We start from the raw sequence: 110,847 nt of genomic DNA on the forward strand, positions 1-110,847 counted from the left end.
GCAGGGGGGACCCTGTGGGAGAGTAGGACACCGCCGAACAATTTTTAGCCTCAACCCCTGGTCTTAGGACCGGGGGTTGAGGCATTTTTGCGTTCAGGACGGTTTCACCAGGCGGGTGTCGTACGCCAGGATCACCGCCTGGACACGGTCCCGGGAGCCCGTCTTCGCCAGAATGCGGCCCACATGGGTCTTCACCGTGGATTCGGCGAGATGGAAACGCTCGGCGATCTCCGTGTTCGTCCAGCCCTGGCCGATGACCGTGAGGATTTCGCGTTCCCTGTCGGTGAGCGCGGCCAGGCGCGGGTCCGGAGCCGCCGGCCCTGGCCCGGCCGGGAGGTGCTCGACGTAGGCGTCCAGGAGGCGGCGCAGCTCGGTGAGGGCCTGGCGGCTGGTCGTGGCGATGGCGTCCAGGGCCCTGGGCGGCACGCTCCGGGGACTTGGCGGCCGCGTACCTGCCGCCGTCCGCCAGGCCCGTGATGACCGACAGGTTGTGTCCGATGATGTCGTGCATCTCCCGGGCGATACGCGTGCGTTCGGCGGCCGCGGCGAGCTGGGCCTGCTGGTCGCGTTCGGTCTTCAGGCGGCGCGCCCGCTCCACGAGCGACGCGGTGTACTCCTTGCGGGTACGGACGGCGATGCCCAGCAGCGCGACGAGCGCGAACGCCCACAGGGGCGACACGATCTGCTGTTCCCAGCTGCCGTTCGGGTGGCGGACCGCGCCCACCAGCAGCGGCGGGGTCAGCATTGCGGCCGCCCACCAGAGGCGCTTGGGAGGCAGCCGGAGCGCGATGTTGAAGACCACGACGTGCTGGATCAGCGCTGCCTGCAGCATCGCGCCCGTCCAGCCGCTGAGGAGTGCGAACGGCGCCATGGCGGCCAGCGCGGGCACGGGGTGGCGCCTGCGCCACAGCAGCGGCACGGACAGGCCCAGGCTCATGACGAGGACGAGCCGGGCCGGGACGTCCGTGGCCGCGGCGTTGTTCCGCCAGCCGCCACCCGCGTCGACGAGCGCCGCGGTCAGGAAGAAACCGGTCAGCAGCAGATCCCAGACCAGGGGACGACGCCGGTCGAAGGCCCGTACGCGGTGCAGCGCGCTCTGCACGCGCACGGTGAGCGCACCCGAGGTGCCGCCGTCCCCTGTCCGTTCCGTCACGTGACGATCTTCGTACGGGAGGGGGTCATACGTCCCGCCGTTTCAGCGACAGCCCGGCCGCGCCCAGGGCCGCCCCCACCCACAGGGTCAGGGCGAGCAGGGCCGCGCCGGGGGTCGCGGCGCCCGGCAGCGGGGTGGCCGAGCCGAGGGCGGCGGCGGCCTGGCTGGGGAAGTACGTCAGGGCGGTGTCGGTGGCTTCGTACGGGAGGACGCTGAGGATCTCCGGGACGACCAGTACGCCGCCGACGAAGGCGCCGATGCTGCCGGGGACCGAGCGGACGACGGCTCCGATACCGAGCGCGATCAGGCTGACGAGGGTGATGCCCGCCGAGTTGCCGGTGATGGCGCGGAGCACGCCGGGGTCGACGAGTGACGCGGCCTGGTCGGTGTCGGCAAGGAGGAGCTGGGCGGTGACGAAGGTGACGAGGGCGGTGGCGAGGCTCACCGCGAAGGCCGTCACCGTGAACACCGCGGCCTTCGCCCACAGGACGGGCAGACGGCTCGGTACGGCGGTGAGGGACGCGCGGATCATGCCGGTCGTGTACTCGCCGGCCGTGACGAGGATGCCGAGGACGGCCAGGACGACCTGCGCCAGCATCGTGCCGTACAGGACCAGGACGACCGTGTCGACGTCGGAGTCGCCGCCGTCCGAGGTGTAGGTGGCACCCATGGCGGTGCCCACGCCGAGGACGAGGGCCGCCGAGGTGAGGATCACGGCCCAGGTGGAGCGCAGGGACCACAGCTTGTGCCATTCGGAGCGCAGGACACGGGCGAACGTGACCCGGTAGGCCGTCCGTCGGGCGGCCGCGTCGCCGGTCGGAGGCAGGGTGGCCGGAGGCCGGGCGGTGGAAGGCCGGGTGGTCGGGGTGGTCATGCCGCAGCTCCTGTTAGGGGCGTGGTGGTGGCCTGGTACTCGACCGTGTCGCGGGTCAGGTTCATGAACGCCTGCTCCAGGGACGCGGTGCGCGGGGTCAGTTCGTGGAGGGGGATGGCGTGGGCGGCGGCCGTCCGGCCGATGCGGGCGGCGTCCGTGCCGCGGACCTCCAGCGTGTCGGGGGTCTCCGGGGCGGCGGTGACGTCGGCTTCCGGACACGCGGTGCGGAGGGCGTCGCGGAGGTCGGCGGCGCGCGGTGTGACGACCCTGACGCTCGTCCCGCCCGCTTCCCGTACGAGGGCGGCGACCGTGGTGTCCGCGAGGAGCCGGCCCCGGCCGATGACGATCAAGTGGTCGGCGGTGAGGGCCATTTCGCTCATCAGGTGCGAGGAGACGATGACGGTGCGGCCTTCGGCGGCCAGGGAGGTCAGGAGGGTGCGGATCCAGAGGACGCCCTCCGGGTCGAGGCCGTTGACGGGCTCGTCGAGGATGATCGTCGCCGGGTCGCCGAGCAGGGCGGAGGCGATGCCGAGCCGCTGGCCCATGCCGAGGCTGAAGCCCTTCACCCGGCGGTGGGCGACCTCGGACAGGCCGGTGAGCTCCAGGACCGGCCGCTCCACCATCGGCGGCCGCGCCTACGCCGCCCACCCGGCCCCGCTCACTACGGAGGCGGTGGGTGCTGTTCGTCCGCCCTCGGGCGGGAGCTTTCGCGGGCGCGTGGTACCCGGGTACGACGGGGGAAACGCCGTCGAGTGGCCGGGCCAGGCCGGGGAGGATGGGCGCATGGACATCGTGATACGGCCCGTACGTGCCGACGAGTGGGTGCAGGCCCGTGACATCCGGCTGGCCGCGCTGCGGGACCCGGCCGCGCCGCTGGCGTTCCTGGAGTCGTACGAGGAGGCGCTGCGGCGGCCGGAGGGCTTCTGGCGGGACCGGACCGCGCGGGCGGCGGAGGGCGGGGGCGACGCGGTACGGCAGTTCGTCGCTGAGGCGCCGTCGGGCGGGGCGTGGCTGGGGACGCTGACGGTGCTGGTGGAGCGGCCGGGCGACGAGGCGCGGTTCGGTGCGGCCCCGCTGGTCGACCAGACGCACGCGGTCGGGGTCTTCGTACGGCAGGAGGCGCGTGGCACGGGGGTGGCCGACGAGCTGTTCCGCGCGGGCGTGGAGTGGTCATGGTCGCTGCCCGAGCCGCTGGTCAGGCGGGTGCGGTTGTACGTGCACGAGCGGAACGCGCGGGCGGCGGCGTTCTACCGGAAGGTCGGGTTCGTGCCGACGGGGGAGGCGGTTCCGATGCCGGGTGATCCGGACGCGCTGGAGCTGGAGTACGAGCTGCGGCGCCCGAACGGGCGCGCGGGCGGCGTCCCGGGCCCCGGTGGCCCCGGTGGCCCCGGTGGCGCCGGTGGCGCGGGTGGCGCCGGTGGCGCGGGTGGCGCCGGTGGCGCGGGTGGCGCCGGTGGCGCGGGTGGCGCGGGTGGCGTCACGGGGTGAGGGCGGCTTCCGGCCAGCGGGCGCGCGCCTGCTCCTGCGAGCGGAGGAGGACGAGGGTCGGCAGGCCCTGTTCCTGTCCGGTGGCGAGGAGTTCGGGCAGTCGGGGCAGCGGGGCGACGGCCGCGATGTCGTCCAGGACGAGCGTCAGTGGTGGGTCGAGCCGACCGTCGGATGACCGTGCGGCCATGCGGCGGCCGTGCTCGACCACGTGCGAGGCGAGGGCGGTGAGGAGTGGCATCGCCCCCGGACGGGTCCGAGGATCCTCGATCGGTTCGCCCACCATGTAGAGCGTGCCCCCATCGGCGATGAAAGATGCCAAGGTCAGGGAATCAGTTCGATTCGGTGTGCAGGTCTCGCGGATGTGGATCGAGGAGAGCGAGGACAGCGCCCGCACCGTCAGTTCCTGGGCGATCTCCCGCCGTTCGGGGTAGGCGGTGAGCGCCGACTCCAGGAGCCCGGCGTGGCTGTTGGTGGCCTTGGGGTGCGTACGGAGGATGCGTACGGGTTCGTGGGCGGTGCCGTTGTTCTGCGCCCAGCGGTGCACCTGCTTGAAGGGTCTGCCGTCGACGGCCGCGGCGTGCAGCCAGCAGCGGAGGAGGGTCTCGGCGGTGTCGGCGACGGCCGCGTCCACCCGGGCCCGGGGCCGTACGGGGGCGAGGAGGGCGGCGGCGCGGGCGGCCGCCGTCTCCGTGGACTCGCAGCCGTCGGTGGGCGACCAGTGGAGGCGGGCGGGGGTGTCGCACAGGTGGCCCGGGTCGTAGACGAGGACGGGGCCCAGCTTGGCGCGGGCGTCCTTGGTGTCGGCCCACACGGTCGGGTCGGAGGTGACGACGAGTGCGGGGCCGTCGGCGTCGTGGATGGCCTGGAGGGCGGTCGGCCTGCGGGCGGCGGGGTCGCCGTAGAGGAGGCGTGGGCCGTGGGCGCGGGGCGCAGGGAGGAGGGGTGCGGCGGCGACCACCGGCACCGGAGCGGTGGGGGCGGACGGGGCCGGTGCCGGTGGGGTGGGCGCGGGCGGTGCCGGTGGGGTGGGCGTGGGCGCGGACAGGGCCGGTACCGGTGCTGTGGGTGCCTGTGGGGCTGGCGCTGGGGCCGGTGCTGTGGGTGCCTGTGGGGCTGGGCCTGGCGCTGGGGCCGGTGCTGTGGGTGCCGGGGCGGTGGGTGACGGCTGTGCCACCTCCGCGTGTGCCCGCGCCTCGGGCGCCGGGGCCGGGGCGTCGGCCCCCTTCCCGTACGCCCGTCCCGCTCGGCGGGCCGCGCGTACGGCCCGCCAGCGGGCCACCGTGCCGAGCACGAACACGGTCAGCACCACGAGCACCATCAGCTCGCCGATCAGCAGGCCCCAGAACAGCCCGTACCCCGACAGCTGGGCCGCCGGGGTGCCCGGCCAGGCGGCGGCGAGGTCCTGCGGCGCGGCCACGAGCGACCGCATCGCCGACGGCGTGTGCGGGACCGTCACCCCCTCCGGCCAGGAGCCGTGGGCGAACAGCCCCGCGAGCCCCGTCGCCGTCCACACCAGCAGGGTCAGACCGAGGAGGAACCCCAGGAGCCCTACCAGCAGACCGTCGGGGATGCCCCGTTCCGTGGTCGCGGGCGTGCGTTCCATGTCAGGCCACCGTCGAGCGTGGGGAGCCGTGTGCGGGCTCGTTCAGCTGCTGTTCGATGAGGGCCGCGCGCTGCTCCGCCTCCCACTCCGCGGCCTGGACGTCTTCGGGGAGCTCGGCGGGTGACGATTCGGTCATCGCGCGGTCGGTGTAGACGAGCGGCCGTTCCGCCTCCGTGACCAGGTGTTTGACGACCTGGACGTTGCCGTTGACGTCCCATACCGCGATACCGGGCGTAAGCGTCGGGATGATCTCGACCGCCCACCGCGGCAGGCCGAGCACCCGGCCGGTCGCCCGTGCCTCGTCGGCCTTCTGGGCGTAGATCGTCCGGGTGGAGGCCATCTTCAGGATCGCCGCGGCCTCCCGGGCCGCCGCCCCGTCGACCACGTCGCTGAGGTGGTGGACGACCGCGACGAACGACAGGCCGAGCCGGCGCCCGAACTTCAGCAGCCGCTGGAACAGCTGCGCGACGAACGGGCTGTTGATGATGTGCCAGGCCTCTTCGACCAGGAAGATGCGCTTCTTGCGGTCGGGCCGGATCCAGGTGTGCTCCAGCCACACGCCGACGATGGCCATCAGGATCGGCATCGCGATCGAGTTGCGGTCGATGTGCGACAGGTCGAAGACGATCAGCGGCGCGTCGAGGTCGATGCCGACGGTCGTCGGGCCGTCGAACATGCCGCGCAGGTCGCCGTCGACCAGGCGGTCCAGGACGAGGGCGACGTCCAGCCCCCAGGCCCGTACATCGTCTATGTCGACGTTCATCGCCTCGGCGGACTCGGCCTCCGGGTGCCGCAGCTGCTCCACGATGTCGGTGAGGACGGGCTGCCGGTCGGTGATGGTCTCGACCACGTAGGCGTGGGCGACCTTCAGCGCGAAGCCGGACCGCTCGTCCAGGCCGTGGCCCATCGCGACCTCGATGATCGTACGGAGCAGCGCGAGCTGGCCGGTCGTCGTGATCGCCGGGTCGAGGGGGTTGAGCCGGATGCCGCCGTCGAGCGCCGCCATGGGGTCGAGCCGGATGGGAGTTATCCCCAGCTGCTCGGCGATGAGGTTCCACTCGCCGACACCGTCCTCGCCCTGGGCGTCCAGGACGACGACCTGGCGGTCGCGGAACCGGAGCTGGCGCAGGACGTAGGTCTTCTCCAGCGCCGACTTGCCGTTGCCGGACTCGCCGAGTACCAGCCAGTGCGGGGCGGGCAGCTGCTGGCCGTACAGCTGGAACGGGTCGTACACGTACCCCTTGCCGCTGTAGACCTCGCGCCCGATGATCACGCCCGAGTCGCCGAGGCCCGGCGCGGCGGTGGGGAGGTAGACGGCCTGCGCCTGGCCCGTCGACGTACGCACGGGCAGACGGGTCGTCTCCACCTTGCCGAAGACGAAGGAGGTGAAGGCGTCGGTGAGGACGGACAGCGGATCACGCATCACACAGGCCCCTATCGGCTCTCGGCTATCGGCGGATGCCGGTCGCGAACGGCAGGGTGTTCACGAAGGCCCGGTGGTGCTCGCGGTCGCACCACTCCAGCTTCAGATACGACTTGCCGGCCGAGGCCCGGATCGTCCGCTTGTCCCGGGCCAGGGCCTCGGGCGAACGGGACGACACAGTGATGTACCCGACGAGGTTGACGCCTGCCGCGCCGCTGGCGAGATCTTCACCCCGCTGGTCGAGCCGGCCGTGGGCGGCGATGTCGCGCGGGTCGACGGTCCGGTTCATCTTGGCGGCGCGGCTGGCCTCGGCCTCGTCGTTCGTCTTCTCCGTGAGCATGCGCTCGATGGCGATCTCGGTGGGTTCGAGGTCCATGCAGACCGCGACCGTACGGATCACGTCCGGGGTGTGGACGAGGAGCGGGGCGAGGAAGTTGACGCCGACGGGCGTCATCGGCCACTCCTTGACCCACGCGGTGGCGTGGCACCAGGGGGCGCGGGTGGACGACTCGCGGGTCTTCGCCTGGAGGTACGTCGGTTCGACGGCGTCGAGTTCGGCGGGCCAAGCGTTTCGTTTCGTCATGGCCTGGATGTGGTCGATGGGGTGGTCCGGGTCGTACATGGAGTGCACGAGGGACGCCAGGCGGGACTGGCCGAGGGGCTGGCGGACCCGGATGTCGGCCTCGGCGAGACGGGCGCAGATGTCGGTGAGCTCGCGGGCCATGACGACGGCGAGGCCCGCGTCCTTGTCGAGTTTCCTGGCGCCCGACGCGTGGCGGGCGGCGCGTGCCATGGCGTGGGCCTCCGCGGCCAGTTCGCGGGTGTAGTGCATGCAGGCCACGAGGTAGGCGCGGTGCTGCTCGCTGGAGGTCGACACCATGGACTGGAGCTGGTCGTAGGAGTCCTGGAGCCAGCGGGGGGCGTTCGGTTCGCCGCGCTGGGCGACGTCCTTGGCGTGGGCGTCGGGGTCGGCCGGCAGGGTACGGGCCAGCATCTGGAGGCGGGTGACGAAACCGTCGCCGTTGGCGACGTGCTTCAGCAGGGTGCCGAAACGGTCCACCAGGGCTTCCTGGTCCTCGCTGTCGCGCAGGCCGACACCCGGGCCCTCGATCTCGATGGCCGCGGTGACGGTACGGCGGTCGGCGTGCAGGAGCACGGCGATCTCGTCGGGGCCGAACGGCGCGGAGAGCCAGTTGATGCGGCCGATCCCGGGCGGCGGGCCCACCTCGACCTCGCGGCCGTCGAGCCGGGTGCCGGCCTCGACGGCGGCGGAGCGGTAGGTGGTGCCGCGGCGGAGGGTCCGCTTGTAGCTGCGGTTGATCTCGAACCAGCGGTAGAAGGTGCGGCCCTTGTACGGGACGTACACGGCGGCCAGCGCGAGCATGGGGAAGCCCATGAGCGAGCTGATGCGCAGGGACAGGACGGGGACCAGCAGGCCGCTCATCATGCCGAGGAACGCGCCCGCGATGATCAGGGCGATCTCGCCGGTCTCGCGGTTCTTGCCGATGATCGCGTTCGGCCGGGCGCGGCCGATCAGATACGTGCGGCGGGGCGTGATCGGATGGGACTGGGTCGTCACCGCCCTGCACCTCCTGCTCCTGCTCCTGGTACGGAACCTGGTCCTGATCCTGATGGTCCGCCGGCCCGGCGGCTGCTGTGCGGAGTGCCGCCGGTCGGGCCGCCGCTCGCGCTACGGGGCGGGGGTGCGGCGGAGGGGACAGATCCGCCGCCGGCCCCGCCCCCGGCAGCGGAGGTGCGGGCGCTGTGGGCGGCGACGCCGCCGGATACGGCGCCGGCCGTGCCGCCGCCGGTGCCGCCGCCGCTGCTGTTCTGGTGGTTGCGGCTGCTGTGGGTCTTGATGCCCTGGGAGACCAGCGCGGCGGGCGAGGAGATGACCGCGGCGGCCTGCGCGCCGTCGGTGGCCTGCTTGCGGTTGGTGCGGGCGGAGGCGATCTCGTCGCCGAAGCCGGGCACGAAGCGGTAGATCATCGCGGAGGCGAAGATCGCGAGCAGGATGATGGCGAGACCCGAGACGACGGCCGAGAAGGCGTCGGGGCCGCCGTCGGATGAGAGCGCCCCCGCGAGACCGAGGACGATCACGATGACGGGTTTGACCAGGATGACCGCGATCATGATGCCGGCCCAGCGGCGGACGTGGCCCCACATGTTCTTGTCGACCAGGCCCGCGTAGACGACGGTGCCGAGCAGCGCGCCGACGTACAGCAGGGCGGCGCGGATCACCAGCTCCAGCCAGAGGATGCCGGCGGCGAGGATCGACACGAGGGCGACGACGATCAGCATGATCGGCCCGCCGCCGATGTCGTCGCCCTTCTTGAGCGCGGCGGCGAAGGACCCGAAGAACGCGTCGGTCTGGCCACCGGTGCCGGCGGCGATGACCTCCGTGACGCCGTCGGTCGCGGAGACGACGGTGTACAGGACCAGGGGCGTGAACGCCGACGCGAGAACGGTCAGCCAGAGGAACCCGATCGCCTCCGACATCGCGGTCGCCAGGGGCACCCCGCGGATGGCCCGCTTGGCGACGGCCAGCAGCCACAGCACGAGCGTGAGGATCGTGGAGGCGGCGAAGACGACGGCGTACTGCTGGAGGAACTTGGGGTTGGTGAAGTCGACGGTGGCGGTGCTCTGGACGGCGTCGCTCAGCTTGTCGACGATCCACGCGGCCGCGTCGGCGCAGCCCCGGGCGAGCGAGGACAGCGGGTCGAGAGCGCCACCGGGCTCGGTGAGGGAGGGGGTGCGGCCGTTGTTGGCCGCCTCGCCGTCTTCGCAGTAGTCCTTGGCCAGGCCGACGATGAGGTCGCAGGGGTTGTCGGAAGCTGACGGCGTCGGCGTCGGCGTGGGCGTCGGTGTGGGCACTGCGGCAGCCCGTGCCGCGAACAGGACGAGGGCTGCCTGAACGGCCGCCAGCCCGACGGTGACTGAACGAACGCGGTGCCGAGGACTACCGGGCATAGGTGAAGCCTCCGTATCCGGCGACGGCGCTGGCGATCTCATCCGCCGTGGACGCGCGATTGTCGCCGTTGACCGGTGTCGGGCCTTCGGTCTGGCTCGATGACGCGATCTTCCAGTCGCTGCCGGTCCACTTGAGCTTCTGCGTGATCGTGAACCAGGTCGCGGTCACGGGCTTGGTCGAACCTTCCCCGGCAAGGCCGACGAGGCCGGTGCACCAGACCTCGACGGTCGCCGAGGTGCCGTTGAGTTCGACCACCTTGGTCCCTACGGGGACGGTACGGGAGACGAATGTGAGCCCGGCCGGGCTCGTTCCGTCCTCGTTGAGCCCGACGTTCTTGAGGAAGCCCGGGGAGTACGCCGCGTCGAGGTCGACGAGAAGGCTCTCGACCACGGCGGGGTCGTGCACGGCACGCAGGATCGCGTGCCTGCTGTCCTGTTGGAACATCTCGGCCGAACCCAGCGCCACCGCGTAGTTCGCCGCCGCGCTCTGCGCGCCCTGGTCGTCCTGGGCGTAGCCGGTGGGGATCGTGCCGTTTTTGCCGGTCACCGGTTTCACGCCGGTGGCCGCCGTGGGCGCGGCGTTCGCGCCTTTGTCGCCCTTCGCGGGGGTGTCCTTGGCGCCGCCGCCCCGGTTGGCGAAGGCGATGGCGGCGATGAGCAGCACGACGACGCCCACCACGGTGATCAGGGACCGGGAGCTTCGGGCGGGGCGGCGTGGGGTGTCGTAGGGGTCGCCGACGGGTTCGGGGAGGCGGGTACGGGTCTGGCCGGAGCCGCCGCCCCGGCCGGTGCCGCCGACGTCGTTCTCGTCGCCGAGGCTCATGTCGGGTACGCCCCTTCAACTTCGACCGGTCGCTGCTGGTCAGCGGTGTGGTCGTACGACGGTAGCCGTGCTGGTGTCCGCGCGTGCGCGGTGGGGTGAGTGGACATCAGGAGACGCATCCTCTGCGGGGGCCCGGAGCCGGCGGCGGGTCAGACGGCCATCCCGTACACGATGGTGAACAACGTCCCGAGTGATCCGATGATGAAGACGCCGGTGAGGCCGGCCACGATGAGGCCCTTGCCCTGTTCGGCGCTGAACGTGTCGCGGAGTGCGGTCGCGCCGATGCGCTGCTTGGCCGCGCCCCAGATCGCGATGCCGAGGCACAGCAGGATGGCCACGGCCATGACGACCTCGATCATCACGCGTGCCTCGTTGCCCAGGCTTCCGAATGGCCCCCAGTTAGGGGCGATTCCGCCAATGATGGTGGTGATGTCGCCCTTCTCGGCCGCCAGGTACATGTAACTCACCGCCCCTGTTCGGTAGTTCGACGCCCGTGCCCCGTGGCATGGGTCATCGACTATCTTCGCTGATGAAACCGCCGGTGTACGACGACTTGGCGGGTCTCTTTACCCGATCCCCGCACGTGTGACCGACCTCGGGCCTCTGACCTGTGCGAGTACGCGTATGGTCACTCTGTGTATCACGGGGTGTGACTCCGGGCAATGACCGTCGTTGTTCCCTCTCCGGGGTGCGGAGTCCGAAATGCGGACCGCCGCCCGCCGGAGGTCGTCCGGGAGGCGGCGGTGCGTGTGGGGTGACCGGCTGTCAGGCGCCCGTCTAGCCCATCTGGATGAAGAGGAAGTAGCCGAGGACGGCTACGGCCGTGGCGGTCAGCGCGATCACGGCAATCGCGGCGGCCGTTCCCCCGGAGTCTCCGACGCGGCTCACCTTGTTCCCCATGGTGTTCTCCTGTGTTGCTCGACCCTGCCGTGGTCGTCGGCGGGCGTGTGACGCAGCCGGTATGGCTGTAGGGCACAGATTAGTCGCCAGTGGTCCAGACCAGTGACCAGGTGGGGGCCGCGCGGCCGTGAAGTGGCCGAATTCACCAGCGGGGTCTCCCGGGTCTCCCGGGTCTCCCGGGTCTCCCGGGTCTCCGGGGTCTCCGGGGTCTCCGGGGTCCTTGGTTCACCCTCCGCTGTCGCCGGGGGCCGGGGTCCACCATCCGCTGTCGCCGGGTGTCGATGCGTCATCCGGCCCCTCCGTGCGCGGGCGTGCCGCCGCGACGCGCTGTCCGCGCCCCTTTCGTCCACCTCCTGTGGCGGGGGTCGGCCGCCTAGACTTGGGTGGCCGGCGGACCGGACCGGCGGACGGGGCCGTGTCGAGGGGTGGTTGACGGTGCGTAAGGTCTGGCTGGTCGGCGGTGCGGCCGTCGGGCTGTGCATGACCTTCGTCGCCCTGCTCGTCGTCGGGACGTACTCCGCGGCGGCCGGGCTCATCGGCGGGGCCGGTGGGGTGCGGGGGGCGGTCGGGCTGGCGAAGGGCGCCGTGCCGGCCGCGTACCAGCCGCTCGTGCAGAAGTGGGGAAACCTCTGCGCGGCGGTCAATCCGGCCTTGCTGGCCGCCCAGCTGTACCAGGAGAGCGGCTGGAACCCGCGGGCGCAGAGCCCGGCGCGGGCGCAGGGGATAGCGCAGTTCATCCCCGGTACCTGGGCCACGCACGGGGTCGACGGGGACCGGGACGGCGACCGGGACGTCTGGGACCCCGCGGACGCCATTCCGTCGGCCGCCTCGTACGACTGCGAGCTGGCGAAGTACGTGAGCAAGGTGCCGGGGGACCCGACCGACAACATGCTCGCCGCCTACAACGCGGGCGCCTACGCGGTGATCAAGTACGGCGGGGTGCCGCCGTACAAGGAGACCCAGAACTACGTCCGGATCATCCGGTCCCTGGAGAAGAGCTTCGCCCGGCCGGTCGGGCGGGTCGAGCCGTCGCGGCAGGCGGCCGGGGCGATCTACTACGCGCAGAAGAAGCTGGGCACGCCGTACCTATGGGGCGGCAACGGCACGCCGGAGCAGGGCGGGCGGTTCGACTGCTCGGGGTTGACGCAGGCCGCGTACCGGACGGTGGGGATCGAGCTGCCGCGCGTCGCCAACGACCAGTACAACGCCGGGCCGCATCCGTCACGGGACGAGCTGCTCCCCGGCGATCTGGTGTTCTTCTCTGATGATCTGACGAACTCTCGGGCCATTCGCCACGTAGGTATCTATGTGGGCGGCGGGTACATGATCAACGCCCCGTACACCGGTGCCGTGATTCGTTTCGACAAGATCGATACTCCGGACTACTTTGGCGCCACACGCGTCACCGAGGACGGCGCCAGGGCGCTTCCGCGCGGGCCTTCCGACGCGTGAATCCGCCATGGGCGGACGGTGGAATGCAGGCCGGATACATGACCGGTCGCCCTGATGGTTACTTTGCGTGGTATTCCTGCCCTGAGCTGGGGCGATGTATCACTCTTCGATAACGTCATGGTGATCGTTCCATGGAGAGTGGAACGTACCCCTCCCGCGGGTCGTTCCCTGGACTGACCACTCGACAGACATCCGGGGTCGACACAAGGCAAGGGGCCGCAGCAGATGGCTGGACTCGCATCGGACGGTTCGAACCCCGATGTCAGCCTGCTCTACGACATCAACGGACTCGCCAGGCAGGCCCCGTCGTGGTTCGACCGGGTCATGGAGTTCGTGGGCGAGTACGGCATCATGTTCGCCCTCGTCCTGCTCGTCCTCTGGTGCTGGTGGAGCGTCAGGAGGCGCGGCACGAGGGAGGAGTCGGTGGCGGCCGTCACCGGGCTCGTCTGGACGCCGCTCGCCGCCGGCATCGCGCTGCTCGTCAACATCCCGATCCGCGGCTTCGTCGAACGCCCCCGCCCCTTCCTGGACCACCAGGGGCTGGAGGTGCTCATCGCGGGCAAGACCGACTACTCGTTCGTCAGCGACCACGCCACCATCGCCATGGCCATCGGCGTCGGCGTGTTCATCGCCCACCGGTGGTTCGGGCTCGCCGCGATCGGGCTTGCGCTCGCCGAGGGCTTCTGCCGCGTCTACATGGGCGTGCACTATCCGACCGACGTCGTCGGCGGGTTCGCGCTCGGTACCGCCGTCGCCCTGCTCTTCGCACCGCTCGCGCTGGCGCTGCTCACCCCGGTCGTGTCGGCGGTGTCCCGGTCCCCGCGGGCGGGGCTGCTCGTACGCTCCAAAAGGGCGCCGGTGAGGCGGAACCGCCGCCGCCGGCACCGGACGCTGGACCTTCCCGAGCCCAGGATCGAGCCCCACGCGGCGTCCGGCGCCGGCGAGAGCGACCTCGCGGCCTGAAGCGCCGCGCGGCTCGCGCGGTCTGAAGCCTCGCGGCCTGAAGCCTCGCGCGGCCCGAAGCCTCGCACGGCCCGGACGGGCCTACAGCGCCTGCGGGAAGGTGAAGACGCGGCTCGGGTCGTAGCGCCGCTTGAGGGCCGTGAGACGGTCCGCCGCACCGCCGTAGTAGGCCCTCCGCCAGTCCCGCAGGTCCGGGTCGGTGTAGTTCTGGTACGCGGCCCCCGACGCGTAACGGCCCATCGCGGCCCTGCTCTCCCGCAGCCACGCCCGCTGCACGGTCCCCGGCGTCCCCGGCCGCCACGACGCCACGTACTGCGCCAGCATCCGCGACCCGCGGTGCACGAACGCCGTCGCCGACGGGTCCACCCGGTTCACCGCCCCGCCGAGCGCGGTCAGCGCCACCGATCCGCCGCCCCCGCCCCGCGCCACCGTCGTCCGGGTGAACGCCTCGACCGCCGACGTCAGCGCGGCCACGCCCGCCGCGGGCAGCGACCGGTCGAAGAAGTCCGACGTCGCCGCGTACGTCTCCCGGCCCAGCGCCCCGCCGGGGCTGCGGCCCGGCACCGGTCCCGGCAGCCGGCACTGCTCATCGGTCAGGCCCCCGCACCCCGCGAACACGAGCATCGCGTCCAGGTGGGAGCGGTCCCGCAGCGCGACCGACGAGGCCGGCGCGCCCACCCGGTCCGCCAGCCGGTCCAGGGAGTTCTGGAGGGCGTCGCGGTCGCCCAGCGTGAACGCGGTCACCGAGACGGTCGGCGCGACCCCGCCGGCACCGGCGGCCAGGTGCAGCGCCGACCACACCTCGTCGGGCTGGCCGGGGCCCCACTCCTGCCACGCCGCGACCACGGCACGCGCCCGCGACCACGGCCAGTTCAGATACGCGGTGACGGTCGACACCTCGGCCGGGGACACCGGCCGGGTACGGAACCGGAGCTCGGTGACGACGCCGAAGTTGCCGTTGCCCGCGCCCCGCAGCGCCCAGAACAGGTCCGGGTGCCGCTCCGCGTCGGTGACCAGGGTCCGCCCGTCCGCCGTGACGATCGTCGCGCCGGTGAGGCTGTCGCAGGTCAGGCCGTACGCCCGGGAGGTGACACCGTGACCGCCGCCCAGGGCGAGGCCGGAGATCCCGACGGTCGGGCACGTCCCGGCGGGGAGGGTGCGGCCCCGGCGGGCGAGGCCCCGGTAGACGTCCATGAGCTTGGCACCGGCGCCGACGACGGCGCTGTCGGCGCCGTCGGTCCCGACCCGGGACAGCTTCGACACGTCGATGACCAGGCGGCCCGTCCCGCTCGACCAGCCGGCGTACGAGTGCCCGCCGTTGCGGATGGCGACGGGCGTGCCATGGCGGCGGGCGAAGGCCAGGCACTCCCGTACGTCCTCCGTACCGCCCACGTAGGCCACGGCGGCCGGCCGCAGTCCGTCGAACCGGGTGTTGTACAGCTGCCGGGCGGTCGCGTAGGCGGCGTCCCCGGGGCGGACGAGCAGGCCGTCGAGCCCCCGCGCGAGCGCGTCCCACGCCGGTGGCCCGGCCGGGCTCCGGGACGGTGCCGCCGGGCTCCGGGAGGGTAGGGACGGCGTCGGCGTGCCGTCCGGTACCGGCCCCGGTTCCGGGCCCACGCCGCCGGAGCAGCCGGCGGCGCCCATGGCCAGTCCGGTGGTGAGCCCGGTGGTGAGTCCCAGGGTGAGCAGCAGGCGCCGGTTCATGGCGTCACTGTGCCCCACGGCGTCCCGCCCCGAACCAGTGCCCCACCGCGCCGAGCCAGGGCGGGGGCCTCAGCCCTCGTGGCCCGTCGGCTCGGCCAGATGCGCGGCCGCGTCCGTGCGGGCCAGATGCCTGGAGCGCCGGGCGGGGCCCAGCCAGCCGCAGCTGCAGCGGGCGACCGCGAAGGAGCCCCGTTCGATGGTGGTGGCGTCGTGATGGCCCCCCGTGACGGCGGAGGGCGGTGACTCCTGTGGCTGCACAGGTCCACGGTACCCGCGCGTGGTGCGGGCGTGACGGGGAGCCGAGGCGGTCGTTATCCGGGGCGGATGGGGGTCTCGGACAAGGGCAGACAGCGTCCACGCGTTGGGGGTTGGCAGGCGATGGTGGTGCAGCAGCACAGGCGGCGGCGGGGCGGCGCGTTCGCCGTCGCCGCGGCGGTGACGGGGGTGGCCGTCGCGGTCACCGGGTGCTCCGGGGCGGCCGACGCGAGCCCGCCGGGCCCCGACCCGGCGACGGCGGTGCGCGAGGTCCCCGACGTACTGAGCCGGGCGGGTACGGCCAAGGCGCGTACGTCCATGGAGATGGCCACCGGCGGGACGCTCGTCACGATCAGGGGCGAGGGCGGCTACGACTTCCACAGCAGCTCCGGACGGATCAGGGTCGTCCTGCCCAAGGAGTCGTCGGCGTCCGGGGAACGCCGGCCGATCACCGAACTCCTCACCCCCGGCGCGCTCTACATGAAGAACCGGGGCGCCGGTGTCCCCGCCGACAAGTGGGTCCGCATCGACACGACGGCCCTGGACGACGGCAACCTCGTCACGGGCGGCGCCACCGACCCGGCGGCCGCCGCCGAACTCCTGCGCGCCGCCCGCAAGGTGACCGTCGTCGGCGCGGAGGAGGTCGCGGGCGTCCAGGTCACGCACTACCGGGGCACCACCGACATCGCGGACGCGGCGCGGGTGGCGTCGCCTCGCGTGCGCGGGGCGCTGGCGGCCGCGGCGAAAGGGTTCGCCGAGGACACGGTGGCGTTCGACGCGTACCTGGACGAGCAGGGGCGGCTGCGGAAGGTGCGCCACCGGTTCAGCTTCGCCAACGACGGGCGCGAGGTCGCCGTCGCGTCGACGACGCTGCTGTACGGGTTCGGGGCCCCCGTCGACGTACGGCTGCCGCCCCCGCAGGACATCTTCGCCGGCAAGATCCAGACATGACGGCCGCCTCGGCGCGTGACCGGGCGACGGGCCCGGCGAGGGGCCCTGAGAGGTTCCGGGCGGTGGGCCCGGCGGGGCCGGTGCGGCTGCGGTCGGGGTTCCGGATGAGGGGCCGAGGCGCCGCGAGAATGGTCCGGACGTGCCATGCGCGGTGTGTGTTCCGCTCCCTACGCTAGGAAGCCGACACCCGCAGGAAGAGGTGATTGCACGTGGCTCCGTCCAGTACGACGGCCGTCCAGGACCACGTCGCCCTCGCCGAGATCGAACTGTGCGGTGAGCTGATGATCGCGGCGTCGGCCACCGACGGGGAGCGGCTCAGCCCGGACCTGATCGACGAGGTGCTGAAGGTCGTACCAGAGGCCCGGGCGTCATAGCGTCATGACCGGCAAGGTTCTTTTCGGTCAGGTGCGGATGGGGCGGATCGGGGTGGATCCGGGGGATCAGGTGCGCATCATGCGCGCGATCGCCTTCGTCGCCTCCTCGACCTTCGCGTCGATCTCCGCCCCGCCCTTCACCGCGGCGTCGGCGACACAGTGCCGCAGGTGCTCCTCCAGCAGTTGGAGGGCGAACGACTGGAGCGCCTTCGTGGAAGCGGATACCTGCGTGAGTATGTCGATGCAGTAGACGTCCTCCTCGACCATCCGCTGAAGGCCCCTGATCTGGCCCTCGATCCGGCGCAGCCGCTTGAGGTGCTCGTCCTTCTGCTTGTGGTACCCGTGCACGCCGTGATCGTGATCCGTGACCGGAAGGCCGGCCGCCTCGGTGGTCGTCATCTGGTCCCTCCGTCGTCCAGAAAGGTACATATACCCCTCGTGGGTATATGGTACCGAGTCCCGCCGGATTGCGCGGGGTCGGTTCTGTTCACTCTGTCCCATGGGCGACACTGAAGAACGCCGGTTAGCCGTGGCCGGATGATGCGCCTAGCATCAGCCTGACCGATTTCCATGCACCCGAGGGACCCCACGTGCGCTTTCGTCTGACCCCCAGGGAGACGAGCTTCTACGACATGTTCTCCGCGTCCGCGGACAACATCGTCACCGGCTCGAAGCTCCTCATGGAAATGCTCGGCGCGGAGGCATCCGGGCGGGCCGAGATCGCGGAGCGGATGCGGGCGGCGGAGCACGCGGGGGACGACGCCACCCACGCGATCTTCCATCAGCTGAACTCCTCGTTCATCACGCCGTTCGACCGTGAGGACATCTACGCCCTCGCGTCGTCGCTCGACGACATCATGGACTTCATGGAGGAGGCCGTCGACCTGGTCGTCCTCTACAACGTGGAGGAACTGCCGAAGGGCGTCGAGCAGCAGATCGAGGTCCTGGCGCGGGCGGCCGAGCTGACCGCGGAGGCGATGCCCCACCTGCGGACGCTGGACAACCTCACCGAGTACTGGATCGAGGTCAACCGGCTGGAGAACCAGGCCGACCAGATCCACCGCAAACTGCTCGCCCACCTCTTCAACGGCAAGTACGACGCCATCGAGGTGCTCAAGCTGAAGCAGATCGTGGATGTCCTGGAAGAGGCCGCCGACGCCTTCGAGAAGGTGGCGAACACGGTGGAGACCATCGCCGTCAAGGAGTCCTGACGTCCGTGGACACCTTCGCACTGGTCGTGACCATCGGAGTCGCGCTCTTCTTCACCTACACCAACGGCTTCCACGACTCGGCGAACGCCATCGCCACGTCCGTCTCGACCCGGGCGCTCACGCCGCGCGCGGCCCTCGTGATGGCGGCGGTCATGAACCTCGCCGGCGCGTTCCTGGGCAGCGGCGTCGCCAAGACGGTCAGTGAGGGCCTGATCGCCACGCCCGAGGGCAGCAAGGGGATGGGCATCCTCTTCGCCGCGCTCGTCGGCGCGATCACCTGGAACCTGATCACCTGGTACTTCGGCCTGCCGTCCTCGTCGTCGCACGCGCTGTTCGGCGGCATGGTGGGCGCGGCCCTCGCCGGCGGTACGGAGGTCATCTGGTCCGGTGTCCTGGAGAAGATCGTCATCCCGATGTTCGTGTCGCCGGTCGTCGGCCTGCTGGTCGGCTACCTGGTCATGACCGCGATCATGTGGATTTTCCGGAAGACGAACCCGCACAAGGCCAAGCGCGGTTTCCGGATCGCCCAGACCGTGTCGGCGGCGGGCATGGCCCTCGGCCACGGTCTCCAGGACGCCCAGAAGACCATGGGCATCGTGGTGATGGCCCTGGTCATCGCCGACGTCGAGGACGCCGGCGACCCGATCCCGCTCTGGGTGAAGATCGCCAGCGCGGTCATGCTGTCGCTGGGTACGTACGCGGGCGGCTGGCGCATCATGCGCACGCTGGGCCGCAAGATCATCGAGCTGGACCCGCCGCAGGGGTTCGCGGCGGAGACGACCGGTGCGTCGATCATGTTCGGCTCGGCGTTCCTGTTCCACGCGCCGATCTCCACGACGCATGTGATCACGTCCGCGATCATGGGCGTCGGCGCGACGAAGCGGGTCAACGCGGTGCGCTGGGGTGTCGCCAAGAACATCGTCATGGGCTGGTTCATCACCATGCCGGCCGCCGCGGTCGTCGCCGCGGCGAGCTACTTCGTGGTGCGGGTCCTCTTCGGCTAGCGGCCCGCGCCCCGCGCCCCCGTACATGAGTGGGCCCGCCCCCTGGGAGTGGGGGCGGGCCCTTCGCCTTGCGGTGGCACCGCCATGCAGCACCGCTCGACGTTGTTGCCCGGCCGGGGGGCGTCCTAGCCGGGGGCTCGGTGGTTGCTCTGGGTGGGGTTGATGTTGTGGTGGGCGGCCGGTGGGCGCCCTGTGTGGGGGGGGGGGTGCCCTGCTGGGAGTGCCTGGGCGGGTTTGGTTGCCGCGCCGGGTTGGTTGCCGCGCCGGGGGTCGTCCTAGCCGGGGGCTCGGTGGTTGCCCTGGGTGGGGTCGGTGTTGTGGTGGGCCGCCGGTGGGCGCCCTGTGGGGGGTGCCGGTCGGGGACGCCGGGGGCGCCCTGTGGGGGTGTCGGCCTGGGGCGTGCTGGTGCCAGGGGCCCGCAGGGGGGGGCCGGGGGTGGCCGTCGTGGCGGGTGTGCCCCCGGCCCGGGGCCGGCCTAGCCGAAGCGGCCGGAGATGTAGTCCTCCGTCGCCTGGACCGACGGGTTCGAGAAGATGCGCTCGGTGTCGTCTATCTCGATGAGCTTGCCGGGCTGGCCCACGGCCGCCAGGTTGAAGAACGCCGTACGGTCCGAGACGCGCGCGGCCTGCTGCATGTTGTGCGTCACGATGACGATCGTGAAGCGCTCCTTCAGCTCGCCGATCAGGTCCTCGATCGCCAGGGTGGAGATCGGGTCCAGGGCGGAGCACGGCTCGTCCATCAGGAGCACCTGCGGCTCGACCGCGATCGCGCGGGCGATGCACAGGCGCTGCTGCTGGCCGCCTGAGAGGCCGGAGCCCGGCTTGTTGAGGCGGTCCTTGACCTCGTTCCAGAGGTTGGCGCCCTTCAGCGAGCGTTCGACGATGTCCGCCAGCTCGCTCTTCTTGTACTTGCCGTTCAGGCGCAGGCCCGCCGCGACGTTGTCGAAGATCGACATGGTCGGGAACGGGTTCGGGCGCTGGAAGACCATGCCGACGGTACGGCGTACGGCGACCGGGTCGACGTCCTTGCCGTACAGGTTCTGGTCGTCCAGCATCACCTTGCCCTCGACGCGGCCGCCGGGGATGACCTCGTGCATGCGGTTCAGCGTGCGGAGGAAGGTGGACTTGCCGCAGCCGGACGGGCCGATGAAGGCCGTGACGGAGCGGGGCTCGACGGTCATCGAGATGTCGTCGATCGCCTTGTGGGATCCGTAGTAAGCGGTGAGCCCGCTCACGTCGATGCGCTTGGCCATCTGAATCACTTCCCAGTATGCCGCGTCAGCGGCCGGTCTTCGGGGCCTTCCAGCGGGCGATACCGCGGGCCACCAGATTGAGGATCATGACGAAGGCGATCAGTACGAGGGCGGCGGCCCAGGCGCGGGCCACGGCGGCGTCGGTACCGACGGCGTACTGCTCGTACACGTACAGGGGCAGGGATGCCTGTGCGCCTTCGAAGGGGTTCGGGTTGATCAGCTTCGTACCGAAGACGAGGAGCAGCACGGGGGCCGTCTCACCGGTGATACGAGCGATCGCGAGCATGACGCCCGTGGTGATGCCGCCGATCGCGGTCGGCAGGACCACCTTGAGGATCGTCCGCCACTTGGGGACGCCCAGCGCGAGGGACGCCTCGCGCAGCTCGTTCGGTACGAGCTTGAGCATCTCCTCGGTGGAGCGGACGACCACCGGCATCATCAGGATGGCGAGCGCCATCGATCCGGCGAAGCCGGAGGGCCCGAAGCCCAGCATCAGATTCCAGGTGGCGAGGATGAAGAGGCCCGCGACGATGGACGGGACACCCGTCATGACGTCGACGAAGAAGGTGACGGCGTGGGCCAGCTTGCCGCTGCCGTACTCGACGAGGTAGATCGCGGTGAGCATGCCGATCGGCGCGGCGATCAGCGCCGCGATGGCGACCTGCTCGATGGTGCCGAGGAGCGCGTGGTAGACACCGCCGCCGACCTCGGCGTCGAGGACGCCGTTCATCGAGTGGGTCAGGAAGTACGGGTCGAGGACTTCGAGGCCCTTGCTGATCGTGACCCAGGCCAGGGAGAAGAGGGGGACGATCGCGAGGATGAAGCAGACCCAGACGAGGCTGGTGGCCAGCCGGTCGGTGGCCTGACGGGCGTTCTCGACCTTGGTCGTCACGGCGTACGTGGCGATCACGAAGATCAGCGCCGAGATCAGGCCCCACTGCATGCGGCTGTCCCAGCCGGCGGCGATGCCGATGCCGCAGCCGGCGGCGATCGACACGACCGCGATGGCGGCCGGCGCCCAGCGGGGCATCCGGGCGTGCGACAGCGGGTCGTGGTGTACGACGGGGGCGGCGGCCGGTCGCTTGTCCTGGACGGCGTGGCTCATGCGTTGGCCCCCGAGTACTCCTTGCGGCGCGCGATGATCCACCGTGCGGCGCCGTTGACCAGCAGCGTGATGACGAAGAGGACGAGACCGGAGGCGATCAGCGCGTCGCGGCCGAACTCGTTGGCCTCGTTGAACTTCGCGGCGATGTTCTGGGCGAACGTGCCGCCGCCGGGGTCGAGGAGGTGCCCGGAGATGATGAAGCTGGGGGAGAGGACGACGGCGACGGCCATCGTCTCGCCGAGCGCGCGGCCCAGGCCCAGCATGGACGCGCTGATGATGCCGGAGCGGCCGAAGGGCAGCACCGACATGCGGATGACCTCCCAGCGCGTGGCGCCGAGGGCCAGGGCGGCCTCCTCGTGCATCCGCGGCACCTGGAGGAAGACCTCGCGGGTCACGTTCGTGATGATCGGCAGGATCATGATCGCCAGCAGGATGCCGACGGTGAACAGGTTGCGTGCGACGCCTTCACTGGTCTTGTCGAAGATGTACGTCCAGCCCATGTACTGGTCGAGCCACTTGTTCAGGCCGTCCAGGTACGGGACGAGGAAGATCGCGCCCCAGAGGCCGTAGATGATGCTCGGTACGGCGGCGAGCAGGTCGACGACGTACGCGAGCGGGCCGGCCAGCTTGCGCGGCGCGTAGTGCGAGATGAACAGCGCGATGCCGATGGCCACCGGCACGGCGATGATCATGGCGATGACCGAGCTGACGACCGTGCCGAACGCGAGGACGGCGATACCGAAGACCGGCGGGTCGCCGGCCGGGTTCCACTCGGAGGTGGTGAGGAAGTTGCCCTCGTCCTGGGAGACGGCGAGCACGGTGCGGTAGGTGAGGAAGACCGCGATCGCGGCCATGATCACCAGAAGCGTGATGCCCGAGCCCCGGGAGAGGCCGCTGAAGAAGCGGTCGCCGAGGCTGGAGGGGGCGCTGCCCTTGGGGATGGAATCTATGTCGTCCCGCCGGGGTGGCGGCGTTACTTGGCTGGTGGCTGTTGCCATCGTGGTATCTCCGGTCTGCGGAGCCGGTGAGGCTCCTGGCGGCGGTGCACCGGATACCGGGGCCCCGCCCGGCCCCGGTGGCGCGGGACGCGGTGCGGAGCGGGGCGGAACCCCGGTCAGGACGGTTCGGTCAGGACGGTTCGCTCGGATGCGGGTCGCTCTGATGTGGTTCGCTCTGGTGCGGGTCGCCGGGAGGCGGTCCGCTCGGAGGCGGTCCGGTCAGCGGCGGTCCGCTCGGAGGCGATTCGGTCAGAGCGATTCGCTCGGAGACGGGTCGGTCGGAACGGTTCGTCCGGAGACGGTCCGTTCGGACCGCGTCAGGAGAGGGTCGGGACGATCTCGCGGACCTTGGCCGCGATCTCGGCCGGGAGCGGGGCGTAGCCGGCGCCGGAGAGGACCTTCTGGCCCTCCTCGCTGGCGGTGTAGTTGAGGAACGCCTTCAGGGTCGGCAGGGTCTCCGCCTTGTTGCCCTTGTCGCAGGCGATCTCGTACGTGACCAGGATGATCGGGTAGGCGCCCTCGGCCTTGGTCTTGTAGTCGAGGGAGAGGGCGAGGTCGCTGCCCGTGCCCTTGATCTTCGCGGCGGCGATGGCCTTGGAGGCGTTCTCCGTGGTGGCCTCGACCGGCTGGGCGGCGCCCGTGTTCAGCTTGACCGTGCTGATCTTGCTGGCGGTCGCGTAGGACAGCTCGAAGTAGCCGATCGCGCCGTTGGTGTCCTTGACGGCGGCCGCGACACCGGAGGAGCCGTTGGCGGCCTGACCGCCGGGGGCGGGCCACGACTTCGTCTTCGGGTCGTGCTTCCAGTCGGCGGGGGCGGCCTCACTGAGGTACTTGCCGAGGTTCTGGGTGGTGCCGGACTCGTCGGAGCGGTGGAACGCCTGGACCGCCGTGTCGGGCAGCGTGACGCCCGGGTTCAGCTTGGCGATCGCCGGGTCGTTCCACCTCTTGATCTCCGAGTTGAAGATCTTGGCGACGGTGGAGGCGTCGAGGACGAGGTTGTCGACACCGTCGAGCTTGTAACCGATGGCGACGGGGCCGCCGACCATCGGGAGGTTGATGCCCTTGCCGGTCTTGCAGATCTTCTGCGACTCGGTGACCTCGTCCTCCTTCAGGGCGGAGTCGGAGCCCGCGAAGGCGACCTGGCCCTGGTTGAACTTGGTGATACCGCCGCCGGAGCCGATCGCCTGGTAGTTGACCTCGACACCCTCACAGGCCGCCTGGAAGTTCTTCACCCAGAGATCCATGGCGTTCTTCTGGGCGGTGGAGCCCGCCGCGAGGAGCTGGCCCTTGGCACCGTCGCACTTGATGTTCGACGCGGCGGCGGTCTTCTTGCTGCCGTCGGGGCTGGTGTTCTCGTCCGAACCACACGCCGTGAGTACCAGGGCGCCGGAGACGGCGAGGGCGCCGAGCGCGGTGGCGCGAAGCCCGGTCTTGCGATGAAGCTTCACTTTCGGGTGATCCTTCCAGTAACCGCCGGCCTGATTGCCCGCATGAGGCCGTTGTACGGCGGCGTGTGTCGGAGTGGATGGTGTGGCGTCGTGCCGGTCACCGTGTACGGCCGAAATTAGGCAGATCAGGTGAAGCGGCCCATGGGGGAGAGTGAACGGAAAGTGAACCGTGCCGGAAGGGGCGGTGAGACCCATTGTTCCGGCGCCGTGGCCGTCGGGGCAGGTGGCGACGGGTGGGGCCGGAGGTGCGTCGCCGCCGCCGGGGCGCCGGGGTACGCCCGGCCCGCGCCCGACCCCCCTTCTACCTGCGGAAACCCCCCGGTTCACCCGCAAGGGCGCCCGGCGCCAGGTGTGGACGCGGGCCCTCCCCCGTGCGGGTGATCTCCGGCGCGGGTGCCCCGGGCGGCATCGGCGCTGTACGGGGCGGGTCCGGTGGTGCCGGTGACGCCGGGCCGGGTTCCGCCGGTCCCTCCGGCCCGGGTCGCGCCGGTTTCGGGGCCGGTCCTTCCCGCCCGGGTCTCCTCGTGCCCGGCCCTCGTGCCCGGCCCTCGCGCCGGTTCCGGGGCCGGTCCCGTGCCGGGACCGCTCAGGGCGCCTGGCCGGGGGCGCGGCTCGCCAGGAGCGCGGCGATCAGCCGCCGGTCGTGCGGGTACGTCAGCAGGCGCTCGGCCGCGCGCGGGGTGAGCCACGCCACCCGGTCCACCTCCGGTGACGGCGTGAAGGTGCCGTCCACGGCCTCCGCCGCCCAGTAGGCGACCTCCTTGGGCCGGCCCTTCGCCTCGTACCGGATCGTGGGGAGCGGGACGCCGGGCACGCAGTGGTGACCCGTCTCCTCAAGCACCTCCCGCACCGCGCCCGCGAGGGCGTTCTCGCCCCGCTTGAGCTTGCCCTTGGGGTGCGACCAGTCGTCGTACCGGGGGCGGTGGACCAGGCAGACCTCCAGCCCCGAGCGGCCGGCGCGCCACAGGACGCAGCCGGCCGCCCGGACGGGCGGGGGCGTGGTCACCGGGCCGTCACCGCCGTCCGCTGCCAGGCCCGCTGGAAGGCGCACCGCGCCGCCTCGACCTCGTGCCGCTGGTCCGCGTGCAGCACCCCCAGGGCGTACGCCGTGGCGGGGGCGATGCGCGGGGTGCGCGCGGCGGTCGCGGCCGCGGCGGCCGCCTCCGCGGCGTCCCGGTGCCGGTCCAGGGCGCGCCCGGCCTCGTACAGCGGGGCGACCGTCGCGGCGTCGGCCCTGAGCACTTCGCGCGCGTACCGGTGCAGCCGCAGCAGCAGCCGTACCTGGTGCCAGGGCGCGTCCTGCGGCTCGCCGCCCACGGCGGGGGCCATCGGCAGGGCCGCGACGCCGTCGAGCAGCCGCCGCTCCACCACCTCGGCGGGTGCGGCGAGCACCTCGTCGGCGGGCGCGCTCGCGGCGGGCCCGAGCGGCACGTCGGAGGCGAGGAGCGCGACCGCGTCGGCGACCGCGTGGAACCGTGACGAGCCGAGTGCCTGGAGCGCCGCCGAGTGCGCCCGGGTCCGGGCGAGGGTGAGCTGCCGCTCCAGCAGCGCCCCCGCGCGGGCGGCCCCCACGGTCATGGTCTCGCCGCCGGGCCCGCCGCCGTTCCCGCCCGAGCGGGGCGCCGGTATGCCGCCCGGCGGCCGGGACGCGCCGCCCGAGAGGCGGGCGAGCGCGTCCACGAGCCGGACGAGCCGCGACGTACAGGCGTGTTCCTGGGCGAGCGTGCCGGACAGCCAGGCCAGTTCGGTGCGGAGCCCGTCTGCCCAGGTGGCGTCGAGGAGTGGGCGGAAGGTGTGCAGGGTGCCGCTGATGCGGCGGGCTGCGGCGCGCAGGGCGCGGGCGGCCTCCTCGGAGCCCGTCGTGTGCGCGCCGCTCTCGGCGTGCAGGCGCAGGCCCCGCAGGAAGTCGGCCGCGCGGGCGTGCAGGTACGGCGCCAGCGCCTCCCCGGCGGAACCCTCACGCGTGCCCGGGAGGGGCGGCCGTCGCGTGACCAGGGCCCGCGTGTGCGGGCCCGGTGCCTGCGGGTTCCGCGCGTGATCGTCCGGTGCGTGCGGGCCCGGTGCGTGCGGGTCCGGTCCGTGCGGGCCCGGTGCGTGCGGCTCCGGTGCGTGCGGGTCCCGGACGGGGTCCGGGGCCCCCGGAAGGTGGCGGTCAGGGTTGTGCACGTCGGCGCCTCCGGGCGTCTATGAGCATCTCCTGGACATGGCGCAGCGGCTGGCCGTCGGGGTCCGTGGCGTGCCGGGTCCAGTTCCCGTCAGGCCCGAGGTGCCAGGACGACGTCGTGTCGGCCATGCCGGTTTCGAGGAACCGGGAGAGCGCCGCGCGGTGGGCCGGGTCGGAGACCCGTACAAGTGCCTCTATGCGGCGGTCGAGGTTGCGGTGCATCATGTCGGCGCTGCCGAACCACACCTCCGGCTCGCCGCCGTTCCCGAACGCGAAGATACGCGAGTGTTCGAGGAACCGGCCGAGGACCGAGCGGACCCGGACGTTCTCGGAGAGCCCGGGGACGCCGGGGCGCAGCGCGCAGATGCCCCGGACCCAGATGTCCACCGGGACGCCGGCCTGGGACGCGCGGTAGCAGGCGTCCACGACGGCCTCGTCCACCATCGAGTTGACCTTGAACCTGACATAGGCGGGGCGGCCGGCCCTGTGGTGGACGATCTCCTTGTTGATCCGCGACACGAGCCCGTCGCGCAGGGACTTGGGCGCGACGAGCAGGCGCCGGTAGGTCTCGCGGCGGGAGTAGCCGGAGAGCCGGTTGAACAGGTCCGAGAGGTCGGCGCCGACCTGCGGGTCGGCGGTCAGCAGGCCGAGGTCCTCGTACAGCCGGGCCGTCTTGGGGTGGTAGTTGCCGGTGCCGACGTGCGAGTAGCGGCGCAGGATGTCGCCCTCCTGGCGGACGACGAGCGACAGCTTGCAGTGGGTCTTGAGGCCGACGAGGCCGTAGACGACGTGGCAGCCGGACTCCTCCAGCTTGCGGGCCCACTTGATGTTGGCCTGCTCGTCGAAGCGGGCCTTGATCTCGACCAGGACGAGGACCTGCTTGCCGGACTCGGCGGCGTCGATGAGCGCGTCGACGATGGGGGAGTCGCCGGAGGTCCGGTACAGCGTCTGCTTGATGGCGAGGACGTCCGGGTCAGCGGCGGCCTGCTCCAGGAACGCCTGGACGGACGTGGAGAAGCTGTCGTACGGGTGGTGCAGCAGCACGTCCCGCTCGCGCAGCGCCGCGAAGACGTCGGGCGCGGACGCCGACTCGACCTCGGCGAGGTCGCGGTGGGTGCCGGCGATGAACTTGGGGTACTTCAGCTCGGGCCGGTCCTGGCCCGCGATGCCGAACAGGCCGGTCAGGTCCAGTGGGCCGGGCAGCGGGTACACCTCGGCGTCGGACACCTTCAGCTCGCGGACGAGGAGGTCGAGGACGTACGGGTCGATCGACTCCTCCACCTCCAGCCGGACCGGCGGCCCGAAGCGGCGCCGCATGAGCTCCTTCTCCAGGGCCTGGAGAAGGTTCTCGGCGTCGTCCTCCTCGACCTCCAGGTCCTCGTTGCGGGTCACCCGGAACATGTGGTGGGCGAGCACCTCCATGCCGGGGAACAGCTCCTCCAGGTGCGCGGCGATGACGTCCTCCAGCGGGACGTAGCGCTGCGGGGACGCCTCCAGGAACCGCGAGAGCAGCGGTGGAACCTTCACACGTGCGAAGTGCCGGTGGCCGCTGACCGGGTTGCGTACGACGACGGCGAGGTTGAGGGAGAGTCCGGAGATGTACGGGAAGGGGTGCGCGGGGTCCACGGCCAGCGGCGTGAGCACCGGGAAGATCTGCTGCCGGAACAGGGTGAAGAGCCGCGCCTGCTCCTTGTCGGTCAGTTCCGGCCAGCGGATGAGGTGGATCCCCTCGTCCGCCAGGGCGGGCGCGACGTCCTGCTGGTAGCAGGCGGCGTGCCGGGCCATGAGCTCGCGCGACCGGGTCCAGATCAGTTCGAGGACCTCGCGGGGCTGGAGCCCGGACGCGGAGCGGGTGGCGACGCCGGTGGCGATACGGCGCTTGAGGCCGGCCACCCGGACCATGAAGAACTCGTCCAGGTTCGAGGCGAAGATCGCGAGGAAGTTCGCCCGTTCGAGGAGGGGGGTCGCCGGGTCCTCGGCGAGCTCCAGCACCCTTTCGTTGAAGGCGAGCCAGCTGCGCTCACGGTCCAGGAAGCGGCCCTGGGGCAGTTCTGAGGGGGCGCCGTCCACCTCGTACGCGTCGATGTCGGCGTCGAGGTCAGGGCCCAGCTCGGAGACCGAGGACGAGGCCGGGGCGACGGTGTGCGGCCGGTGCGCGGCTATGGAGCCGACGGACGGCTGGGACGTGGCGTTCTGCGGGTGCTGGACCGGGACCTCGGCGGGCTGCTGGCTCATGGCACCATTCTTCCGCGCGATGGGCTCGTCGGGCGCGTCGGAGCGGGCCGTGGTGGAGGGAAGTCTCCCTTTGGGAAGGCCGCGCGGCCGTCCCGGGAGCGCTGACACGGCTGGCTTCATTCGCCGAGCGTCGCAAGCGCGTCTGAATGATCGGTAACGACGACATGACGTACGGGGTGCGGAAGGGCGGCCGGACCCCCGTCCCGGCCGCCCCGCCCGCACCCCGCTCGACCGGCCGCCCCGTCCCGGCCGCTCGACCGGCCGCCCCCGTCCCGGCGGCCCCGCCCGCGCCCCCGGGGCGCCGCGTGTCAGGCGTGGCTGCGGCGCAGCAGCCGGAAGGCGGCGATCACGGCCAGTGCGGCGAGGCCGAGGACGACCGCGCTCTCGGCGGCCTGCACCTGCCAGTAGTGGGCGGCGGGGTGGTAGTCCGCGAACCAGCCGGTGATGCCGAGGTCGGCGGGGCACTCGTCCCGGCCCGTCGGTCGCCAGCACGCGTCGTACGCGAGCTCCTCGCCGCTCTCGGTGACGTATCCGGTGCGCAAGGTGAAGTCGTTCCTGCCCAGTTCGCGCAGAGCGGTCAGCCGGTCCGTGGTCGCGGCGGTCAGCCGCTCCGACGGCCACACGTCCCAGCGGACCGAGCTGATCAGGAGCAGCACCGCGCCGGTGATGAGGCCGGTCAGCGCCATGGCGGGCAGGGTGCGCCGGACGAGCTGGCCGACCACGGCGCCGACGGCGGTGGCGAGGAGGCAGTACGCGACGAGGACGGGGCCGGTCGCCTCGTACACGCCCCGGTCCCACCAGCTCAGGCCGTAGGTACCGGCGACGGGTGCCCAGCCGTACCGGAACGCCGCGATGTACAGGGCCGACAGCGCCACCGCGACGACCGAGGCGACGGTCAGCTTCGACGCGAGCCAGCGGGTGGGCGAGACCGACTGCGTCCAGGCCAGCTTGTACGTACCGCTCTCCAGTTCGCGGGCGATCATCGGGCCCGCGACGAACGCTCCCAGCAGGAACGGAAGGAACATCAGCCCGGCCGAGGTGAACTCCACCATCAGCCGCAGCAGCCCGGAAGGCGTGCCCTGGCCGTTGAAGAGGCGGGGTTCGCAGTTGATGAAGTCGCCGGCCAGGCACGCCGCCTCGTCGCGGGTGGACACCACCCAGACGCGCAGGGCGATGAGCGCGGCCGTCACCGTCACCAGGAGTCCGGCGGCGGTCCACAGGGCCGGCCGGTGCTGGCGGGCGACGAGCCAGTGGGGGCCCCGAAGGGTGGGCGTGCTCATGCGGCCACCGTCCCGTCGCTCGTGCCGGCCGCTCCGGCCGCACCCGCCGTGTCGTGCCTGTCGTCCGTGTCGTCGGGGATCCGGAGCGCCGGGGCGTCGGGCGCGCGCAGATGGGCCAGCAACAGTTCCTCCAGGGTGGGGTCGGCGGTCTGCCAGGACGGTGGGGTGTCGAGCGGGCCGCGCGGCCGTATGAGCGCGGTGAGCTGACGGCCGGTCGTACGGGACTCGACGACCGTGTGCCGGGCGAGGGCGTCGGTGTCGGCGGCCGGGCCCGTCACCAGGGCGTGCGCGGCCAGGACCGCGTCGATGGCGCCGCTGAGGCGGACGCGGCCGCCGTCCACGAGGAGCAGGTGGTCGCAGGCGCCCTCCAGCTCGGTGAGGATGTGCGAGGAGACGACGACGGTCGTGCCGCGTTCGGCGGCGTCGGCCATCAGGGTGCCCATCAGCTCATGGCGGGCGAGCGGGTCGAGGTCGGCCATCGGCTCGTCCAGGAGCAGCAGTTCGGGCCGCTTGCCGAGGGCGAGGGCGAGCGCCACGCGGGTGCGCTGACCGCCCGACAGGGTGCGTACGCGGGCGTGGTGGTCGAGGGGGCCGGCGATCCGCTCGGCGGTGTCCGCGTCCCAGCGCTCCGGGTTGAGCTCGCGCCCCATCCGGAGCGTCTCGCCGACCGTCAGCTGGGGGTACAGCGGCTTGTCCTGGGCGACGTACGCGATGCGCTCGCGTGCCGTCGCCGGGTCGGTGCCGAGGACGCGGACCGTGCCCGCGTCCGGGCGGAGCAGACCGGCGGCGAGGGCCAGCAGGGTCGACTTGCCCGCGCCGTTGGGGCCGACCAGGGCGCAGACGCGGCCGGCGGGCAGCCGGAAGGCGCAGTCGCGCAGCGCGGTCGTGCGCCGGTACCGCTTGGCGAGGCCGGTGGCCTCCAGTGCGGCTGTCGTCGTCATCGGTGTTCCCCCTCGTGGTGCTCGCCGTCGTGCGGCGTGGCGGCGGGTGCGTCGGCGTAGAGCTCGTCCAGTACGGCGGTGAAGAGCGCCGTCACGTCGTCCCGGTCGAGACCGGCGGCGCGGGCGCGGGTGGCCCAGGCGGTGAGTTCGCCGTGGAGCGGAGAGTCGGCCGGTGCGCTGCCCAGGGTCCTGCGGACGAAGGTGCCGAGGCCGCGCCGGGCCTCCACGAGTCCCTCGCGTTCCAGTTCGCGGTACGCCTTCAGCACGGTGTTCGGGTTGATGGCGGTCGCTTCGACCACCTCCCGTGCGGTGGGGAGCCGGTCGCCGGGCTCCAACAGCCCCAGGCGCAGGGCCTGTTTCGTCTGCTGGACGATCTGCAGGTAGGTGGCCACGCCACTGCGCCGGTCGATGCGGTACTCGACCACGGTGTTTCACCACCCTTTCACTAATCGAATAGTGAAAGGGTGGTGCAAGGGTGGGGGCGCTGTCAACCGACGGCGCCCCCAGAGGACTTCGCGCTACGGCCCGCCTGGCGTCACCGCGCGCCCGGCATCGGCGACGGCATCGGCGTGGGCGTGTGCGTGGCCGTCGGCAGCGGGACCAGCGTCCAGGTCCGCGCCTTCCGGGACGCGTCCACGTACGCGCCACGGAGCGTGTACCGCCCGTACCGGTCCGGGGCCCCTCGACCACGGCGACCTTCATGCGGCAGGTGTCCATGACGCGGTCACCGGCTCGGCCGACGAGTAGCGCGCACGCGACCGGCCGAGCCCCCGCACCGGGAGTGCGGGGGCTCGGGGTCGTGTCTGCCGCCGGGCTACGGGAGCTGCTTCTTCTCGGCGTAGTAGGCGTAGGCGTAACTCCCGCCCCCGGGGCCGGTGACGGTGGCCGAGAACCCGACCGAACCGGGCTTGGGCAGGTCGATGCTCCGCTGGAGGACGGAGCCGTCGCACAGCTGGGTTCCGGCGGCCGACGGCACGTCCTCGCCCTCGACGGCGATCTCCAACGCCACCTTGGCGCCGCCCGTGCAGGTGAACGCGAACGTCACGCTCAGCACGTCGTCGGGCGTGGAGGGATGCGTGTTGCCGAAACGCGGCTCCAGCCCCCCGGACCCGGCCCCCAGGGGCTCCCTGGCGACAAAGGCCCTCTCCAGAACGGACTTCGCGGCCTCCGCGCCGGACGGGCCGGAAGCCGTCGGAGCCGGCCCTGTCACGCTCGGGCTCGCCGAAGGCGACCCGGACCCCTCGCCCGGGGAGCACGCCACCGCACCGAGCAGCGCGGTGACGGAGAGGCCAGCCGAGAGACAGCGGACGGCCCGCCGGTCCATTCCCCTGGTCCAACTCATGAGTTCTGCCGCCCGATCGACATGTCGCCCTTGCGCGGAGCCAGAACGACGATGGTCTTCTTCTTGACGTTACAAGGAGGAGCGATCCACGTCTTCACCCCCGTGAGCTTCCAGCCGACCTGCCCGAGCACGGCCCGGTAGCCCTTCGAGGTGCTGTTCGTGTCGCTGACGGTCTGCGTCCCTGTCCAGGTCCAGGAGTTGCTGATCTTCGTGTCGACGCTCACCTTGGCCTTGGCGAGGATGGCCCCCGCCTCGGCCTCGGCGCTGGCGCCGATGTCCCAGGTGAAGGTGTGACTGCCCGTCACGGTCCACGTCACGGTCTGACGGGGCAGCAGCCACGTCGACTGCGGCTTCTTCTTGTCGGGTATGAAGTACGGCGACCCCTTGACGGTGTACGTCGGCCGGTCGTTCACCTCCGGGCAGGCCATCGCGGCCATGTCCCCCTGAGGCGCCTTGGGCGAGGCGGTGGGCTTGTCCCCCTCGAACGTGAAGGTGACCGTGTCGTCGACGCCGACGACTCGTCCGTCGTCCAGCACGATCCCGGCACCCTCGGCCGGAGTCGGCTCGTCCATCGGCGCGGCGGTACCCGCGCCGGCGCCTGCCAGCAGAACAGCCCCGGCGGTTATGAGAGGCAGTGCGGTGCGCATGGCGATGCGGCTCATGTGTCCCCGTTTCAGTAAGCGTGCTGAGACGGCTCCTGGTCAGGGAGCCGAGACGCGTCACCCTGAGCGATGAGAAGGCCCCGAGTGATCCGCGTGCGCCGTTCCTACCGCGCCGCGATCACGGGCCGCAATGACAAGTGACGCGACTCACGCGCGGGCGCGGCCCTGCCGTACGTCAGCGCGGGGCTGGGGTGACGGCAGACGCCGACGCGGCCTGGAGCGCCAGCGGCCGCGCGAGCGGAACGGCGCCGCTTGTTCGGGATGGCAGGGGAGACGATCATTCGGGCATGAGGACCGAAGTGCGGACGTTCGTCGCCGAGGGGCCGCTTCCCGACTACGGTGCGAGCGAAGAGGACATCGACCGGCGTGACGGCCAGCTGGCAGCGATCTCCCGGCCCGTCACGCGCGAGGAGGCCGCGGCCTTGGCCGCCTGCTTCGGCCCCGATGACTGCTACGGACTCGCCTGGACACTCGTGCATCTCATCGAGACGGCCCCGGGCCCGGGGCCACGGCTGAAGGATCCGGGTGCGGAGGCGGGCGACTGGGCGCGGACCCTGTGGATGCGATGGGGCGGCGAACCCGAGCCTTGGAGCCCGGACCAAGAGCTGTCGCGAGGTACTGAGCGGCGGGCCTGTCGCCCCGGCCCCGTCGTGGAGGGGCCGGGGTCGTCGCCCATGGGCGTCACGTCTCCGTGCGGTACATCAGGTCCACCTCGTGGGTCGTGAAGCCCATGCCCTCGTAGACGCGTAGCGCCGCCGTGTTGTCGGCGTCGACGTACAGCATGGCCGTCGGGACGCCCTGGGACGCCAGGTGCCGCAGGCCGATGGCGGTCAGGGCCTTGCCGAGGCCGCCGCCCTGCGCGTCCGGGGTGATGCCGAGGACGTACACCTCGCCGAGCTGTTCCTCGCCGTGCGTCTTCGTCCAGTGGAAGCCGACGAGTTGTCCGTCCGACGCGCGCTCGGCGAGGAAGAAGCCCTTCGGGTCGAACCAGGGTTCGGCCTTGCGGTCGTCCAGGTCACGCTGTGTCAGGGCGCCCTGTTCCGGGTGGTGGGCGAAGGCCGCGGCGTTCACCGCGAGCCACGCTTCGTCGTCCTGGCCGGGCACGAACGTCCGTACGGTGATCCCGGCGGGCAGTGCCGGCTCCTCGATGTCCAGGGGGAGCAGCGGCCGCCGGAGCTGGCGCAGTTCGCGGAAGAGGGTCAGCCCGAGGACCTGGGCGAGGTGCCGGGCGGCGGACTTGCCGCCGTGCGCCCACACCCGCAGTCGCTTGCCCGATGCGGCGAGCAGGGCGGAGCCGAGGGCCCGGCCGTGGCCCCGGCCGCGCTGGCTCGGGTCGACGACGAGTTCGGCGGCCGGCGCCTCGACGGGGTCGGTGTCCTCCAGCTGGGCGTACCCGACGAGTCTGCCGGAGACGGTGAGCAGCAGATGCCGCACGCCTTCGCGCCGCCCGCCGCGCAGCTGGAGCCGGCCCTGTTCGGAGACGGCCTGCGTCCCGTCCGTCTCGGCGGCGTCGGCGATGAGGGCGAGGACGTCCTGGACCTGCTCGGGGGAGAGCTCTTCGAGGGTCTCGATTCGGCGGCCGGAGTCGAGGGCCGTCGCGGGAACGTCAGTCGTCATGCGTACGAGCCTACGGCGGCGGAGCGCGAGCGCGGTGGCATGACAAGACGGCAACCGTCCCGTCGGAGGCCGGTGCGGTCCCTCCGCCGGGGGACCCCTGTCCCGCGTTCGGCCTGTCAGGTGAAGGCAACCAGGTCGTAACCCGCTACCCCCTGTTGCGCTACGCGCGTTGACTTTAGGCTGCGCTCGGCACAGCAGTCACGTGACGTCACACGGCAGTCACGGAGGGGACCAAAGGGGACAAATGTCAGCCAACCATCAGAAGAAGCGTGCGACCCGGCGGATACTCGCCGCGGCCGCGGGCCTCGCCACCGCGGGCGCGCTTGTCGTCGCCCTCCCGGCGGGTGCCGCCGAGGAGTCGGTCAAGGCCCAGCCGCAGGGGTACGGGAAGAAGGGCCGCACGGTCGACGTGCAGCTGCTCTCCTTCAACGACCTGCACGGCAACCTGGAGCCGCCGGCCGGCTCGTCGGGCGAGGTCACGCACCAGCACGAGGACGGCTCGACCCAGAAGATCAAGGCGGGCGGCGTCGAGTACCTGGCGACCCACCTGCGTGAGGCCCGCAAGGGCAATCCGTTCTCGATCACGGCCGCCGCCGGTGACATGATCGGTGCGTCCCCGCTGATCTCCGGTCTCTTCTACGACGAACCGACCGTCGAGGCGCTGAACAAGCTGCGGCTCGACGTCACCTCGGTCGGCAACCACGAGTTCGACGCGGGCAAGGCCGAACTCGCCCGGATGCAGAACGGCGGCTGCCACCCGACCGACGGCTGCTCGGTCGACGGCAAGACGTTCGACGGCGCGGAGTTCCCCTTCCTCGCCGCCAACGTGACGAACGAGAAGACCGGCAAGCCGATCCTCGACCCGTACTTCATCTGGGAGAAGCAGGGCGTCCGCATCGGCTTCATCGGCGTCACCCTGGAAGGCACGGCGAACATCGTCAACGCCGAGGGCATCAAGGGCCTGAAGTTCGGTGACGAGGTCGAGACGATCAACAAGTACACCAAGGTGCTGGAGCGCAAGGGCGTCAAGTCGATCGTCGCCCTGATCCACGAGGGCGGCGCGCCGGCCTCGGGCGCGTACAACTACGACTGCGACAGCCCCGGTCCCGGCGACGGCATCTCCGGCCCGATCGTGGACATCGCCAAGAACCTCAGCCCCCAGGTGGACGCGCTGGTCACCGGCCACACCCACCAGGCGTACGCGTGCACCGTCCCCGACCCGGCGGGCAAGCCGCGCACGGTCACGTCGGCGGCGTCGTTCGGCAAGCTGTACACCGACACGACCCTCACCTACGACCGCAAGACCAAGGACATCGTCCGTACGGCCGTCAAGTCCGCGAACCACGTGGTCACGCGTGACGTCGCCAAGGCCAAGGACATGACCGACCTCATCTCCTTCTGGGGCGGCCACGCCGCGACGATCGCCAACCGGCCCGTCGGCCACATCGCGGCCGACATCAACGGGCGCGGCGCGAGCACGTACGAGAAGCCGCTCGGCGACCTGATCGCCGACGCGCAGCTGGAGGGCATGGCCCCGGCGGACAAGGGCGGCGCCCAGATCGCGCTGATGAACCCGGGCGGCATCCGGTCCGACCTCGTGTACGCGGGCTCGGCCGCCGGTGAGGGCGACGGTGTCGTGACGTACGGCGAGGCGTACACCGTCCAGCCGTTCACCAACATGATGACGGTCGTCGACCTGACCGGCGCTCAGCTGATCACGGCGCTCCAGCAGCAGGTCAGCGGCGCCAACGAGGCGTCGCCGAAGATCCTCCAGGTGTCGAAGGGCTTCACCTACACGCTGGACATGACCAAGTCGGGCGCGGCGCGCGTCGACGTGGCGTCGGTCAGGCTGAACGGTGCGGCGATCGACCCGGCGAAGACGTACCGCGTCGCGATGAACGAGTTCCTCTCGGGCGGCGGCGACGGCTTCCCGGTGTTCAAGGAGGGCGGCAACAAGCTGGTCGGCGGGTCCGACCTGGACGTCTTCACCGCGTACCTCGGTGCGCACTCGTCGGCGGCCTCGCCGCTGACGCCGCCGGCGGCGGACCGCATCACGGTCGTCCAGTAGCGGACGGAGTGATCGGCCCGGTCGGCTGACCGGGCGGCAGGAGGGGGGAAAGGTTTCGCCTCCTCGGCGGGGCGGTGGACCGGGCAACGGTCCACCGCCCCGTCCCCGTTCCCGCCGCCCTCTGGTCCGCTTGTCGTGGACGCGTCATACTCCGCGCATGGTCTTGAACCGACGCGGCTTCCTCGCCGGTGGCGCGGCCGTCGCCCTCACCGGCCTGCTCACGCCCCCCGCGCTCGCCCGGACGCGCACCACCGCCGGCGTACGGGACTGGATGGGCGCCCACCCCGACGCCACCCCGCTCCCGGCCCTCACCATCCCCGGCACGCACAACTCCGGCGCACCCGCCGGCGGGCTCTGGGTGGCCTGCCAGAACACCACCGTCGCCCAGCAGCTGACCAGCGGCATCCGCTACCTGGACGTCCGGTGCCGCGTCACCGGCGACGCCTTCGCCATCCACCACGGCGCCACCTACCAGAACCAGATGTTCGGCGACATCCTCATCGCCTGCCGCGACTTCCTCGCCGCGCACCCGTCCGAGACCGTCCTCATGCGGGTCAAGCAGGAGTACTCGCGGGACAGCGACGCCACGTTCCGCCGGATCTTCGACCTCTACCTCGACGCCAAGGGCTGGCGCCCCCTCTTCCGGATCGGCGCCGGGCTGCCCCTGCTCGGCGAGGCGCGCGGCAAGGTCGTCCTCCTCGCCGACAACGCCGGACTGCCCGGCGTCCGCTACGGCGACAGCGCCCTGTTCGACATCCAGGACGACTACATGGCCGAGCCCGGTGCCAAGTACCCGAAGATCGAGGCGCACTTCAGGAAGGCCGTCCAGCAGCCGGGCAGGCTGTACGTCAACCATGTCTCGACCGCCGCGCTGCTGCCGCCCCGCTGGAACGCCGACCGGCTCAACCCCCGTGTCCACAGCCTGGTGGACAGCGCCGGCGCCGCCGGGTGGCGCGGGCTCGGGATCGTCCCCATGGACTTCCCCGGCACGCGTGCCGGACTGGTCGAGTCACTCCTCCGGCACAACTGACCCCGCCGGGCCGCCCCCGGAGCCGCCCGGCGCACCGCCCGGCGCACGCCCCGGCGCATCGGGCGGCGCCTGGGGCGGTGGCGGCGTCGGCGCGCCGGGCAGCCGGATCACCGCCCGCGTCCCGCCGCCCTCCGCCGCGGTGAGCGCGACCTCGCCGCCCGCCTGCCGCACCGTACGGGCCACGATCGACAGACCGAGCCCCGACCCGGGCAGCGACCGCGCCGACGGCGACCGCCAGAACCGCTCGAAGACGTGCGGGAGCTCCTCGGGCCGGATCCCGGGACCGTGGTCCCGTACCGTCAGCTCCCCGTCCCCGAGCACCACATCGACGGCGCCGCCCGGCGGCGAGAACTTCACCGCGTTGTCCAGGACGTTCACCAGCGCCCGCTCCAGACCGGCCCGCTCCCCCCGTACGTACCAGGGGCGCACATCGGCCGTGATCGTCAGCTCGGGCCCCCGCAGCCGGGCCCGGTCCAGGGCCGTGGCCAGCACGTCGTGCAGGGCGACGACCTCCAGCCGGCCCGGGGTCACCGCGTCGGGCCTGGCCAGCTCCTGGAGGTCGCCGATCAGCGCGGCCAGCTCCGTCATCTGGGCCTTCACCGACGCCATCAGCGCCCGCCGGTCGTCGGGCGGGATCGCGCGGCCGGTCTCGTCGCTGCGGGCCAGCAGCTCGACGTTCGTCCGCAGCGACGTCAGCGGCGTCCGCAGCTCGTGCCCGGCGTCGGCGATCAGCTGCGCCTGCCGGTCCCGGGACGAGGCGAGCGCGGCCGTCATCGCGTTGAACGACCGCGACAGGCGGGCGATCTCGTCCTCGCCCTCCACCGGGATCCGTACGGTCAGGTCCTCGGTACGGGCCACGTGCTCGACGGCGCCCGTGAGCCGGTCGACCGGCTTCAGCCCGGCCCGCGCGACCCACAGCCCGGCGGCGCCCGCGCCCACGACACCGATCCCGGCGAGCGCGGCCAGCAGCAGCGCCAGCCTGCTCAGCGCCGCTTCGACCTCGGTCAGCGGACGGGCCAGCGACACGGCGACGGTCACCGGCGGCGTGCCCGGCAGGCTGACCGTCTCGCGCACGGTGTGCACCCGCACGGACTCGCCCCGGTCGGTGGCCGACGTGTGCAGCGCCTCCTCCCGGTCGCCGACCGCCACGGCCACGTCCGCAGCCCGTACCCGCACGGCCCGCGAGTACGGCGCCACGCAGCGCCCGCCGTCCGCGCCCACCAGCTGCGTGTACGCGAAACCCGGCCGGCCCCCGTCGTCGGCCTCGTCGGCGGAACCCGTCCGGCAGGCCAGCAGCGCGTCCCGCACCTGCTCCTTCGGGGCTGCCGTGTTCCGCAGCGACGTGTCCAGTTCGTCGAGCAGCTGGGCCCGGGTCAGCAGCCAGGCCGCCACCGACACCGCCGCGACGGCCACCGCGACCGCGAGCGCGGTCAGCAGCGCCAGCCGGGACCGCAGCGGCAGCGCCCGGAAGCGCCGCACCGGACGGGTCACTCGTGACCTCCGTGGCGCAGCACGTACCCGACGCCCCGCACGGTGTGCACGAGCCGGGGCTCGCCGCCCGCCTCGGTCTTGCGCCGCAGGTACATCACGTACACGTCAAGGGAGTTGGACGTGGGCTCGAAGTCGAAGCCCCACACCGACTTGAGGATCTGCTCCCGGGTGAGCACCTGCCGCGGATGCGCCAGGAACATCTCCAGGAGGGTGAACTCGGTACGGGTCAGCTCCACCTGCCGCCCGCCGCGGGCCACCTCGCGGGTGGCCAGGTTCATCCGCAGGTCCCCGAAGGCCAGCACGTCGCCGCCGGGCTCCTGGGCGGCGGCGCTCGCGGCCGCGTAGGAGCTGCGCCGCAGCAGCGCCCGGATCCGGGCGAACAGCTCGTCCAGCTCGAACGGCTTCACCAGGTAGTCGTCGGCGCCCACGTCGAGGCCGGTGACCCGGTCGCCGACGGTGTCACGGGCGGTCAGCATCAGGATCGGCACCGTGGAGCCGGACGCCCGGATGCGGCGCGCGGCCGTCAGGCCGTCCATGCGGGGCATCTGGATGTCCAGGACGACGAGGTCCGGCCCGTACGCCGCCATCTTGCCGAGCGCGTCGACGCCGTCGACGGCGACCTCCGTCCCGTACCCCTCGAAGGCGAGGCTGCGCCGGAGCGCTTCGCGGACAGCGGGCTCGTCGTCCACGACGAGGATGCGGTCGGGCTCACCGGTGGTGTTCATGGGCTCAGCGTCGCACGCGGTCAGTCGGCCCCGCCGGAGCGGAGGTCGTCCAGGTCGGCCTTGACGGTGTCGATGGGGATGGCGAAGCCGAGGCCGACGCTGCCCGCCGTGGAACCGGTCGCCGCGCTCGGCGAGTACATGGCGGAGTTGATGCCGATGATCGCGCCGTTCATGTCGATGAGGGCACCCCCGGAGTTGCCCGGGTTCAGCGAGGCGTCGGTCTGGATGGCCTTGTACGTGGTCTTCGACGATCCGGTGTCGCCGTTGAACCGCTGTCCGCCGAACTCGAACGGCCAGGACTGGCGCTGGTCCTGCCGCGGGCTCTCCTCCTTGGACACGGTGACGTCCCGGTCGAGGGCGGAGACGATGCCGCTGGTGACGGTGCCGGTGAGGCCCTCCGGGGAGCCGATGGCGACGACCTGGTCGCCCACCCGGACCGCGCCGGAGTCGCCGAGGGTGGCGGCCTTGAGCCCCTTGGCGTCCCGTAGCTTGATCAGCGCGAGGTCCTTGCCGGGGTCGGTGCCGACGACATCGGCGGTGTACGAGGTGCCGTCGCTCAGCCGCACGGTGACCTCGGAGGCGCCGGAGACGACGTGGTTGTTGGTGACGACCTCGCCGTCTCCGGTGATGATCACGCCGGAGCCGGTGGAGCTGCCCGCCGTGCCGCCCGCCTGGATCTCCACGATGCTCGGCGACACCGCCTCGGCCACCCCCGCGACGGTGCCCTTGCTGGACTGCGACACGGTGGTCCCCGCGACCGGCGCGGCGGGGCCGGACCCCTCGTCGCCGGCCAGCCGCTGGGCGAGCGCCCCGGCGCCTCCGCCGATCGCGGCGGCCGCGATGGCCACGGCGGCGATCAGCGCGACGGGCCGCCTGGCCCGCCGGTGCGGGACGGGCCCGGAGCCGTGCGGCGGGACGGGCCCGGGGCCGTGCGGCGGGACGGAGCCGAAGTCGGCCGGCGGGACTGATCCGGAGTCGGCCGGCGGGACGGGGACGATCGCGGTGGGCGGCTCGTACGCCCCACCGCCCCCGCCGGTCCCCCGCTCGCCGCCGTGCGAACCGGGCCACACGGTCACGCCGGGCCCCGCGCTCACGGGGCGCACCGGCTCGTACGCGGGCGGAGGGGGGTAGCCCCGGTGCCGCTGAGGTTCGTCGTTCCCCTGTCCGGTGCTCCGGTCGCCGCCGCCGCGGAAGTAGTCGGTCATGGAGACGACTCTGCGGCCCCCGGATGAGAGCTTCCTGAGGACGCCCTGAGAGTCCCGGCAGAACCGCGTATGCCCGAGATGAAACCGGAGCCCGCGCGGGCTACGCGCCGTCGCAGCCGCAGCTGCGGCGCACGATCAGCGCCGACGGGAACTGCTTCACGCGCTCCCGGCGCGACCCGGCGACCCGCAGGCCGTCGTCCAGGACGAGGTCCACCGCCGCACGGGCCATCGCCGGACGGTCGGATGCGACCGTCGTCAGCGGCGGGTCCGTGAGCCCGGCCTCCTTCACGTCGTCGAAGCCCGCGACCGCCAGGTCGCCCGGCACGTCGATGCGCAGCTCGCGCGCCGCCCGCAGCACACCGATGGCCTGGTCGTCCGTGGCGCAGAAGATCGCCGGGGGCCGGTCGGGCCCGGACAGCAGCTTCAGGGCGACCTGGTACGCGTCGTAGCGGTTGTACGGGGCCTGGAAGAGCCGGCCGTCGGTCGAGCGCCCGGACTCCTGCATCGCGCGGCGCCAGCCCTCGACGTGGTCCGCCACCGGGTCGCCGACGACCGGTGTCTCCTCTATGCCGCCGAGACAGGCGACGTACGGGTGACCGTGCTCCAGGAGGTGGCGCGTGGCGAGCTGGGCGCCGCCGATGTCGTCGGTGACGACGGCGACGTCGTCGATCGCCTCCGGCCGCTCGTGCAGCAGCACCACGCGCGCGTCCCAGGCCTCGATCTCCTGGGCCGCCCGTTCGCTCGGGCCCTGGCTGACCAGGATCAGCCCGGCGACCCGCATGCCGAGGAATGCCCGCAGATAGTGGACCTCGCGCTCGTCCCGGTAGTCCGAATTGCCGACGAGCACCATTTTTCCCCGGTCGGCGGCGGCCCGTTCGACCGCGTGCGCCATTTCGGCGAAGAACGGCTGCCGCGCGTCCGGGACGATCATGCCTATGAGGTCGGTGCGCCGCGACGCCATCGCCTGGGCCACCCGGTCCGGCCGGTAGCCGAGCTCCTTGATGGCGGCGAGGACACGCTCGCGCGTGGCCGGGGCGACCGGCCGGGGTCCGTTGTTGATGACATAGCTCACGACCGCGGTGGAAGTACCCGCCAGTCGTGCCACGTCGTCCCGCGTCACCTTGGCCACGCGCGGCAGTCTACGCGGGGTGACCTACCTCTGGGCAGGTCGGACGGCGGCTTCCTGCTTCTCTTCGGTGTCCTCCATACGGAGGACGTCCGGCGTCGCCTCCTTGGCGCGTGTCTGTGCGCGTGCCTCCGCGCGTGCCTCCTCGCCGCCTCGGTCGGCCTTCTCGGGCGTCACGAACCGGTAGCCGACGTTGCGTACGGTGCCGATGAGCGACTCGTGCTCGGGGCCGAGCTTGGCGCGCAGCCGCCGGACGTGGACGTCGACCGTCCGCGTACCGCCGAAGTAGTCGTACCCCCACACCTCCTGGAGGAGCTGGGCACGGGTGAAGACCCGCCCCGGGTGCTGGGCCAGGTACTTCAGCAGCTCGAACTCCTTGAAGGTCAGGTCCAGGACCCGGCCCTTGAGCTTGGCGCTGTACGTCGCCTCGTCCACCGACAGGTCGCCGTTGCGGATCTCCATGGGGGAGTCGTCGGCGGTGATCTGCTGGCGGCCCATCGCGAGCCGCAGTCTGGCCTCGACCTCGGCGGGCCCCGCCGTGTCCAGCAGGACGTCGTCGATGCCCCAGTCGGCGGTGACGGCCGCGAGACCGCCCTCCGTGACGACGAGGATCAGCGGGCAGCCGGGGCCCGTGGAGCGCAGGAGCTGGCACAGCGACCGCACCTGCGGCAGGTCGCGGCGGCCGTCGACGAGGATGACGTCGGCGCCCGGGGTGTCGACCAGGGCGGGCCCCTCGGCGGGGGCCACGCGCACGCTGTGCAGGAGCAGGCCGAGGGCGGGAAGCACCTCCGTCGACGGCTGGAGGGCGTTGGTCAGCAGCAGGAGAGAGCTCATCGGGTCGCGCCCCCAAGCTGCCGGCCGAGCGGTCGCCCGAGCTGTCGCCCGAGTGGTCGGCGCTGTCGGCCGAGCACTCGGTCACGCTCTCGGCTCCGCTCGGGCAGGGGGAATCCCCAGGCCCGGTCCGTCGTCTCACGATCGTGCACGGTCAGCTCGCCCATAACGTCGGTTCCTCCTCGGTCCCTGCGGAGGGGGTACCCCCTGCTCCTTAAGAGCTTGGGGGAGTTGCGGCACTGCTTCACTGCTTCTCTGCGTTACTGCTGAAGGCTTTCACGGTCTTGCGGCCGTCACCGCCCGGTGTTCTCCGCAGCTCTCCGCGCCTTGAGAGCCTTTGTTCACCAGCCTGTAACAACGGCCGGAAAACACAAAAGGACCCGGGGGCTGCTTTGCCCGGATCCTCTGCCAGCAGAATAGCCCACATGACTTCCCGGGCAGAGGGCCTGTTTCACAGTGTGGATGTCTCTTCGCTCACTTGCCGTCCACCCGGTGAAACCTTGCGTACGTTTTTGCCTACCGCTGACGGTGTCCGTCTGGACGCCCTGTACGAGCCGGGTACGGGCGGGCGCGCGGACACCGCGATCGTCGTCGCGCACGGTTTCACCGGGTCCGTCGACCGGCCGGCGGTCCGGCGCGCGGCCCGGGTTCTCGCCGGTCGGGCGGCCGTCGTCACCTTCTCCTTCCGGGGGCACGGCCGCTCCGGCGGGCGGTCCACGGTCGGCGACCGGGAGGTGCTCGACCTGGCGGCGGCCGTCGCGTGGGCGCGGGCACTGGGGCACACGCGCGTGGTGACGGTCGGGTTCTCGATGGGCGGCTCGGTGGTGCTCCGGCACGCCGCGTTGCACAGAGGGCGCACCGAGGCGTCGGGGGGAGCGTGGACGGACGCGGTGGCCGCCGTCAGTGCGCCGGCCCGCTGGTACTACCGGGGGACGGCGCCCATGCGGCGGGTGCACTGGCTGGTGACCAGGCCCGCCGGGCGACTGGTCGGCCGTTACGGGCTCGGCACGCGGATCCACACCCGGGACTGGGACCCGGTTCCGCTCGCCCCCGTCGACGCGGTGCCGCTGATCGCGCCGACGCCGCTGCTGATCGTGCACGGCGACCGGGACGCGTACTTCCCGCTGGACCATCCGCGGATGCTGGCGGCCGCAGGCCCTGCGGAACTGTGGCTGGAGCCCGGGATGGGGCACGCCGAGAACGCGGCCGACGAGGCGCTGCTCGCCCGGATCGGGGACTGGCTGACGGTGGCGTAGCCCATCATGGAGAGCGCGCGACATGAACGAAGGGAGTGCCGCCATGGCAGCGGGGACGATCCGCTACTGGGCCGCGGCCAAGGCCGCCGCCGGTACGGCCGAAGAGCCGTACGCCGCACAGACGCTGGCCGAAGCGCTGGACGCGGCGCGCGAGAAGCACCCCGGCGAACTCGTACGGGTGCTCCAGCGGTGCTCCTTCCTGGTCGACGGGAATCCCGTGGGGACACGCGCGCATGAGACGGTACGGCTGGCCGAGGGCGGCACGGTCGAGGTGCTCCCGCCGTTCGCAGGAGGGTGAACCCCAGAGCATGAGCAGCGATCAGCAGTACCCGTACGGGGACCCGAACGAGCCCTACGACCCTCAGGTCCACGGCGGGCAGCAGGCGTACGGCCAGGGGCCCTCGTACGGTGAGCAGCCCTCGTACGGCGAGCAGCCCCCGTTCGGTGAGCAGCCCTCGTACGGCGAGCAGCCCTCGTACGGTGAGCAGCCCTCGTTCGGCGAGACCTACGGCCGGCAGGACCCCGGGGTCGCGCAGACCTGGGAGGGCCAGACCTGGGACACCCAGCACCAGCCGACCGTCGCGCCCGTACGGCAGGCCGCCGCCGAGACCGCGTACCTGCCGCGCCAGAACGGCGGCTCCGCCGCGTACCCGCTGCCGCCCGAGGCGCCGCACGGGACGGACCAGGGGGCGGCCCGCCAGCCGGGTCACACGACCGGATACGAGTCCGGGTACGAGTCCGGGTACGAGCCTGGCTACGAGGCGCCGACGGCGTATCTGCCGCCGGTCACGGCCGCGTCCGCGCCCGAGGCGGCACCCACGCCGACGCCCGCAACCGGACCCACTGCCACAGCCACATCCGCACCCGCTCCCACGCGGGACGACGGGTACAGCGCCCCCACCACCCTCGGCAACACCCGGATCACCGACGCGCAGCGCGCCCGCGCCGAGGGCCGCTCGCCGATCATCGACCCCGGCATCCAGCCGGCCGGGCTGACCGCCCTGCTGGGCGTCCTGCTCGCCGGGGGCGCAGCCGTCGGCCCGTACGGGCTGCTGGTGCCGCTGGTGCTGCTCCAGGCCGTGACGGCCGCCGGCTGGTTCCGGCTCAACGGCATGTGGCCGGCCCGCCAGGGCATCGCGCTCGCCTTCGCCGGCGGCGTCGTCGCCGACGTGGCGCTGCTCGCGGTCGGCGGGGAGCACGGGCCCGCCGCGATCCTCGGCACCCTGGGCGTGTGGGTGCTGCTGATCGTCGTCCTCCAGCTGCGCAGCCACGCGGACGCCGACGACCGGATGCACGGTCTGATGGCCACCGTCGCGTCGGCGGCCCTCGCCATCGTCGCGGCCGGTCACCTGGCTGCCGCCTCCGCCACGTCCGTCGGCTCCGACGCGGTGGTCGTGGGCTCCCTCGCGGTGGCCGCCGCCACCGTCGCCCGCGCGCTCCCGCTGCCGGGCGCCGCCTCCGTGGTGGTGGCCCTGCTCGCGGCCGCCGGTGCGGGTGTCGCGGCCGGCGGAGCGACCGGAGTGGGCGCGCAGGGCGCGCTGCTGGGCCTCGGGGCGGGGGTGTGCGCCCTGATCGGACTGCGGGTCGCCGCCTACGACTACCCGTCGCGGTTCGTGCACATGACGGCCGGTGTGGCGCTGCCGCTCGCGCTGGCCGCGCCCGCCGTCTACCTGCTGGGCCGCGCCCTGGTGTGACATCCCTGCCCGAGCCCGGCGGGGCCCGTTGAGAGCCTGGTGCAGGCCCGGTGGGAGCCCGGTGGGAGCCCGGTGGGGGTGATCTGACCCACGGCGCCGGACACGCGTGACCTGTGAGACTGGTGGGAACCAATCGGTAACCCCGCACGTCGCTCACTGACGTGGCGGGGGGCCGGGCACGATCAGGGTGGGGGAATCACGAGCCATGCGAGCACTGCGAATACTGCTGATCACCGCGGTGATCCTGGGAGGGCTCTTCGTTCTCGTGGACCGGATCGCGGTGAACGTCGCCGAGTCCGAGGCGGCGGACAGGATCCAGGCGAGCCAGGGGCTCGCGGGCTCGACCGACGTATCGATCAAGGGCTTCCCGTTCCTGACGCAGGTGCTCGGCAAGGAGCTCGACCAGGTCGACCTCAGCCTCACGGGCGTCGAGGCGACCGCGGGCGGCCGCAAGGTCCGCGTGAGCGAGCTGACCGCCTCCCTCAACGACGTACGGCTGGAGGACAACTACTTCCGCGCGGTCGCGGCCAGCGCCTCCGGCACGGCGCGCATCTCGTACGCCGACCTCGGCAAGGCGTCGAACGAGGACGTCACGCTCTCCTACGGTGGCAACGGCAAGGTGAAGGTCACCGGCACGGTCGAGCTCCTCGGCCAGAGCATCACCCGCAGCGTGCTCTCCACGGTCAGCCTCGCCGACGGCGCCACCATCCGGGTGCGGGCCGACAAGGTGCCCGGTGAGGGCATCCCCGGCCTGGAGGACATGGTCCGGCAGCGCACCGACTTCGACCGGCAGGTCGACGGCCTTCCCGCGGGCCTGAAGATAGCGAAGGTCGAGGCGACGGCCGACGGTCTCGCGGTCACCGTGACCGGCCGGAACGTCGTCCTCGCGGGCTGACGCCCCTGCGGCCCGGCCTGCTCCGGGGACCCCTTCCAGGACCTCTCCAGGACCTCTCCAGGACCTCTCCAGGACCTCTCCAGGGCCTCTCCAGGGCCTCTCCAGGACCCCTCAAGGGACCTCTCCAAACCCCCCAAGGGACCTCTCCAGAAGCCCTGCGGACGCACCCTGACCATATGGTGAGACGGAGACGTCCGCTCCACAGACGAACTGCGAGAACGCCCCCGGAGCCGTCGGCCCGGGGGCGCTTCCGTCGCCCATTCCATCCCGCCATTCGGATGATCCCGTCTCACGATACGACACACCGGTGACACGGCCGCCCGTCCGTCCCTACGATCGGTCGCATGATGAAGCGACAGGCGGACCTCACGAAGCGGCGGGCAGTAGACCTGTGCCGCGTCGCCGCCATGCTCTGTCGCCCTGTCTGAGCGGGGTTCACCACCCCCGCGTTTTTCGGCCCTTCCCCAGCAGAGGGCCTTCCTTGTGCCGTAGCCGCCCCGCACCCTCGTACGCGTAGAGCGCTCGGCGCACCCTGCCGTATCCGTACCCCCGCACACTGCCCCGGAGGAGAAACAGCATGAGCCGCAGCGACGTCCTGGTAGACGCCGACTGGGTCGAGGCCCACATCGACGACCCGAAGGTCGTCATCGTGGAGGTCGACGAAGACACCTCGGCGTACGACAAGAACCACATCAAGAACGCCGTCCGGATCGACTGGAAGTCCGACCTCCAGGACCCGGTCCGCCGTGACTTCGTGGACCAGGAGGGCTTCGAGAAGCTCCTGTCCGCGAAGGGCATCGCCAACGACGACACCGTCGTCCTCTACGGCGGCAACAACAACTGGTTCGCCTCCTACGCCTACTGGTACTTCAAGCTCTACGGCCACGAGAGCGTCAAGCTCCTCGACGGCGGCCGCAAGAAGTGGGAGCTCGACTCCCGCGACCTGGTCGACGGCTCCGAGGTCCCGAACCGCCCGGCCACCGAGTACAAGGCCAAGGCCCAGGACACCTCGATCCGCGCCTTCCGCGACGACGTCGTGGCCGCCATCGGCAACCTGAACCTGGTGGACGTCCGCTCGCCCGACGAGTTCAGCGGCAAGCTGCTCGCCCCGGCGCACCTCCCGCAGGAGCAGTCGCAGCGCCCCGGCCACGTGCCGTCGGCCCGCAACATCCCGTGGTCCAAGAACGCCAACGACGACGGCACCTTCAAGTCCGACGAGGAGCTCAAGGCCCTCTACGCGGAGGAGCAGGTCGACCTGGCGAAGGACACCATCGCGTACTGCCGCATCGGTGAGCGCTCCGCGCTGACCTGGTTCGTGCTGCACGAGCTGCTCGGCCAGTCGAACGTCAAGAACTACGACGGCTCCTGGACCGAGTACGGCTCCCTCGTCGGCGTGCCGATCGAGCTCGGCGCCAACAAGTAATCCCGCCCGACCTGCGACCCGAAGGAAGAATCGACATGTGTGGAGCACAGGCCGGCGGCCCCGACGCTTCGACCATCAAGCCCGGTGAGACCACGATCCAGGGCCAGGTGACCCGCGACGGCGAGCCCGTCACCGGTTACGTCCGCCTGCTGGACTCGACCGGCGAGTTCACCGCGGAGGTCCCGACCTCCGCCACGGGCCAGTTCCGCTTCTACGCGGCCGAGGGCACCTGGACGGTGCGCGCGCTCGTCCCGGGCGGCACGGCCGACCGTACGGTCGTCGCCCAGAAGGGCGGCCTCGCCGAGGTCGCGATCGCGGTCTGATTCACGCGGTCTGATCGCGGTCTGATCGACGCGGTCACCGCATCGCATCACCCATACCGGCCGAAGGGCCGCACCTCCTGGGGGTTGGACGCCATTCCGGGAACGAGGTGCGGCCCTTCGGTCGTACGCTGAAGACATGTACGCGAGGCGTCGGCACGCCTACTTCGTGCTGATGGGCACCTGCCTGGTGCTCTTCGTCAGCGCCTGGGCCGTCGTACGGCTGTGGTCGATGCCGGTCGCCATCGCGATGTGCCTCGTCGCCATGGTCATCCCGCCGGTCGCCGCGATGATCGCCAACCGGCGGGGGCCCGAGGACCGCTGGTGGGACGCGCCGTCGGGCGACCCGAAGTCCGACGAGTGGTGGGACGAACTGGACGGCAAGAGGAGGCACGGATAGACGCCCGTGCCCCTGCCGTGCGCCACCGGCCGACGTCCGTGGACGCCTGCCGGTGCCCGGTGCCCGGTGGCCGGTGGTGGCCGGTGGTGGACGGTGGTGTCAGTAGACCAGCGCCTGGACGCCGTCGCCCATGACCTCGCTGACGAAGACCTGCGCGCCCGCAATCCGTACGCCGTCGATGACGTCCTTCTCCGTGATCTCCCGGCGCGCCGCGCACTGGGTGCACAGGGTGATCTGCCCCGCCGCCCGGATCGACTCGATCAGGTCGGGCAGCGGCGCGGCGTGCGGCAGTTCGAACTCGGCCGCCCGGCCCGGCAGCGCGAACCACGAGGACTCGCCGGTCAGCCAGAGGGACACCTCGACACCGCTCGCGGCGGCGACCGCCGCCACCGTGAACGCCTGCGAACACCGCTCGGGTGCGTCGGCACCTGCGGTCACTTTGATCACGAGCTTCTTCGCCATAGCCGAACTGTAATCCGGGTGCGTACAACCCTCCTGTGCCTGTACATGTCAGTGGTGTGTGCAGGCAACGGAACCTGCGCCTCATAGGTCTCGTGGGGGGACCCTCTCTTGGACACCACAGAAGGACCGGTGGCGACGCCGGACGACCACACACGCCCGGATGACGCGCCGCGACGCCGTCCCCGGGGCCGTACGGCGCTGCTGCTCGCGGCCGCGGCGCTGCTCGGCGTCGTCGGCGGCACCGCGGTCGGCTACACGATCCAGGCCGACCGCGCCCCGACACCACTCCCGGCGCTGAACCAGCCCGGCCTCGCCTACCCGGCGAAGCCGCTGCCCAAGGGCCAGGAGCCGGAGCCGCTGAGTGCCGCCGACGACCGCCGTGTCACCACGGACGGCGACCTGCGGAAGCTGCTCGTGCCGAAGCCGAAGGGCGCGGAAGACGTCAACCACCGGTGGGGTGGGAATGGCGGCTGGCTGAAGCTCGGCGACTACGCCCTCTCCTTCGACAACGAGGACAGGATGTTCGAGTACCTGGTGAAGGGGGACTTTCGTCGCTCCGCGATCACGGCCTGGAAGCAGGACGAGCGCACCACGCTTGTCGAACTCGTGCAGTTCCGATCCGGTTTGACGCTTGGTGCTCAGGAACATGCCGAGGGGCAACGCTCGTACATGGTCCTCGACGAGCATGCGGGCAATGGCGGCCATTTGTTGAAGGGCACCGGTGACGGCCGGTACTACGTCTACGACGAGCCCGAGACAGAGCCGGGCTACCTGCCCCTTTACTCGGCCCGAGCGGTGTTCCACCGGGGTGACGTGATGGTGAACATCAGCATCTTCGACTCGAAGAACATCGGTAAGGACGACATCCGCATGCTCGCGGAACGACAGCTGGGGCGCCTGTGAACAAGGTGATGAACATCGTGCTCCCGGCAGTGCTGGTCCTCGGTGCGGTCGGCGGCGGGCTCGCGTACACCAAGAGCAGGATCGACGGCGCCGACCGGGTGGCGCCCACCGTTCTGTGGACGGACGCCGGGCGGAAGCCGGTCGAGGACCCGGCCGAGGGGTTCGCCAAGGGCCGGGCCTCGACGCCGCTCAGCAAGCTGCTGCTGCCCGTGCCGGAGTCGTACCGTCTCGGCCCGGACATCGACGGCCGGGGCAACGACACGGAGATCAGCGCCAGGGACGCCACGGCGCTGATCAAGGAGTCCGGTCGCGGCCTCGCCGGCAAGCAGCGCCGCGACTTCGACAGGAACGTCGACAAGATGGGTGTACAGGGCGTCGCCATGCGGTCGTACAGCGCTTATCACGACAACCTCGTCGTGGAGGTCCAGATCACCCGGATGAAGGACAGACGGAAGATCAAGGACCTGTACAAGCTGCGCACCGATCTGGCCGACTTCTTCGAGATGAGCGCGGGCCCCAGGATCAAGGGCCACAAGAACTCCGCCTGCTACATGAACGCGCCGGTCGGCTCGGGCGGGAAGAAGACCGACCTGGATGGTCTGACGTGCCTGGCCTACGAGGGTGACGTGCAGGTCACCGTGTCGGCGTACGGGCCCAAGCCGTTGGACAAGGCCGAGGTCGCCGACCTGGTCAGACAGCAGCTCGACCACATCGCGTCCCCGGGGGAGTACGTATGAGCGACGAGACGATGCCCGCAGCGCCCCCGGCACCGGAAGTGGCACCCGCAGTGCCCGAGGCGCCCGTGACGCCCGTGACGCCCGTGGCGCCCGAGGCGGCCGAGGCGCCGGCGGAGGGCGGGCCCGGCGGCGCCGCGCAGGCTCCGGCGAAGCCGCCGCGCCGCGTGCTGCGGGCCGTGGCCCGCTGGACCGCCGCCGTGCTGGTGTGCGGAGGGCTCGGGACGGGCGTGGCGTACGGGATCACCGGTATGGAGCGGGGCGACGTTCCGGGCCTCGCGACCGAGCACGACGGCCGCTGGGAGTACCCGAGGCTGACGCTGCCCGCGCTGCCGCAGGGCTCCCCGCGTCCCTTCACCGACGGCAACGACGCCGAGATCCACCACGCCGACCTGCGCAGGCTGCTGCTGCCCGCACCGGCCGGGGCGACCGTGGACAAGAAGCTGAACGGCGGCTGGGCGACCGTCGGCCAGTACGTCGCGGAGTACGAGAAGGACGAGCGCCCGGAGATCGAGCAGGCGCTGACCGACCACGCCGTACGGCACATCGCCGCGCGCGGCTGGACGATGCCCGACGGCACGAGCACCCGCGTCTACCTCCTCCGGTTCAACTCCGCCGCCTTCGCCCAGGAGTTCCAGGACGGCACCCTGGAGTTCAGCAGCCCCTCCGGACTGCCGCTGACCGGCTCCCCTGAGATGGAGGCCGACCCGGGCTGGCCCGAGGACGACCTGGTGCGGGGGGCCACCGCGTATGTGTACGAGGAGGTCAAGCCGTACGGGCCGGAGCGGACGCGGCAGGCGTACGTCGTCGCGGGCGACACCGTCGCGCTGCTGGTGCAGTCCCGGAAGGGCGACGCCCCTGACGTGCCGTTCCACCAGACCGTGATCCTGCAGAGCCAGCTCCTCGGCTGAGCCGGGCGCACCTCACACGGAGGGCCGGGTCCCCACCCATTACGCTGGGACCCGGCCCCTTTTCCATCGCCCACACCGCTCACCGAGGAGCACCCCGTGCTTGAGGCTTTCTTCTCCGCCCTGCTGGTCCTGGTCTGCGTCGGCGTCCTCGCCTTCGCCGGTCTGACCGTGAAGAAGCTGTACCAGGGCCAGCGCTGATCCCGTCCGTCCCCCGAGCAGATCGCCAGAGCAGCCAGCCATGATCCAGATTCCGTCCGACCTGAACCCGGACCTCGTCCCGCTCGCCTTCCTGCTGGGTACGTGGGAAGGCGCCGGTGTCTCCGACTTCCCCGGTGCCGACAAGTGCAACTTCGGCCAGTCCGTCACGTTCAGCCACGACGGCCGTGACTTCATCGAGTACCGCTCGTACTCCTGGGTGCTCGACGCCGAGGGCAACAAGGTGCGGCCGCTGGAGAGCGAGAGCGGTTACTGGCGCATCGACAAGGAGCGCAAGGTCGAGATCGTCATGGTCCGCGACCAGGGCGTCGTGGAGGTCTGGTACGGCGAGCTCGCCGACCAGAAGCCGCAGATCGACGTGGTGACGGACGCGGTCGCCAGGACCGGCGCCTCCGGTCCGTACAGCGGCGGCAAGCGGCTGTACGGGTACGTGAAGGGCGACCTCATGTGGGTCGGCGAGAAGGCCACCCCCGAGGTCCCGCTGCGCCCCTACATGTCGGCGCACCTCAAGAAGGTCGTCACGCCGGAAGAGGTCGAAGCCATGGCCAAGAGCCTCGGCGACCTGCCCGACGACGGCATCGCCTTCTTCAAGTAGACGGTCGGCCGCCGCACGCGGGCGGTCAGCCGCCTCCAGCGGGGTGGCAGCCGCCTCAAGCGGTTGGCAGACGCCGCACGAGGGCCCGCACACCCCTGCGGGCCCCTCGGCTTTTCGGCCGTTGCTCCTACACTGGACGGCGTGGTGAGCACCGACTGGAAGAGCGATCTTCGGCAGCGCGGTTACCGGCTGACGCCTCAGCGCCAACTCGTCCTCGAAGCGGTGGACGTGCTGGAGCACGCGACGCCCGACGACATCCTCGGCGAGGTACGCAAGACCGCGTCGGGGGTGAACATCTCCACCGTCTACCGGACGCTGGAGCTGCTGGAGGAACTGGGCCTGGTCAGCCATGCCCATCTCGGGCACGGCGCTCCCACGTACCACCTCGCCGACCGCCACCACCATCTGCATCTCGTGTGCCGCGACTGCACCGAGGTCATCGAGGCGGACGTGTCCGTGGCCGCCGAGTTCACCGGGAAGCTCCGGGAGACGTTCGGCTTCGACACCGACATGAAGCACTTCGCCATCTTCGGCCGCTGCGCCGACTGCGCGGCCAAGGCCGAGGCCGATGCGGCGGGCGGCGGCGACGCGGCCGAAGGGCACGGCGCGGCGGCCGGAACGGGGGCCGGGACGGAGACCGGGGCGGGGGCCGGGGCGGCGGGCGCGGCTTCGGGACGTACGGCCGACGGGGGCCCGACCGCCGGGTCGTAGGCTTATTCGCATGAAGAGCCCTCTCCTGTCCCAGCCCGGCGCGGTCCCCGCCGAGGGACGTGACGAAGGTGTCGCCGCCCACTACGGCGACCCGTTCCGTGAGCAGCGCGCCCTCGTCTCCGGCACCGGCCTGGTGGACCTCTCCCACCGCGGTGTCGTCACCGTCTCCGGCGACGACCGGCTGAGCTGGCTGCATCTGCTGCTCACCCAGCATGTGAGCGAGCTGCCCGTGGGGCAGGCCACCGAGGCGCTGATCCTCTCCGCCAACGGCCACATCGAACACGCCCTGTACCTGGTGGACGACGGCGAGACCGTATGGGCGCACGTCGAGCCGGGCACGCAGGGAGCGCTGATCGGCTACCTGGAGTCGATGAGGTTCTTCTACCGGGTCGAGGTCGCCGACCGTACCGACGACATCGCGGTCGTCCATCTGCCGGCCGGGTCGATCGCCGAGGTCCCCGAGGGGGTCGTCGTCCGGGAGACCCCGTACGGGCGTGAACTGTTCCTGCCGCGCGCCGACCTGGAGTCGTACGCGGCCGCGCACGGCCCGCTCGCCGGGACCCTGGCGTACGAGGCGCTGCGCGTCGAGGCGCACCGGCCCCGGCTCGGCTTCGAGACCGACCACCGCACCATTCCGCACGAGCTCGGCTGGATCGGCAGCGCGGTGCACCTGCAGAAGGGCTGCTACCGGGGGCAGGAGACCGTGGCGCGCGTCCACAACCTGGGGAAGCCGCCGCGCCGGCTCGTCTTCCTGCACCTGGACGGCAGCGAGGTGCACCTGCCGGGGCCCGGCACACCGGTCCGGCTCGCGGCGGACGGCGCCGAGGGACGGCAGCTCGGGTTCATCACGACGTCGGTGCGCCACCATGAGCTCGGTCCGATCGCGCTCGCCCTGGTGAAGCGGAACGTGGCCGTCGACGCCCCGCTGCTGGCGGGCGACACGGCCGCCGCGCAGGAGACGGTCGTCGAGCCGTAGTCGTAGCCGTAGCCGCATCCATAGCCCGAGCCGCAGCCGCAGCCCTGGGTGCGGTCACGGGCTGCGGCGCCCCCCTCCGAGCCGTCAGACCTCGATCAGGATCGTGAACGGGCCGTGGTTCGTGAGCGAGACGCGCATATCCGCTCCGAAGCGGCCCGTCTCCACCGTCGCGCCCGACTCCCGCAGCCGGGCGACCACCTCGTCCACCAGCGGCTCGGCGACGTCGCCGGGCGCCGCCGCGTTCCAGGTGGGGCGGCGCCCCTTACGGGCGTCCCCGTAGAGGGTGAACTGCGAAATCACCAACAACGGTGCATTCACGTCCGAGCAGGACTTCTCGCCCTCCAGGATCCGCACCGACCACAGCTTCCTGGCGAGCTGTGCCGCCTTCTCCGCGGTGTCCTCGTGGGTGACGCCGACGAGGACGCACAGGCCCTCGCCGACGATCTCGCCGACGGTCTCCCCGGCGACGACGACCCGGGCTCCGTCCACTCTCTGTACCACTGCTCGCATACGGACCAACCTACCGAGCCGGATGGCCGAAACCGGGGGAGGGCCGAACGGGTGCAGGGCACCTGCACATCGCATGCGGGAGTGGCACCATGCCTGTCAGGCGGTGCTGTCTGAAGCACCGGTCGAGGGGACGGAAACACATGAGCACATCTGGCGCCGGGCAGACGCCCGGTCCCGTACCGATGACCTCCAGGGTGCCCCGGCCGGGGCAGCCACCGCGCCCGCCCGTACAGCGCACCGCCGAAGCGGTTCCGGCCGCCGAGTTCCCACCCGGTCTGTCCGCCGAGCCGCGCCGGCCCGACCTGAAGGCGCTGCGGCTCGCCGAGCTGCGCGCCCTGCGGCGTGACGCGCACGGCGACGAGGCCGACCTGAGCTATGTGCGGCGCCTCGTGCACGGCCGGATCGACATCCTCCGCGCCGAGCTGGCGCGGCGCTCCGGCCCGCAGATGCCGGTGGTGGACCGGCTGTCCGAGATCCTCGCCGACGCGCCGTCACGGCACCGCTCGTCCGCCCGGCACGTCACGCTGTCCACGCCCCGGGGCGAGGAGTACCGGCGGCTGGCCGCCGAGATGCTCGGCGAGATCGAACTGTCGGACCTGGCCGCCCGTACGGACGACGAACTCAGGGCCGCGATGGGGCGGCTCGCCCGCTACGAGCAGCAGGTGTCGCAGCGCCGTCAGCAGCTCCAGCGGACGGCGGACGACTGCAGCGCGGAAATCACCCGCAGGTACCGTGAGGGCGAAGCCCAAGTGGACGACCTGCTCACCTGAAGCGATCCCTCCGGGCCGGTCGCCCCTTCTGCCGGGAGGCCGTCCGCCCATGTCACCCTCCACCGCCGCAGGCACAGAAGCCGGAGCCGGAGCCGGAGCCGGAGCCGTGGCTGAAGCCAAGGCCCAAGCCGCAGCCGGAGCTGTTCCCAAGGCCCAAGCCGGAGCCGGAACCGAAACCCGAGCTGAAGCCCAAGCCGGAGCCGGAACCGAAACCCGAGCTGAAGCCCAGGCCCAAGCAGAAGCCGAAACCCAGGCCCGAGCCGAGACCGGCACCCCCGCAGGGATACGTCCGGTGCTCGCCGAGGTCGTGCGTTCGGGCTTCGTCGAGGGCCACCACCGGGGCTCGCTGGTGATCCTGGGCGCCGACGGCGGCGTGGAGCTGGCGCTCGGCGACCCGGCGTCGCCCGTCTTCCCGCGCTCGTCCAACAAGCCGATGCAGGCCGCGGCGATGCTGCGGGCGGGCCTTGACCTGTCCGGCGAACGGCTGGCCGTGGCGGCCGCGAGCCACTCCGGGGAACCGTTCCACCGGGACCTCGTGCGCACGATCCTCACCGAGCACGGGCTCACGGAGGCCGACCTCAGGACCCCGCCCGCCCTGCCGCTGGACGCGGTGGAGGCGGAGGCGTACCTGGCGGGCGGACAGGTACGCGAGCGGATCACCATGAACTGCTCGGGCAAGCACGCCGCGATGCTCGCCGCCTGCGCGCTGAACGGCTGGGACCGCGCCGGCTACCTGGACCCCGGGCACCCGCTCCAGCGGCTCGTCCTGTCCGAGGTCGAGGCGGCGTCGGGCGAGCCGGTGACCGCCGTCGGCACGGACGGCTGCGGGGCCCCGCTGATGGCGATCAGCCTCGTGGGGCTGGCGCGGGCGTTCCGCTCGTACGTGCTGGCGGAGCCGGGGACGCCGGGGCGGCGCGTCGCCGACGCGATGCGAGCCCACCCCGAGTACGTGGCGGGGACGCGGCGGCCCGAGACCTGGCTGATGCGGGGGCTGCCGGGCGCGCTGTCCAAGATGGGCGCGGAGGCGGTGCAGGCGGTGGCGCTGCCCGACGGCCGGGCGGTCGCGTTCAAGATCGATGACGGTGGGGCCCGCGCGCTGGGCCCCGTACTGGCCAGGGCGCTGGAGCGGATGGGCGTCCAGGCGCCCGTACTCGCCCGGATCGCCGACGTCCCGCTGCTCGGCGGCGGCCGGCGGGTGGGGGAGCTGCGCGCCGCGTTCTGAGCGCGCGGGAGCGGCGTGGGGGCGCCGGGGCACACGGGCCGCGGGGGCGCTCGCGGAAAACTCGGGTGCGCGGGCCCGCGCCCTGTGCCTAGCGTGACGCCCATGATGCCCGACGCCTCGTCATCCGCAGGGCCCGTCGTCCGTACCGTCTCCGAGTCCGAGTTCCCCGACTGGCTGAGCGCCCTGAACGTCGGGTTCCTCCGTCCGCCGACCGTGCCGGACGAGGAGGTCGCGGTCCGGCGGCCGCACATGGATCTGGTGCGCGCGCTCGGGGCGTTCGACGCGGGGCGCTGCGTCGCCACCTTCCGTTCCTTCGCGCAGGAGCTGTCCGTGGTCGGCGGCGCGTCGGTACCCGCGAGCGCGGTGACCAACGTGACCGTGTCGCCGACGCACCGGCGGCGCGGGCTGCTCAGCCGGATGATGGCCACCGAGCTGGCGGCGGCCAAGGAGCGGGGCGAGGCCGTCGCGACGCTGATCTCCGCCGAGTACCCGATCTACGGGCGGTACGGCTTCGGCCCGGCTGCCTGGATGACCGAGTGGAAGGTCGACCTGCGCCGGGCCGGCCTCGACCCGCGCCGTTCCGGCCCGGCCGACGGCGGCCGGATCGACCTGGTGGACGGTGCGGCCGTGCGCGGGTTCGGTCCCGCCCTGCACGACCGGCTGCGCGTACTGCGGCAGGGCGTCGTGAGCCGTACGCCCCGCAACTGGGAGCGGGCCACGGGCGTCGGACTCGTCCCGGCGGACAACTGGTCGGAGCCGTTCCACGCCACGTACCGCTCGGCCTCCGGTGAGCTGGAGGGGTACGTCGCGTACGCCGCCGACGCCACCTGGGACGACGGCAAACAGCCCCTGAACACCGCGACCGTACGGGACCTGATCGCCGTGACCCCGGCCGCGGAGCGCGCGCTGTGGCACTTCGTCTTCTCGGTCGACTGGGTCACCTTCGTCCGCAGCGGCTCCCGGGCGCCGGACGACCTGCTGCCGCTGCTGCTCCCGGACCCGCGCGCCGCGCGGGTGGTCACGCACGCGGACCTGCTGTGGGTGCGGATCCTCGATGTCGTACGGGCCCTGGAGGCGCGGACGTACGGGGCGTCCGGTGCGCTCGTGCTGGACCTGCGCGATCCCGCCGGGCTCGCGGGCGGCCGGTTCCTGCTGGAGGCGTCCCCGGAGGGCGGCGCCTGCGCGCCGACCACGCGGGAGCCCGACCTGGTCATGGACATCGCCGAGCTGGCCACGCTCTACCTGGGCGACGAGTCCGTGGCGCGGCTGGTCGCGCTCGGCCGGGTGGCCGAGGCGGCGCCGGGCGCGGCGGCGCGTGCGGACGTGCTGCTGCGCGCGCCCCGGCGGGCGTGGTGCCCGGACATCTTCTGACCCCGCGCGTCCGTACCGTCCACCGGGTCCGCAGGCGGAACAGTGCGCCGGACAGCGCCAGGGCCAGCGCGAGCAGACCCGCGCACCAGGCCAGCGCGATCCATGGCGTGTCGCCGACCGGTCGGTCGAGGAGCAGCCCGCGCAGGGCTTCGATGACCGGGGTGACGGGCTGGTGGTCGGCGAAGCCGTGCAGCCAGCCGGGCATGGTCTCGACGGGCACGACCGCGCTGCTCGGGTACGGCAGGAACATCATGAAGAAGGTGAACCCGCCCGCCGCCTGAAGGCGAGCAGGACGCCGAGCGCGGCGAGCCAGCCGGCACGCCGGGGACGACGTACGTGACGTACTCCGTACCGGTCTCGATGGCGCCGCCGAAGAAGTACACGAAGATCAGCATCAGCATCAGCATCAGCATCACGGGCAGGGCCATGGCGGTGATGACGGCGCCGACGTTGCGGCGGCTGAGGCGGATGCCCCGGCCTGCGGGTCCTGCGGGTCCCGATATCCGGCCCGCCCGTCACGCCCCACTCGGTGGCGTGGTGGGAGTGGGGGATGGCGGCGCTCGCCGACACGCCCCTGGACGAGGGCGCCAAGATCTCGGTGGTCCTGCTGGTCGGCGGCTTCGTGCGCAGCGGGGCCGGGATGATGGCGGACCTCGACGCGGCGATGGCGGCGACCGGCGACTCGCCGCAGGAGGCGATGGCCCGCTACGGCCGCACTCTGAAACGCCTCGCGGACCCGGCCCGCTATCCGGCGGTCGCCCGTGCGCTGGAGGTCGGCGTCATGGACGAGCCGGACGACCCGGACCACGAGTTCCGCTTCGGCCTGGAACGGCTGCTGGACGGGATCGAGGTGCTGATCTCCCGCACGTCACCGCGCCACAGGCCCGAGGTTGAATGACGGCATGGCGATCACCCCGTATCAACAGCGGCTGCGGCAGCGGTACCTCGACGCCCCGGTCCTCCCGGCCCCCGGCCCGTGGCGGGCCGTGCTCGACAACCGGACCCCCGTCGGCGGGCTCCTCGGCATCGGGTTCGCCACGCACCCGGACGACGGCCGGGACCTGGTGATGGTCGTGTCGGCCGACGGCCACGGGCTGTTCGACGCCACGACCGGCGAGAAGATCGCCCGGGACCGCGATCCCGACCTGGAGACCAGTACTCCGGACGATTCGCCGGACCTGACGTGCCCGGGCCTCGGCCCGGTCGCCGGCGTCCCGGTCCGGATCGCGGGCCTCCACGGCGGCGGGCTGCACCACGGCACCGGCGACGGCTGGTACGTCGACGTCGTCGCTCCCGACTGGCCGCACCACCGGGTGGTGCTGTCCCTCGGGAAGGAGTGGTGGCAGGTCTTCCACGCCGACTACTCGGAGCTGCGGGCGGCCGGTTTCTCCCCTTCCGGCCGTACCCTCGCCGTCGCGACCAGCAGCGACCTGACGCTCTGGACCCGCTGAGCCCCACGCCCCGCTGAGCCCCGGCCCGGCCGGGAACGGCCCCGAGCGGGGTGCGTGACCTACGGGCGGCGCACCTCGAAGTGGAAGCAGCCGTACTCCACGGCCCGTACGTGCACCAGCACCACCCCGGGGTCGGCGAACGCCTCCCCGATGGCCTGGTCGAACCCGGCGTCGGCGTCCTCGGGGATCTCGAAGAGGCGACCGCCGACGATGTGGCCCCCGGCGTCGTAGCGACGGATGGCGCGCAGTGCGCCGGGCCGGGCGAAGGGATAGCCCCGCATGCCCCGCGTGTCCTGCGTGTCCTGCGGCCCCTCGCAGGCGTCGGCGTGGATGAACACCGGCCCTGTCTCCTCGTACGCACCGGGTTCGGCACCGGTCTCGGCGGCCCAGCGCCGCAGCGGAGCGTAGGAGACGAGGGCGACCCGTTCACCGGGTTCGACGGCCCGCAGGCAACAGCGCAGCGGACTGCCCACGCAGTCGGGCGAAGCGCCGTCCTCGCCCGCCGTGTACGGCCGGAGTGGCTGCCCGGCGTCGTCGGCGTCGCGGAGTTCGGCGAGAGCGGCGGAGGGGATGGCGAGCGGTGTGTACGCGGTCATGCGTCCAGCGTCGGCGGCCCGCCCCCGGGAAGCTGGCGGAATTCCGACGTCAGGCTCGGCGGGCACCGGAGCGGCATCCGGAGCGGTATCCGGCGCGGATCGGACCCGGGCGCGGTGGTCGAACGCTCATGCCCATGGCGTCCGTATGGCGAGGAGGAGCGCATCCCCGAAACCGGTCGCAGGGGACCGGTTCCGGGCGGGACCGTGTCGGAACGGGGCTGCGAGGACAGTCACGTCCCCTCAGAAAGGAAACACCACCATGGGCACCATCACCAACGGCCGTACGACCAAGCGTTACGAGAACCGCCATGCCACGGGCCTGCAGTGGCGTAAATCGAGCAGGACGGACCTGGATCCGATCCTCAAGGACTGCGTGATCCTGGCCGAGGCGCCCGACGCCAAGGGACACCCGCACCCCAGCATCCCGGACGGGACCCGCATGGTGGCCCTGTCGGACGACAAGGACCCGGCCAGCGCGGTCCTGTACTTCAGCCGCGCGGAGATCCGGAAGTTCTTCGAGGGCGTGAAGGCGGGCGAGTTCGACGACCTGATGGCGTCGGACGACGAACTGACCGACCCTGCCGCCCTGGTAAGCGGGTGATCATGGACTCCGACTGTGTCACCCGCCGGTTCACGGAAGCGCGGCGGCTGTACGGCGACGCCCCCTGCGGCGAATGCCGCGGCTCGGGCACCATCACGCTGGTGTACGAGGGCGTGGTCGTCGTCTCCTGCCCGGACTGCGGCGGGGCCACCCGCATAGGAGCGCTCGCGACCAGCCGGTAGGCGGGCGGCCCGCCGCACCGGCCCCCGGGGCACGCGCGTGCCCCGGGGGCCCGGGACCCGAGGCCCGGGGACCTGGGACCCGCCGGGGGCCTGGGGGCCCGGCCTCAGCGGCGGCCCAGGACCTCAGCGATCCGCATGAACCCGTCCGCGCCGTGGCCCAGTCCCACGGTGCGGCGGGCCATGCCCTCCGCAGCGCGCATCACGCCCGCGTCGATGCCGTGGCCCTCCGAGGTGTGGACGATGTGGGCCATGGACGACACCGCGGAGGTGAGCGGGTTGCCCTCACCGGAGAAGTCGCCGCTGTCCATGTCCTCCGCGGCCTGTTCGAAGATCGGCGGCAGGATCGCCCCGATGCCCTGGGCGAACGGCGCCAGCTCCCGCGCGGTGACGCCCTCCGCGCGCGCCACCGCCACCGCGTGGGCGTAACCCGCCATCGCGGTCCAGAAGATGTCGAGCAGCGCGATGTCGTACGCCGCGGCCCGGCCGATCTCCTCGCCGAGGTGGGTGTGGGTGCCGCCCAGCGCGTCCAGCACGGTCCGGTGCTCCCGGTAGAGCTCCTCCGGGCCGGCGTGGATGAACACCGCGGCAGGCGTGCCGATCGTCGTGGTCGGCGTCATGATCGCACCGTCGAGGTAGCGGATGCCGTGCCCGGCCGCCCAGTCCGCCGTGTCCCGGGCGCGGTCGGGGGTGTCGGCCGTCAGGTTGACGACGGTGCGTCCCTTGAGCGCGTCGGTGACGGCGTCACGCCGCAGAATGGCGTCCGCCGCGTCGTAGTTGACCACGCAGACCACGACGAGCCCGCTCGCGGCGACCGCCTCCTCCGGGGTCCGCGCGATCACCGCCCCGCGCGCGCCCAGTTCCCGGCCCCGGCCCGGCGTCCGGTTCCATACGGTGGTCCGCAGTCCGGCGTCCAGGAAGGCACCGGCGAGAGCCCGGCCCATCGGCCCCAGACCGAGCACGGTGACGGCAGACTGTTCGGGGGACATGGTCATGATGCAACTCCTGTAAGTGAACAAACGTGGATGAAAGGGGCGGATATGACGCGCGGTCGTGCCCAGGACGCGGACGTCTGCGGGGTAACCGCCGCGATCGCCGTGATCGACGGCAAGTGGAAGACCGCGCTGCTCTGGCTGCTGGAGTCGGGACCGCACCGGCCCGGTGAACTGCGCCGACGGCTTCCGGGCCTCAGCGAGAAGGTGCTGACTCAGGCGCTGCGTGAGATGGAGACGGACGGGCTGGTGCACCGGGAGGTGCACGACACCCTGCCGCTGAAGACCGTGTACTCGCTCACCGACTTCGGCCGCGAACTCTCCGAGGCGCTGGCCGCCCTGTCCGACTGGGGCCATCGCCGCCTGGAGAAGCTGGCCGAGACGCGATCAGCCTCCTGACACGAAGCCGAAGCCGAAGCCGCAGCCGACCCCGTCCCGCCTTCCCGACCCGTCCCACGTCCCCGAAGCCGAAGCCGACTCCGCCTCGCCTCCCCGACTCCGCCTCGCCTCCCCGACTCCGTCCCACCTCCCCGACGCCATCCGACCTCCCCCGACTCCGTCCCGCCTTCCCCTGGCTCCGGCAGCACTCCGACCGCCCGAAACCACCTTCGCGCCACCGTCATCCCCTGCCAAGTACCCACAAAAAAGTGGGTACTTCGATGAGGGGGCGCCCCTCGGTCGAGAGACGCCCCACCGCGAGCGGCCGACCGGTCGCCGTCAGGCGTCTCGGCCGGCCTCCCGGGCCACCCGCTCCAGCCGGTCGCGATGGTTCGCCCACCAGGCCGCGTCGCCGGGCGGCACGCTGTCGTTGCCCTCGTTCATCCCCACGGCACCGTCGAGGAGTTCGCGGACGATGTCCGCGTGCCCGGCGTGCCGGTGCGTATCGGCGATCACGCGCACGACGGCATGATGCAGCGTCACCTCGTCCTTGCCGTCGGGCCACCACGGCACCCTGCCGACCGTGTCCAGCGCGAGCGCGTCGATCGTCGCGTCCGCGTGTGCCCACGCCCGGCGGTAGAGCCCCACGATGTCCTCGCGCGACTCGTCGGCGGTGGCCCACATGTCCGCGTTGGTCTCGGCGCCGTCCTCAAGCCACGGCAGCGGCTCGCCGGACGGCCGTCCGAAGGTGTCCCCGAGGTAACCCAGCTCCACCCCGGCCACGTGTTTCACCAACCCCAGCAGGTTGGTGCCGGTCGGCGTCAGCGGCCGTCGAGCGTCGTACTCCGCCAGCCCTTCGAGCTTCCACAACAGGGCGTCGCGGGCGGATTGCAGGTAGAAGCGAAGGTCGGTCTTGGCGTCGGATGTGGTCATTGTCCTGTCTCAGTGAAGGTGATCACGGTGTGGCTGTGACCAGCGGTGGGTCATCTGGGGTGAGACGCGCTGCATGAGTGCGGTCCTATGACGACTTGACCCCGCCGGAGCGCGAGCTGTGGGATGCCTTTCCCGAGGGGCGTCGCGTTGATCTGCGCACAGGCGCGCCCGAGGCGGGCGCTCCCGCTGCGGGCGACCGGTGGGGCACCGACCGTACTGTCCGCGCGGCCGTCGTGGCGGCGCTGTCGCTCGGCGCGAACGATCAACGCCGAACTCGCCCAAAGCGGTAGTGACCTGGACCTGAGGCGGTCGGCTCTCGAAGGGGGCTCTCTCATAGTCGTCAATGCTCGTATGGCCGGAAATCTGCTGCTCTCGGATGCCAGGATCGCGAGCTCAGCAGAGCGGGCAGTGCTCGCGGGCGGCCTCGTGCTGGATGGCGGCTTCTTCGGCCGGCAGCTCACCACGCAACGCGGACTGCGGCTCCCCGGCGCACAGCTGCTCAGCGGCCTGTTCCTGCACGGCGCACGGCTGGAGAACACTGCGGGGGTCGCACTTGCCGCAGGAGGTGCGGCTGCTTCGACCGTGGACTGCTCGCGGGTCCGCACGCGTACCACCTGCGGTGGGAGCCGGAGCCTGCCGCCGCACCTGATCCTTCAGTCAGGTACGGAAGGTGCGGCGGTAGGTGTCGGGTGGGACGCCGACGTTGCGGTGGAAGTGGCGGCGCAAGGTGGTGGCGGTGCCCATGCCGGTGGCTGCGGCGATGGTGTCCACGGTGGCGTCGGTGGTCTCCAGCAGTTCCTGGGCGTGGCGAATGCGCTGGGTGTGGAGCCATTGCAGTGGCGTGGTGCCGGTGAGGTGCTTGAAATGGCGGCCGAGGTGGCGTGAGCTCATGCGGGCCTGGCGGGCCAGGTCCTCCACGGTCAGCGGCTGGTCCAGCCGCTCCAGCACCCAGGGGAAGAGCTCACGCAGGGGGTGGTTGCCCGGGGCGGGGAGGGGGGTGGCGATGAACTGGGCCTGGCCGCCGTCGCGGTGGGGTGGGATGACCAGGCGTCGGGCGATCTTGTTGGCGTTGGCCGAGCCGTGGTCGAGGCGGACCAGGTGCAGGCACAGGTCCATGGCGGCGGCCTTGCCCGCGGAGGTGAGGACGTCGCCGTTGTCGACGTAGAGGACGTCCGGATCGACGGTGGCCGCCGGGTGGCGCCGGGCCAGTTCCCGCGTGTGGGCCCAGTGTGTGGTGGCGCGCCTGCCGTCGAGCAGTCCTGCCGCGCCCAGGACGAAGGCGCCCGTGCACAGTGAGGCCACGCGGGCACCGGCGGCGTGGGCCGCACGCACCGCCTCGACCAGCTCGGCGGGCGGGTCGCGGTCGGTGTCGACCCAGCCAGGGACGATCACTGTGTCCGCGTGCGCGAGGTGGTCGAGTCCGTGGTCGGGTTCCAAGCGGAAGCGGCCGACGTGCACCGGACCGCTGCCGCAGAGGGAGAAGTCGTACCAGGGGTCCACGATGTGGGTCAGGTCGGTTCCGAAGACCTCGACGGCCACGGACAGTTCGTAGTGGAGCATGCCGTCGGTGACGGCCAGCGCGACAGCGGGCATGTCCGAAACTGTACGTGGCATGTCGTTTCCGACGCTCGCACGGGGTGCTGCCCGAGGGACAGGATGGGGGAGTCCAGGCCGCAGCGGAGGGACCTCGCAGCGGGCGTTCGAGTGCACGGGAGCAGTCTCATGGGGTCAGGTCAGCTGGTGACGGTGTTCGGCGCATACGGTCACACCGGGCGGTTCGTGGTCGCGGAGCTGGCCGCGCGTGGGTTCGTCCCCGTGCTGTCCGGGCGCAATGCGCAGACCTTGGAGGAACTGGCCCACGAGCACGGGCTGGAGGCCCGGGTGGCGTCGATCGACGACCCGGCCTCGCTGGACCGGGCCCTGGCGGGAACGGCGGCGGTCATCAACTGCGCCGGCCCCTTCGCATCGACCATCGGCCCCGTGATCGAGGCCGCGCTCCGCGCGGAGATCCCCTACCTGGACGTGGCCGCCGAGCTTGAGGCCAACCTCGACACCTTCGCCCACTACCGCGAACGGGCCCGGGACGCGGGAGCGGTGATCGTCCCGGCCATGGCCTTCTTCGGCGGCCTCGGCGACCTACTGGCCACCGCGGCGGTGGGCGACTGGACCGAGGCCGACGAGGCACACATCGCCTATGCGCTCAGCAACTGGCACCCCACCGCCGGCACCCGGCTCTCGGGCGCGGTCTCCCGCGAGCGACGCGGCAACCACCGCCTGCGCTACAGGGGCGGGCAGTGGGAGCACCGCACCGACCCCGCGCCCACCCTGGAGTGGACCTTCCCGGAACCGATGGGATCCCAGCCGGTGATCGGGGAGTTCACGATGGCGGACGTCGTCACCGTCCCCCAGCACCTCTCCATCCCCGACGTGACCACCTACATGACCGCCGAGGCGGTCCGAGACGTTGCCGCCCCCCACACGCCGGCCCCGACCGCCATCGACGAGAGCGGGCGCTCGAACCAGACCTTCCTCGTCGACGTCGTCGTCCGCTCCGGCGGAGCCGAACGCCGGGCCACGGCCAGCGGGCAGGACATCTACGCCGTCACCGCGCCCCTTGTTGCCGAGGCCCTCGAGCGCGTCCTGACCGGCCGCGCCAAGACCGTCGGCGTCGCCTCCGCCGGCGAGATCTTCGACGCCCCCGACTTCCTGCACGCGCTCGACCCGCACATCACACTCGACCTGCACCCGCAGAAGCGGAACGCCTGACCCGAGCCATCGGCCCGGCCGTCGGGAGCGCGCCCTCTGCGAGCCGTGACGACATGAGCGTCGGCGTCCTCGTTCGATGTCCTCACCCTCACGGGTGCTGCCCGGAGTCCTGAACAAACGCTGCCCCCGAACTCGAGTACCGGCAGCGTTTGTTCACCAGTTTGAGCAGTGTGCGCGGTCGGCTGCGATGCGAACGGTGCAGGAGTCTGGGCAGCGCGGAGGCAGCCGATCGCGGCCGGGGGCCCTGGGTGCCGAGGCACTTCGGCCGTGGCGGCCGGCTGCCCGGACACCGTCGTCGAGTACGAGCCCGCTGACTGTCCCCATGCGCCCTTTCCGCCTCGCCCGGCAGGCTGGCTGTGGGGGTGGGAGGCTTACTTGTATTCGACTCGTCCTACCGGGGCGGGGCCGGTCGTCAGTGCCTCGCATTCGTTCGGCCACGTAGGGGTGCCGGGGTGCAGCTGGGTGCTGAGGTAGGCCGCGGTGAGCCGGGCGAGGGCGGCGACTCGCTCGGGGTTCTCGTCCGTGGTCTCGGCGGCGTCGTATCCGCGATCCCGCCAAGTCCGTGCTCCGCGTCCAACAGGGTGAGCAGGGTCTTGGGGCCAGGGGCGAGGGTGTGGGGGTCGGCGTGCCAGTCCGGCCCCATGTCTGTGAAGTGCCGGGAATCGTCCTTGTCGCCGGCGACGACCAGCGCGGGTGCGGTCATGGTGGAGAAGTCGACGGCCCCGATGATCGGCCACTGCTCGGCCATGGGCCCGTTGAGGACTTCGCCACCTCTGCCGGGCGCGGCGAGCAGTACGCCTGTCTTGATCCGGGGCTCGACGAGGTGCACCACGCTGCCGGTGCCGGGGTCGTCGAGCCCGGCGCCCAGCAGGAGGGCGGCGGTGAAGCCGCCGAGCGAGTGTCCGGCGACGGCGACCTTGGTGGGGTCGATCCGCCCCGCGAGCTGCGGCACGGTGCGCTCTATCACGTCGAGCCGATCGAGGATGTGGGTCATGTCCTCGGCGCGCCGGGCGGTGCGCCCGCGGGTGCCGGTAGCCGGCCAGCCACCGCACGTTCGCCATGACACATCGCAGAGACAGGACAGCTGTGCGCACCACGTCGCCGCGTGGGCACTTTTGCAAGCAGGCGCTTGCAAAAGTTAGCAATGGTGGTGCACCATCGAGGCATGGCATCGCTCAACGTCGGCAATCTCGGTGAGTACCTGCGCGAGCAGCGGCGCAACGCGCAGCTGTCGTTGCGGCAGCTCGCCGATGCCGCCGGGGTGTCCAACCCGTATCTGAGCCAGATCGAGCGCGGGCTGCGCAAGCCGAGCGCGGAGGTGCTCCAGCAGGTCGCCAAGGCGCTGCGGATCTCCGCCGAGACGCTGTACGTGCGCGCCGGGATCCTGGACGAGCGGGAGCGCGAGGAGTTGGAGACGCGTGCCGTCATCCTCGCCGACCCTTCGATCAACGAGCGGCAGAAGCAGGTGCTGCTCCAGATCTACGAGTCCTTCCGCAAGGAGAACGGACTCGACACGGGGGCCAAGGACGCCGATGACACGACCTCACCCGACCTCTGACCTCGCGTTCCGGGAGGACCACACCGTCATGGCCATCATCGAAGAGCTGCGTACCCCCCTCTACTTCGCCGCCGGTACGGCCGATCTGGCCGTGCGGCAGGCCAGGAAGGTCCCCGGCCTGATCGAGCAGATCGCCGCCGAGGCACCCGCCCGGATCGAGGCGGTGCGCAACACCGACCCCAAGGCCGTGCAGGAGAAGGTGGCCGCGCAGGCCAAGGAGGCGCAGGCCACCGTGACGGCGAAGGTCGCCGAGGTGGTCGGCGGGCTCGACACCGACCTGAAGAAGCTCGGTGAGACCGCCCAGGACCTGGCGCTGCGGAGCGTCGGCGTGGCCGCCGAGTACGCGGTCAAGGCCCGGGAGACGTACGAGCGCGTGGCCGAGCACGGCGAGCAGGCCGTGAAGGAGTGGCGCGGCGAGGCGGCCGAGGAGATCACCGAGATCGCCATCGCCGTGGAGCCGGACCCCGAGCCCAAGCCCCAGGCCCAGGCCGAGTCCGAGGCGGACGCGAAGCCCGCCGCCGGCGCCGACGAGGTTCCCGCCGCGCGCAAGCCGGCCGCCCGCAAGGTGCCCGCCCGCAAGGCCGCCGCGAAGAAGACCGCTCCGGCCGCCGACAAGTAGGCCGACCTGACGTCATCGGTGCCCGGTCGGACGCGCGCTGCGGCCGGCCGGGCACATTCGGCGTCGTCGGGGCGTTGTACGGGTACCTTGGCCGCGAGGCGCTTCACTCTCTGACTAGGCGGTGCTCTCCCATGCTGATGGCAGGATTCGGGACTTTCCTGTGGCTGCTCAATATCGCCATGATCGCGCTCGCCGTGGTCGCCCTCTTCTTCGCGGCGACCGCGCGTGAGGACGCCTACCGCGCCGCCGACAAGAAGACCAAGCCCTTCTGGCTGATCGTCCTGGGTGTCACGGTCGCCGTGGACCTGCTCGTCCCGATGCTGATCCTGCAGCTGGCCGGGCTCGTCGCGTCGATCGTCTTCATGGTGGACGTCAGGCCCGCCCTCCAGCAGGTCTCCGGTGGTGGCCGGGGCCCGCGCGGCGGCGGTTCCAGCAGCGACGGCCCGTACGGCCCGTACAACGGCGGCCGCTGAGCCGGGGCGTTCCCGTAGGACGCGGCCGCACCGGTCACCGCACCGGCGCGGCCCTTTCACGGCCCGGACCGGCGCGGCCCCTTGACGGCCCGGACCGGTGCGGCCCCTTGACGGCCCGGCCCCCGTCGCCCGCTCGGGCCGGAGGCTCGCGGCGGCGCCCCCGCAGGCCACGGGCTCGCGGCACGCCTTCGCCCGGGACTTCGCCCGGGACCTCGCGGCACGCCCTGGTTGCCATCCCCCGGGGCGCTCTCAGGCGGGGCGCCGGCCGCCGCGGTCCAGCAGCAGCACCGCCACGTCGTCCGTCAGCTCTCCGCCGTTCAGCTCCCGCACCTCGGCCACCGAGGCCTCCAGGAGCTCCTCCCCGCCGACGCCCCGCGCCAGCTGCCGATTGACCATCTCGACCATCCCGTCCTGACCCAGACGCGGCGACCCGGGGCCCGCCGAGCGCCCCTCGATGAGCCCGTCCGTGTACATGATCAGGCTCCAGACGCCGCCCAGCTCCACCTGGCGGCGCGGCCACCTGGCCTGCGGCAGCAGCCCCAGCGCCGGGCCCCCGTTCTCGTACGGGAGGAGCTTGGCGCCCTCGCCCGGCCGGGCTATCAGCGGCGCGGGGTGGCCGGCCAGGCACAGCCCGGCCCGCCGCCCGTCCGGCGCGATGTCGAGCGTGCACAGGGTCGCGAAGATCTCGTCGTTCTCGCGTTCGTGCTCCAGGACCCGCTGGAGGGTGGAGAGCAGTTCGTCGCCGCACAGCCCGGCGAACGTCAGCGCCCGCCACGCTATGCGCAGCTCCACGCCGAGCGCCGCCTCGTCCGGGCCGTGCCCGCACACGTCGCCGATCATGGCGTGCACGGTGCCGTCCGGGGTGCGCACCGTGTCGTAGAAGTCGCCGCCCAACAGGGCGCGTGAGCGGCCCGGCCGGTACCGCGCGGCGAACCGCAGGTCGGAGCCCTGGAGCAGCGGCGTAGGCAGCAGGCCCCGCTCCAGCCGGGCGTTCTCCTGCGCCCGCAGCCGGGACTCGGCCAGCTTCACCTGGGCCGAGTCGGCGCGCTTGCGCTCCACGGCGTACCGGATGGCGCGGCTGAGCAGCGGTCCGTCGAGTTCCTCGCGCAGGAGGTGGTCCTGCGCGCCGGCCCGTACCGCCTCGGCGGCGAGTTCCGTGTCGTCGGAGGTGGCCAGGGCCAGCACGGCGTGCCGGGGCGCGAGGCGCAGCACATGGCGCAGGGGCGCGAGCGGGTCGTCGCCGCGGCGCGCACCGGGCAGGGCGAGGTCCACGAGGACGCAGTGGACGTCGTCGGTGAGAAGCCGTTCCGCCTCGGTGAGGTTGCGGGCGGTACGGATCCGGACGCGGCCGCCGGAGGCGTCGGTCACCTCGGGGACGGTGAAGGTGCCCGCCGGGTCGTCCTCGATCACGAGGAGGGTGAGATCACCGCCGGAGCCCGATCCGAGGGGACCGGAACCGGCCGAGCCTGCGGAGCCGCTGCCGGCGGGGCTGCCGGGCTCCTGAGCCGTCGCGCCGACGGTCACCGCGTCGGGGGCGTCGACCGGAGCTGACTGTCCGAGAGCGTTCACCCTCTGTCGCGGTACGGGTACGGGCATCGGTTCGGTTTCCTTCCCTCCCCCCGAGGGCGCGGGTGGAACGCCGGGCGACGCCCCACCGACCGGGACCATAGCGGTACGTGACGTCCGAACGGAATGGCGATCAGTGAAGAGCCGTCGGCATATGCCGCGGATGGGGAGGTAGTTGCTCCCGCGCCCATGACGAACATCACGCGGAAGGGCGTACGCGCGTGACGAGGTACGGAGGTGGTGCGGCGGGGAGGCCCTGACCGGGAGGCCCTGACCGGGAGGCTTGGGGCCGGGAGGCCCCGACCGGGAGGCCGGGGACCGGGAAGCCGGGGCCGGGAGGGCCCCGCCCCTGCCTACCGGTCCGGGCGTACGACGCCCAGGATCCGCATCGAGCCCGCGCCCGCCATCGTCACCGTGCGGCCAGGCCGGGGGGCGTGCACGATCGCGCCGTCGCCGATGTACATCCCCACGTGACTCGCGTCGGCGTGGTAGATGATCAGGTCGCCGGGGCGCATGTCCTTGATGTCGATGCGGGGCAGCAGCCGCCACTGCTCCTGCGAGGTCCGGGGTATGCCCTTGCCGGCCACGCCCCACGCCCGCTGGGTCAGCCCCGAGCAGTCGTACGAGTCGGGGCCTTCCGCGCCCCAGACGTACGGCTTGCCGATCTGCGACGTGGCGAACTCGATCGCCTTGCGGCCCTGGGCGCTCGCGCTGCGGTTGATCTCCTTGAGCGCGCCCGAGCCGAGCCACTGGGTCTGTGCCCGGTACTGCGCCTGCTGCTCCAGCTTGAGCAGCCGCTCGCGCTCCTCCGCCTCCAGCTGGGACTCCAACTTCTCGGCGGCGGCGATCTTGGAGTTGATCATCTTCTTCGCCTTGTCCTGCTTGACGCGGTTGGCCTCCAGCTTGGTCCACTCGCTGCTGGCGTCCCTGGTGTACGTCTCCAGGTCGGCCTGCTTGGTGCGGAGTTCGGCGAGCAGGTCCTTGGTGGCCTTCTGGCCCTGCTGGAGGCGGCCCGCGTTGTCCAGGAAGAGCTGCGGGTCGTCGGTGAGGACGAGTTGGGCCTCGTCCGGTATGCCGCCGTTGCGGTACTGGGCGCGGGCGGCGGCACCGGCGCGCCGCTTCAGGTCCTCGATCCGGGCCTGGCCCTCGACGATCGCCTGGGCCAGCTTCACGATCTGGGCGGACTGCTTCTTCGCCTGCTCTTCGGCGAGGTTGTACGCGTCGGTGGCGGACGCGGCCTGCCGGTACAGCTCGTCGATCTCCTGGCGCACCTGCTCCAGGCTCTTCTTCGGCGCGGGCGCGCCCGGCGAGGGCTGCGGGCCGGGGGCGGCCGGAGCGGCCGGAGCGGCCGGAGTGGCCGGAGCGGCCGGAGCGGTGGGGGCTGCGGGAGCTGCGGGGGCGGCATGGGCGGCCTGGACCGGTGACGCCAGCACGGTCAGGGCGCAGACCACGGCGATCGCGGCGGCGACGGTCGTGGACGTGGCGGCACAGCGACGTCGGTTCACAAGCTTCTTCCCCCTCCGGACCTGCCCGTACGCAGATGTGATTTACCGTCAGTAACTTCACTGGCCCCCGAGATCGTGCCACGGCCCGCGGCAAATCAACAGAGGTGTACGCGCCTGACCCCGCCACACCCCGTCCCATAGGGGACGAAAGATCCACGCCGTACGTTCCCACACCGGCGCGCGGACGCGTCAGGTGGCGTCAACCCGCCGGGGCGAGAGCCTCCCAGCGGACCGTGAGCTCCCCCTGCCGCCGGCGCCGCCGCCCGTCCACCAGCGGCCAGTCCGCCGCGAGCGCGGTCGCGGTCGCGATCCACCGCTGGCGGGCGCCCAGCGAGGCGTACGGGGCGGCCGCCGCCCACGCCCGGTCGAAGTCCCGCAGGAACGCGTGCACCGGTTCTCCCGGGACGTTCCGGTGGATCAGCGCCTTCGGGAGCCGCTCGGCGAGGTCCGACGGGCGCTCCAGCGAACCGAGGCGAGTGGCGAACGTCACGGTGCGCGGCCCCTCGGGCCCGAGCGCGACCCACACATGGCGGCGCCCGATCTCGTCGCAGGTGCCCTCCACGAGGAGCCCGTCGGGTGCGAGGCGCCCGCACAGCCGCGCCCACACGGCCTGGACGTCGGCCTCGTCGTACTGGCGCAGCACGTTCGCGGCGCGGATCAGGGCCACGGGCCCTTCGACCGGGATCTCGAAGCCGCCGTGCGCGAAGGACAGGCCCTCGCGCGCGTACGGCTGCGCGGCGGCGACGCGGGCGGGTTCGATCTCGATGCCCACGACCCGGGCGCGCGGGTCGGCGGTACGGAGCCGCTCCAGCAGCTCCACGGCCGTCCAGGGCGCCGCCCCGTACCCGAGGTCGACCGCGACGGGCGCCTCGTCGCCGCGCCGCAGCGCCGGCCCGTGCACGGCCGCGATCCAGCGGTCCATCCGGCGCAGCCGGTTCGGGTTGGTGGTCCCGCGAGTCGGCGTACCGACGGGACGGGTGGTGCGCGGGGCCATGCCGACGAGCGTAAACGCTCCGCCATGGGAAGCGGACGGCCACCTCGGGACGGGCGCGCGTGCCCACCGCCGAGGAGGCGGACAGCGGCGCGCCGGGCACCGCTGCACGGGACGGCCATGGGACTGGCCACGGGATTGGCCACGGGACGACCATGGGACTGGCCATGGGGCGGACCACGGGACTGGCCACGCGACGGCCACGGGACTGGCCAGGGGGCGGACCACGGGACTGGCCACGGGACTGGCCGCGGGGCGGCCACCCGGCGGCCACCCGGCGGCCGGGGGCCGTTCCCCGCGGGGAAGCGGAATGAAATCGGCGGCCGCGCTGTTGGGGGCCACGGAGGATCGGCGTGCCGGAGAGCGCGTGCGGCCTCCGTTCGTGTGAGGTCCCGGACGTGATCGCGGCGTCCCGGACCTGATCGTTGCCCCAGAGCGGAAGGACCGCCGACGTGAGCCACCACGTGTCCCGGTTCGCCGGTGCCCTGGCGGCGCCGCCCCGGTTGCGGCTGCCCGGCCGGCCGCGTGGGCCCCGACGTATCGCCATGCTGAGCGTGCACACCTCACCCCTGCACCAGCCGGGCACGGGTGACGCGGGCGGCATGAACGTCTACATCGTCGAGCTGGCCAGACGGCTCGCCGCGATCAACATCGAGGTCGAGATCTTCACGCGCGCCACCTCCGGCGGACTGCCGCCGTCCGTGGAGCTCGCGCCCGGCGTGCTCGTACGGCACGTGGACGCGGGGCCGTACGAGGGGCTCGCCAAGGAGGACCTGCCGGCCCAGCTGTGCGCGTTCACGCACGGTGTCATGCAGGCGTGGGCGGGCCACCGGCCGGGCTACTACGACCTCGTGCACTCCCACTACTGGCTCTCCGGCCACGTCGGCTGGCTCGCCGCCGAGCGGTGGGGCGCGCCGCTCGTGCACGCCATGCACACCATGGCCAAGGTGAAGAACGCCGCGCTCGCCGACGGCGACACCCCCGAGCCCGCCGCCCGTGTCATCGGCGAGACGCAGATCGTCCGGGCCTCGGACCGGCTCATCGCCAACACCGAGGGCGAGGCCGAGGAGCTCGTACGGTTCTACGACGCCGACCCGGCGAAGGTCGCCGTCGTCCACCCGGGCGTGAACCTGGACCGGTTCCGCCCCGCCGACGGCCGGGCCGCCGCACGCGCGCGGCTCGGGCTGCCGCGGGACGCGTTCATCCCCGTGTTCGCCGGCCGCATCCAGCCCCTGAAGGCCCCCGACGTGCTGCTGCGCGCCGCCGCCCACCTCCTCCAGCAGGACCCGTCGCTGCGCTCCCGGATGGTCGTCCCGGTCGTCGGCGGGCCGAGCGGCAGCGGCCTCGCCAAGCCGGAGGGCCTGCAGAAGCTGGCCGCCCGCCTCGGCATCCTCGATGTCGTGCGCTTCCACCCGCCGGTGGCGCAGGAGCGGCTCGCGGACTGGTTCCGTGCCGCGTCGGTGCTGGTCATGCCCTCGTACAGCGAGTCCTTCGGGCTGGTCGCCGTGGAGGCGCAGGCGGTCGGCACGCCGGTCGTCGCGGCGGCCGTGGGCGGTCTGCCGGTGGCCGTACGGGACGGGGCGACCGGGCTGCTCGTCGACGGCCACGACCCGGCGGACTACGCGACCGCCCTGCACCGCTTCGCCCAGGATCCCACCCTTGTCACCCGGATGGGCGAAGCGGCCGCTCGTCACGCGCGCTCCTTCGGCTGGGACACGGCGGCCTCCGCGACCTCGGACGTCTACACGGCCGCCATGCACGAGCACCGGATGCGCGACCACCGCCGTCGCGTACGCTCGCACCATGGCTGACGCACGGCAGATCATCGAGTCCGCACTCCAGGACGCCGGACTGTCCTGGGAATCCCCGGAGCCCGGCTCGTACGTCGTCACGCTGCCGGGCACCCGCAAGCTGTCCACGACGGTGTCGCTGCGGCTGGGCAACCACTCCCTCTCCCTCAACGCCTTCGTGATCCGTCACCCGGACGAGAACGAGGCGGGCGTGCACCGCTGGCTGCTGGAGCGCAACCTCCGGCTGTACGGGGTGGGTTACGCGATCGACGGCCTCGGCGACATCTACCTGACCGGCAAGCTGCCGCTCTCCTCGGTCACGTCCGATGAGCTGGACCGGCTGCTGGGGTCGGTCCTCGAGGCGGCGGACGGGGCGTTCAACACGCTGCTGGAGCTGGGTTTCGCGTCGGCGATCCGCAAGGAGTACGAGTGGCGGGTCGCCCGTGGCGAGTCCACGCGCAACCTCGAGGCGTTCAGCCACCTGACCCAGCCGTCACGGTAGGCACGACTGGGGGCGTACGGCACCCCCGTGTCCGTACGCCCCCAGAACCTGTACGAGGCCCGGCGCGCCCTTACGCGCCGACCTTCACCTCCGTGGCGCCGGTGCCGGTGCTGGTGCCCTCCGTGGCGGCCGGCCCGCACGGGGCCTCCGCGCTCCTGTCGCCACTCTTGGCGCCCCTGTCGGCGCCATCCGCGCTCCTGTCGTCGCCCTCCGCGAGGGCGCGCCGCAGGAGCAGCGCGTACCCGGCCGACGCCACCGCGCCGACCACCGCGCAGCCCACCCACAGCGCGGCGGGGCCGGGGCCGTCCACGACCCAGCCGGCCGTGATCGGCGCGACGAAGCCCGCGACCGACCAGGACATGCCCATCACGCCCTGGTAGCGGCCGCGCGCGTGGGCCGGGGCGAGCCGTGCGGTCGCGGCGGCGTTCGTCGGGACGTGCACCATCTCGCCGATCGTCCACACCACCACCGTCGCCGCGAACATCAGCGGCGTGCCGACGAGCGCGGTGGCGCCCGTGCCGACGGCGAACAGCAGCGACGACACGGTCAGCAGCGCGGCCGGCGAACGCTTCTCGGTGACCTTGTTGACCAGCAGCTGGAAGCCGACGATCACCACGCCGTTGACCGCGATGACCATGCCGTACGAGTCGGCCGCCAGGCCCTTGGACGCCATGGTCAGCGGCAGGCCCACCCAGGGGGCGGTGAAGACGAAGCAGACGAGCAGGTTGAGCAGCACCAGCGTCCGGAACGGCGCGTCGCGCAGGACGTCCAGCATGGAGACGCGCGCCTCGGTGTCCGGTCCCGCCGCGCCGCCGACGCCGGATCCCGGACCGGAACCGGTGGCGGGGTCGGGCCGGGTCTCGCCGAGCCGCAGGAAGACGATCAGCGCGCAGAGCGTCGTCGCGACCGCCTCGGCCACGAACAGTGTCCGGTAGCCGAGGAACGCGGCGGCGCCGCCACCGAGCGCGGCGATCGCGAAGCCCAGGTTGAGGGCCCAGTAGTTCAGCGCGTACGCGCGCCGCCGGTCGTGGTCCGGGACCAGGTCGGCGATGGTCGCGCCGATCGCGGGCCGCACCGACTGCATCGCCACGCCCATCAGCAGGACGACCACGGCGATGGCCCAGGCACTGGTCACCACGGCGAGCATGGCCGCGCAGACGGCCGCCGCGAGATGCCCGGTGACCATGGTCGGGCGACGGCCCCACCGGTCGCTGAGCATCCCGCCCAGCGGCGACCCCGCGATGCCGCCGAGACCGTGCAGGGCGATGACGAGGCCCGCGTACCAGGCCGAGTGACCCAGTTCCTGGGTCAAATACAGCGAAAGAAAAGTGAGGACGAAGGCCCCGGTGCGATTCACCAGCGTCGAGGTCCAAAGCCACCAGAATCCGCCCGGAAGTCCCGAAACGGTTTGTCGTGCTGATCGTCTGAGCGAGGCTATGGACACACGAGTGGACACGCGAGCTCCCCGTAAGCGGCCGATGCGGTAACCGGAACTTACAAGCCCGCTGGTCCGGGCAGCCACCGAATTGACGGGAGCCGTCAACCGTCGCGGCGTCCATTAATCTCGTACGCATGGCCGACGCACCGTACAAGCTGATCCTCCTCCGCCACGGCGAGAGCGAGTGGAACGCGAAGAACCTGTTCACCGGCTGGGTGGACGTCAACCTCACCGAGAAGGGCGAGAAGGAGGCGGTCCGCGGCGGTGAGCTGCTCAAGGACGCCGGTCTGCTCCCCGATGTCCTCCACACCTCGCTCCAGAAGCGCGCGATCCGCACCGCGCAGCTCGCCCTGGAGGCGGCCGACCGGCTGTGGGTCCCGGTCCACCGCTCCTGGCGGCTGAACGAGCGCCACTACGGCGCCCTGCAGGGCAAGGACAAGGCGCAGACGCTCGCCGAGTTCGGCGAGGAGCAGTTCATGCTGTGGCGCCGTTCGTACGACACCCCGCCGCCGGTCATCGCCGACGACAGCGAGTTCTCGCAGGCCCACGACGCCCGGTACGCCACGATCCCGCCGGAGCTGCGCCCGCGCACCGAGTGCCTGAAGGACGTCGTCGTCCGCATGCTGCCGTACTGGTACGACGGCATCGTCCCGGACCTGCTCGCCGGCCGCACGGTCCTGGTCGCCGCCCACGGCAACAGCCTGCGCGCGCTGGTCAAGCACCTGGACGGCATCTCCGACGCCGACATCGCGGGCCTGAACATCCCCACCGGCATCCCGCTGGTCTACGAGCTCGACGCCGACTTCAAGCCGGTCACGCCGGGCGGTACGTACCTGGACCCGGAGGCGGCGAAGGCGGCCATCGAGGCCGTGAAGAACCAGGGCAAGAAGAAGTAGTCGGCCAGACCTGATCGAGCCCCCCGCCCGCCGCCACCGCGGCGCGGCAGGGGGCTCGTCGCCGTTCAGGGGGCGCGCCCTGGGCCCACGGCCGCTACAGCTGTCGCGGCCGTGGCCTGGCTACGGTGGGTATGCGCGGGAGAAGTCCCGGCGTCGTCGGACAGGCGGTGGTGATCATAGGTTTCGCACGGTGGACGCCGGTCGGGTCGTCGACGGAGCCGCGCCGGATCGAGCCGGCGGGCGGTGGTGCCGACGCCGCCACGGGGGATGCCGCCACGGGGCTCGTCTGGTATCTCGCGTACGGCTCGAACACGCATCCCGACCGGCTGGCCGCCTACCTCGCGGGCGGTCGGCCTTCGGGCGCCTCGCGGACGTACCAGGGGTGCCGGGACCCGGGGCCGCCGGTGGCGAGCGTCGCACTGGAGGTGCCGGGAGCCGTGTACTTCGCCACGGAGTCCCCCGTGTGGACCGGGGGCCGGGCCTTCTACGACCCGGCGTACGACGGCGGCGGTGGTGGCGGTCGCGGCGGTCGCGGTGCCCCGGTGCTGGCGCGGGCGCACCTCGTCACCGGCGAGCAGTTCTGCGACATCGCGGCGCAGGAGATGTACCGGCCGCCCGGCCACGGCCCCGATCCCGACCGCGACCTGGGCGACGCCGTACGGGACGGGCGGGCCGTGCTGGGTGGGGGGCGGTACGAGACGCTGGTGTGCCCTGGCGCGCTCGACGGCCTCCCGGTGCTCACGTTCACGGCGCCGTGGGCCATGGAGGCCGTGACCCTCAACGCGCCGTCCGCCGCCTACGTGCGGTACCTGTCGCGCGGCCTGCTGTCGGCGGGCACCTGGGACGCGGACACCGTCGCCGCGTACCTCTCCGGCTGTCCGGGCGCGGCCGGCCACTGGACCCCGGGAACCGTCATGGAGCTGATGGGCTGACGCCGCTCACGGCATGGTGAAGGGCCCTGCCCGGCCGCTGCACGGGCAGGGCCCTCCGCTCACGGGCCGCGCGTCGGTGAGGTCCGGCCCCTAGGCACACCTAGCCGCAGCAGCCGCCGCACTGGCAGGGCGCGCCCGACTGGCATCCGCATCCGCAGCCCGAGCCGCAGCCGCAGGCGCCGAGCACGGGCAGGTGCACCACTTCGACGGATGAGTCCTGCCGGGGCTGGTCGGTGGTGGGGGAATCTGCCATGGGTTCCTCCTCAGGGGCGTACGTCGAGGCGCACGTCGTCTCTCCCATTGCATGCCCACCGGACAGGGCGCATCAACGGCGCACGGATGCGCCCATCGCGCCGACGCGCCCTCCGGCTCGCCGCCCGCCGGGGGCTACGCGCCCTCGACCGGGGCCTCGGCCTGCTGGAGCTCGTCGGCGTGCTCACCGGTGACCAGGTACACGACACGCTTCGCGACCGACACGGCGTGGTCCGCGAACCGCTCGTAGTAGCGGCCCAGCAGGGTCACGTCGACGGCCGTCTCGATGCCGTGCTTCCAGCGGTCGTCCATCAGGTGCTGGAACAGCGTCCGGTGCAGCAGGTCCATCTCGTCGTCGTCCTGCTCCAGCTGGAGCGCCAGGTCGACGTCCTTGGTGATGATGACCTCGGCCGCCTTCGCCATCAGGCGCTGCGCCAGCTGGCCCATCTCCAGGATGGTGGCGTGCAGGTCGCGCGGCACCGCACGGTCCGGGAACCGCAGCCGGGCGAGCTTGGCCACGTGCTGCGCCAGGTCGCCCGAACGCTCCAGGTCGGCGCTCATGCGCAGCGACGTCACGACGATCCGCAGGTCCGTCGCCACCGGCTGCTGCCGGGCCAGCAGGGCTATGGCGCGGGCCTCCAGGTCGTGCTGGAGGTCGTCGACCTTCTGGTCGGCCGCGATCACGGCCTCCGCCAGCTTCAGATCCGCGTCGAGCATCGCCGTCGTGGCGCGCCCGATCGCCGACCCGACCAGCCGGGCCATCTCGACCAGGCCCTCGCCGATCGAGTCAAGTTCCTCGTGGTACGCGTCCCGCATGGATGTCCCTCTCTCACTACGACCGGGGTCCGGGTGGGGCTTCTCGGACCCCCACGCTCCCACGTTTCGTGGGCGACAAGTCGGGGGCCTCCCTCACAAGTGAACCGTCACTATCCCCTCGGTGAACTCTGAGCGACGACTGTTCGAGCAGCCACTCGGATGGCTGGGAGACTGTCCGACACCCCGCATAACCTGGATGCATGGACGTGAACGCGGCGGTCGCCGCAGCGGCAGCGATCGCCGGGTTGCTCACCGGTGTCATCGCCATGCTGGCGTTCCGCTGGAGCGAACGCGAGCAGGCGAGACCGACACGGTCGTCGCTGCACACGGACGCCGTACTGCCGCCCGGGGTCGACACCGTCCTGTCCGTGCTCCGCTCATCCGCCGTCGTCCTCGACGAGAGCGACTCCGTCGTCAAGGCCAGCTCCGCCGCGTACGCGCTCGGGCTGGTCAGGGGCGGCAAGCTGGCCATAGAGCCGATGCTCCACATGGCCCGCGACACCCGGCGTGACGGCGAGATACGGCAGGTGGAACTGGACCTGCCGCGCCGTGGCACCGGCCGGGGCGAGGCCCTCGCCGTGTCCGCGCGTGTCGCCCCGCTCGGCTCCCGACTGGTGCTCCTGCTGGTCGAGGACCTCACCGAGGCCCGCCGTATCGAGGCGGTACGGCGTGACTTCGTCGCCAACGTCAGCCATGAGCTCAAGACCCCCGTCGGCGCGCTCTCCCTCCTCTCCGAGGCGGTCATGGACGCGTCCGACGACCCGGAGGCGGTCACCCGCTTCGCCGGCCGGATGCAGGTCGAGGCGACCCGGCTCACCAACCTCGTACAGGAGCTCATCGACCTGTCCCGGGTCCAGAACGACGATCCGCTGGACGACGCGGAGCCCGTCCGGGTGGACGAACTCGTCGCCGAAGCCATCGACCGCTCCCGGCACACGGCGACCACCAAGAACATCACCATGGCCGCCAGCATCGGCGGCGGGCCCGCGGGGCTCTCCGCCGACGGCGCCGGTGGGGGGAGGGCGGGCACCGCGGAACTCCATGTCTGGGGCCACCGCGGCCAGCTCGCCGCCGCCCTCGGCAACCTCGTCGAGAACGCAGTCAACTACTCTCCGGCTCATACACGCGTCGGTATCGCCGCCCGCCGCGTGTCCGCTCCCGGCGGCGATCTGATCGAGATAGCCGTCACCGACCAGGGCATCGGCATCCCGGACAAGGACAAGGAGCGCATCTTCGAGCGCTTCTACCGCGTCGACCCCGCCCGCTCCCGTGCCACCGGCGGTACGGGACTGGGCCTCGCCATCGTCAAACACGTGGCCGCCTCGCACGGCGGGGAGGTCACGGTGTGGAGCACCGAAGGCCAGGGCTCCACGTTCACCCTCCGACTGCCGGAGTCCGGTGCCGGACGCGACCGCTCTTCCGGCACCGCAGTCATCACCGAACGCGCGAACACCACTGAACCGCTCTCTGCCCCGGAGGTCCTTCCGTGACCCGAGTGCTCGTCGTCGAGGATGAGGAATCCTTCAGCGACGCCCTTTCCTACATGCTCCGCAAAGAGGGCTTCGAGGTCGCCGTCGCGACCACCGGGCCCGAGGGGCTGGACGAGTTCGAACGCAACGGCGCCGACCTGGTCCTGCTCGACCTGATGCTGCCGGGGCTGCCCGGCACGGAGGTCTGCCGCCAGCTGCGCAACCGCTCGAACGTCCCGGTCATCATGGTCACCGCGAAGGACAGCGAGATCGACAAGGTCGTCGGCCTGGAGATAGGGGCGGACGACTACGTCACCAAGCCCTTCTCGTCGCGCGAGCTCGTCGCCCGCATCCGCGCGGTGCTGCGCCGCCGCGGCGAGCCGGAGGAGGTCGCCCCCGCCGCCCTGGAGGCCGGACCGGTCCGGATGGACGTGGACCGCCACGTCGTGACGGTCGCGGGCGGCAAGGTGGACCTCCCGCTGAAGGAGTTCGACCTCCTGGAGATGCTGCTGCGCAACGCCGGCCGGGTACTGACCCGGATGCAGCTCATCGACCGGGTCTGGGGCGCGGACTACGTCGGTGACACCAAGACACTGGACGTCCACGTCAAGCGCCTGCGCGCCAAGATCGAACCCGACCCGGGCGCGCCGCGCTATCTGGTGACGGTCCGGGGCCTGGGCTACAAGTTCGAGCCGTAGGCCGCGCAGCCGCGCGGGCCCGCCCGCTGCCGGGCGGCTGGGGGAGCCGGACGGTGTCCGGTACGGCGTCCCGCTGCCCGCGGAGCGGTGCGAGGGCGCCCGTGGGGAGGGGTCGAACCCGACGCGGGCGTGCCGCGCTACCTGGTGACGGTCCGGGGCCTGGGCTACAAGTTCGAGCCGTAGGCCGCGCAGCCGCGCGGGCCCGCCCGCTGCCGGGCGGCTGGGGGAGCCGGGCGGCTGGGGGGTGGCCGGGTGGCTTTCGATGCCCGTCGCTACGCCCGAGGGCGCCCTACCGGGAACGACCGGTGGGGCGCCCTCGGGCGTGACGGTGGGGTCAGTGGCTGTCGCCGGCGTGCGACGCCGACGCGGCGTCGGACGGGCTGGACGAGGCCTCCGAACCGGCCGCCGGGGCGGTCGCGGTGCCGGTGGGCGTACCCGTCGGCGTGGCGGCGGGGGAGTCCGCGGGCGCCGGGGACTGGGCGTCCGTCGGCTTGGCCGCCTCGGACGGGCCGAAGCCCTTGTAGTAGCTGGTGGCCGGGACGACGAACGCCTTGAGCTTCACGTCGCCGGTCTCGCTGAGCTGGAACACGACCTCGCGGGCGTTGCCGTTCTGCGCGGCCTCGTGGCCCTTCTCGATGACGGCCGAGGCGTTGCCCTCGCCGCCGAGGATGACGGAGCCGCCGGCCGGCACGGTGATCGGGCCGGAGCCCGTCGCCGGGGAGAGCTTCACGGGAGCGTCGGATCCCGGGAGGGTGATGGCCTCCAGGGTCTCGTCCTTGGCGCCGTCGTTGAAGATCGTGGCCGACACGGTCGCCGGGCCCTCGGCTCCCGCCTCGGGCTGCGTGATCACCACGGCGTTCTGCACCTTGATGGTGCCGACGGTCACGGCGGCGTTGTCCGGCCTGATGGCGAGTGTCTCGGCGTCGTTGCCCGCACCGCAGGCGGAGAGCGAGGCGATCGAGATCACGATGGCGGCGGCGGCGAGGGCGCCGCGTCGAAGGCTGCGGCTCACGGCGGCGGCAACTCCTAGGACGTACGGACAGGCACGGACGACGAAAGGTGCCGGCGCTCCCGTGCCGGCCGTGCGGGCCGGGCCCGGGTCGGCCAGCGGGCTCAGGTTACCGACCCCTACTCCCCGTCCCGCACCCGACCCGCCCCGTGAGGAACGCCGACCACCGGGTGACGGCATCACCGCTCCAGACGGACACCCCGACGCACGCCCCCGGCGCCCACCGGCCGGCACCCTCGCGCACATCCGGGTCGACACCCCGACGCACGCCCCGACCGGCACCCCCACGCACATCCCGGTCGGCACTCCGACGGGCCCCCGCGCACACCCCGACCGACACACCGACGGGCGTGTCCGGGATCTTCCGCCGATCTTCCGGGTCGTTCCGCGTTCACATAACCGCCTTGATCAATTCCGCACGCGCCACGCATTCCTTACCGAAAAGCCACCGTGATCAATTTCAGGAATCCGGCGCACTGCCGTCCGTGCGGGTGAGCGACATCCGAACGGAGTACGGGAAGTAGACTGCCTGGAACCCGACAAAACGGGACGTTCCCCCTCTTCGGGGGGTCTTCGACCCCGTGTGACGGGGCTGTTTCAGGGTGCCCGTGTAGCCGCTCCGACCTGCGAATACCCCCTTCCGGAAGGGCTCCGCAGCACGTTCGTGTTGCTGTTGTCAAGCCCCGAGATATGCCCTGACCTGCGAAAACGCCATTCAGAAGAAGCCGTTCTCGTGTTACCCTGGATAGCCACGGAAGGGGTACCTGTCACATGACGTTCAAGGTTGGCGACACCGTGGTCTATCCCCATCACGGGGCCGCGCTGATCGAGGCCATCGAAACTCGCCAGATCAAAGGCGTGGACAAGACCTACTTGGTGCTCAAGGTCGCCCAGGGCGACTTGACGGTTCGTGTGCCAGCGGACAATGCGGAGTTCGTCGGCGTACGCGATGTGGTCGGTCAGGACGGACTGGACCGGGTCTTCGAGGTGCTGCGCGCACCATACGCCGAGGAGCCGACGAACTGGTCCCGTCGCTACAAGGCAAATCTCGAGAAGCTCGCCTCCGGCGATGTCATCAAGGTCGCCGAAGTGGTACGTGACCTGTGGCGCCGTGAGCGTGAGCGCGGTCTCTCCGCCGGAGAGAAGCGCATGCTCGCGAAGGCGCGTCAGATCCTGGTGAGCGAGCTCGCGCTCGCCGAGAACACCAACGAGGACAAGGCCGAGGCCCTGCTGGACGAGGTCCTCGCGTCCTGAAGCCCAGGGGAGCCCCGGTGAGTCCCGGCGGGGCTGTGCCTCAAGGGCCGCAGGGGCCGGAGGGGTCGCAAGGGCCTGAAGGCCTGTCGGTCTGAGATGAATCAATGCCGCGGTGCCCGCTGGCGTGCTGTGTGATCATTTGTGATCACAGCCTCGCCGCCGGGCGCTGCGGCATGTTCGTCGGATCCTTCGACCGATACCCGAACCGACCGATACCCGAACCGACCGACACCCGAACCGGTCGGCGCCGGGCCGAGCGGCACCCGTCGGACGACGAGTCGGATGACGCCGAGACGCCGTCCGCCCCCGGATGTACGTCCGGGTCCGGGCAGCCGCGCAGCTCGCTCGACCAAGGGGTCACGGAAGGGTCAGGTCAAGGCGCCGCGCCCGGCACTCCCCCTAGCCTCAGCAGGGGGTACCCCCAGGCCATACCCATGTCGGCCGAGTCAACAAACCTGCCGGAGTGCAACCGATGACAGACGAAGCACGTGCTGCCCGCACCGCCGCGGTGATCCCCGCGGCCGGCCGTGGCGTACGCCTCGGCCCGGGCGCCCCCAAGGCGCTCCGCGCGCTGAACGGCACGCCCATGCTCATCCACGCGGTGCGGGCCATGGCCGCGTCCCGCGCCGTCTCCCTGGTCGTCGTGGTCGCGCCACCGGACGGCGTCGGCGAGGTCAAGGCCCTCGTCGACGAGTACTCGCTGCCCGAGCGGACGGACATCCTCGTCGTCGCGGGCGGGGCCAGCCGTCAGGAATCCGTACGGCTCGGTCTGGACGCGCTGCCCGAGACGATCACCACCGTGCTGGTGCACGACGCCGCCCGCCCGCTGGTGCCCGTGGACACCGTGGACGCCGTCATCGAGGCCGTACGGGACGGGGCGCCGGCCGTCGTGCCCGCGCTGCCCCTCGCCGACACCGTCAAGGAGGTCGAGCCGCGCACCGACGGCCGCCCCGAGCCGGTCGTGGCCACCCCTGTACGGTCCAGGCTGCGCGCCGTGCAGACGCCGCAGGGCTTCGACCGCGACACCCTGGAGCGCGCGCACCGGGAGGTCACCGAGAACGTCACCGACGACGCCGGCATGGTCGAGCAGCTGGGCCTCCAGGTCGTGGCGGTGCCCGGCCACGAGGAGGCGTTCAAGGTGACCCGTCCGCTGGACCTCGTCCTCGCCGAGGCGGTCCTCGCCCGCAGGAGGGCCAACGATGGCTTCTGAGACCCCCGCCCCCGCCACCACGTCCGCCCCCGCCCCCGTGGTGCTGCCCCGGATCGGGATCGGCACGGACGTGCACGCCTTCGAGAAGGGCCGCGAGCTGTGGTGCGCGGGCCTGCTCTGGGAGGACGAGGAGTACGGGCTCGCCGGGCACTCCGACGGTGACGTCGTCGCCCATGCCGCCTGCGACGCGCTGTTCTCCGCCGCCGGCGTCGGGGACCTCGGGGCGCACTTCGGCACCGGCAGGCCCGAGTGGTCCGGCGCGTCGGGGGTGACCCTCCTCGCGGAGGCGGCCCGGATCGTACGGGCCGAGGGGTTCGAGATCGGCAACATCGCCGTACAGGTCGTCGGCGTACGCCCGAAGGTGGGCAAGCGGCGCGACGAGGCGCAGAAGGCGCTCAGCGCGGCGGCCGGGGCGCCCGTGTCGGTGTCCGGGACGACGACCGACGGGCTCGGTCTCACGGGCCGGGCCGAGGGGCTCGCCGCGATCGCCACGGCGCTGGTGGTCCCGGCCGTGTGACCCGTACCTCCCGCATACCTCTCGCACGCCTCCCTGCGGCCCGCGCCGGGCGTGGCGCCCGGCGCGGATATCCGCACGGGGCACTGGCGTGGGCCCACTACTCTGGAGGCGTGACTATTCGGCTGTACGACACCAGCGCCCGGCAGATCCGCGACTTCTCCCCGCTCAAGCCGGGCTGTGTCTCGATCTACCTGTGTGGTGCCACCGTGCAGGCCGCCCCGCACATCGGGCACATCAGGTCCGGGCTGAACTTCGACATCATGCGCCGCTGGTTCGCGTACCGCGGCTATGACGTCACGTTCGTCCGCAACGTCACCGACATCGACGACAAGATCATCGCCAAGGCCGCCGACCAGGGCCGGCCCTGGTGGTCGATCGGGTACGAGAACGAGCGCGCCTTCAACGACGGCTACGCCGCCCTCGGCTGCCTGCCGCCCACGTACGAGCCGCGTGCCACCGGCCACGTCACCGAGATGGTCGAGATGATGCGGGGCCTCATCGAGCGCGGGCACGCCTACGAGGCGGACGGCAACGTCTACTTCGACGTGCGGTCCTACCCCGGCTACCTGGAGCTGTCCCGGCAGGACCTGGACGATCTGCGGCAGCCGTCCGGCGAGGGCGAGACCGGCAAGCGCGACCCGCGTGACTTCGCCATGTGGAAGGCCGCCAAGCCCGGCGAGCCGTCCTGGGAAACGCCCTGGGGCCGTGGCCGGCCCGGCTGGCACCTGGAGTGCTCGGCGATGGCCCACAAGTACCTGGGCGAGGCGTTCGACATCCACGGCGGCGGCCTCGACCTGGTCTTCCCGCACCACGAGAACGAGATCGCGCAGGCGAAGGCGTACGGCGACGACTTCGCCATGTACTGGGTGCACAACGCCTGGGTCACCATGAGCGGCGAGAAGATGTCGAAGTCGCTCGGCAACTCCGTCCTGGTCTCCGAGATGGTCAAGCAGTGGCGGCCGATCGTCCTGCGCTACTACCTCGGCACCCCGCATTACCGGTCGATGATCGAGTACAGCGAGGAGGCCCTGCGCGAGGCGGACGCCGCGTTCTCCCGGATCGAGGGCTTCATCCAGCGCGTCGTCGAGAAGGCGGGCCGTACCGTCGAGCCCGCCGACGAGGTCCCGGCGGCGTTCGCCGAGGCCATGGACGACGACCTGGGCGTGCCGCAGGCCCTGGCGATCGTCCACACCACGGTCAGGCAGGGCAACAGCGCGCTGGCCGCCGACGACAAGGACGCCGCCGTCGCGCGGCTCGCCGAGGTCCGGGCCATGCTCGGCGTCCTCGGTCTGGACCCGCTGGATCCGCACTGGGCGGGCGAGGCGGACCGGAGCCAGGACCTGCACGGTGTCGTGGACTCCCTCGTACGCCTGGTCCTCGACCAGCGGGAGGCCGCCAGGGGCCGCAAGGACTGGGCGACGGCGGACGCCATCCGGGACCAGCTCGGGCAGTCGGGCCTCGTCATCGAGGACAGCCCCGACGGACCTCGCTGGACGCTCGGCGCCCGCTGACGCACTCTTGATGTGCCGCCCGGCCCGGCCGGGCGGCACACTTCTTACATACAAAGACACGCAAGACACGCAAGACACGCAAGACACGCAAGGCGTACGTACGACATACGCACACGCGTACGCGGCAGCCGCGCACGCGCCCGCACGCGTCGCACGACTCACGCATGTCACGGAAACAGACGGAAACAGGTAGGTCATGGCCGGGAACAGCCAGCGCAGGAACCGCCGCACCAGCAACAAGAAGGGCGCGACGATCGGCAGCGGTGGCCAGCGACGCCGTGGCCTGGAGGGCAAGGGGCCCACGCCGCCCGCGTCCGCGCGCAAGGGGCACAAGAAGAACCGCATGGCCAACGCCCAGGCGAAGCGCGTCCAGCGCCGCCCCGTCGCCCGGCGCGGCGGCAAGGGTTCGTCCGAGATGGTCGTGGGCCGCAACCCCGTCTTCGAGGCGCTGCGCGACGGCGTGCCGGCGACCACGCTGTACGTCCAGCAGTTCATCGACAACGACGAGCGGGTGCGCGAGGCGCTCCAGCTCGCCGCCGAGCGCGGCGGCATCCACCTGATGGAGGCCCCGCGCCCCGAGCTGGACCGGATGACGAACGGCCTCAACCACCAGGGCCTCGTCCTCCAGGTCCCGCCGTACGAGTACGCGCACCCCGAGGACCTGGCCGCGGCCGCCTTCGACGACGGCGAGGACCCGCTGATCGTCGCCCTCGACGGGGTCACCGACCCGCGTAACCTCGGCGCGGTCGTCCGCTCCGTGTCGGCGTTCGGCGGGCACGGCGTCGTCGTCCCGGAGCGCCGCGCCGCCGGGATGACGGCCGGCGCGTGGAAGACGTCCGCCGGTACGGCCGCCCGCACCCCGGTGGCCCGCGCGACCAATCTGACCCGCGCCCTGGAGGCGTACCAGAAGGCGGGCATCACCGTCGTCGGGCTGGCCGCCGACGGTGACGTCGAGGTCGGCGAGCTGGACGCGCTGGAGGGCCCCGTCGTCATCGTCGTGGGCAGCGAGGGCAAGGGCCTGTCGCGGCTGGTCGGCGAGACCTGCGACTTCCGGGTCAGCATCCCCATGCCGGGCGGCGCCGAGTCGCTGAACGCGGGCGTCGCCGCGGGCATCGTGCTGTACGAGGCGGCGCGCCGCCGCGCCTGAGCCGCGCCGCCGCGCCGTCGCGCGTGCGCCCCGAGAGGTACCGGGACCCGTCATGATCTTGACGGGTCTCGGACATTTCCCCTGCGTCAAGGCAGTGTCCTAATCCCGCGTCACTCGGTTAGATGAGTGTGGACACCAGAACGCCCCGGCCCGGGTTCGACGATCAGCCTGCGCTGACGATGGTCAAGGTGGATTGCGATCCCGCGCAGGTCATCGTGAACCACGCCAGCTTCCGGGTGCAGCTCGCCCCGGTTCAGAAGCCCCGGTTCGCCGACACCACCCGCGTCCCCGTCATGAGCGGAGCGGCGGCGGGCGGGCGACGGCGGGCGCCCGTCGTGTGGAGCGGCAAGTCCTCGCCCGGCGACCCCGGCGCGACGGGACTGCTCCAAGCCGTACGGGACTCCGCGGCCGTCGACACGCTCGGCGACTCCCGCGACCACGCGCACGACGCGGGCTCCACGCAGGTCATCCCGCGCGTCGACCTCTCCGACGACACCATGCCGACGCCCGTCGTCGGTGGTCAGCGCGGCCCGCGCGGCACCGGGACCGCCCCGCTGCTGCCGCCGATGCGGCGCGCCGAGGGCGCCTACGACGACCAGGAGCCGTCCGGGTACGGGCCCGACGGCCACGACGCGTACGAGGGCCGGGCCGCCCACGCCGGCGACGGCGACGACACCGGATCCGGCGGGGCCGTCCAGCGGCACGCGTACTACCCCGGACGCCGTATGAACCTCGGCGTGGTGCTGCTGCCGCTGCGCGTGTTCCTCGGCTTCATCTCCATCTACGCCGGCATGGGCAAGCTCTGCGACCCCGTCTACTTCGACGGCGGCGAGCGCGGCTCCATGGTCAAGTGGCTGACGTCGCTCGACCCGTGGCCGCTCGCCGAACCGCTGCGGGACTTCGCCCTCTCCCACCCGGTGGGCGCGGGTCTGACGGTGGCCTTCGCCCAGGTCGTCGTCGGGGTCCTCACGGTCCTCGGACTGTGGCAGCGGGTCGCCGCCGTGTTCGGCGCGCTGCTGTCGGCGGCGCTGCTGCTGACCGTCAGCTGGCGGGCCGTCCCGGTGTACGACGCGCCGGACATCATCTACCTGGCCGCCTGGTCGCCGCTGATCATCGCCGGTGCGCCCGTCTACTCCATCGACGGGCGGCTCATGGGCGAGGCGTGGCGCACGCTCGGGCCCCGTTCGGAGCTGTGGCAGCTGCGGCGCCGGGTGCTGCGGCGCGGTGTGATCGTCGCGTCGGTCGTGGTGGGCCTGACGCTGCTGGTGGGCTCCGTCCTCGGCGGCGCCGTACGGTCCACGGACCTGATCACCGTGCCCGGTCCGAACGACGACCCGACCAACCACCTGCCGGGCCAGCCCCTCCCGCAGGAGCCGGGCGAGCGCTCCCCGTCCCGTGCGACGTCCCGGGAGCCCAGGCCGTCGGAGTCGGCGTCCACGTCCGCGAGCCCGTCCGCCGAGAGGTCCTCGTCGTCCGAGCCGGTGCGCGAGACCGGCCGGGTCCAGGAGCAGCGGCCCACGTCCACGCAGGGCGTCGGCCAGGAGCCGCCCCGGCAGTCGCAGCCGGAGCCCCCGCCGTCGACCAGCTCGGGTCCCTCGTCGAGCGGGGCCGGCGGCGGTGGCGGTGGCGACGACACGGGTTCGGGCGGCGGCTCGGACGACGACAGCTCCGGCAGCGGCGGCAACCGCAACCCGCTCGGCGGCCTGCTGGGCTGAGCGGTACGCACGAGGAGGGGCGGTCACCGGATCGACGGTGGCCGCCCCTCTCGCGTGCCCGCTCCTCTCGCGTGCCCGCCCTGCCCCGTGGGCGCGCCCGCGCGCCCGTGGCTGCCGAGGGCGGGGCGGGGCGGCCCTGACGGCCTTCCTGAAGCCCTGGGGCGTCAGAGGCCGTTCACGGGGCGCTGTGCGGCTTCCAGGGGCTCCGTGGGGCGCCGTGCCGGGTCCGGGGGCGTCGGGGGAAGGTGGGCGGCCAGTTCCCTGGCGGCCTCGGTGAGGTCCTTCGCCGTGTCGATGGCCCGCCAGTACGCGCCCTGGGGGAGGGGGTAGCCGGCGAGGCGGCGCTCGCGCGCGAGGCGCGGGAAGGTGGTGCGCTCATGGTCGCCGCGGTCCGGCAGGAGCCCGGTGAAGGCGGCGGAGAAGACGTACACGCCCGCGTTGATCAGATACGGGGACGGCGGCGACTCGATGAAGTCGGTGATGTGCCCGAAGGCGTCCGTCTCGACGGCGCCCCACGGGATGCGCGGGCGGGCGAGGGCGAGCGTGGCGACGGCGTCCCGCTCGGTGTGGAACGCGGCCATCTCCCGCAGCGAGAACCGGGTCCAGATGTCGCCGTTGGTGGCGTACCAGGGCTCGTCGGGGTGTCGCAGCCGGGCCGCCGCGTACTTGAGGCCGCCGCCCCTGCCCAGGGGTTCGTCCTCGACCACGGTGGCGACGTGCAGGGGCAGGTCGGCGGTCGCCAGCCACTGCTGGAGGACGTCCGCGAGATGGCCGCAGGAGACGACGGCGTGGGTCACGCCCTCGGCGGCGAGCCAGGAAAGCTGATGGCCGATGATCGGGGTCCCGGTGCCCGGGATCTCGACCATCGGCTTGGGGCGGTCGTCGGTGTACGGGCGCAGTCGCGAGCCCTGGCCGCCCGCCAGGACCACGGCCTGCGTCGGTGTGGTGTGCATACCGGGCACGATAGGCGTACCCCGGCAGCCATGACGGGCCTCAGCTCGCGTGGGCGACGCCGGAGGCGAAGGACGTGTCGCAGACGGGCCGGGAGTACGCCTGGGCGCGCGTCGGGCCGTAGACGCGTACGGCCTCGCGGCCGAGCTCCCGGGCGATCGGCATGCAGTGCTTGGCGAGGGACGGGCGTTCCTCGACCGCGCGCTGGAGGCTGGTGAGTGCGACGGACGGCGACTGCTCCCGGAGCTCGGTGAGGAGCTTCTCGCGGAGGATGTCCTGCGGGGCGCGGGGCTTGGCCGGGACCGAGACGTTCTCCGCGGACGCGGTGATCATCTGGGTGCCGGATGCGGTTCCCGCCCACGGGACGCTGGTGACCGCGAGAGTTCCGGAGAGCACCAGGACGACGGGCAGGACGAGAGCGAGAGTACGGCCGATGCGGCGTGCTGTGTGGGTCACGGAGGCGAGCGTAGCGCTCAGTGAAGATTTGGAGACATTTAGTCACCCTCACGAGGGAGGTTTCTCTGCTCCTTTTCGCGGCGCGTGTTGACGAACGGCAACCGAAATGACGGGTCTGCCGGGGTATTTGTCGACACCCATGATCGCGTACGGGGAGGGCGACGGGGTGGTGGCGGAGCGCCGACGGGGCGGTGGCGGGGCGGCGGCGGAGTGGTGGCGGGGGTGCCGGCGGGAGCGGCCACGAGAACGGCCCCGCACCGAAGTGCGGGGCCGGTCACGACCGTTGGGGCGGTGGGCGGCGCGTCAGTCGCTGAGGCGCTCGCCGGTGGTGGTGGAGAAGACGTGGATCTCGTCCGGGCGCGGGACGACGTGCAGCTCGGAGCCCTTCTCCGGGATGGCGCGGCCGCCGACCCGGACCACCAGGTCCTTGACCTCGCCGCCGACGTGGGCGGAGCCGTACACGTATCCGTCGGCGCCGAGCTCCTCGACGACGTTGACGGAGACGGCCAGGCCGGCCGGGGCGTCGGCGGAGCCCTTCGAGAGGGTCTGCGCGGCGGCGCCGCCGAGCTCGACCACGTCGAAGTGCTCGGGGCGGACACCGACGGTGACGGTGGTGTCGCCCTTGTCGGCGGCCGACGCCAGGGCCTCGCGGGAGACCGGGACGACGCTGTTGCCGAACTTGACGCCGCCGTCGGTGATCGGGACCTCGACCAGATTCATGGCGGGCGAGCCGATGAAGCCGGCGACGAAGAGGTTGGCCGGGCGGTCGTACATGTTGCGCGGGCTGTCGACCTGCTGGAGCAGACCGTCCTTGAGTACCGCGACCCGGTCGCCCATCGTCAGCGCCTCGACCTGGTCGTGCGTGACGTACACCGTGGTGATGCCGAGGCGGCGCTGGAGCGAGGCGATCTGCGTACGCGTGGAGACGCGGAGCTTGGCGTCGAGGTTCGACAGCGGCTCGTCCATGAGGAAGACCTGCGGCTCACGCACGATGGCGCGGCCCATGGCGACGCGCTGGCGCTGACCGCCGGAGAGGGCCTTCGGCTTGCGGTCCAGGTACTCGGTCAGGTCGAGGATCTTGGCGGCCTCCTCGACCTTCTTCCGGATCTCCGCCTTGTTCACGCCGGCGATCTTGAGCGCGAAGCCCATGTTGTCGGCGACGGTCATGTGCGGGTACAGCGCGTAGTTCTGGAACACCATGGCGATGTCCCGGTCCTTCGGCGGCAGGTGCGTGACGTCACGGTCACCGATGCGGATCGCGCCGCCGTTGACGTCCTCCAGGCCGGCGAGCATGCGCAGCGAGGTGGACTTGCCGCAGCCGGACGGGCCGACGAGGACGAGGAACTCGCCGTCCTCGATCTCGATCTCGAGCTGGTCGACGGCGGGCTTGGTGGCACCCGGGTACAGCCGGGTCGCCTTGTCGAACGTGACAGAAGCCATGGTGATGCGGTCCCTTCACCGGCAGGAACGTGCCGGACGATCCGAGTAAAGGAATGGAGTGTTCAGGTCTAGTCCACGTGAGTGAACTCCTGGTGACGCTACCTGGCCGCCGCCCGTTCTGTCAGTAGTTCGAGGTCGGCGAAATTTTCGACCGGGCCGTGCACCCCTCCGGTTACACTGGCCCGGCTGCCTCCTTAGCTCAGCTGGCCAGAGCACCGCTCTTGTAAAGCGGGGGTCGTCGGTTCGAACCCGACAGGGGGCTCAAGGGCGAAGGCCCCCGACCGTTCGCGGTGGGGGGCCTTTCGCGTGTGCGGGGTGTGCTGGGGTGTGCTGGAGGCGCCGGGGTGTGCTTCCGAGCGGGGCGGGGGCAGGGGCTTTTCGCCTTGGGCGCGGGCAGGGGTGGCGGGCCGGGTCAGCGGCCGGAGACGCGGTCGGCGAGGCGTGCCAGGCGGGACGTCGTGGCCGTGTGGGTGGCGGCTTCCCGGCGGTCGGCGGCGCGGTAGGCGGCGTACAGGGCCTGGACGCCGAGCCAGCGCAGGGGTTCGGGCTCCCAGCCCCGGACCTTGTGGTTCACCCACGGCAGGGTCGTCAGGTCCGTGGGGCCTGACTGGCCGGAGTCCTGCTGGATCAGATCGCGCAGCGTGCGGGCGGCGAGGTTGGCGGTGGCGACGCCTGAGCCGACGTATCCGCCCGCCCAGCCGAGGCCGGTGGAGCGGTCCAGGGCGACCGTGGCGCACCAGTCGCGGGGCACGCCGAGGACGCCGGACCAGGCGTGGGCGATGCCGGTGCCCGCGAGCGCCGGGAAGAAGCGGACGAGGAGGTCGCGGAGCGCGTCGACGGTGGCGGGCTGGGTGCGGCCGTCGTTGTCGGTCCGGGAGCCGTAGCGGTACGGGACGCCCCGGCCGCCGATGGCGATGCGGTCGTCGGCGGTCCGCTGCGCGTACATGTACGCGTGGGCCATGTCGCCGAGGGTCTCGCGGCCCTGCCAGCCGAGCTCCGCCCAGAGGGACGCGGGGAGCGGATCGGTGACGATCATGGAGGAGTTCATCGGGAGCCAGCTGCGGCGATGCCCCTTCAGCGCCGCGGTGAAGCCCTCGGTGCAGCGCAGGACGTAGGGCGCGCGGACCGTGCCGTACGGGGTGGCGGCGTGCTTGGGCCTGATCTCCGTGACGGGGGTGTTCTCGTGGATCGTGACGCCGAGCGCCGCCACGGTGCCGGCCAGGCCCTTGACGAGTTTCGCCGGGTGCAGGCGGGCGCCGTGCGGGGTCCAGGAGGACGCGACCGCGCCGGACACACGGAGGCGTTCCGCGGTCTCGCGGGCGCCGTACATCCGGCGGTCCTTCTCGCCGAAGGCGACGTCGACCGCGTGGAACGCCTTCAGCCTGGCCAACTGGGCCGGTGTGCGGGCCACTTCGAGGACGCCGCCCCGGTGGATGTCGGCGTCGATGCCCTCGGCGGCCGCGACCTCGACGACCTCGGCGACGGTGTGGTTCATGGCCTGCTGGAGGCGTACGGCGGCGTCGTGGCCGTGCCGCTCGGCGTACCGGTCGCGGCCGGCGATGCCGTTGTAGAGCCAGCCGCCGTTGCGGCCGGAGGCGCCGTAACCGCAGAACCTCGCCTCCAGGACGGTGATGTCGAGGAAGGGCACGGCCTTCTTCAGGTAGTACGCCGTCCACAGCCCCGTGTAACCGCCGCCTACGATGCAGACGTCGGCCGTCGTGTCGCCCGGGAGGGGCTCCCGGGGCGCGGGGATGCCATCCGCCGCGTACCAGAACGAGATGCCGCCGTTGATCGTGTCCATGGCGGGGGACGTTACTCGATGGGTGGGGTGCGGGTGGAGATCCAGGTTCCGGATGAATTCGCGGTGCGCGCGGTCGAGAACTGGGGCGACGAGGGGCGGGAGTTCGTCGCCGCCCTGCCGGGGCGTGCGGCGCGGCTGCTGGAGGAGTGGGGGCTGCGGCGGTCGGGGCCCGCGATGTACGGGATGGCGTCGCTTGTGTTCCCCGTGGTGCGCGGCTCCGACGGTCTGCCCGCCGCCCTGAAGCTGCGGTTGTCGGACGAGGAGACGGAGGGCGAGGCCGCCGCGCTGCGGGCGTGGAACGGCGCCGGAGCCGTACGGCTGCTCGCGGAGGACGCCGCGACCGGGACGCTGCTCCTGGAACGGCTCGACGAGGGGCGGCACCTGTCCGCCGTCGACGACGTCCGGGAGGCCACGCGGCTCCTCGCGGAACTGCTGGCCCGGCTGGTCGCGGTGGCGGCGCCCACCGGGATGCGCGGCCTGGGCGAGATCGCGGCCGACATGCTGGCGGACGTGGACGACGCCGTCGCCGAGCTCACGCGCGAGGACGACCGGCGGCTGCTGCGCGACTGCGCCGCCGCCGTACGGGAGGTCGCGGACGAGCCCGGGGACCGGCTGCTCCACTGGGACCTGCACTACGACAACGTGCTGGCCGCGGGGCGCGAGCCGTGGCTCGCGATCGACCCGAAGCCGTTGGCGGGCGACCCCGGGTTCGAGCTGCTGCCCGCGCTGTTCAACCGGTTCGACGCGGACGAGGTGCTGTGGCGCTTCGACCTGATGACCGAGGTGCTGGCCGTGGACCGCGAGCGCGCCCGCGCCTGGACCCTGGGGCGGGTCCTGCAGGACGCCCTGTGGGACGTGGAGGACGGCGAGACGACGCTGAACGGCGAGCGAGCGCGCGTGGGCCGGATCCTGCTGGCCCGGTGACACGGGCGGTGCCGTGCCGTGGCGTGCGGGCGGTGTGGTGGCGCGCGGGCGGTGCCGTGGCGCGCGGGCGGTGTGGTGGCGCGCGGGCGGTGCCGTGGCGTGCGGGCGGTGTGGTGACGTGCGGGCGGTGCCGTGGCGTGCGGGCGGTGTCGCGGGTTGGCGTGACGGGGGTGCGGGTGGGGGTGGGCGCGCGTGAGCGTGCCGTGACGGGGGTGGGGGCGCGCGTGAGCGTGACGGGGGCGGGGCGGGGGCGGATCGCGGTGGCGCGCAGGGGGTGCGACCAGGCAGGCTGCGCTCATGATTCGTACTGCCACGCCTGCCGACGTCCCCGTCATCCACGCCATGGTCCGCGACCTCGCCGAGTACGAGAAGGCGCTCGACGAGGTGCGCGCGACCGAGGAGCACCTGCGGGAGGCGCTGTTCGGCGAGCGGCCCGCCGCGTACGCGCACATCGCCGAGGACGAGAGCGGCGAAGCCGTCGGCTTCGCGCTCTGGTTCCTCAACTTCTCCACGTGGCGCGGCGTCCACGGCATCTACCTGGAGGACCTGTACGTCCGCCCCGAGGCGCGCGGCGGGGGCCACGGCAAGGCGCTGCTGCGGGAGCTCGCCCGGATCTGCGTGGAGCGCGGGTACGAGCGGCTCGAGTGGTCCGTCCTGGACTGGAATTTGCCTGCCCGCGAGTTCTACAAGTCGCTCGGAGCTGTGTCAATGGACGAGTGGACCGTGAACCGGCTGACGGACGACGCTCTCCACAGGCTGGGGACGGGAGGGTAGGGCTCACGGGGTCGCACTATGCACCGACGGACGCCCGCCTGGGGCAACCAGGACGGGCAAGGTGGTACTAGGGAAGGGCCCGGCCATCCGCCACGGGGGAAGCGGACGACCGGGGCCGGTCATGAGGTGGTCAGCCGGTGTTCGGGAGCGGCCGGTCCGGCGTGTCCAGCCAGACCCACTCACGGGTACCGGGGGCGGTGCTCAGTCCGAACCGTTCGGGTCCGGGTTGGCCGGCGTGGGTCCACCAGGCGTGGGCCGCCTCCACCTCGTTCCAGAGACGCCGGGGGCCGTACTGCCACACGGTGAACTGGTCGTCCGACTTCCCGTCCCAGTCGATGGCCGCCCAGGACGTGGCGTCGGTCGTCGCGACCCACAGCCTGGCGTCCACCCCGTCCACGTCGGGGTTGTCGTGCCAGGTCCACCACACGTCACGGAGCTGGAGGCCCATGGCGAACTGGGCCGCAAGGTCATCGCCCGTGACGGTCCACGGGGACAACTTGGTCCGCGACTCGTCCGGTTGGGGGTCGTCGCGCACCACGTCCCGGTAGATCCGCAGGTCCGTGCGCTGGTTCCGCATGAGCATGAACGCGGAGTGGGGAGAGAACCGTCCGGACGCGTCGCCTTGTACGCCCACCTTCAGGCGCAACAGGCCGTAGCACAGCCAGGGCGCCTCCCACGGTGTGAGGATGACCCCGCCCGGCCGGGTCTGTTCCACCCAGGCCCGGGGGACGGACCGCACGGAACAGGTGGCCTCCACCCGGTCGTACGGCCCGGCCGAGGAGTGGCCCCGGGCGCCGTCCCCGGAGATGACCTCCGGCTCCAGGCCCAGCTTCCGCAGACGCGTCTCCGCGTCCGTCGCCAGCACCGGGTCCACCTCCACCGTGGTGACGTTCTCCGACCCCAGACGATGGGCCAGGAGACCCGCGTTCCAGCCGGTCCCCGTGCCGATCTCCAGGACGTGGTGACCGTCGGCCACGTCCAACATGTCGAGCATCCGGAACACGATGGACGGGTCCGACGCGGACGACGACGCCCACCGCTCCCCGTCGCCGGGGTCGTGGCCGTCGTTGACCTGGGTCACCACGGAGTCGGCCGCGTACGCGGCCCGTAGCCACGTCTCGGGTGCCTTGGTGCGGTTGCAGGGCGTCAGGTCCTCCCCCAGATAGATGCGCTCCGGGAGAAAGTGGTGGCGGGGTACCGCCCAGGCCGCTCGCTCCCATTCGGGAGCCAACGGCGCCTCCAGTGCGGTGTTCACCGCGCCGAGCAGATCGCGCATGGCGATCTGCTCAGACGCCGACAGGTCGGGTGTCGTCACCGGTGCTAGTCCTTCTTGTGCTTCGGCGGGTCTTTCGGCTTGGCCGTGTCCGACGACGGCTTGGACGTGCCCGGGTCCTTCCCCCCGGCGTGCTGGCCGTTGCCACCGCTGCCACCCTTACCCGTTCCCCAACCCATGTTGGGCTCCTCTCTGATACGAAATGCCCTGCCCGAGCCTCGTCGGCTCGGGATGTGCCCGCCCCGGGCCGACCCGGGTGGGGCCGTCCCACCCTGGGGCGGATGTTCCCTCCGGCGGTTCCCGTGCGGAGGGGGCTGGCCCGCTTCCCCGGCTCGGGACGGTCCCCGCAGAAAGGGGCCTGACCGAGGAAGCGGAGTTCGTGAGCGGGCCCGGCCACGGCCAACGGGATGGAAGTCCGATGACTGGGCTCGTGTTGTGCAGTCCCCCACCGTCGGCGTTGGAGGGCGCCGACGGCACCGTTGTGGAGGCCCGGGGGCGCCTGTGTGGACATCTCCGCGCGGGGGAGTTTGTCACCGCCCGATCCGGATCGGGCGGCTAGTCGCTCGCAGGACTACACGGCCCCGCCGTGTCGGCGGCGGGGAGCCTAGGGGTAGAACGGCGTCCGCAGAGGGGCGCTGGGGTGGCCGTAGTGGGCATGGAGGGCGGCCACTTCGATGATTTCCCTGAAACCGACAGTGGGCGGTCAGGAAGAACGCGACGGCCGCCCAGACGATGAAGGCGGCGGTGGACCACCCGAGCCGCGACCAGGTCACCGCGTGGAGACCGCCACGGCCAGGGCCACGACACTCACGGCGCTGGCGACGGTGACCGCCAGGGCCGGGAGCCACCTCACGCCGTGCCCTCCAGCCGCTCCACCAGGGCCACGTCCTCAAAGGTCCGAGCGAACATCGTGTGGTCCCTGAGCAGGCCGGTGTGCTCCATGCACTGGTCGTCCACCTCGTTCACCTTGGTGCTGGGCTTGGCCTCCCAGTCGCACTCGCCGTGCAGGCATCTGGCCGACGCCGTGGCCTCGGAGTCGGGGTGACGTTTGATCCGGTGCGTCACGAACCGGAGAACCATCCGGACCGTCACGACTCCACCGCCAACACCGGAGTGGTGAAGACGCGGACCTGGTCCAACTCCTTCGGGGTCGGCCCCCGCAGCTCCTCCGGCGGGACCGCCCATTCCCGGCCGCCTCCCGGCGGACGCAGGTACACGCTTCCCTCGTACCGTCGGTCCACCCGACCCAGCGTCCCTTTCGCGTCCACTGCGTACCGACTGACGGTCGATCTCCACTCCTCGGTCATGCCTCACCGTCCCCTCCAGCGCTCCGAATGCCTCGGTCCATGGGGACGGTAGGAGTGCAGAGTCCAATGGGGCAGCGCTGATTCGCCTTGATTCGAGCGATGCCGGGGCGTCTTCGGGGTGATTCTCAGGTGAGGTCGAGGGCCCGGCGTGCGCGGGTGATCACGCGGTGGGCGTCGGGCCCGTAGACAGCGGAGTCGGCGAGGGTCTGCCAGACCCGCTGGTACACCCCGACGGTCGGGGCATCGTCCAGCCAGAGTTCCGCGTGCCAGTCCTCGGCGATGGCCAAGCGGTCGTCGTACAGCCAGAACGCATTGGCCGGCGGAAGCCTGAGAGGGGCGCCGAGGGGAACGATCCCCAGGGTGACGGTGTCGAGACCGAGAACGCCCATGAGCCGGTCGAGTTGGGCGGCCAGCACCAGCGGTGGGCAGACCAGGGCGTGAAGGGCGGCCTCCCACATGACGATGTGGAAGCTCTTCCCCGGCTCGTACAGCATCTCCTGGCGTCGCACGCGTGCCCGTACAGCTTCCTCCACGTCCCGGACGGACTGGTGGAGGTCGACGTGCTGGGAGAACACGTGGCGGGCGTAGTCGGGTGTCTGAAGCATCCCGACGACCATGGAGCCCTGCCAGGCCCGGAGTGTTCTGGACCGCTCGTACTCGGCACTGAGAGTGTCTTGGACGGGCTTGTGCCCGGCGGCGAGCTGGCGCCGCCAGGAGCGTGATCGGGACTCCAGGGTCCGTAGCCGGGTGATCAGTTCATCGGCGGAGTCCGGGTGCCCGGTGGCCTGTGCCCATGCCTGGAGATCGTCGGTCGTGGCCGTCTGGCGCCCGGTCTCCAGTTTGCTGACCTTGGACTGGGGCCAATGCAGCACCGACGCCAGTTCACGCCCTGTATAGCCCCGAGCGGCGCGCAGCTCACGGAGCCGCGCGCCGAGGGCCACCCGGGCCTGTTGGAAGTCGGTACTCACTCGGTGGAAGGTACCTGTCCCGCGAACTGGTCGGACGGGATGGCGTGATGCCAAGCAGCGTCGCGGGCCTGGCAGGCGCGCAGGACCTCCACGGGGTCCGTGACGAGTTCGACGCCGGTCATGTCGTCGCCCTCGTCGAAGTGAAGCCGTGCGATGACGCGCGAGTCGAACAGCCAGAAGTCCTCGTCGGGGAGCTTCAGCCCTTCGGCGTCGCTCCTCCACAGGTTGCGGATGTCCTCTCCCACGGCGCTGTTGCGCCGGGCGTTGTCCAGGAGGTACCGCTGTCCGAGGGTCGGCGGGTTGTCCACGATGCGTACGCGCTCGAACCGCTTGCCGAGGGCGGACTGTTCGCGCCGGGACGCGCACCACGGGTCATTCAGGTCCCATCCGGCATCCTCGCCCCGGGCGAACCGGATGTACGTCTCCGTCTCCTCGTCCGACGCGTACCGGCGGCGGGTCTCCAGCCGCCAGGCGGTGTGCTCGAAGGTGCGGAACATCCCGCCGAACTCTTCGAAGCTGATCATCGTCGGCACCCGGTCCACATCCCTCGGGGCGAAGTCGGCCAGGAGCACACGGGGCACCAACACGAACCCCTCGCCGGGCTTTACGTTGCGGAGCTGAGCCACGTCTTCGGGGTCGGTCACAGCGTCTCCCTGGACCAAGACCTCCCCCGTGTCCTGGTCTTCGTAGAGCGTCGGACAGCCGTCGTTGCCGGAGTTGGTGCCGATGAAGCGAAGTCGCCTTGCCAACGTCGTTCCCCTCTCGCCCAGATGACCCGGTCGGGCCGTGCCCAGGATGGAGCCACCAGTGCCGTTCTGTCCGCCGTGATTCTCGAATATTCGCGAATCACGGCCTGGCGTCCTTCTTCGGCGCCGGGCGGTGGTCCCGAAACCCCCGTTACGGTCCCTTCACCAGTTCGGCTGAAATGGAGTTCTCGCATGTCAGCGGTCATGCGGAGTAGCAGCAGAATGCCCTGGCGGACCCTGGAACCCGTACAGAGACCGAGCCGCTATCACTCTTCGATGTCCCAGCCGCTCCGGAAGGGGGTACACCCCGGGTCTAAACGGACACAAGGGACGCACGGGGCAGCTGCGGAGTGCTCACCCAGCGTTATGCCAGCTCTCCAGGATGCGGAGCCGTCGGCCGTCGCCTGGAGACCCTGGGCCCCCGGGCCGCCGCCCCTTCCGCCGCACTCTTGCGTGCGTGGTGCCAGCTACACAGGGACTGAAGGTTGGTCAGGTCGTGGTCGTCGCCCGGGACGATGTGGTACACGTCCGTGGCCATGGCCGTGCGCCGGGCCCCGTGTCCCGCAGGATCGCCACACACAGGTAGCCGTCCCGCTTCAGGACCTGGGCCCGCAGGGTCCGCCAGTTCGAGGGGAGCCTGGCCCGCCGATCGCTGCCGTGCCAGGCCATGGCTACATCTCTCCGGAGACAGGACAACATGCGACCCCGGCGGGGTACGGAGACACTGGCTGTGAGTGCGGCAGATTCAGGAGGTCACCATGTCGAAGTGGGAATCGGTGAAGGATACCCCCGATTTGCGGGAGCTGTATTTCGCTTGTCTCAATGCGGCGTCGGAATGCCTCCGCAGTGACTACCCGGCCCGGGATCCCAGCACTGGAATGCTTCGGAACCCATCGCCGGCGCCTCAGGCCGCCAAGAACCTTGTGGACCTGGCGGACCAGATCTATGAGGTTGTGACCGGGGGGTAGTAGTGCCCAGAGGGTGGGCCCCCAAAAGCCCATCACCCTTGGGCAGGGCCGGTCAGGGAGCCCTGTGGAGAAGGCCGAACTGACGCCTGTAGAGCCTTCATACGACTCGTCAACGGTGGTTGGTGACCAGGTCTGAAGCGACCTTCGCACGGAATGGGTTCTCCATGTGGCCCGCCCGGTACCGCGCGTCTGCCGTCCACGTGCGGCCAGGCTCAAGCCCACCGCCGGGGTCAACTTGCTACCTCATCGGCGAGCCGGTGTGGGGGCCACCTCTCAGCCATGTGGTTGGTCACGGCCAGGGTTACCCGGCCCGTGGCGTCCTCCCGGCTGGTCTGGCCTACGAGTGAGGTTGCAAAGCTCACGCGTTCCTCCGGGGCGTTCCCGGCCCGCCAGGGCCGGGAACAGGAAAGGGGGGCTGGCACTGTCGCCAGGCCCTCAGGCGGGCTCTCAGGCCGCAGGCAGGAGGTCCCTGGCCTCCGCCGCCGTCATGTCGGCCGGCACCTCCAGGGCGGACACCAGGCGGCCCGCCGCGCGCTCCCTCAGTTCGATGCGCCGGAGGTCTCGACGGTCCTGGCTCCCGGGGTGGTTGCGGGCCAGGCGCTCTCGCTGCCACACGGGCGGGGTGGCCGTCAGCTCCTCCACGGTCATCGTGGCCCATCGGCCCGACGCCACCGGGTCATTAGTCCCCAGGACCCTGTTCAAGACCGGCCACGCGTCCTGGGCCTCCGAGAACCAGCGGAACCGCTCATTGTCGATTCGGGGTACCACACCCGTAGGTCCGCCACCCAGACCCAGGGCCGCAGTGATCTGTCCCAAGTGGTCACTGGTGGTCCCCCAGTCCGAGAACGCGGCCTCTGCCGATGCCATGGCCTCCCGAGCCTGGGCCTGAAGGCCGTCGAACTTGGCGACGAGGGCGGCCCGGGCCTCCTCCATGACCGTGCGGTCCTCCAGGAGTTGGGAGTACGTGCCCATAGCCTCCAGAGCCAGGTCGACCAGGGCTGAACACCGGAGGAGTTCGTCCGCGCGCCGTGCCGCCGCATCCTGTGGCTTGTAAGGCTTGGGCTTGGGGCCGTCGCCACGGAGGTGGGCGCGATGTTCGGCCACACGGCTCCGCTCAGCCTGCTGGGCCTCCGCCTCGATACGGTTCCACGCGTCCAGGGCGTCTGTCGCCGTATCGCTGGCTTCCAGGAACTTGGCCCACGCGTCATGCACCCGCTCCGGATGCTCCGGGAGGTGTCCCACGTCCCGTCGGTAGCCGTTCAGCCGGTCGCGCAGCCTGGACGCCTGGGTGCCCAGTTCGTCCCGGCTGTCATGCCATGGGGTGGTGTTCATGTCTGGTACTCCCGATTGAGGTTCGCCAGGTGGCCGCCGGGGTGGTGGCCGTAACGCGAAAGGGCCCCCGCCGGCCCGCGCTCGACCAGGGGTGCAGCCTGGGAGCGACGGAGCCGAACGGGGGCCCTGTCTGTGGGGGAGTGGTTCGCCATGTGGCACCCGGCCCACCGCCGGGAGTCAGTCGTCCTTGAATGGCATCCTGCCCAGTGCCCGTACGGTCGCCAGTAGGCCCGGCCGAACGCTAGGAAGCGCCCGGCCGGGGCCCTCCCGTGGAGCTGGCGACCCATTGGGAGTACGGGCGGCTCACGGCCGCCCGCATGTGTTGGTGCACCGCCGTGGCTTGCACACCGGGACAGGTCAAAGAGCCGTCTGGGGCGCGATGCACAAGCAAGAAGGTCCCGTCACGGGGGCGCGCTCACTCGGGCCGCAGAACCCAGGGAGGCACCACCCATGGACGGGGGCCAAGCGCGCAGGCGGCCTGCGGTCCGCCTACCAAGCCATTAACTGGGGGCCGTGACATGCGCTGGGACCGGTCGCTCCGCCAGACGTTGGACCCGCACGCCCTGGGGCAAGAATAGTGCCCTGGGGCCCTTCTTTTCCATGAACGCTTATAGAGAAGAACAGGCGTAGGGCACTTTTCTTGCCCCTGGAACCCGGTTCGGTCACTCACGGGTCCCGTGACAGTCACAGAACGCGAAAGAGGGCTGGACCCTTAGCGGGGCCGACCCTCCTCTGTGGATTGGCCGCCCCACGATGGCAAGCGATCAGGCACGCGAGAGGGCCCGCCCTTCCGAGTAGGAAAGGCGGGCCCGAGGCCCATCTATCTAGGCTGAGGTCGCCACTTCGGTGCGCTCGCTCACCGGGACGTAGGTGTCTTCCTCACCTGCCCAGACACAGCGCACGTCCAGGTCTGTTACACCCTCCGCCTGGACGATGTACGTACGTTGCAACACCAGACCCAGCACGTTCCGGCGTGCCTCCAGGGCGTTACCGTCGCCCTCGGAAAGGGCCTCCGCTGCCTCCTCCGGGTCCAGCAACATGGACAGGTCGATGACGGGTTCCGGGAGCTTGGACAGTGCGCTCTCGACGGCTGCGAGTTGTTCCGCGATCCGGGAACGCAGCCGGTCGTACCGCGCTGGACCCTCGGCGTCATCGAACTCGCCGCGTTCCCACCGCGCCTCTTCCAGCGCCTCCAGGCGAGCCCGGAGCGTCTGTGCCTTGGTCTCGACTTTGCCTCGCTCCGCGTCGTACTCCGGCGCGTACGTCGTCAGCCAGCGACGTTCTACCGCCTTCAGCATGGGGTCATCGGGCTCCATGGCCGCCAGGCGGGTCAGGACGCGGTCCGCCACCAGCCGCTCCACGTTCTGGACGACGACAGAGGAAGCGCCGCACGGGTGCCCGTGGGACTTGGCGATGCACCGGTAGAAGGAACGGCGCGGGGGCTTGCGACGGTTGCCCGTCATTGCTGCGCCACGTTCACCGCACCGGAGGAAACCGGCCAGGAGGAACGTGACGGGGCGGCCCGGGGAGCCGCCCTTGCCCGTGCGCTTGCCCGGCTTCTTCACCGTGCCCTTCCTGGTGTTGATCCGAGCAAGAATTCGCCGGTGCTCCACCTCGGTGATCAAACCCTCGCCTACGCGTATGGGCTCGCCGTCCGCGTTCTCCGCGATCTTTCCGTCGTGGACCATCAACCCGGCCAAGGTCGGGTTCGTGAGGATGTGCCGGACCGTGGTGAGGCCCCAGGAATCGCGGGAACGGATGGGAGTCGCCTCGATGTGAGCGGCTTCGTCGTGGCGGCCAGCCTCTCGGAGCCTGGCCAACAGCTCCGCACGCTTCATGTGGCGGAGCGTGGGCACCTTGTCCTTGGTGAGTCGCGCCGCGATGCCCCGACGTGTTCCCCCGGCCAGAAACTCCTTCACCATGCCCCGGACGATCGCGGCCTCCATGGGGTGCGGCTCCAGTTGGCGGTCCTCGTTCACGAGGAACCCGAACGGCCGCTCCTTCACCCACCGCCCCTTGTGGCGGTCGCGGAGCTGGCGGGCAGCCACCCGGAGTTGGATGTTCTTGGCCTCCTCCTTGGCCTGTTCAGCCAGGAACGACGCAAGGGTGACCCAGCCCGGGTTCGCCGAGTCCAGGTTGTCCTTCAGGGACACGAACCGGACGCCGGCAAGCTGCCGGATGCCCTGGCGGGACACCCGGTCCCACTTCCATGCGATCAGGAATGCAGGGCGGTGCTCCTTGACGTACTCGGCCATGGCGTCGAACTCGCGCCGCCGTACCTTGGCCTTGGAGGCGGAGACGACCTCCCGGAAGATCACGATCTTCACGTCCGGCCCAGCCAGCTCCTGGGCCCGACGGATGCAGTCCGCCTCCTGGCCCTCCAGGGAATCGGACGCGAACGACTCGTGCGAAAGCCGCAGGTAGAGCACTGCGACTGCACAAGCGACACTCTTAGACATGCCACCCACCACTGTTCAGGTCCGGGACTTTGCCTCCGTCCACTGGGGACCGTGACAGGGCACGGAATGAGCGGTGGAGAGTACTGGACTGGAACACCCCGTCGATCAACTTCTACAAGTCGCTGGGCGCGCGGCCGCAGGACGAGTGGACGGTGTACCGGCTGACCGACGAGGCGCTGGCGGAGCTGGGTGACGGCCAGGCGTAGGGGGCCCCGTCAGGGGATGAGGATCACCTTGCCCATCGTGCCCCTGGTCTCCAGGGCGCGGTGCGCGGCCGCCGCTTCGGCGAGCGGGAAGCGCTGGACGGCGGGGCGGAGCCGGCCGGAGGCGGCCTCGGCGAGGGCGCGGGTCTCCAGGGTGCGGATGTCCCCGCCGGCCTTCGCGAGCATGACCGGGCCGAGTACGGACTCGGAGGTGATGCCGCGTCGGGCGAGTTCCTCGTCGGTGAAGGTGAGCGGTTCGCCGTCGTGGAGGCCCTGGCCCGACCAGCCGAAGACGACGTGCTGTCCGCCCTTGCCGAGCAGGTCGACGGCCGCGCGGCCGGTGTCGCCGCCGACGGAGTCGAAGACGACGGTGGCCCGCCGGTCGCCGAGGTACGCCCGGACCCGGTCGGGCCAGTCGGGGAGCGTGTAGTCGACGGCGAGGTCGGCGCCTTCGCGTGCGACGCGCGCGACCTTCGCGGGGCCTCCGGCGAGGCCGATGACGGTGGCGCCGGCGTTCTTGCCGTACTGGACGAGGAGGGTGCCGATGCCGCCTGCGGCGGCCGGGACGATCGCGACGCTCGACGGCCCCAGGTCGGTGAACTGGAGGATGCCCAGCGTGGTGCGGCCGGTGCCGATCATGGCGACGGCCTCGGCGTCGTCCAGGTTCGCCGGGACCTCGTGGAGCCGGGCCGCGTCGACCGCGGCGAGCTCGGCGTAGCCGCCGGGGGCCATGCCGAGGTGGGCGACGACCCGCTTGCCGAGCCAGCCGGGGTCGGTGCCTTCGCCGAGCGCGTCGACGGTGCCGGCGACTTCCCGGCCGGGGACGGTGGGGAGTGCGGCGGGGCTGGGGTACGGGCCCCGCATGCCTTCGCGCAGGGCCGTGTCGAGGAGGTGCACCCCGGCAGCGGTGACGGCGATCCGTACCTGGCCGGGTGCGGGAACCGGGTCGTCGGTCCGCTCGTACATGAGGTTCTCGGCCGGGCCGAAGGCGTGGAGGCGGATGGCGTGCATGGTCGGCTCACTCCTGTCTCGTCCGCGGTGCGCGCGGCGCCCGCGGTGGCGTGTACGAGACAGCCTTCGACCTCAACCAAGCTTGAGGTCAAGCCGGTTGCGGGCGCTGTCGGTCAGGGCACGCGCGGGAAGCGGGACTGGAGGTCCCAGATCACCGGGTTGTCGGCCAGGCCCTCGTGCATGTCGACCAGGTCGGCGATCAGGTCGTGCAGGAAGTCCCGGGCCTCACGGCGCAGCACGGCGTGCCCGAACGTGAGCGGCGGCTCGTCGCCGGGCATCCAGTCGGCCTCGACGTCCACCCAGCCGAAGCGGCGCTCGAACAGCATCCGGTCGGTCGACTCGGTGAAGTCCAGCTCCGCGTACTGCGGCTGCGCCGACCTGCTGCCGCGCGGGTCGCGGTCGAGCCGCTCCACGATGTCGCACAGCGCCCACGCGAAGTCGAGCACCGGCACCCATCCCCAGGCTGTGGAAACCTCCCGGTCGGCCTCGGTGTCCGCGAGGTAGACGTCACCGCAGAACAGATCGTGGCGCAGGGCGTGGACATCCGCGTGGCGGTAGTCGGTCTGCGGCGGATCGGGGAAGCGGCGGGAGAGGGAGTAGCCGATATCGAGCACGGGTCGATGGTGTCACGGCCGAGCCGGCCGGAACGACGCGGCGGCGGCCGCCGGAGTCCGGCGATGCCCGCAGGGCCCGAGGCGGCGGCCGCAGCCGGAACGCGGTGGCAGCCGGCCCCGCCCGCGTTGTTATGCTCCGCACACTTGTGCGGACAGCTGGTACGGCTGGGGGCGGGGCCCGGAGGCCGGCAGACCCTGTTCGCGATGCCGAGGCTTGGGGGCCAACCGCTGATGAGTCGTACGTCGATGTTCGCCCGTGCGGTCACGGGTACCGCGCTCGTCGGGGCGCTGCTGGGCGGGCTGATGGGGACGGCGCGGCCTGCGGCGGCCGCCGAGCCGTCCGTACCCTCCTGGCTCGTGCCGGTGCACCACGCGGACGACGCCGGCGGCGCCGGCAGGTCCTGCACCGCGATCGCCTTGTCGGCGACCCGCGTGCTGACCGCCCCGGACTGTTTCACCGGCCGGTCGCAGGGGGACATCACCTGGGGCTATGACCTCTCCACCGGGTACATGCAGGGGGGCGGCGGCGGGCCGATCTACCGCACCCACCCGCAGTACAACGCCACCACCCGCCATGCGGCCATCGGCGTCGAGAACGAGCTGGGGAACCTCAGGGCGAGGGGCAAGCCGGTGCTCGCCGGGTCCGCCGACACCGTGCTGTACCGGACGGGGTCGGCGGCCACGTTCTACTCGTGGGCCGCAGTAGGCGACGCGGAGTCGCAGCGCGTCCGCCACCGCGAGCAGGTCGTCGTGCGCAGTGGTGCCGCGTGCGCGGCCGAGTTCGGGATGAGCAGCCTGCCGTACGGGATGATCTGCTCCGGACCGGCGCCCGGGACCGCCTTGCCGGACCCGCGGCGGCAGTGCGTCGGCGACTCGGGCGGCGCGCTGGTCTCCAACGGCAAGCTGATCGCCTTCTCCGCGACCCCGGCCAACGGCTGTGTGCGCAACGGGCTGCGGCTCTACACGGCCGTGCCGTCGTACCGGGGCCTGCTGGAGGGGTGGGCCAGGGACGTCGACTTCGACTACACCTCGCCTGGTTCGGTGCTCGGCCTGGAGCCGGACTACCCGTTGTACGACTTCCTGACCAACCGGGCGTACACCCGGGACCCGGTCAATCAGACCGGCCAGTTCATCCTGCACGATGTCAACCTGGCCTTCCAGGGAGGCGATTTCGACGGGAACGGCTACGCCGACGTGCTGGCCCGCTCGATCGGCGGCACGCTGTACCGCTACCCCGTCACCGCACTGGAGGATTTCGCGACCAAGGTCAGCCTCGGTACCGGCTGGAACCGCTACAACAAGCTGTTCGCGGTCCGCGACTGGTCGGGGGACGGGCGGCCGGACATCATCGGCCGGGACAGCTCCGGTTACGTGTGGATGCACCCCGGCACCGCGTCCGGCGGGGTCGGCACGCGCGTGAAGATCGGTACCGGCTGGGGCGGGTTCACCGCCATCACCGGGCGCGGCGACCTCTCCGGCGATGGCAAGCCCGACCTGCTGGCCCGGGACCGGGCCGGTGACCTGTGGCTGTACCGGGGCAACGGCCGGGGCGGCTTCCTGACCCGTACGAAGATGGGCGCGGGCTGGGGCGGCTTCAACGCCGTCGTCGCGTCCGGCGACTTCGACAACGACGGGCGGCAGGACGTCATCGCCCGCAAGTCCACCGGCGCCACCTATCTGTACAACGTGAACAACCGGGGCGGCCTCGTCGCGGCCAAGCTGATCGCCACGAACTGGAAGCGGTACGTCGCCCTCACCTGACCCGTGACCCGTGACCCGTGACGTGATCACTGGTCACTGGTCACTGGTCACTGGTTACTGGTTACTGGTCACGGGAGCAGGCGCTGCTCCTTCGCCAGCGCCACGGCGCCCGCGCGTGTGTCGACGCCCAGCTTGGCGTAGATCCGCCCCAGGTGGGTCTTGACCGTCGCCTCGCTGATGAACAGCGCGCGGGCGATCTCCCGGTTGCCCAGCCCCCGGGCCAGCTGGCCCAGGATGTCCCGCTCCCGGTCCGTGAGCGTCGGGCCGGCGGCGCCGCGCATGCGGTCCATGACACGGCTCGCGACCGGGGCGGACAGGGCGGTACGGCCCTGCGCCGCCGCGTGGATCGCGGCGAACAGCTCATCGGGCCGTTCCGCCTTGAGCAGGTACCCGGTCGCGCCGGCCGCGATCGCACGGGTGATGTCGGCGTCCGTGTCGTACGTCGTCAGCACCAGTACGCGCACCCCGGCGGAGGCGATCAGGCGGGTCGCCTCCGCACCGTCGATGCCCGGCCCGAGCTGAAGGTCCATCAGGACGACGTCGGGGCGGAGCGCGGCGGTCATCGCGACGGCCTCCTCCCCGCTGCCGGCCTCGCCGACGACCTCGATGTCGGGTTCGCTGCCGAGCAGCGCCAGCAGTCCGGCGCGTACGACGGCGTGGTCGTCGCACACGAGGAGGCGTACCGCGTCGGTGGTCATCGCGGGTTCTCCGTTCGCGGGGTGTCCAGGGGGATCGCCGCGGACAGGACCGTGCCCTCGCCGGGCGCCGACTCGACGGTCAGGGTGCCGCCGAGCTGGTGCGTACGGGCCCGCATCGCGGGCAGGCCGTGTCCCCTGCCCCGCCCGCCGCCCCGCCCGCCGCGCGGTACCGCACGCGGGTCGAAGCCCCGCCCGTCGTCGGCGACGTCCAGCACCACCTGGTCGTCCAGGTGCGTCAGGGTCAGCCCGGCGGTGTCGGCACCCGCGTGTTCCCGTACGTTGGCCAGCGCGCCCTGCGCGATCCGCAGCAGCGCCGACTGCACCCTGCTGGGCAGCGGCGCGGGCGCCGTCCCGTCGACATGGAACCGGACCGCGAGCCCGGCCGTGGACTCGCGGGCGGCGAGGGCGCCCAGCGCCTCCTCGAGACCGCCGCCCTCGGCGAGGTCGGCGGGCGCCAGGTCGTGGACGAACCGTCGGGCCTCGGCGAGATTGCGCTCGGCGATGGACGCGGCCGTACGGACGTGGCGGCGGGCGGTCGCCGGGTCGCCGTCCCAGGTGCGGTCGGCCGCCTGGAGCAGCATGCGCTGGCTGGACAGGCCCTGGGCGAGCGTGTCGTGGATCTCCATGGACAGCCGCTGCCGTTCGGCGAGGGTGCCCTCGCGGCGTTCGGTGGCGGCGAGTTCCCTGCGGGTGCGCAGCAGGTCGTCGATGAGTGCGCGCTGGCGCTCGGCCTGCCGCTGCGCGTGCACGAACACCGCCGTCGCGATGGCGGCCACGGCGGGCGGGGCGACCAGCAGGTTCGGGTCGACACCGCCGTCGGCCAGCTTCAGCTGGGCGGCCACGACGAACGCGGTGAGCAGCGCGACCAGGACGAGCGCGGCGCGCGGCCGCAGGGTCCGCAGGCCGGTGTAGAACAGCGGCACGGCGCACCACGCGAAGCTCGGCGCGAGCACCACCAGCACCATCCACACGGCGACCACGGTGATCAGCCAGCCCAGCCGGTGCCGGGCCGCGCGCGGGCCGAGCACGTACAGCGCCGCCAGCGCGGCCGACAGGGCGACGATCGACAGCCCCCGGTCCGCCCACGGATGCCGCAGCAGGAACCGTACGAGCGAGGCGCCGAGCAGCAGGAAGAACGCCGCGTGCATCACGCGCGCCAGCCACCGCGCGTCGGGGTCCGCGTCGGCGTCCGCGCCCCGGTCGCCGCGCGGGTCCTGGTCGCCGCGCGGGTCCTGGTCGCTGTGCGGGTCTCGGTCGTCGCGCGCGTTCTGGTCGCCGGTCTCTTCGCCTGTCCACACCCTTCCCATCCTCCGCCCGCCGGGGTCATGCGGCATCAACCGATCGGCTGACCCGCAGGTCG

109 protein-coding genes, 1 tRNA gene and 6 pseudogenes are annotated in these 110,847 nt (G+C 71.9%); 53 read left to right on the plus strand and 63 right to left on the minus strand.

The window, feature by feature from the left end; all coding sequences use genetic code 11:
- Positions 1-93: 93 nt before the first annotated feature.
- The 4 genes and pseudogenes from ACGF5U_RS26725 to ACGF5U_RS26740 all read right to left on the minus strand — a co-directional run.
- Positions 94-366 (minus strand): annotated as a pseudogene (locus ACGF5U_RS26725) (response regulator transcription factor); the annotation flags it as partial.
- Between the two features lie 106 nt (positions 367-472).
- Positions 473-937, minus strand: a pseudogene (locus ACGF5U_RS26730) (histidine kinase); the annotation flags it as partial.
- 241 nt (positions 938-1,178) lie between these two features.
- Positions 1,179-2,027, minus strand: a complete 849-nt coding sequence (locus tag ACGF5U_RS26735) for an ABC transporter permease (RefSeq protein WP_392718762.1) — start codon at positions 2,025-2,027, stop codon at positions 1,179-1,181.
- Positions 2,024-2,635, minus strand: a pseudogene (locus ACGF5U_RS26740) (AAA family ATPase); the annotation flags it as partial. The pseudogene ACGF5U_RS26740 and the gene ACGF5U_RS26735, both read right to left, overlap by 4 nt.
- A gap of 175 nt (positions 2,636-2,810) precedes the next feature.
- Here ACGF5U_RS26740 and ACGF5U_RS26745 point away from each other — a divergent pair.
- Positions 2,811-3,365, plus strand: a pseudogene (locus tag ACGF5U_RS26745) (GNAT family N-acetyltransferase); the annotation flags it as partial.
- Between the two features lie 139 nt (positions 3,366-3,504).
- On the opposite strand, the gene ACGF5U_RS26750 reads toward ACGF5U_RS26745, so the two are convergent.
- The 7 genes from ACGF5U_RS26750 to ACGF5U_RS26780 form a co-directional block, all read right to left on the minus strand.
- Positions 3,505-5,118, minus strand: coding sequence for a type IV secretory system conjugative DNA transfer family protein (locus tag ACGF5U_RS26750; protein ID WP_392718765.1), 1,614 nt, complete (start codon positions 5,116-5,118; stop codon positions 3,505-3,507).
- 1 nt (position 5,119) lies between these two features.
- On the minus strand, positions 5,120-6,541 hold the full coding sequence (locus ACGF5U_RS26755; protein WP_392718767.1) for an ATP-binding protein: 1,422 nt from the start codon (positions 6,539-6,541) through the stop codon (positions 5,120-5,122).
- Between the two features lie 25 nt (positions 6,542-6,566).
- The gene (locus ACGF5U_RS26760; protein WP_392718769.1) at positions 6,567-8,120 is read right to left on the minus strand and encodes an SCO6880 family protein; all 1,554 of its coding nucleotides are present in this window, start codon (positions 8,118-8,120) and stop codon (positions 6,567-6,569) included.
- A complete protein-coding gene (locus tag ACGF5U_RS26765) occupies positions 8,117-9,511 on the minus strand; it encodes a hypothetical protein (RefSeq protein ID WP_392718771.1) in 1,395 nt (464 codons plus the stop codon). The genes ACGF5U_RS26760 and ACGF5U_RS26765 overlap by 4 nt, the downstream gene beginning before the upstream one ends.
- A complete protein-coding gene (locus ACGF5U_RS26770) occupies positions 9,501-10,334 on the minus strand; it encodes a hypothetical protein (RefSeq protein ID WP_392718773.1) in 834 nt (277 codons plus the stop codon). Before ACGF5U_RS26770 ends, ACGF5U_RS26765 begins: the two co-directional genes overlap by 11 nt.
- Positions 10,335-10,483: 149 nt before the next feature.
- Entirely contained in the window at positions 10,484-10,792 is a 309-nt protein-coding gene (locus tag ACGF5U_RS26775; protein ID WP_017945892.1) for a hypothetical protein, read from the minus strand.
- A gap of 319 nt (positions 10,793-11,111) precedes the next feature.
- Positions 11,112-11,234: a hypothetical protein gene (locus ACGF5U_RS26780; protein WP_392718775.1), complete on the minus strand. Its 123-nt coding sequence runs from the start codon at positions 11,232-11,234 to the stop codon at positions 11,112-11,114.
- 450 nt (positions 11,235-11,684) lie between these two features.
- On the opposite strand from ACGF5U_RS26780, the gene ACGF5U_RS26785 reads away from it, so the two are divergent.
- Positions 11,685-12,686 (plus strand): NlpC/P60 family protein, encoded by a 1,002-nt coding sequence (locus tag ACGF5U_RS26785; protein ID WP_392718821.1) that lies wholly within the window; start codon positions 11,685-11,687, stop codon positions 12,684-12,686.
- Positions 12,687-12,911: 225 nt separating this feature from the next.
- The gene (locus ACGF5U_RS26790) at positions 12,912-13,649 is read left to right on the plus strand and encodes a phosphatase PAP2 family protein (protein ID WP_392718777.1); all 738 of its coding nucleotides are present in this window, start codon (positions 12,912-12,914) and stop codon (positions 13,647-13,649) included.
- 81 nt (positions 13,650-13,730) lie between these two features.
- Here ACGF5U_RS26790 and ACGF5U_RS26795 read toward each other — a convergent pair whose 3' ends face one another.
- Both ACGF5U_RS26795 and ACGF5U_RS26800 read right to left on the minus strand, forming a co-directional pair.
- A complete protein-coding gene (locus ACGF5U_RS26795) occupies positions 13,731-15,353 on the minus strand; it encodes an FAD-binding oxidoreductase (protein WP_392718779.1) in 1,623 nt (540 codons plus the stop codon).
- A gap of 69 nt (positions 15,354-15,422) precedes the next feature.
- Positions 15,423-15,611: a hypothetical protein gene (locus ACGF5U_RS26800; RefSeq protein ID WP_392718781.1), complete on the minus strand. Its 189-nt coding sequence runs from the start codon at positions 15,609-15,611 to the stop codon at positions 15,423-15,425.
- A gap of 120 nt (positions 15,612-15,731) precedes the next feature.
- Here ACGF5U_RS26800 and ACGF5U_RS26805 point away from each other — a divergent pair, with 120 nt between their 5' ends.
- Both ACGF5U_RS26805 and ACGF5U_RS26810 read left to right on the plus strand, forming a co-directional pair.
- Entirely contained in the window at positions 15,732-16,559 is an 828-nt protein-coding gene (locus ACGF5U_RS26805) for a hypothetical protein (RefSeq protein ID WP_392718783.1), read from the plus strand.
- Positions 16,560-16,768: 209 nt separating this feature from the next.
- A complete protein-coding gene (locus tag ACGF5U_RS26810; RefSeq protein WP_392718785.1) occupies positions 16,769-16,933 on the plus strand; it encodes a hypothetical protein in 165 nt (54 codons plus the stop codon).
- Between the two features lie 66 nt (positions 16,934-16,999).
- Here ACGF5U_RS26810 and ACGF5U_RS26815 read toward each other — a convergent pair whose 3' ends face one another.
- A complete protein-coding gene (locus ACGF5U_RS26815; RefSeq protein WP_392718787.1) occupies positions 17,000-17,332 on the minus strand; it encodes a metal-sensitive transcriptional regulator in 333 nt (110 codons plus the stop codon).
- Between the two features lie 191 nt (positions 17,333-17,523).
- On the opposite strand from ACGF5U_RS26815, the gene ACGF5U_RS26820 reads away from it, so the two are divergent.
- Together ACGF5U_RS26820 and ACGF5U_RS26825 are read left to right on the plus strand one after the other, a co-directional pair.
- On the plus strand, positions 17,524-18,144 hold the full coding sequence (locus ACGF5U_RS26820) for a DUF47 domain-containing protein (RefSeq protein ID WP_392718789.1): 621 nt from the start codon (positions 17,524-17,526) through the stop codon (positions 18,142-18,144).
- A 5-nt stretch (positions 18,145-18,149) separates the two neighbouring features.
- On the plus strand, positions 18,150-19,148 hold the full coding sequence (locus ACGF5U_RS26825) for an anion permease (protein ID WP_392718791.1): 999 nt from the start codon (positions 18,150-18,152) through the stop codon (positions 19,146-19,148).
- A 475-nt stretch (positions 19,149-19,623) separates the two neighbouring features.
- Here ACGF5U_RS26825 and pstB read toward each other — a convergent pair whose 3' ends face one another.
- The 13 genes from pstB to mshD form a co-directional block, all read right to left on the minus strand.
- The gene (gene pstB / locus ACGF5U_RS26830; RefSeq protein WP_392718793.1) at positions 19,624-20,400 is read right to left on the minus strand and encodes a phosphate ABC transporter ATP-binding protein PstB; all 777 of its coding nucleotides are present in this window, start codon (positions 20,398-20,400) and stop codon (positions 19,624-19,626) included.
- A 25-nt stretch (positions 20,401-20,425) separates the two neighbouring features.
- Entirely contained in the window at positions 20,426-21,505 is a 1,080-nt protein-coding gene (gene pstA / locus ACGF5U_RS26835; protein WP_392718795.1) for a phosphate ABC transporter permease PstA, read from the minus strand.
- Positions 21,502-22,503: a phosphate ABC transporter permease subunit PstC gene (pstC, locus tag ACGF5U_RS26840; RefSeq protein ID WP_392718797.1), complete on the minus strand. Its 1,002-nt coding sequence runs from the start codon at positions 22,501-22,503 to the stop codon at positions 21,502-21,504. Before pstC ends, pstA begins: the two co-directional genes overlap by 4 nt.
- A 317-nt stretch (positions 22,504-22,820) precedes the next feature.
- Entirely contained in the window at positions 22,821-23,951 is a 1,131-nt protein-coding gene (gene pstS, locus ACGF5U_RS26845; RefSeq protein WP_392718799.1) for a phosphate ABC transporter substrate-binding protein PstS, read from the minus strand.
- Between the two features lie 586 nt (positions 23,952-24,537).
- Positions 24,538-24,957, minus strand: coding sequence for an NUDIX hydrolase (locus ACGF5U_RS26850; RefSeq protein WP_392718801.1), 420 nt, complete (start codon positions 24,955-24,957; stop codon positions 24,538-24,540).
- Entirely contained in the window at positions 24,954-25,946 is a 993-nt protein-coding gene (locus ACGF5U_RS26855; protein ID WP_392718823.1) for a CHAD domain-containing protein, read from the minus strand. The genes ACGF5U_RS26850 and ACGF5U_RS26855 overlap by 4 nt, the downstream gene beginning before the upstream one ends.
- Before the next feature lie 157 nt (positions 25,947-26,103).
- Positions 26,104-28,350: an RNA degradosome polyphosphate kinase gene (locus ACGF5U_RS26860; RefSeq protein WP_392718803.1), complete on the minus strand. Its 2,247-nt coding sequence runs from the start codon at positions 28,348-28,350 to the stop codon at positions 26,104-26,106.
- 308 nt (positions 28,351-28,658) lie between these two features.
- The gene (locus ACGF5U_RS26865; RefSeq protein WP_392718805.1) at positions 28,659-29,630 is read right to left on the minus strand and encodes an ABC transporter permease; all 972 of its coding nucleotides are present in this window, start codon (positions 29,628-29,630) and stop codon (positions 28,659-28,661) included.
- Entirely contained in the window at positions 29,627-30,571 is a 945-nt protein-coding gene (locus tag ACGF5U_RS26870) for an ABC transporter ATP-binding protein (RefSeq protein WP_392718807.1), read from the minus strand. The genes ACGF5U_RS26865 and ACGF5U_RS26870 overlap by 4 nt, the downstream gene beginning before the upstream one ends.
- Complete coding sequence (locus ACGF5U_RS26875; RefSeq protein WP_392718809.1) at positions 30,568-30,996, minus strand: GntR family transcriptional regulator; 429 nt, start codon at positions 30,994-30,996, stop codon at positions 30,568-30,570. The genes ACGF5U_RS26870 and ACGF5U_RS26875 overlap by 4 nt, the downstream gene beginning before the upstream one ends.
- A 389-nt stretch (positions 30,997-31,385) precedes the next feature.
- Positions 31,386-31,781: a hypothetical protein gene (locus tag ACGF5U_RS26880; protein ID WP_392718811.1), complete on the minus strand. Its 396-nt coding sequence runs from the start codon at positions 31,779-31,781 to the stop codon at positions 31,386-31,388.
- A 128-nt stretch (positions 31,782-31,909) separates the two neighbouring features.
- On the minus strand, positions 31,910-32,485 hold the full coding sequence (locus ACGF5U_RS26885; RefSeq protein WP_392718813.1) for a hypothetical protein: 576 nt from the start codon (positions 32,483-32,485) through the stop codon (positions 31,910-31,912).
- A gap of 771 nt (positions 32,486-33,256) precedes the next feature.
- Positions 33,257-34,192, minus strand: a complete 936-nt coding sequence (gene mshD / locus ACGF5U_RS26890; protein ID WP_392718815.1) for a mycothiol synthase — start codon at positions 34,190-34,192, stop codon at positions 33,257-33,259.
- Between the two features lie 244 nt (positions 34,193-34,436).
- Here mshD and ACGF5U_RS26895 point away from each other — a divergent pair, with 244 nt between their 5' ends.
- Positions 34,437-36,260, plus strand: coding sequence for a bifunctional metallophosphatase/5'-nucleotidase (locus ACGF5U_RS26895; RefSeq protein WP_392718817.1), 1,824 nt, complete (start codon positions 34,437-34,439; stop codon positions 36,258-36,260).
- A 157-nt stretch (positions 36,261-36,417) separates the two neighbouring features.
- On the plus strand, positions 36,418-37,290 hold the full coding sequence (locus ACGF5U_RS26900; RefSeq protein ID WP_392716945.1) for a phosphatidylinositol-specific phospholipase C: 873 nt from the start codon (positions 36,418-36,420) through the stop codon (positions 37,288-37,290).
- On the opposite strand, the gene ACGF5U_RS26905 is transcribed toward ACGF5U_RS26900, so the two are convergent.
- The 5 genes from ACGF5U_RS26905 to ACGF5U_RS26925 all read right to left on the minus strand — a co-directional run bounded on the left by ACGF5U_RS26905 (position 37,270) and on the right by ACGF5U_RS26925 (position 42,671).
- The gene (locus ACGF5U_RS26905) at positions 37,270-38,781 is read right to left on the minus strand and encodes a sensor histidine kinase (protein ID WP_392716943.1); all 1,512 of its coding nucleotides are present in this window, start codon (positions 38,779-38,781) and stop codon (positions 37,270-37,272) included. The genes ACGF5U_RS26900 and ACGF5U_RS26905 overlap by 21 nt on opposite strands.
- Complete coding sequence (locus ACGF5U_RS26910; protein WP_392716941.1) at positions 38,778-39,506, minus strand: response regulator transcription factor; 729 nt, start codon at positions 39,504-39,506, stop codon at positions 38,778-38,780. Before ACGF5U_RS26910 ends, ACGF5U_RS26905 begins: the two co-directional genes overlap by 4 nt.
- A 20-nt stretch (positions 39,507-39,526) precedes the next feature.
- On the minus strand, positions 39,527-40,711 hold the full coding sequence (locus ACGF5U_RS26915) for a S1C family serine protease (RefSeq protein ID WP_392716939.1): 1,185 nt from the start codon (positions 40,709-40,711) through the stop codon (positions 39,527-39,529).
- A gap of 100 nt (positions 40,712-40,811) precedes the next feature.
- Positions 40,812-41,840 carry a LacI family DNA-binding transcriptional regulator gene (locus tag ACGF5U_RS26920; RefSeq protein WP_392716937.1) on the minus strand — a complete coding sequence of 343 codons (1,029 nt, stop codon included), beginning with the start codon at positions 41,838-41,840 and terminating at the stop codon, positions 40,812-40,814.
- Positions 41,841-41,864: 24 nt separating this feature from the next.
- Positions 41,865-42,671 carry a response regulator transcription factor gene (locus tag ACGF5U_RS26925; protein ID WP_392716935.1) on the minus strand — a complete coding sequence of 269 codons (807 nt, stop codon included), beginning with the start codon at positions 42,669-42,671 and terminating at the stop codon, positions 41,865-41,867.
- 422 nt (positions 42,672-43,093) lie between these two features.
- On the opposite strand from ACGF5U_RS26925, the gene ACGF5U_RS26930 reads away from it, so the two are divergent.
- The 8 genes from ACGF5U_RS26930 to ACGF5U_RS26965 all read left to right on the plus strand — a co-directional run bounded on the left by ACGF5U_RS26930 (position 43,094) and on the right by ACGF5U_RS26965 (position 48,656).
- Positions 43,094-43,924, plus strand: a complete 831-nt coding sequence (locus tag ACGF5U_RS26930; protein ID WP_392716933.1) for an alpha/beta hydrolase — start codon at positions 43,094-43,096, stop codon at positions 43,922-43,924.
- 43 nt (positions 43,925-43,967) lie between these two features.
- On the plus strand, positions 43,968-44,222 hold the full coding sequence (locus ACGF5U_RS26935) for a MoaD/ThiS family protein (RefSeq protein WP_392716967.1): 255 nt from the start codon (positions 43,968-43,970) through the stop codon (positions 44,220-44,222).
- Between the two features lie 10 nt (positions 44,223-44,232).
- A complete protein-coding gene (locus ACGF5U_RS26940) occupies positions 44,233-45,618 on the plus strand; it encodes a UbiA family prenyltransferase (protein WP_392716931.1) in 1,386 nt (461 codons plus the stop codon).
- A 205-nt stretch (positions 45,619-45,823) separates the two neighbouring features.
- Positions 45,824-46,513, plus strand: a complete 690-nt coding sequence (locus tag ACGF5U_RS26945) for a DUF2993 domain-containing protein (RefSeq protein WP_392716929.1) — start codon at positions 45,824-45,826, stop codon at positions 46,511-46,513.
- A gap of 347 nt (positions 46,514-46,860) precedes the next feature.
- Positions 46,861-46,941, plus strand: coding sequence for an Ms5788A family Cys-rich leader peptide (locus tag ACGF5U_RS26950; RefSeq protein ID WP_351229977.1), 81 nt, complete (start codon positions 46,861-46,863; stop codon positions 46,939-46,941).
- Between the two features lie 149 nt (positions 46,942-47,090).
- Positions 47,091-47,936, plus strand: a complete 846-nt coding sequence (locus ACGF5U_RS26955; RefSeq protein ID WP_392716927.1) for a sulfurtransferase — start codon at positions 47,091-47,093, stop codon at positions 47,934-47,936.
- 35 nt (positions 47,937-47,971) lie between these two features.
- A complete protein-coding gene (locus tag ACGF5U_RS26960; protein ID WP_031073384.1) occupies positions 47,972-48,259 on the plus strand; it encodes a DUF1416 domain-containing protein in 288 nt (95 codons plus the stop codon).
- A gap of 136 nt (positions 48,260-48,395) precedes the next feature.
- Complete coding sequence (locus ACGF5U_RS26965) at positions 48,396-48,656, plus strand: DUF3099 domain-containing protein (protein WP_392716925.1); 261 nt, start codon at positions 48,396-48,398, stop codon at positions 48,654-48,656.
- Between the two features lie 99 nt (positions 48,657-48,755).
- Here ACGF5U_RS26965 and ACGF5U_RS26970 read toward each other — a convergent pair whose 3' ends face one another.
- Entirely contained in the window at positions 48,756-49,118 is a 363-nt protein-coding gene (locus ACGF5U_RS26970) for a DsrE family protein (protein WP_392716923.1), read from the minus strand.
- A 108-nt stretch (positions 49,119-49,226) separates the two neighbouring features.
- Here ACGF5U_RS26970 and ACGF5U_RS26975 point away from each other — a divergent pair, with 108 nt between their 5' ends.
- The 6 genes from ACGF5U_RS26975 to ACGF5U_RS27000 all read left to right on the plus strand — a co-directional run bounded on the left by ACGF5U_RS26975 (position 49,227) and on the right by ACGF5U_RS27000 (position 54,164).
- A complete protein-coding gene (locus ACGF5U_RS26975) occupies positions 49,227-50,021 on the plus strand; it encodes a hypothetical protein (protein ID WP_392716921.1) in 795 nt (264 codons plus the stop codon).
- 8 nt (positions 50,022-50,029) lie between these two features.
- Positions 50,030-50,758, plus strand: coding sequence for a hypothetical protein (locus ACGF5U_RS26980; RefSeq protein WP_392716919.1), 729 nt, complete (start codon positions 50,030-50,032; stop codon positions 50,756-50,758).
- Positions 50,755-51,666, plus strand: a complete 912-nt coding sequence (locus tag ACGF5U_RS26985; RefSeq protein ID WP_392716917.1) for a hypothetical protein — start codon at positions 50,755-50,757, stop codon at positions 51,664-51,666. The genes ACGF5U_RS26980 and ACGF5U_RS26985 overlap by 4 nt, the downstream gene beginning before the upstream one ends.
- Positions 51,667-51,904: 238 nt before the next feature.
- The gene (locus tag ACGF5U_RS26990) at positions 51,905-52,477 is read left to right on the plus strand and encodes an FABP family protein (RefSeq protein ID WP_392716915.1); all 573 of its coding nucleotides are present in this window, start codon (positions 51,905-51,907) and stop codon (positions 52,475-52,477) included.
- 141 nt (positions 52,478-52,618) lie between these two features.
- Positions 52,619-53,188 carry a Fur family transcriptional regulator gene (locus ACGF5U_RS26995; protein WP_392716913.1) on the plus strand — a complete coding sequence of 190 codons (570 nt, stop codon included), beginning with the start codon at positions 52,619-52,621 and terminating at the stop codon, positions 53,186-53,188.
- Between the two features lie 10 nt (positions 53,189-53,198).
- A complete protein-coding gene (locus tag ACGF5U_RS27000) occupies positions 53,199-54,164 on the plus strand; it encodes a YgfZ/GcvT domain-containing protein (protein ID WP_392716911.1) in 966 nt (321 codons plus the stop codon).
- Positions 54,165-54,248: 84 nt separating this feature from the next.
- On the opposite strand, the gene dtd is transcribed toward ACGF5U_RS27000, so the two are convergent.
- Positions 54,249-54,674, minus strand: a complete 426-nt coding sequence (gene dtd, locus ACGF5U_RS27005; RefSeq protein WP_392716909.1) for a D-aminoacyl-tRNA deacylase — start codon at positions 54,672-54,674, stop codon at positions 54,249-54,251.
- A gap of 140 nt (positions 54,675-54,814) precedes the next feature.
- On the opposite strand from dtd, the gene ACGF5U_RS27010 reads away from it, so the two are divergent.
- The 6 genes from ACGF5U_RS27010 to ACGF5U_RS27035 all read left to right on the plus strand — a co-directional run bounded on the left by ACGF5U_RS27010 (position 54,815) and on the right by ACGF5U_RS27035 (position 59,488).
- Positions 54,815-55,444 carry an ABC transporter substrate-binding protein gene (locus tag ACGF5U_RS27010; protein ID WP_392716907.1) on the plus strand — a complete coding sequence of 210 codons (630 nt, stop codon included), beginning with the start codon at positions 54,815-54,817 and terminating at the stop codon, positions 55,442-55,444.
- A gap of 283 nt (positions 55,445-55,727) precedes the next feature.
- Entirely contained in the window at positions 55,728-56,666 is a 939-nt protein-coding gene (locus tag ACGF5U_RS27015; protein WP_392716963.1) for an asparaginase, read from the plus strand.
- A 102-nt stretch (positions 56,667-56,768) separates the two neighbouring features.
- Positions 56,769-58,037, plus strand: coding sequence for a GNAT family N-acetyltransferase (locus ACGF5U_RS27020; RefSeq protein ID WP_392716905.1), 1,269 nt, complete (start codon positions 56,769-56,771; stop codon positions 58,035-58,037).
- Positions 58,038-58,189: 152 nt separating this feature from the next.
- Positions 58,190-58,318: a hypothetical protein gene (locus ACGF5U_RS27025; RefSeq protein WP_392716903.1), complete on the plus strand. Its 129-nt coding sequence runs from the start codon at positions 58,190-58,192 to the stop codon at positions 58,316-58,318.
- Between the two features lie 248 nt (positions 58,319-58,566).
- The gene (locus ACGF5U_RS27030; RefSeq protein ID WP_392716901.1) at positions 58,567-58,935 is read left to right on the plus strand and encodes a TetR/AcrR family transcriptional regulator C-terminal domain-containing protein; all 369 of its coding nucleotides are present in this window, start codon (positions 58,567-58,569) and stop codon (positions 58,933-58,935) included.
- A 4-nt stretch (positions 58,936-58,939) separates the two neighbouring features.
- The gene (locus ACGF5U_RS27035) at positions 58,940-59,488 is read left to right on the plus strand and encodes a hypothetical protein (protein WP_392716899.1); all 549 of its coding nucleotides are present in this window, start codon (positions 58,940-58,942) and stop codon (positions 59,486-59,488) included.
- Positions 59,489-59,547: 59 nt separating this feature from the next.
- On the opposite strand, the gene ACGF5U_RS27040 is transcribed toward ACGF5U_RS27035, so the two are convergent.
- On the minus strand, positions 59,548-60,084 hold the full coding sequence (locus tag ACGF5U_RS27040; protein WP_392716897.1) for a DUF1203 domain-containing protein: 537 nt from the start codon (positions 60,082-60,084) through the stop codon (positions 59,548-59,550).
- 259 nt (positions 60,085-60,343) lie between these two features.
- On the opposite strand from ACGF5U_RS27040, the gene ACGF5U_RS27045 reads away from it, so the two are divergent.
- Together ACGF5U_RS27045 and ACGF5U_RS27050 are read left to right on the plus strand one after the other, a co-directional pair.
- Positions 60,344-60,685, plus strand: coding sequence for a DUF397 domain-containing protein (locus tag ACGF5U_RS27045; RefSeq protein ID WP_392716895.1), 342 nt, complete (start codon positions 60,344-60,346; stop codon positions 60,683-60,685).
- Between the two features lie 2 nt (positions 60,686-60,687).
- Positions 60,688-60,867 (plus strand): hypothetical protein, encoded by a 180-nt coding sequence (locus tag ACGF5U_RS27050; protein ID WP_392716893.1) that lies wholly within the window; start codon positions 60,688-60,690, stop codon positions 60,865-60,867.
- Between the two features lie 104 nt (positions 60,868-60,971).
- On the opposite strand, the gene ACGF5U_RS27055 is transcribed toward ACGF5U_RS27050, so the two are convergent.
- Positions 60,972-61,859, minus strand: a complete 888-nt coding sequence (locus tag ACGF5U_RS27055) for an NAD(P)-dependent oxidoreductase (protein WP_392716891.1) — start codon at positions 61,857-61,859, stop codon at positions 60,972-60,974.
- Between the two features lie 45 nt (positions 61,860-61,904).
- Between ACGF5U_RS27055 and ACGF5U_RS27060 the strand changes: the two genes are divergently transcribed.
- The gene (locus tag ACGF5U_RS27060; RefSeq protein ID WP_392716889.1) at positions 61,905-62,255 is read left to right on the plus strand and encodes a winged helix-turn-helix transcriptional regulator; all 351 of its coding nucleotides are present in this window, start codon (positions 61,905-61,907) and stop codon (positions 62,253-62,255) included.
- Between the two features lie 318 nt (positions 62,256-62,573).
- Here ACGF5U_RS27060 and ACGF5U_RS27065 read toward each other — a convergent pair whose 3' ends face one another.
- The 3 genes from ACGF5U_RS27065 to ACGF5U_RS27075 form a co-directional block, all read right to left on the minus strand.
- Complete coding sequence (locus tag ACGF5U_RS27065) at positions 62,574-63,167, minus strand: DinB family protein (protein WP_392716887.1); 594 nt, start codon at positions 63,165-63,167, stop codon at positions 62,574-62,576.
- A gap of 393 nt (positions 63,168-63,560) precedes the next feature.
- Positions 63,561-63,686 carry a hypothetical protein gene (locus tag ACGF5U_RS27070; protein WP_392716885.1) on the minus strand — a complete coding sequence of 42 codons (126 nt, stop codon included), beginning with the start codon at positions 63,684-63,686 and terminating at the stop codon, positions 63,561-63,563.
- Positions 63,687-63,824: 138 nt separating this feature from the next.
- On the minus strand, positions 63,825-64,760 hold the full coding sequence (locus ACGF5U_RS27075) for a helix-turn-helix domain-containing protein (protein ID WP_392716883.1): 936 nt from the start codon (positions 64,758-64,760) through the stop codon (positions 63,825-63,827).
- Between the two features lie 129 nt (positions 64,761-64,889).
- Here ACGF5U_RS27075 and ACGF5U_RS27080 point away from each other — a divergent pair, with 129 nt between their 5' ends.
- Positions 64,890-65,933, plus strand: a complete 1,044-nt coding sequence (locus tag ACGF5U_RS27080; protein ID WP_392716881.1) for a saccharopine dehydrogenase family protein — start codon at positions 64,890-64,892, stop codon at positions 65,931-65,933.
- Positions 65,934-66,304: 371 nt separating this feature from the next.
- Here the strand turns inward: ACGF5U_RS27080 and ACGF5U_RS27085 are convergent.
- A pseudogene (locus ACGF5U_RS27085) lies at positions 66,305-66,939 on the minus strand (alpha/beta hydrolase family protein); the annotation flags it as partial.
- Between the two features lie 159 nt (positions 66,940-67,098).
- Here ACGF5U_RS27085 and ACGF5U_RS27090 point away from each other — a divergent pair.
- The 3 genes from ACGF5U_RS27090 to ACGF5U_RS27100 all read left to right on the plus strand — a co-directional run bounded on the left by ACGF5U_RS27090 (position 67,099) and on the right by ACGF5U_RS27100 (position 68,583).
- Positions 67,099-67,491: a helix-turn-helix domain-containing protein gene (locus ACGF5U_RS27090; protein ID WP_392716879.1), complete on the plus strand. Its 393-nt coding sequence runs from the start codon at positions 67,099-67,101 to the stop codon at positions 67,489-67,491.
- 28 nt (positions 67,492-67,519) lie between these two features.
- The gene (locus ACGF5U_RS27095) at positions 67,520-68,110 is read left to right on the plus strand and encodes a hypothetical protein (protein ID WP_392716877.1); all 591 of its coding nucleotides are present in this window, start codon (positions 67,520-67,522) and stop codon (positions 68,108-68,110) included.
- A 131-nt stretch (positions 68,111-68,241) separates the two neighbouring features.
- Complete coding sequence (locus tag ACGF5U_RS27100) at positions 68,242-68,583, plus strand: DUF2516 family protein (protein ID WP_392716875.1); 342 nt, start codon at positions 68,242-68,244, stop codon at positions 68,581-68,583.
- Positions 68,584-68,832: 249 nt separating this feature from the next.
- Here the strand turns inward: ACGF5U_RS27100 and ACGF5U_RS27105 are convergent, their stop codons facing one another.
- The 3 genes from ACGF5U_RS27105 to ACGF5U_RS27115 all read right to left on the minus strand — a co-directional run bounded on the left by ACGF5U_RS27105 (position 68,833) and on the right by ACGF5U_RS27115 (position 72,648).
- On the minus strand, positions 68,833-70,179 hold the full coding sequence (locus ACGF5U_RS27105) for a PP2C family protein-serine/threonine phosphatase (protein ID WP_392716873.1): 1,347 nt from the start codon (positions 70,177-70,179) through the stop codon (positions 68,833-68,835).
- Between the two features lie 323 nt (positions 70,180-70,502).
- Entirely contained in the window at positions 70,503-71,654 is a 1,152-nt protein-coding gene (locus ACGF5U_RS27110) for an NlpC/P60 family protein (protein WP_392716871.1), read from the minus strand.
- A gap of 199 nt (positions 71,655-71,853) precedes the next feature.
- The gene (locus ACGF5U_RS27115; protein WP_392716869.1) at positions 71,854-72,648 is read right to left on the minus strand and encodes a class I SAM-dependent methyltransferase; all 795 of its coding nucleotides are present in this window, start codon (positions 72,646-72,648) and stop codon (positions 71,854-71,856) included.
- A 449-nt stretch (positions 72,649-73,097) separates the two neighbouring features.
- Between ACGF5U_RS27115 and mshA the strand changes: the two genes are divergently transcribed.
- On the plus strand, positions 73,098-74,456 hold the full coding sequence (gene mshA, locus ACGF5U_RS27120) for a D-inositol-3-phosphate glycosyltransferase (protein ID WP_392716867.1): 1,359 nt from the start codon (positions 73,098-73,100) through the stop codon (positions 74,454-74,456).
- Entirely contained in the window at positions 74,449-74,937 is a 489-nt protein-coding gene (locus ACGF5U_RS27125) for a YbjN domain-containing protein (protein WP_392716865.1), read from the plus strand. Before mshA ends, ACGF5U_RS27125 begins: the two co-directional genes overlap by 8 nt.
- Before the next feature lie 70 nt (positions 74,938-75,007).
- Here the strand turns inward: ACGF5U_RS27125 and ACGF5U_RS27130 are convergent, their stop codons facing one another.
- Positions 75,008-76,381 (minus strand): MDR family MFS transporter, encoded by a 1,374-nt coding sequence (locus ACGF5U_RS27130; RefSeq protein WP_392716961.1) that lies wholly within the window; start codon positions 76,379-76,381, stop codon positions 75,008-75,010.
- Positions 76,382-76,509: 128 nt separating this feature from the next.
- Between ACGF5U_RS27130 and ACGF5U_RS27135 the strand changes: the two genes are divergently transcribed.
- On the plus strand, positions 76,510-77,271 hold the full coding sequence (locus ACGF5U_RS27135; RefSeq protein WP_392716863.1) for a phosphoglyceromutase: 762 nt from the start codon (positions 76,510-76,512) through the stop codon (positions 77,269-77,271).
- A 227-nt stretch (positions 77,272-77,498) separates the two neighbouring features.
- Complete coding sequence (locus tag ACGF5U_RS27140; protein ID WP_392716959.1) at positions 77,499-78,203, plus strand: histone deacetylase; 705 nt, start codon at positions 77,499-77,501, stop codon at positions 78,201-78,203.
- Between the two features lie 100 nt (positions 78,204-78,303).
- Here ACGF5U_RS27140 and ACGF5U_RS27145 read toward each other — a convergent pair whose 3' ends face one another.
- Together ACGF5U_RS27145 and phoU are read right to left on the minus strand one after the other, a co-directional pair.
- Entirely contained in the window at positions 78,304-78,456 is a 153-nt protein-coding gene (locus ACGF5U_RS27145) for a hypothetical protein (RefSeq protein ID WP_392716861.1), read from the minus strand.
- Positions 78,457-78,590: 134 nt separating this feature from the next.
- Positions 78,591-79,271, minus strand: coding sequence for a phosphate signaling complex protein PhoU (gene phoU, locus ACGF5U_RS27150; RefSeq protein ID WP_392716859.1), 681 nt, complete (start codon positions 79,269-79,271; stop codon positions 78,591-78,593).
- Positions 79,272-79,471: 200 nt separating this feature from the next.
- Here phoU and ACGF5U_RS27155 point away from each other — a divergent pair, with 200 nt between their 5' ends.
- On the plus strand, positions 79,472-80,761 hold the full coding sequence (locus ACGF5U_RS27155; RefSeq protein ID WP_392716857.1) for a sensor histidine kinase: 1,290 nt from the start codon (positions 79,472-79,474) through the stop codon (positions 80,759-80,761).
- On the plus strand, positions 80,758-81,438 hold the full coding sequence (locus ACGF5U_RS27160; protein WP_392716855.1) for a response regulator: 681 nt from the start codon (positions 80,758-80,760) through the stop codon (positions 81,436-81,438). Before ACGF5U_RS27155 ends, ACGF5U_RS27160 begins: the two co-directional genes overlap by 4 nt.
- 334 nt (positions 81,439-81,772) lie before the next feature.
- On the opposite strand, the gene ACGF5U_RS27165 is transcribed toward ACGF5U_RS27160, so the two are convergent.
- Complete coding sequence (locus tag ACGF5U_RS27165) at positions 81,773-82,450, minus strand: DUF461 domain-containing protein (protein WP_392716853.1); 678 nt, start codon at positions 82,448-82,450, stop codon at positions 81,773-81,775.
- Between the two features lie 768 nt (positions 82,451-83,218).
- Here ACGF5U_RS27165 and ACGF5U_RS27170 point away from each other — a divergent pair.
- From ACGF5U_RS27170 to ACGF5U_RS27195, 6 genes are all read left to right on the plus strand, one after another.
- Positions 83,219-83,701 carry a CarD family transcriptional regulator gene (locus ACGF5U_RS27170; protein WP_003953493.1) on the plus strand — a complete coding sequence of 161 codons (483 nt, stop codon included), beginning with the start codon at positions 83,219-83,221 and terminating at the stop codon, positions 83,699-83,701.
- 472 nt (positions 83,702-84,173) lie between these two features.
- Positions 84,174-84,911, plus strand: a complete 738-nt coding sequence (ispD, locus tag ACGF5U_RS27175) for a 2-C-methyl-D-erythritol 4-phosphate cytidylyltransferase (protein ID WP_392716851.1) — start codon at positions 84,174-84,176, stop codon at positions 84,909-84,911.
- Positions 84,901-85,428 carry a 2-C-methyl-D-erythritol 2,4-cyclodiphosphate synthase gene (ispF, locus tag ACGF5U_RS27180; RefSeq protein WP_392716849.1) on the plus strand — a complete coding sequence of 176 codons (528 nt, stop codon included), beginning with the start codon at positions 84,901-84,903 and terminating at the stop codon, positions 85,426-85,428. The genes ispD and ispF overlap by 11 nt, the downstream gene beginning before the upstream one ends.
- Before the next feature lie 110 nt (positions 85,429-85,538).
- The gene (cysS, locus tag ACGF5U_RS27185) at positions 85,539-86,939 is read left to right on the plus strand and encodes a cysteine--tRNA ligase (protein ID WP_392716847.1); all 1,401 of its coding nucleotides are present in this window, start codon (positions 85,539-85,541) and stop codon (positions 86,937-86,939) included.
- A 196-nt stretch (positions 86,940-87,135) separates the two neighbouring features.
- Positions 87,136-88,086 carry a 23S rRNA (guanosine(2251)-2'-O)-methyltransferase RlmB gene (gene rlmB, locus ACGF5U_RS27190; protein WP_392716845.1) on the plus strand — a complete coding sequence of 317 codons (951 nt, stop codon included), beginning with the start codon at positions 87,136-87,138 and terminating at the stop codon, positions 88,084-88,086.
- Positions 88,087-88,265: 179 nt separating this feature from the next.
- Positions 88,266-89,801, plus strand: coding sequence for a DoxX family membrane protein (locus tag ACGF5U_RS27195; protein ID WP_392818922.1), 1,536 nt, complete (start codon positions 88,266-88,268; stop codon positions 89,799-89,801).
- Positions 89,802-89,965: 164 nt separating this feature from the next.
- Here the strand turns inward: ACGF5U_RS27195 and ACGF5U_RS27200 are convergent, their stop codons facing one another.
- The 3 genes from ACGF5U_RS27200 to ACGF5U_RS27210 form a co-directional block, all read right to left on the minus strand.
- Entirely contained in the window at positions 89,966-90,754 is a 789-nt protein-coding gene (locus tag ACGF5U_RS27200; protein WP_392716841.1) for an NDP-sugar synthase, read from the minus strand.
- Between the two features lie 40 nt (positions 90,755-90,794).
- Positions 90,795-91,208, minus strand: coding sequence for a hypothetical protein (locus ACGF5U_RS27205; RefSeq protein WP_392716839.1), 414 nt, complete (start codon positions 91,206-91,208; stop codon positions 90,795-90,797).
- Positions 91,209-91,511: 303 nt separating this feature from the next.
- Positions 91,512-92,648 carry an ABC transporter ATP-binding protein gene (locus ACGF5U_RS27210; RefSeq protein WP_392716837.1) on the minus strand — a complete coding sequence of 379 codons (1,137 nt, stop codon included), beginning with the start codon at positions 92,646-92,648 and terminating at the stop codon, positions 91,512-91,514.
- A gap of 188 nt (positions 92,649-92,836) precedes the next feature.
- Here ACGF5U_RS27210 and ACGF5U_RS27215 point away from each other — a divergent pair.
- Positions 92,837-92,910, plus strand: a tRNA-Thr gene (locus ACGF5U_RS27215).
- 150 nt (positions 92,911-93,060) lie between these two features.
- Here the strand turns inward: ACGF5U_RS27215 and ACGF5U_RS27220 are convergent.
- Complete coding sequence (locus ACGF5U_RS27220) at positions 93,061-94,449, minus strand: NAD(P)/FAD-dependent oxidoreductase (RefSeq protein WP_392716835.1); 1,389 nt, start codon at positions 94,447-94,449, stop codon at positions 93,061-93,063.
- A gap of 18 nt (positions 94,450-94,467) precedes the next feature.
- Between ACGF5U_RS27220 and ACGF5U_RS27225 the strand changes: the two genes are divergently transcribed.
- Positions 94,468-95,373: an aminoglycoside phosphotransferase family protein gene (locus tag ACGF5U_RS27225; protein ID WP_392716833.1), complete on the plus strand. Its 906-nt coding sequence runs from the start codon at positions 94,468-94,470 to the stop codon at positions 95,371-95,373.
- 297 nt (positions 95,374-95,670) lie between these two features.
- The gene (locus ACGF5U_RS27230) at positions 95,671-96,147 is read left to right on the plus strand and encodes a GNAT family N-acetyltransferase (protein ID WP_392716831.1); all 477 of its coding nucleotides are present in this window, start codon (positions 95,671-95,673) and stop codon (positions 96,145-96,147) included.
- A 130-nt stretch (positions 96,148-96,277) separates the two neighbouring features.
- Here the strand turns inward: ACGF5U_RS27230 and ACGF5U_RS27235 are convergent, their stop codons facing one another.
- The 8 genes from ACGF5U_RS27235 to ACGF5U_RS27270 all read right to left on the minus strand — a co-directional run bounded on the left by ACGF5U_RS27235 (position 96,278) and on the right by ACGF5U_RS27270 (position 105,200).
- Positions 96,278-97,462 carry a methyltransferase domain-containing protein gene (locus ACGF5U_RS27235; protein WP_392716829.1) on the minus strand — a complete coding sequence of 395 codons (1,185 nt, stop codon included), beginning with the start codon at positions 97,460-97,462 and terminating at the stop codon, positions 96,278-96,280.
- A gap of 5 nt (positions 97,463-97,467) precedes the next feature.
- Positions 97,468-97,599: a hypothetical protein gene (locus tag ACGF5U_RS27240; RefSeq protein WP_392716827.1), complete on the minus strand. Its 132-nt coding sequence runs from the start codon at positions 97,597-97,599 to the stop codon at positions 97,468-97,470.
- A gap of 670 nt (positions 97,600-98,269) precedes the next feature.
- Positions 98,270-98,485 (minus strand): hypothetical protein, encoded by a 216-nt coding sequence (locus tag ACGF5U_RS27245; protein ID WP_392716825.1) that lies wholly within the window; start codon positions 98,483-98,485, stop codon positions 98,270-98,272.
- A 23-nt stretch (positions 98,486-98,508) separates the two neighbouring features.
- Positions 98,509-98,637, minus strand: a complete 129-nt coding sequence (locus tag ACGF5U_RS27250) for a hypothetical protein (RefSeq protein WP_392716823.1) — start codon at positions 98,635-98,637, stop codon at positions 98,509-98,511.
- A gap of 215 nt (positions 98,638-98,852) precedes the next feature.
- A complete protein-coding gene (locus ACGF5U_RS27255; RefSeq protein WP_392716821.1) occupies positions 98,853-99,695 on the minus strand; it encodes a helix-turn-helix domain-containing protein in 843 nt (280 codons plus the stop codon).
- A complete protein-coding gene (locus ACGF5U_RS27260; protein ID WP_392716819.1) occupies positions 99,692-100,444 on the minus strand; it encodes a DUF6879 family protein in 753 nt (250 codons plus the stop codon). The genes ACGF5U_RS27255 and ACGF5U_RS27260 overlap by 4 nt, the downstream gene beginning before the upstream one ends.
- A gap of 1,412 nt (positions 100,445-101,856) precedes the next feature.
- Positions 101,857-102,741, minus strand: a complete 885-nt coding sequence (locus tag ACGF5U_RS27265) for a hypothetical protein (RefSeq protein ID WP_392716817.1) — start codon at positions 102,739-102,741, stop codon at positions 101,857-101,859.
- An 824-nt stretch (positions 102,742-103,565) separates the two neighbouring features.
- Complete coding sequence (locus ACGF5U_RS27270) at positions 103,566-105,200, minus strand: recombinase family protein (RefSeq protein WP_392716815.1); 1,635 nt, start codon at positions 105,198-105,200, stop codon at positions 103,566-103,568.
- 74 nt (positions 105,201-105,274) lie between these two features.
- Between ACGF5U_RS27270 and ACGF5U_RS27275 the strand changes: the two are divergent.
- Positions 105,275-105,406 (plus strand): annotated as a pseudogene (locus tag ACGF5U_RS27275) (GNAT family N-acetyltransferase); the annotation flags it as partial.
- 9 nt (positions 105,407-105,415) lie between these two features.
- Here ACGF5U_RS27275 and ACGF5U_RS27280 read toward each other — a convergent pair.
- Positions 105,416-106,414 carry a zinc-binding dehydrogenase gene (locus ACGF5U_RS27280; protein ID WP_392716813.1) on the minus strand — a complete coding sequence of 333 codons (999 nt, stop codon included), beginning with the start codon at positions 106,412-106,414 and terminating at the stop codon, positions 105,416-105,418.
- Between the two features lie 113 nt (positions 106,415-106,527).
- The gene (locus ACGF5U_RS27285; protein WP_392716811.1) at positions 106,528-107,028 is read right to left on the minus strand and encodes a hypothetical protein; all 501 of its coding nucleotides are present in this window, start codon (positions 107,026-107,028) and stop codon (positions 106,528-106,530) included.
- A 231-nt stretch (positions 107,029-107,259) separates the two neighbouring features.
- Between ACGF5U_RS27285 and ACGF5U_RS27290 the strand changes: the two genes are divergently transcribed.
- Positions 107,260-108,789, plus strand: a complete 1,530-nt coding sequence (locus tag ACGF5U_RS27290) for an FG-GAP-like repeat-containing protein (RefSeq protein WP_392818924.1) — start codon at positions 107,260-107,262, stop codon at positions 108,787-108,789.
- Between the two features lie 68 nt (positions 108,790-108,857).
- Here ACGF5U_RS27290 and ACGF5U_RS27295 read toward each other — a convergent pair whose 3' ends face one another.
- Together ACGF5U_RS27295 and ACGF5U_RS27300 are read right to left on the minus strand one after the other, a co-directional pair.
- Positions 108,858-109,487, minus strand: coding sequence for a response regulator (locus ACGF5U_RS27295; RefSeq protein WP_392716807.1), 630 nt, complete (start codon positions 109,485-109,487; stop codon positions 108,858-108,860).
- Positions 109,484-110,635 carry a sensor histidine kinase gene (locus ACGF5U_RS27300; protein WP_392716957.1) on the minus strand — a complete coding sequence of 384 codons (1,152 nt, stop codon included), beginning with the start codon at positions 110,633-110,635 and terminating at the stop codon, positions 109,484-109,486. Before ACGF5U_RS27300 ends, ACGF5U_RS27295 begins: the two co-directional genes overlap by 4 nt.
- Positions 110,636-110,847: the final 212 nt, after the last annotated feature.

This window comes from Streptomyces sp. NPDC047886 (genome assembly GCF_043204435.1).
In the GTDB taxonomy this organism is placed as follows: Bacteria; Actinomycetota; Actinomycetes; order Streptomycetales; family Streptomycetaceae; genus Streptomyces.

Excerpts from the sequence above, each read along its gene's own strand:
- ACGF5U_RS26735 (WP_392718762.1), bottom strand. The coding sequence starts at position 2,027 with ATGACCACCCCGACCACCCGGCCTTCCACCGCCCGGCCTCCGGCCACC.
- ACGF5U_RS26750 (WP_392718765.1), bottom strand. The coding sequence starts at position 5,118 with ATGGAACGCACGCCCGCGACCACGGAACGGGGCATCCCCGACGGTCTG.
- ACGF5U_RS26755 (WP_392718767.1), bottom strand. The coding sequence starts at position 6,541 with ATGCGTGATCCGCTGTCCGTCCTCACCGACGCCTTCACCTCCTTCGTC.
- ACGF5U_RS26765 (WP_392718771.1), bottom strand. The coding sequence starts at position 9,511 with ATGCCCGGTAGTCCTCGGCACCGCGTTCGTTCAGTCACCGTCGGGCTG.
- ACGF5U_RS26770 (WP_392718773.1), bottom strand. The coding sequence starts at position 10,334 with ATGAGCCTCGGCGACGAGAACGACGTCGGCGGCACCGGCCGGGGCGGC.
- ACGF5U_RS26775 (WP_017945892.1), bottom strand. The coding sequence starts at position 10,792 with ATGTACCTGGCGGCCGAGAAGGGCGACATCACCACCATCATTGGCGGA.
- ACGF5U_RS26780 (WP_392718775.1), bottom strand. The coding sequence starts at position 11,234 with ATGGGGAACAAGGTGAGCCGCGTCGGAGACTCCGGGGGAACGGCCGCC.
- ACGF5U_RS26790 (WP_392718777.1), top strand. The coding sequence starts at position 12,912 with ATGGCTGGACTCGCATCGGACGGTTCGAACCCCGATGTCAGCCTGCTC.
- ACGF5U_RS26795 (WP_392718779.1), bottom strand. The coding sequence starts at position 15,353 with ATGAACCGGCGCCTGCTGCTCACCCTGGGACTCACCACCGGGCTCACC.
- ACGF5U_RS26805 (WP_392718783.1), top strand. The coding sequence starts at position 15,732 with ATGGTGGTGCAGCAGCACAGGCGGCGGCGGGGCGGCGCGTTCGCCGTC.
- ACGF5U_RS26815 (WP_392718787.1), bottom strand. The coding sequence starts at position 17,332 with ATGACGACCACCGAGGCGGCCGGCCTTCCGGTCACGGATCACGATCAC.
- pstB (WP_392718793.1), bottom strand. The coding sequence starts at position 20,400 with ATGGCCAAGCGCATCGACGTGAGCGGGCTCACCGCTTACTACGGATCC.
- pstA (WP_392718795.1), bottom strand. The coding sequence starts at position 21,505 with ATGAGCCACGCCGTCCAGGACAAGCGACCGGCCGCCGCCCCCGTCGTA.
- pstC (WP_392718797.1), bottom strand. The coding sequence starts at position 22,503 with ATGGCAACAGCCACCAGCCAAGTAACGCCGCCACCCCGGCGGGACGAC.
- ACGF5U_RS26860 (WP_392718803.1), bottom strand. The coding sequence starts at position 28,350 with ATGAGCCAGCAGCCCGCCGAGGTCCCGGTCCAGCACCCGCAGAACGCC.
- ACGF5U_RS26865 (WP_392718805.1), bottom strand. The coding sequence starts at position 29,630 with ATGAGCACGCCCACCCTTCGGGGCCCCCACTGGCTCGTCGCCCGCCAG.
- ACGF5U_RS26870 (WP_392718807.1), bottom strand. The coding sequence starts at position 30,571 with ATGACGACGACAGCCGCACTGGAGGCCACCGGCCTCGCCAAGCGGTAC.
- ACGF5U_RS26885 (WP_392718813.1), bottom strand. The coding sequence starts at position 32,485 with ATGGACGAGCCGACTCCGGCCGAGGGTGCCGGGATCGTGCTGGACGAC.
- mshD (WP_392718815.1), bottom strand. The coding sequence starts at position 34,192 with ATGACGACTGACGTTCCCGCGACGGCCCTCGACTCCGGCCGCCGAATC.
- ACGF5U_RS26895 (WP_392718817.1), top strand. The coding sequence starts at position 34,437 with ATGTCAGCCAACCATCAGAAGAAGCGTGCGACCCGGCGGATACTCGCC.
- ACGF5U_RS26900 (WP_392716945.1), top strand. The coding sequence starts at position 36,418 with ATGGTCTTGAACCGACGCGGCTTCCTCGCCGGTGGCGCGGCCGTCGCC.
- ACGF5U_RS26910 (WP_392716941.1), bottom strand. The coding sequence starts at position 39,506 with ATGAACACCACCGGTGAGCCCGACCGCATCCTCGTCGTGGACGACGAG.
- ACGF5U_RS26915 (WP_392716939.1), bottom strand. The coding sequence starts at position 40,711 with ATGACCGACTACTTCCGCGGCGGCGGCGACCGGAGCACCGGACAGGGG.
- ACGF5U_RS26925 (WP_392716935.1), bottom strand. The coding sequence starts at position 42,671 with ATGAGCTCTCTCCTGCTGCTGACCAACGCCCTCCAGCCGTCGACGGAG.
- ACGF5U_RS26930 (WP_392716933.1), top strand. The coding sequence starts at position 43,094 with ATGACTTCCCGGGCAGAGGGCCTGTTTCACAGTGTGGATGTCTCTTCG.
- ACGF5U_RS26935 (WP_392716967.1), top strand. The coding sequence starts at position 43,968 with ATGGCAGCGGGGACGATCCGCTACTGGGCCGCGGCCAAGGCCGCCGCC.
- ACGF5U_RS26940 (WP_392716931.1), top strand. The coding sequence starts at position 44,233 with ATGAGCAGCGATCAGCAGTACCCGTACGGGGACCCGAACGAGCCCTAC.
- ACGF5U_RS26945 (WP_392716929.1), top strand. The coding sequence starts at position 45,824 with ATGCGAGCACTGCGAATACTGCTGATCACCGCGGTGATCCTGGGAGGG.
- ACGF5U_RS26950 (WP_351229977.1), top strand. The coding sequence starts at position 46,861 with ATGAAGCGACAGGCGGACCTCACGAAGCGGCGGGCAGTAGACCTGTGC.
- ACGF5U_RS26955 (WP_392716927.1), top strand. The coding sequence starts at position 47,091 with ATGAGCCGCAGCGACGTCCTGGTAGACGCCGACTGGGTCGAGGCCCAC.
- ACGF5U_RS26960 (WP_031073384.1), top strand. The coding sequence starts at position 47,972 with ATGTGTGGAGCACAGGCCGGCGGCCCCGACGCTTCGACCATCAAGCCC.
- ACGF5U_RS26965 (WP_392716925.1), top strand. The coding sequence starts at position 48,396 with ATGTACGCGAGGCGTCGGCACGCCTACTTCGTGCTGATGGGCACCTGC.
- ACGF5U_RS26970 (WP_392716923.1), bottom strand. The coding sequence starts at position 49,118 with ATGGCGAAGAAGCTCGTGATCAAAGTGACCGCAGGTGCCGACGCACCC.
- ACGF5U_RS26980 (WP_392716919.1), top strand. The coding sequence starts at position 50,030 with ATGAACATCGTGCTCCCGGCAGTGCTGGTCCTCGGTGCGGTCGGCGGC.
- ACGF5U_RS26985 (WP_392716917.1), top strand. The coding sequence starts at position 50,755 with ATGAGCGACGAGACGATGCCCGCAGCGCCCCCGGCACCGGAAGTGGCA.
- ACGF5U_RS26990 (WP_392716915.1), top strand. The coding sequence starts at position 51,905 with ATGATCCAGATTCCGTCCGACCTGAACCCGGACCTCGTCCCGCTCGCC.
- ACGF5U_RS27000 (WP_392716911.1), top strand. The coding sequence starts at position 53,199 with ATGAAGAGCCCTCTCCTGTCCCAGCCCGGCGCGGTCCCCGCCGAGGGA.
- dtd (WP_392716909.1), bottom strand. The coding sequence starts at position 54,674 with ATGCGAGCAGTGGTACAGAGAGTGGACGGAGCCCGGGTCGTCGTCGCC.
- ACGF5U_RS27010 (WP_392716907.1), top strand. The coding sequence starts at position 54,815 with ATGAGCACATCTGGCGCCGGGCAGACGCCCGGTCCCGTACCGATGACC.
- ACGF5U_RS27020 (WP_392716905.1), top strand. The coding sequence starts at position 56,769 with ATGATGCCCGACGCCTCGTCATCCGCAGGGCCCGTCGTCCGTACCGTC.
- ACGF5U_RS27025 (WP_392716903.1), top strand. The coding sequence starts at position 58,190 with ATGACCGGGGTGACGGGCTGGTGGTCGGCGAAGCCGTGCAGCCAGCCG.
- ACGF5U_RS27035 (WP_392716899.1), top strand. The coding sequence starts at position 58,940 with ATGGCGATCACCCCGTATCAACAGCGGCTGCGGCAGCGGTACCTCGAC.
- ACGF5U_RS27040 (WP_392716897.1), bottom strand. The coding sequence starts at position 60,084 with ATGACCGCGTACACACCGCTCGCCATCCCCTCCGCCGCTCTCGCCGAA.
- ACGF5U_RS27045 (WP_392716895.1), top strand. The coding sequence starts at position 60,344 with ATGGGCACCATCACCAACGGCCGTACGACCAAGCGTTACGAGAACCGC.
- ACGF5U_RS27050 (WP_392716893.1), top strand. The coding sequence starts at position 60,688 with ATGGACTCCGACTGTGTCACCCGCCGGTTCACGGAAGCGCGGCGGCTG.
- ACGF5U_RS27055 (WP_392716891.1), bottom strand. The coding sequence starts at position 61,859 with ATGACCATGTCCCCCGAACAGTCTGCCGTCACCGTGCTCGGTCTGGGG.
- ACGF5U_RS27060 (WP_392716889.1), top strand. The coding sequence starts at position 61,905 with ATGACGCGCGGTCGTGCCCAGGACGCGGACGTCTGCGGGGTAACCGCC.
- ACGF5U_RS27065 (WP_392716887.1), bottom strand. The coding sequence starts at position 63,167 with ATGACCACATCCGACGCCAAGACCGACCTTCGCTTCTACCTGCAATCC.
- ACGF5U_RS27075 (WP_392716883.1), bottom strand. The coding sequence starts at position 64,760 with ATGCCCGCTGTCGCGCTGGCCGTCACCGACGGCATGCTCCACTACGAA.
- ACGF5U_RS27080 (WP_392716881.1), top strand. The coding sequence starts at position 64,890 with ATGGGGTCAGGTCAGCTGGTGACGGTGTTCGGCGCATACGGTCACACC.
- ACGF5U_RS27090 (WP_392716879.1), top strand. The coding sequence starts at position 67,099 with ATGGCATCGCTCAACGTCGGCAATCTCGGTGAGTACCTGCGCGAGCAG.
- ACGF5U_RS27095 (WP_392716877.1), top strand. The coding sequence starts at position 67,520 with ATGGCCATCATCGAAGAGCTGCGTACCCCCCTCTACTTCGCCGCCGGT.
- ACGF5U_RS27100 (WP_392716875.1), top strand. The coding sequence starts at position 68,242 with ATGCTGATGGCAGGATTCGGGACTTTCCTGTGGCTGCTCAATATCGCC.
- ACGF5U_RS27105 (WP_392716873.1), bottom strand. The coding sequence starts at position 70,179 with ATGCCCGTACCCGTACCGCGACAGAGGGTGAACGCTCTCGGACAGTCA.
- ACGF5U_RS27115 (WP_392716869.1), bottom strand. The coding sequence starts at position 72,648 with ATGGCCCCGCGCACCACCCGTCCCGTCGGTACGCCGACTCGCGGGACC.
- ACGF5U_RS27125 (WP_392716865.1), top strand. The coding sequence starts at position 74,449 with ATGGCTGACGCACGGCAGATCATCGAGTCCGCACTCCAGGACGCCGGA.
- ACGF5U_RS27135 (WP_392716863.1), top strand. The coding sequence starts at position 76,510 with ATGGCCGACGCACCGTACAAGCTGATCCTCCTCCGCCACGGCGAGAGC.
- ACGF5U_RS27145 (WP_392716861.1), bottom strand. The coding sequence starts at position 78,456 with ATGGCAGATTCCCCCACCACCGACCAGCCCCGGCAGGACTCATCCGTC.
- phoU (WP_392716859.1), bottom strand. The coding sequence starts at position 79,271 with ATGCGGGACGCGTACCACGAGGAACTTGACTCGATCGGCGAGGGCCTG.
- ACGF5U_RS27155 (WP_392716857.1), top strand. The coding sequence starts at position 79,472 with ATGGACGTGAACGCGGCGGTCGCCGCAGCGGCAGCGATCGCCGGGTTG.
- ACGF5U_RS27170 (WP_003953493.1), top strand. The coding sequence starts at position 83,219 with ATGACGTTCAAGGTTGGCGACACCGTGGTCTATCCCCATCACGGGGCC.
- ispD (WP_392716851.1), top strand. The coding sequence starts at position 84,174 with ATGACAGACGAAGCACGTGCTGCCCGCACCGCCGCGGTGATCCCCGCG.
- ispF (WP_392716849.1), top strand. The coding sequence starts at position 84,901 with ATGGCTTCTGAGACCCCCGCCCCCGCCACCACGTCCGCCCCCGCCCCC.
- rlmB (WP_392716845.1), top strand. The coding sequence starts at position 87,136 with ATGGCCGGGAACAGCCAGCGCAGGAACCGCCGCACCAGCAACAAGAAG.
- ACGF5U_RS27195 (WP_392818922.1), top strand. The coding sequence starts at position 88,266 with ATGGTCAAGGTGGATTGCGATCCCGCGCAGGTCATCGTGAACCACGCC.
- ACGF5U_RS27200 (WP_392716841.1), bottom strand. The coding sequence starts at position 90,754 with ATGCACACCACACCGACGCAGGCCGTGGTCCTGGCGGGCGGCCAGGGC.
- ACGF5U_RS27210 (WP_392716837.1), bottom strand. The coding sequence starts at position 92,648 with ATGGCTTCTGTCACGTTCGACAAGGCGACCCGGCTGTACCCGGGTGCC.
- ACGF5U_RS27220 (WP_392716835.1), bottom strand. The coding sequence starts at position 94,449 with ATGGACACGATCAACGGCGGCATCTCGTTCTGGTACGCGGCGGATGGC.
- ACGF5U_RS27225 (WP_392716833.1), top strand. The coding sequence starts at position 94,468 with ATGGGTGGGGTGCGGGTGGAGATCCAGGTTCCGGATGAATTCGCGGTG.
- ACGF5U_RS27230 (WP_392716831.1), top strand. The coding sequence starts at position 95,671 with ATGATTCGTACTGCCACGCCTGCCGACGTCCCCGTCATCCACGCCATG.
- ACGF5U_RS27240 (WP_392716827.1), bottom strand. The coding sequence starts at position 97,599 with ATGGGTTGGGGAACGGGTAAGGGTGGCAGCGGTGGCAACGGCCAGCAC.
- ACGF5U_RS27265 (WP_392716817.1), bottom strand. The coding sequence starts at position 102,741 with ATGAACACCACCCCATGGCATGACAGCCGGGACGAACTGGGCACCCAG.
- ACGF5U_RS27270 (WP_392716815.1), bottom strand. The coding sequence starts at position 105,200 with ATGTCTAAGAGTGTCGCTTGTGCAGTCGCAGTGCTCTACCTGCGGCTT.
- ACGF5U_RS27280 (WP_392716813.1), bottom strand. The coding sequence starts at position 106,414 with ATGCACGCCATCCGCCTCCACGCCTTCGGCCCGGCCGAGAACCTCATG.
- ACGF5U_RS27290 (WP_392818924.1), top strand. The coding sequence starts at position 107,260 with ATGAGTCGTACGTCGATGTTCGCCCGTGCGGTCACGGGTACCGCGCTC.
- ACGF5U_RS27295 (WP_392716807.1), bottom strand. The coding sequence starts at position 109,487 with ATGACCACCGACGCGGTACGCCTCCTCGTGTGCGACGACCACGCCGTC.
- ACGF5U_RS27300 (WP_392716957.1), bottom strand. The coding sequence starts at position 110,635 with ATGCACGCGGCGTTCTTCCTGCTGCTCGGCGCCTCGCTCGTACGGTTC.